Annotated in this window: 116 protein-coding genes; 40 read left to right on the top strand and 76 right to left on the bottom strand. The window is 40.2% G+C overall.

All coding sequences use genetic code 11. The features are described 5' to 3' along the window. Positions 1-358: 358 nt before the first annotated feature. From hisG to CVS81_RS00835, 5 genes are read right to left on the bottom strand one after another with little or no spacing between them, the layout of a single operon-like run. Positions 359-973 carry an ATP phosphoribosyltransferase gene (gene hisG / locus CVS81_RS00855; RefSeq protein WP_012140323.1) on the bottom strand — a complete coding sequence of 205 codons (615 nt, stop codon included), beginning with the start codon at positions 971-973 and terminating at the stop codon, positions 359-361. Further along, positions 970-1,599, bottom strand: coding sequence for a type III pantothenate kinase (locus CVS81_RS00850; protein WP_021087426.1), 630 nt, complete (start codon positions 1,597-1,599; stop codon positions 970-972). The genes hisG and CVS81_RS00850 overlap by 4 nt, the downstream gene beginning before the upstream one ends. Further along, entirely contained in the window at positions 1,586-1,918 is a 333-nt protein-coding gene (locus CVS81_RS00845; RefSeq protein ID WP_012140325.1) for a hypothetical protein, read from the bottom strand. The genes CVS81_RS00850 and CVS81_RS00845 overlap by 14 nt, the downstream gene beginning before the upstream one ends. Beyond that, the gene (locus CVS81_RS00840; protein WP_107964774.1) at positions 1,915-2,922 is read right to left on the bottom strand and encodes an L-seryl-tRNA selenium transferase; all 1,008 of its coding nucleotides are present in this window, start codon (positions 2,920-2,922) and stop codon (positions 1,915-1,917) included. Before CVS81_RS00840 ends, CVS81_RS00845 begins: the two co-directional genes overlap by 4 nt. Further along, the gene (locus CVS81_RS00835) at positions 2,922-3,485 is read right to left on the bottom strand and encodes a hypothetical protein (RefSeq protein ID WP_103569663.1); all 564 of its coding nucleotides are present in this window, start codon (positions 3,483-3,485) and stop codon (positions 2,922-2,924) included. The genes CVS81_RS00840 and CVS81_RS00835 overlap by 1 nt, the downstream gene beginning before the upstream one ends. Before the next feature lie 124 nt (positions 3,486-3,609). Between CVS81_RS00835 and gatC the strand changes: the two genes are divergently transcribed. The 10 genes from gatC to CVS81_RS00785 are packed head-to-tail and all read left to right on the top strand — an operon-like array spanning position 3,610 to position 11,742. Then, entirely contained in the window at positions 3,610-3,897 is a 288-nt protein-coding gene (gene gatC / locus CVS81_RS00830; protein WP_021085025.1) for an Asp-tRNA(Asn)/Glu-tRNA(Gln) amidotransferase subunit GatC, read from the top strand. A 3-nt stretch (positions 3,898-3,900) separates the two neighbouring features. After that, complete coding sequence (locus CVS81_RS00825; RefSeq protein ID WP_107964773.1) at positions 3,901-5,034, top strand: type IV pilus twitching motility protein PilT; 1,134 nt, start codon at positions 3,901-3,903, stop codon at positions 5,032-5,034. Next, complete coding sequence (locus CVS81_RS00820) at positions 5,034-5,651, top strand: CvpA family protein (RefSeq protein WP_107964885.1); 618 nt, start codon at positions 5,034-5,036, stop codon at positions 5,649-5,651. The genes CVS81_RS00825 and CVS81_RS00820 overlap by 1 nt, the downstream gene beginning before the upstream one ends. Next, positions 5,648-6,115 (top strand): Fur family transcriptional regulator, encoded by a 468-nt coding sequence (locus CVS81_RS00815; protein ID WP_107964772.1) that lies wholly within the window; start codon positions 5,648-5,650, stop codon positions 6,113-6,115. The genes CVS81_RS00820 and CVS81_RS00815 overlap by 4 nt, the downstream gene beginning before the upstream one ends. A 4-nt stretch (positions 6,116-6,119) precedes the next feature. Next, positions 6,120-7,628, top strand: coding sequence for a lysine--tRNA ligase (gene lysS / locus CVS81_RS00810; protein ID WP_223154912.1), 1,509 nt, complete (start codon positions 6,120-6,122; stop codon positions 7,626-7,628). Next, positions 7,625-8,869: a serine hydroxymethyltransferase gene (locus CVS81_RS00805; RefSeq protein WP_107964771.1), complete on the top strand. Its 1,245-nt coding sequence runs from the start codon at positions 7,625-7,627 to the stop codon at positions 8,867-8,869. Before lysS ends, CVS81_RS00805 begins: the two co-directional genes overlap by 4 nt. Further along, positions 8,869-9,411: a DUF1882 domain-containing protein gene (locus CVS81_RS00800; protein WP_002941307.1), complete on the top strand. Its 543-nt coding sequence runs from the start codon at positions 8,869-8,871 to the stop codon at positions 9,409-9,411. Before CVS81_RS00805 ends, CVS81_RS00800 begins: the two co-directional genes overlap by 1 nt. Positions 9,412-9,420: 9 nt before the next feature. Further along, entirely contained in the window at positions 9,421-10,314 is an 894-nt protein-coding gene (locus CVS81_RS00795; RefSeq protein WP_107964770.1) for an SPOR domain-containing protein, read from the top strand. After that, entirely contained in the window at positions 10,311-11,099 is a 789-nt protein-coding gene (locus CVS81_RS00790) for a shikimate dehydrogenase (RefSeq protein WP_107964769.1), read from the top strand. Before CVS81_RS00795 ends, CVS81_RS00790 begins: the two co-directional genes overlap by 4 nt. Before the next feature lie 31 nt (positions 11,100-11,130). Then, positions 11,131-11,742 carry a hypothetical protein gene (locus CVS81_RS00785; protein WP_107964768.1) on the top strand — a complete coding sequence of 204 codons (612 nt, stop codon included), beginning with the start codon at positions 11,131-11,133 and terminating at the stop codon, positions 11,740-11,742. Between the two features lie 37 nt (positions 11,743-11,779). Here CVS81_RS00785 and CVS81_RS00780 read toward each other — a convergent pair whose 3' ends face one another. The 4 genes from CVS81_RS00780 to CVS81_RS00765 all read right to left on the bottom strand — a co-directional run bounded on the left by CVS81_RS00780 (position 11,780) and on the right by CVS81_RS00765 (position 16,200). Next, a complete protein-coding gene (locus CVS81_RS00780; RefSeq protein ID WP_103621051.1) occupies positions 11,780-13,615 on the bottom strand; it encodes an aryl-sulfate sulfotransferase in 1,836 nt (611 codons plus the stop codon). A 205-nt stretch (positions 13,616-13,820) separates the two neighbouring features. Beyond that, on the bottom strand, positions 13,821-14,564 hold the full coding sequence (locus tag CVS81_RS00775) for an ABC transporter ATP-binding protein (RefSeq protein ID WP_012140336.1): 744 nt from the start codon (positions 14,562-14,564) through the stop codon (positions 13,821-13,823). Next, entirely contained in the window at positions 14,561-15,286 is a 726-nt protein-coding gene (locus CVS81_RS00770; RefSeq protein WP_107964767.1) for an ABC transporter permease, read from the bottom strand. Before CVS81_RS00770 ends, CVS81_RS00775 begins: the two co-directional genes overlap by 4 nt. Continuing rightward, positions 15,283-16,200 (bottom strand): ABC transporter substrate-binding protein, encoded by a 918-nt coding sequence (locus CVS81_RS00765; RefSeq protein ID WP_107964766.1) that lies wholly within the window; start codon positions 16,198-16,200, stop codon positions 15,283-15,285. Before CVS81_RS00765 ends, CVS81_RS00770 begins: the two co-directional genes overlap by 4 nt. 153 nt (positions 16,201-16,353) lie before the next feature. Between CVS81_RS00765 and cooS the strand changes: the two genes are divergently transcribed. Then, on the top strand, positions 16,354-18,393 hold the full coding sequence (gene cooS / locus CVS81_RS00760; RefSeq protein WP_107964765.1) for an anaerobic carbon-monoxide dehydrogenase catalytic subunit: 2,040 nt from the start codon (positions 16,354-16,356) through the stop codon (positions 18,391-18,393). A 233-nt stretch (positions 18,394-18,626) separates the two neighbouring features. Here cooS and CVS81_RS00755 read toward each other — a convergent pair whose 3' ends face one another. The 6 genes from CVS81_RS00755 to gltX form a co-directional block, all read right to left on the bottom strand. Next, positions 18,627-19,310 (bottom strand): MqnA/MqnD/SBP family protein, encoded by a 684-nt coding sequence (locus CVS81_RS00755; RefSeq protein ID WP_107964764.1) that lies wholly within the window; start codon positions 19,308-19,310, stop codon positions 18,627-18,629. Then, the gene (locus CVS81_RS00750; RefSeq protein WP_107964763.1) at positions 19,307-19,579 is read right to left on the bottom strand and encodes a barstar family protein; all 273 of its coding nucleotides are present in this window, start codon (positions 19,577-19,579) and stop codon (positions 19,307-19,309) included. Before CVS81_RS00750 ends, CVS81_RS00755 begins: the two co-directional genes overlap by 4 nt. Continuing rightward, positions 19,576-20,082 carry a ribonuclease domain-containing protein gene (locus CVS81_RS00745; RefSeq protein WP_021084510.1) on the bottom strand — a complete coding sequence of 169 codons (507 nt, stop codon included), beginning with the start codon at positions 20,080-20,082 and terminating at the stop codon, positions 19,576-19,578. Before CVS81_RS00745 ends, CVS81_RS00750 begins: the two co-directional genes overlap by 4 nt. A 9-nt stretch (positions 20,083-20,091) precedes the next feature. Beyond that, positions 20,092-20,718: a uracil phosphoribosyltransferase gene (gene upp / locus CVS81_RS00740; RefSeq protein ID WP_004317747.1), complete on the bottom strand. Its 627-nt coding sequence runs from the start codon at positions 20,716-20,718 to the stop codon at positions 20,092-20,094. 90 nt (positions 20,719-20,808) lie between these two features. Further along, positions 20,809-22,062 carry a malic enzyme-like NAD(P)-binding protein gene (locus CVS81_RS00735; RefSeq protein ID WP_107964762.1) on the bottom strand — a complete coding sequence of 418 codons (1,254 nt, stop codon included), beginning with the start codon at positions 22,060-22,062 and terminating at the stop codon, positions 20,809-20,811. Beyond that, positions 22,059-23,438 carry a glutamate--tRNA ligase gene (gene gltX / locus CVS81_RS00730; RefSeq protein ID WP_107964761.1) on the bottom strand — a complete coding sequence of 460 codons (1,380 nt, stop codon included), beginning with the start codon at positions 23,436-23,438 and terminating at the stop codon, positions 22,059-22,061. The genes CVS81_RS00735 and gltX overlap by 4 nt, the downstream gene beginning before the upstream one ends. A gap of 70 nt (positions 23,439-23,508) precedes the next feature. On the opposite strand from gltX, the gene CVS81_RS00725 reads away from it, so the two are divergent. Further along, the gene (locus CVS81_RS00725; protein WP_021084537.1) at positions 23,509-24,339 is read left to right on the top strand and encodes a peptidylprolyl isomerase; all 831 of its coding nucleotides are present in this window, start codon (positions 23,509-23,511) and stop codon (positions 24,337-24,339) included. An 86-nt stretch (positions 24,340-24,425) separates the two neighbouring features. Here the strand turns inward: CVS81_RS00725 and CVS81_RS10160 are convergent, their stop codons facing one another. The 16 genes from CVS81_RS10160 to ileS all read right to left on the bottom strand — a co-directional run bounded on the left by CVS81_RS10160 (position 24,426) and on the right by ileS (position 40,942). Further along, positions 24,426-24,617 (bottom strand): hypothetical protein, encoded by a 192-nt coding sequence (locus tag CVS81_RS10160; RefSeq protein ID WP_052292722.1) that lies wholly within the window; start codon positions 24,615-24,617, stop codon positions 24,426-24,428. Next, positions 24,618-24,845 carry a hypothetical protein gene (locus CVS81_RS10155; RefSeq protein WP_234399496.1) on the bottom strand — a complete coding sequence of 76 codons (228 nt, stop codon included), beginning with the start codon at positions 24,843-24,845 and terminating at the stop codon, positions 24,618-24,620. 79 nt (positions 24,846-24,924) lie between these two features. Further along, positions 24,925-26,016 carry a succinyl-diaminopimelate desuccinylase gene (gene dapE / locus CVS81_RS00715; protein WP_107964760.1) on the bottom strand — a complete coding sequence of 364 codons (1,092 nt, stop codon included), beginning with the start codon at positions 26,014-26,016 and terminating at the stop codon, positions 24,925-24,927. Next, positions 26,016-27,926: an EAL domain-containing protein gene (locus CVS81_RS00710; RefSeq protein ID WP_107964759.1), complete on the bottom strand. Its 1,911-nt coding sequence runs from the start codon at positions 27,924-27,926 to the stop codon at positions 26,016-26,018. Before CVS81_RS00710 ends, dapE begins: the two co-directional genes overlap by 1 nt. A gap of 96 nt (positions 27,927-28,022) precedes the next feature. After that, positions 28,023-30,227, bottom strand: coding sequence for an endonuclease MutS2 (locus CVS81_RS00705; protein WP_107964758.1), 2,205 nt, complete (start codon positions 30,225-30,227; stop codon positions 28,023-28,025). Next, positions 30,224-30,568 carry a hypothetical protein gene (locus tag CVS81_RS00700; RefSeq protein WP_107964757.1) on the bottom strand — a complete coding sequence of 115 codons (345 nt, stop codon included), beginning with the start codon at positions 30,566-30,568 and terminating at the stop codon, positions 30,224-30,226. Before CVS81_RS00700 ends, CVS81_RS00705 begins: the two co-directional genes overlap by 4 nt. Then, positions 30,562-30,879: a hypothetical protein gene (locus CVS81_RS00695; protein WP_107964756.1), complete on the bottom strand. Its 318-nt coding sequence runs from the start codon at positions 30,877-30,879 to the stop codon at positions 30,562-30,564. The genes CVS81_RS00700 and CVS81_RS00695 overlap by 7 nt, the downstream gene beginning before the upstream one ends. Beyond that, positions 30,879-32,186: a UDP-N-acetylmuramate--L-alanine ligase gene (murC, locus tag CVS81_RS00690; protein ID WP_107964884.1), complete on the bottom strand. Its 1,308-nt coding sequence runs from the start codon at positions 32,184-32,186 to the stop codon at positions 30,879-30,881. Before murC ends, CVS81_RS00695 begins: the two co-directional genes overlap by 1 nt. 86 nt (positions 32,187-32,272) lie before the next feature. Beyond that, positions 32,273-32,626 (bottom strand): MmcQ/YjbR family DNA-binding protein, encoded by a 354-nt coding sequence (locus CVS81_RS00685; RefSeq protein ID WP_107964755.1) that lies wholly within the window; start codon positions 32,624-32,626, stop codon positions 32,273-32,275. A gap of 3 nt (positions 32,627-32,629) precedes the next feature. Next, a complete protein-coding gene (locus CVS81_RS00680; protein WP_107964754.1) occupies positions 32,630-33,190 on the bottom strand; it encodes a DNA-3-methyladenine glycosylase I in 561 nt (186 codons plus the stop codon). Continuing rightward, the gene (locus tag CVS81_RS00675) at positions 33,187-33,981 is read right to left on the bottom strand and encodes a carbon-nitrogen hydrolase family protein (RefSeq protein WP_021092110.1); all 795 of its coding nucleotides are present in this window, start codon (positions 33,979-33,981) and stop codon (positions 33,187-33,189) included. Before CVS81_RS00675 ends, CVS81_RS00680 begins: the two co-directional genes overlap by 4 nt. Then, positions 33,974-34,165: an exodeoxyribonuclease VII small subunit gene (gene xseB / locus CVS81_RS00670; protein ID WP_004317712.1), complete on the bottom strand. Its 192-nt coding sequence runs from the start codon at positions 34,163-34,165 to the stop codon at positions 33,974-33,976. The genes CVS81_RS00675 and xseB overlap by 8 nt, the downstream gene beginning before the upstream one ends. Positions 34,166-34,168: 3 nt before the next feature. Then, entirely contained in the window at positions 34,169-35,275 is a 1,107-nt protein-coding gene (gene metX, locus CVS81_RS00665) for a homoserine O-acetyltransferase MetX (RefSeq protein ID WP_004317679.1), read from the bottom strand. Next, positions 35,275-36,723, bottom strand: a complete 1,449-nt coding sequence (gene guaB, locus CVS81_RS00660) for an IMP dehydrogenase (RefSeq protein ID WP_107964753.1) — start codon at positions 36,721-36,723, stop codon at positions 35,275-35,277. The genes metX and guaB overlap by 1 nt, the downstream gene beginning before the upstream one ends. Positions 36,724-36,727: 4 nt before the next feature. Continuing rightward, entirely contained in the window at positions 36,728-38,086 is a 1,359-nt protein-coding gene (gatA, locus tag CVS81_RS00655) for an Asp-tRNA(Asn)/Glu-tRNA(Gln) amidotransferase subunit GatA (RefSeq protein WP_107964752.1), read from the bottom strand. A 99-nt stretch (positions 38,087-38,185) separates the two neighbouring features. Continuing rightward, complete coding sequence (gene ileS, locus CVS81_RS00650; protein WP_107964751.1) at positions 38,186-40,942, bottom strand: isoleucine--tRNA ligase; 2,757 nt, start codon at positions 40,940-40,942, stop codon at positions 38,186-38,188. A gap of 95 nt (positions 40,943-41,037) precedes the next feature. Between ileS and CVS81_RS00645 the strand changes: the two genes are divergently transcribed. The 3 genes from CVS81_RS00645 to CVS81_RS09940 all read left to right on the top strand — a co-directional run bounded on the left by CVS81_RS00645 (position 41,038) and on the right by CVS81_RS09940 (position 43,266). Continuing rightward, a complete protein-coding gene (locus CVS81_RS00645; protein ID WP_107964750.1) occupies positions 41,038-42,135 on the top strand; it encodes a CinA family protein in 1,098 nt (365 codons plus the stop codon). 121 nt (positions 42,136-42,256) lie between these two features. Next, complete coding sequence (locus CVS81_RS00640; RefSeq protein WP_234399495.1) at positions 42,257-43,075, top strand: hypothetical protein; 819 nt, start codon at positions 42,257-42,259, stop codon at positions 43,073-43,075. Then, positions 43,069-43,266 carry a hypothetical protein gene (locus CVS81_RS09940; RefSeq protein WP_234399494.1) on the top strand — a complete coding sequence of 66 codons (198 nt, stop codon included), beginning with the start codon at positions 43,069-43,071 and terminating at the stop codon, positions 43,264-43,266. The genes CVS81_RS00640 and CVS81_RS09940 overlap by 7 nt, the downstream gene beginning before the upstream one ends. Positions 43,267-43,549: 283 nt before the next feature. On the opposite strand, the gene CVS81_RS00635 is transcribed toward CVS81_RS09940, so the two are convergent. From CVS81_RS00635 to CVS81_RS00525, 23 genes are all read right to left on the bottom strand, one after another. Then, on the bottom strand, positions 43,550-45,778 hold the full coding sequence (locus CVS81_RS00635) for a hypothetical protein (RefSeq protein WP_107964749.1): 2,229 nt from the start codon (positions 45,776-45,778) through the stop codon (positions 43,550-43,552). Beyond that, entirely contained in the window at positions 45,775-46,293 is a 519-nt protein-coding gene (locus CVS81_RS00630) for a LolA family protein (protein ID WP_107964748.1), read from the bottom strand. The genes CVS81_RS00635 and CVS81_RS00630 overlap by 4 nt, the downstream gene beginning before the upstream one ends. Further along, entirely contained in the window at positions 46,290-46,712 is a 423-nt protein-coding gene (locus CVS81_RS00625) for an acyl-CoA thioesterase (RefSeq protein WP_234399493.1), read from the bottom strand. Before CVS81_RS00625 ends, CVS81_RS00630 begins: the two co-directional genes overlap by 4 nt. A 2-nt stretch (positions 46,713-46,714) precedes the next feature. After that, positions 46,715-48,325, bottom strand: a complete 1,611-nt coding sequence (locus CVS81_RS00620) for a glycosyltransferase family 2 protein (RefSeq protein ID WP_107964746.1) — start codon at positions 48,323-48,325, stop codon at positions 46,715-46,717. Beyond that, positions 48,322-49,878, bottom strand: coding sequence for an AMP-binding protein (locus tag CVS81_RS00615; protein WP_107964745.1), 1,557 nt, complete (start codon positions 49,876-49,878; stop codon positions 48,322-48,324). Before CVS81_RS00615 ends, CVS81_RS00620 begins: the two co-directional genes overlap by 4 nt. Next, a complete protein-coding gene (locus CVS81_RS00610; protein ID WP_107964744.1) occupies positions 49,868-50,413 on the bottom strand; it encodes a hypothetical protein in 546 nt (181 codons plus the stop codon). Before CVS81_RS00610 ends, CVS81_RS00615 begins: the two co-directional genes overlap by 11 nt. Next, positions 50,403-50,648, bottom strand: a complete 246-nt coding sequence (locus tag CVS81_RS00605; protein ID WP_012140380.1) for an acyl carrier protein — start codon at positions 50,646-50,648, stop codon at positions 50,403-50,405. The genes CVS81_RS00610 and CVS81_RS00605 overlap by 11 nt, the downstream gene beginning before the upstream one ends. Before the next feature lie 2 nt (positions 50,649-50,650). Further along, complete coding sequence (locus CVS81_RS00600; RefSeq protein WP_012140381.1) at positions 50,651-50,908, bottom strand: phosphopantetheine-binding protein; 258 nt, start codon at positions 50,906-50,908, stop codon at positions 50,651-50,653. Beyond that, on the bottom strand, positions 50,892-51,692 hold the full coding sequence (locus CVS81_RS00595; protein WP_234399492.1) for a lysophospholipid acyltransferase family protein: 801 nt from the start codon (positions 51,690-51,692) through the stop codon (positions 50,892-50,894). Before CVS81_RS00595 ends, CVS81_RS00600 begins: the two co-directional genes overlap by 17 nt. Further along, complete coding sequence (locus tag CVS81_RS00590) at positions 51,628-52,296, bottom strand: beta-ketoacyl synthase chain length factor (protein ID WP_107964742.1); 669 nt, start codon at positions 52,294-52,296, stop codon at positions 51,628-51,630. The genes CVS81_RS00595 and CVS81_RS00590 overlap by 65 nt, the downstream gene beginning before the upstream one ends. Beyond that, on the bottom strand, positions 52,296-52,712 hold the full coding sequence (locus CVS81_RS00585; RefSeq protein ID WP_012140384.1) for a hypothetical protein: 417 nt from the start codon (positions 52,710-52,712) through the stop codon (positions 52,296-52,298). Before CVS81_RS00585 ends, CVS81_RS00590 begins: the two co-directional genes overlap by 1 nt. 12 nt (positions 52,713-52,724) lie before the next feature. Next, positions 52,725-53,978 (bottom strand): beta-ketoacyl-ACP synthase, encoded by a 1,254-nt coding sequence (locus CVS81_RS00580; RefSeq protein ID WP_107964883.1) that lies wholly within the window; start codon positions 53,976-53,978, stop codon positions 52,725-52,727. Continuing rightward, a complete protein-coding gene (gene fabG / locus CVS81_RS00575) occupies positions 53,978-54,697 on the bottom strand; it encodes a 3-oxoacyl-ACP reductase FabG (protein ID WP_087581352.1) in 720 nt (239 codons plus the stop codon). The genes CVS81_RS00580 and fabG overlap by 1 nt, the downstream gene beginning before the upstream one ends. Beyond that, complete coding sequence (locus CVS81_RS00570) at positions 54,690-55,130, bottom strand: thioester dehydrase (RefSeq protein ID WP_234399491.1); 441 nt, start codon at positions 55,128-55,130, stop codon at positions 54,690-54,692. Before CVS81_RS00570 ends, fabG begins: the two co-directional genes overlap by 8 nt. After that, entirely contained in the window at positions 55,130-56,296 is a 1,167-nt protein-coding gene (locus CVS81_RS00565; protein ID WP_107964740.1) for a beta-ketoacyl synthase N-terminal-like domain-containing protein, read from the bottom strand. Before CVS81_RS00565 ends, CVS81_RS00570 begins: the two co-directional genes overlap by 1 nt. Then, positions 56,283-56,660 carry a hypothetical protein gene (locus tag CVS81_RS00560; protein WP_234399490.1) on the bottom strand — a complete coding sequence of 126 codons (378 nt, stop codon included), beginning with the start codon at positions 56,658-56,660 and terminating at the stop codon, positions 56,283-56,285. Before CVS81_RS00560 ends, CVS81_RS00565 begins: the two co-directional genes overlap by 14 nt. A gap of 25 nt (positions 56,661-56,685) precedes the next feature. Beyond that, positions 56,686-57,207, bottom strand: a complete 522-nt coding sequence (locus CVS81_RS00555) for a 4'-phosphopantetheinyl transferase family protein (RefSeq protein WP_107964739.1) — start codon at positions 57,205-57,207, stop codon at positions 56,686-56,688. After that, complete coding sequence (locus tag CVS81_RS00550; RefSeq protein WP_107964738.1) at positions 57,188-57,871, bottom strand: ABC transporter substrate-binding protein; 684 nt, start codon at positions 57,869-57,871, stop codon at positions 57,188-57,190. Before CVS81_RS00550 ends, CVS81_RS00555 begins: the two co-directional genes overlap by 20 nt. Before the next feature lie 1,179 nt (positions 57,872-59,050). Beyond that, positions 59,051-59,905 (bottom strand): TPM domain-containing protein, encoded by an 855-nt coding sequence (locus CVS81_RS00545; protein ID WP_107964737.1) that lies wholly within the window; start codon positions 59,903-59,905, stop codon positions 59,051-59,053. Continuing rightward, the gene (locus tag CVS81_RS00540; protein WP_107964736.1) at positions 59,905-60,498 is read right to left on the bottom strand and encodes a LemA family protein; all 594 of its coding nucleotides are present in this window, start codon (positions 60,496-60,498) and stop codon (positions 59,905-59,907) included. Before CVS81_RS00540 ends, CVS81_RS00545 begins: the two co-directional genes overlap by 1 nt. Before the next feature lie 110 nt (positions 60,499-60,608). Continuing rightward, entirely contained in the window at positions 60,609-65,642 is a 5,034-nt protein-coding gene (locus CVS81_RS00535) for a retention module-containing protein (RefSeq protein WP_107964735.1), read from the bottom strand. Between the two features lie 292 nt (positions 65,643-65,934). Continuing rightward, the gene (locus CVS81_RS00530) at positions 65,935-66,342 is read right to left on the bottom strand and encodes a hypothetical protein (RefSeq protein WP_107964734.1); all 408 of its coding nucleotides are present in this window, start codon (positions 66,340-66,342) and stop codon (positions 65,935-65,937) included. Continuing rightward, complete coding sequence (locus tag CVS81_RS00525; protein WP_234399489.1) at positions 66,343-66,711, bottom strand: L-arabinose ABC transporter; 369 nt, start codon at positions 66,709-66,711, stop codon at positions 66,343-66,345. Positions 66,712-66,795: 84 nt separating this feature from the next. Here CVS81_RS00525 and CVS81_RS00520 point away from each other — a divergent pair, with 84 nt between their 5' ends. Further along, positions 66,796-67,317, top strand: a complete 522-nt coding sequence (locus tag CVS81_RS00520) for an ATP/GTP-binding protein (protein ID WP_107964733.1) — start codon at positions 66,796-66,798, stop codon at positions 67,315-67,317. A 17-nt stretch (positions 67,318-67,334) separates the two neighbouring features. Here CVS81_RS00520 and CVS81_RS00515 read toward each other — a convergent pair whose 3' ends face one another. Continuing rightward, positions 67,335-68,075 (bottom strand): EI24 domain-containing protein, encoded by a 741-nt coding sequence (locus CVS81_RS00515; RefSeq protein WP_103594223.1) that lies wholly within the window; start codon positions 68,073-68,075, stop codon positions 67,335-67,337. After that, entirely contained in the window at positions 68,072-68,767 is a 696-nt protein-coding gene (locus CVS81_RS00510; protein WP_103569077.1) for a dUTP diphosphatase, read from the bottom strand. The genes CVS81_RS00515 and CVS81_RS00510 overlap by 4 nt, the downstream gene beginning before the upstream one ends. A gap of 129 nt (positions 68,768-68,896) precedes the next feature. Between CVS81_RS00510 and CVS81_RS00505 the strand changes: the two genes are divergently transcribed. Beyond that, the gene (locus CVS81_RS00505; protein WP_002940779.1) at positions 68,897-69,085 is read left to right on the top strand and encodes a hypothetical protein; all 189 of its coding nucleotides are present in this window, start codon (positions 68,897-68,899) and stop codon (positions 69,083-69,085) included. Here the strand turns inward: CVS81_RS00505 and CVS81_RS00500 are convergent. Next, entirely contained in the window at positions 69,082-71,451 is a 2,370-nt protein-coding gene (locus tag CVS81_RS00500; protein ID WP_107964732.1) for an EAL domain-containing protein, read from the bottom strand. The genes CVS81_RS00505 and CVS81_RS00500 overlap by 4 nt on opposite strands. A gap of 62 nt (positions 71,452-71,513) precedes the next feature. Between CVS81_RS00500 and CVS81_RS00495 the strand changes: the two genes are divergently transcribed. Next, positions 71,514-72,053: a hypothetical protein gene (locus CVS81_RS00495; protein ID WP_103643029.1), complete on the top strand. Its 540-nt coding sequence runs from the start codon at positions 71,514-71,516 to the stop codon at positions 72,051-72,053. An 18-nt stretch (positions 72,054-72,071) separates the two neighbouring features. Here the strand turns inward: CVS81_RS00495 and CVS81_RS00490 are convergent, their stop codons facing one another. Together CVS81_RS00490 and ciaB are read right to left on the bottom strand one after the other, a co-directional pair. After that, positions 72,072-74,432, bottom strand: coding sequence for a putative bifunctional diguanylate cyclase/phosphodiesterase (locus CVS81_RS00490; RefSeq protein WP_107964731.1), 2,361 nt, complete (start codon positions 74,430-74,432; stop codon positions 72,072-72,074). Then, positions 74,425-76,269 carry an invasion protein CiaB gene (ciaB, locus tag CVS81_RS00485; protein ID WP_107964730.1) on the bottom strand — a complete coding sequence of 615 codons (1,845 nt, stop codon included), beginning with the start codon at positions 76,267-76,269 and terminating at the stop codon, positions 74,425-74,427. The genes CVS81_RS00490 and ciaB overlap by 8 nt, the downstream gene beginning before the upstream one ends. Before the next feature lie 90 nt (positions 76,270-76,359). Between ciaB and CVS81_RS00480 the strand changes: the two genes are divergently transcribed. Next, positions 76,360-76,773: an acyl-CoA thioesterase gene (locus CVS81_RS00480; RefSeq protein ID WP_087581367.1), complete on the top strand. Its 414-nt coding sequence runs from the start codon at positions 76,360-76,362 to the stop codon at positions 76,771-76,773. Positions 76,774-76,922: 149 nt separating this feature from the next. Beyond that, positions 76,923-77,561, top strand: a complete 639-nt coding sequence (locus CVS81_RS00475; protein WP_107964729.1) for a Crp/Fnr family transcriptional regulator — start codon at positions 76,923-76,925, stop codon at positions 77,559-77,561. Between the two features lie 7 nt (positions 77,562-77,568). Here CVS81_RS00475 and CVS81_RS00470 read toward each other — a convergent pair whose 3' ends face one another. Genes CVS81_RS00470 through CVS81_RS00460 form a run of 3 tightly spaced genes read right to left on the bottom strand, consistent with a single transcriptional unit; the run spans position 77,569 to position 78,705 of the window. After that, positions 77,569-78,036, bottom strand: a complete 468-nt coding sequence (locus tag CVS81_RS00470; RefSeq protein ID WP_107964728.1) for a molybdate transport repressor — start codon at positions 78,034-78,036, stop codon at positions 77,569-77,571. An 11-nt stretch (positions 78,037-78,047) separates the two neighbouring features. Beyond that, complete coding sequence (locus CVS81_RS00465) at positions 78,048-78,482, bottom strand: molybdopterin synthase catalytic subunit (RefSeq protein WP_107964727.1); 435 nt, start codon at positions 78,480-78,482, stop codon at positions 78,048-78,050. Between the two features lies 1 nt (position 78,483). Then, positions 78,484-78,705: a MoaD/ThiS family protein gene (locus CVS81_RS00460; RefSeq protein ID WP_002941462.1), complete on the bottom strand. Its 222-nt coding sequence runs from the start codon at positions 78,703-78,705 to the stop codon at positions 78,484-78,486. Between the two features lie 84 nt (positions 78,706-78,789). Between CVS81_RS00460 and nspC the strand changes: the two genes are divergently transcribed. Then, positions 78,790-79,929, top strand: a complete 1,140-nt coding sequence (gene nspC / locus CVS81_RS00455; RefSeq protein WP_107964726.1) for a carboxynorspermidine decarboxylase — start codon at positions 78,790-78,792, stop codon at positions 79,927-79,929. A 347-nt stretch (positions 79,930-80,276) separates the two neighbouring features. Here the strand turns inward: nspC and CVS81_RS00450 are convergent, their stop codons facing one another. Continuing rightward, positions 80,277-80,873 carry a DJ-1/PfpI family protein gene (locus tag CVS81_RS00450; protein ID WP_107964725.1) on the bottom strand — a complete coding sequence of 199 codons (597 nt, stop codon included), beginning with the start codon at positions 80,871-80,873 and terminating at the stop codon, positions 80,277-80,279. Between the two features lie 234 nt (positions 80,874-81,107). On the opposite strand from CVS81_RS00450, the gene CVS81_RS00445 reads away from it, so the two are divergent. The 10 genes from CVS81_RS00445 to CVS81_RS00400 all read left to right on the top strand — a co-directional run bounded on the left by CVS81_RS00445 (position 81,108) and on the right by CVS81_RS00400 (position 92,398). Further along, positions 81,108-82,055, top strand: coding sequence for a formate dehydrogenase subunit gamma (locus CVS81_RS00445; protein ID WP_107964724.1), 948 nt, complete (start codon positions 81,108-81,110; stop codon positions 82,053-82,055). A 146-nt stretch (positions 82,056-82,201) separates the two neighbouring features. Then, a complete protein-coding gene (yedF, locus tag CVS81_RS00440; RefSeq protein ID WP_009295368.1) occupies positions 82,202-82,804 on the top strand; it encodes a sulfurtransferase-like selenium metabolism protein YedF in 603 nt (200 codons plus the stop codon). Further along, positions 82,801-83,823, top strand: coding sequence for a selenide, water dikinase SelD (selD, locus tag CVS81_RS00435; protein WP_199907134.1), 1,023 nt, complete (start codon positions 82,801-82,803; stop codon positions 83,821-83,823). Before yedF ends, selD begins: the two co-directional genes overlap by 4 nt. Before the next feature lie 107 nt (positions 83,824-83,930). Next, positions 83,931-84,560: an NAD(P)H-dependent oxidoreductase gene (locus tag CVS81_RS00430; protein WP_103617231.1), complete on the top strand. Its 630-nt coding sequence runs from the start codon at positions 83,931-83,933 to the stop codon at positions 84,558-84,560. A gap of 119 nt (positions 84,561-84,679) precedes the next feature. Then, positions 84,680-88,732: a diguanylate cyclase domain-containing protein gene (locus CVS81_RS00425; protein WP_234399488.1), complete on the top strand. Its 4,053-nt coding sequence runs from the start codon at positions 84,680-84,682 to the stop codon at positions 88,730-88,732. Then, positions 88,725-89,585, top strand: a complete 861-nt coding sequence (locus CVS81_RS00420) for an ATP phosphoribosyltransferase regulatory subunit (RefSeq protein ID WP_107964722.1) — start codon at positions 88,725-88,727, stop codon at positions 89,583-89,585. Before CVS81_RS00425 ends, CVS81_RS00420 begins: the two co-directional genes overlap by 8 nt. Positions 89,586-89,587: 2 nt before the next feature. Continuing rightward, positions 89,588-90,838, top strand: coding sequence for an adenylosuccinate synthase (locus tag CVS81_RS00415; RefSeq protein ID WP_107964721.1), 1,251 nt, complete (start codon positions 89,588-89,590; stop codon positions 90,836-90,838). Further along, a complete protein-coding gene (locus CVS81_RS00410; protein ID WP_021086090.1) occupies positions 90,835-91,257 on the top strand; it encodes a flagellar export protein FliJ in 423 nt (140 codons plus the stop codon). The genes CVS81_RS00415 and CVS81_RS00410 overlap by 4 nt, the downstream gene beginning before the upstream one ends. Next, positions 91,257-91,820 carry a MotE family protein gene (locus CVS81_RS00405; RefSeq protein ID WP_107964720.1) on the top strand — a complete coding sequence of 188 codons (564 nt, stop codon included), beginning with the start codon at positions 91,257-91,259 and terminating at the stop codon, positions 91,818-91,820. The genes CVS81_RS00410 and CVS81_RS00405 overlap by 1 nt, the downstream gene beginning before the upstream one ends. A 5-nt stretch (positions 91,821-91,825) precedes the next feature. Next, positions 91,826-92,398 carry an NAD(P)/FAD-dependent oxidoreductase gene (locus tag CVS81_RS00400; RefSeq protein WP_320205040.1) on the top strand — a complete coding sequence of 191 codons (573 nt, stop codon included), beginning with the start codon at positions 91,826-91,828 and terminating at the stop codon, positions 92,396-92,398. A 52-nt stretch (positions 92,399-92,450) separates the two neighbouring features. Here the strand turns inward: CVS81_RS00400 and carB are convergent, their stop codons facing one another. The 12 genes from carB to CVS81_RS00340 form a co-directional block, all read right to left on the bottom strand. After that, positions 92,451-95,711 carry a carbamoyl-phosphate synthase large subunit gene (carB, locus tag CVS81_RS00395; protein WP_107964718.1) on the bottom strand — a complete coding sequence of 1,087 codons (3,261 nt, stop codon included), beginning with the start codon at positions 95,709-95,711 and terminating at the stop codon, positions 92,451-92,453. Beyond that, positions 95,711-96,466 carry a rod shape-determining protein MreC gene (gene mreC, locus CVS81_RS00390; protein ID WP_004317872.1) on the bottom strand — a complete coding sequence of 252 codons (756 nt, stop codon included), beginning with the start codon at positions 96,464-96,466 and terminating at the stop codon, positions 95,711-95,713. The genes carB and mreC overlap by 1 nt, the downstream gene beginning before the upstream one ends. After that, positions 96,456-97,493: a rod shape-determining protein gene (locus CVS81_RS00385; RefSeq protein WP_002939972.1), complete on the bottom strand. Its 1,038-nt coding sequence runs from the start codon at positions 97,491-97,493 to the stop codon at positions 96,456-96,458. Before CVS81_RS00385 ends, mreC begins: the two co-directional genes overlap by 11 nt. A gap of 9 nt (positions 97,494-97,502) precedes the next feature. Beyond that, a complete protein-coding gene (clpX, locus tag CVS81_RS00380; RefSeq protein ID WP_107964717.1) occupies positions 97,503-98,735 on the bottom strand; it encodes an ATP-dependent Clp protease ATP-binding subunit ClpX in 1,233 nt (410 codons plus the stop codon). Further along, complete coding sequence (gene lpxA, locus CVS81_RS00375; protein ID WP_107964716.1) at positions 98,735-99,523, bottom strand: acyl-ACP--UDP-N-acetylglucosamine O-acyltransferase; 789 nt, start codon at positions 99,521-99,523, stop codon at positions 98,735-98,737. The genes clpX and lpxA overlap by 1 nt, the downstream gene beginning before the upstream one ends. Positions 99,524-99,547: 24 nt before the next feature. Next, on the bottom strand, positions 99,548-99,994 hold the full coding sequence (fabZ, locus tag CVS81_RS00370) for a 3-hydroxyacyl-ACP dehydratase FabZ (RefSeq protein WP_004317884.1): 447 nt from the start codon (positions 99,992-99,994) through the stop codon (positions 99,548-99,550). A gap of 110 nt (positions 99,995-100,104) precedes the next feature. After that, entirely contained in the window at positions 100,105-101,181 is a 1,077-nt protein-coding gene (locus CVS81_RS00365; RefSeq protein ID WP_107964715.1) for an epoxyqueuosine reductase QueH, read from the bottom strand. Between the two features lie 26 nt (positions 101,182-101,207). Further along, entirely contained in the window at positions 101,208-101,957 is a 750-nt protein-coding gene (locus CVS81_RS00360; RefSeq protein WP_107964714.1) for an ATP-binding cassette domain-containing protein, read from the bottom strand. After that, positions 101,954-102,634: an ATP-binding cassette domain-containing protein gene (locus CVS81_RS00355; protein ID WP_107964713.1), complete on the bottom strand. Its 681-nt coding sequence runs from the start codon at positions 102,632-102,634 to the stop codon at positions 101,954-101,956. The genes CVS81_RS00360 and CVS81_RS00355 overlap by 4 nt, the downstream gene beginning before the upstream one ends. Beyond that, positions 102,631-103,431, bottom strand: coding sequence for an ABC transporter permease (locus tag CVS81_RS00350; RefSeq protein ID WP_107964712.1), 801 nt, complete (start codon positions 103,429-103,431; stop codon positions 102,631-102,633). The genes CVS81_RS00355 and CVS81_RS00350 overlap by 4 nt, the downstream gene beginning before the upstream one ends. Beyond that, positions 103,428-104,351, bottom strand: coding sequence for an ABC transporter permease (locus tag CVS81_RS00345; protein ID WP_234399487.1), 924 nt, complete (start codon positions 104,349-104,351; stop codon positions 103,428-103,430). Before CVS81_RS00345 ends, CVS81_RS00350 begins: the two co-directional genes overlap by 4 nt. Before the next feature lie 27 nt (positions 104,352-104,378). Beyond that, entirely contained in the window at positions 104,379-105,911 is a 1,533-nt protein-coding gene (locus tag CVS81_RS00340; RefSeq protein ID WP_107964710.1) for an ABC transporter substrate-binding protein, read from the bottom strand. Positions 105,912-106,086: 175 nt separating this feature from the next. Between CVS81_RS00340 and CVS81_RS00335 the strand changes: the two genes are divergently transcribed. Beyond that, positions 106,087-109,407, top strand: a complete 3,321-nt coding sequence (locus CVS81_RS00335; protein ID WP_107964709.1) for a DUF748 domain-containing protein — start codon at positions 106,087-106,089, stop codon at positions 109,405-109,407. Here CVS81_RS00335 and CVS81_RS00330 read toward each other — a convergent pair. After that, complete coding sequence (locus tag CVS81_RS00330; protein WP_021084112.1) at positions 109,404-109,808, bottom strand: hypothetical protein; 405 nt, start codon at positions 109,806-109,808, stop codon at positions 109,404-109,406. The genes CVS81_RS00335 and CVS81_RS00330 overlap by 4 nt on opposite strands. Positions 109,809-109,921: 113 nt before the next feature. Between CVS81_RS00330 and CVS81_RS00325 the strand changes: the two genes are divergently transcribed. The 8 genes from CVS81_RS00325 (at position 109,922) to CVS81_RS00290 (ending at position 115,222) form a co-directional block, all read left to right on the top strand. Next, entirely contained in the window at positions 109,922-110,125 is a 204-nt protein-coding gene (locus CVS81_RS00325; protein ID WP_103579000.1) for a tautomerase family protein, read from the top strand. Continuing rightward, entirely contained in the window at positions 110,122-110,619 is a 498-nt protein-coding gene (gene bcp, locus CVS81_RS00320) for a thioredoxin-dependent thiol peroxidase (RefSeq protein WP_103571730.1), read from the top strand. The genes CVS81_RS00325 and bcp overlap by 4 nt, the downstream gene beginning before the upstream one ends. Positions 110,620-110,628: 9 nt before the next feature. Further along, on the top strand, positions 110,629-111,270 hold the full coding sequence (locus CVS81_RS00315; RefSeq protein ID WP_021084127.1) for a thiol:disulfide interchange protein DsbA/DsbL: 642 nt from the start codon (positions 110,629-110,631) through the stop codon (positions 111,268-111,270). Between the two features lie 100 nt (positions 111,271-111,370). After that, positions 111,371-112,285, top strand: coding sequence for a branched-chain amino acid transaminase (locus tag CVS81_RS00310; protein WP_107964708.1), 915 nt, complete (start codon positions 111,371-111,373; stop codon positions 112,283-112,285). Positions 112,286-112,301: 16 nt separating this feature from the next. Further along, positions 112,302-113,414, top strand: a complete 1,113-nt coding sequence (locus CVS81_RS00305) for a prohibitin family protein (RefSeq protein ID WP_107944690.1) — start codon at positions 112,302-112,304, stop codon at positions 113,412-113,414. A 2-nt stretch (positions 113,415-113,416) separates the two neighbouring features. Next, a complete protein-coding gene (gene hisIE / locus CVS81_RS00300; protein ID WP_107964707.1) occupies positions 113,417-114,151 on the top strand; it encodes a bifunctional phosphoribosyl-AMP cyclohydrolase/phosphoribosyl-ATP diphosphatase HisIE in 735 nt (244 codons plus the stop codon). Further along, a complete protein-coding gene (locus CVS81_RS00295) occupies positions 114,141-114,671 on the top strand; it encodes a DUF2393 family protein (RefSeq protein ID WP_103569306.1) in 531 nt (176 codons plus the stop codon). Before hisIE ends, CVS81_RS00295 begins: the two co-directional genes overlap by 11 nt. Further along, complete coding sequence (locus CVS81_RS00290; protein WP_021088134.1) at positions 114,671-115,222, top strand: DUF2393 family protein; 552 nt, start codon at positions 114,671-114,673, stop codon at positions 115,220-115,222. The genes CVS81_RS00295 and CVS81_RS00290 overlap by 1 nt, the downstream gene beginning before the upstream one ends. The last annotated feature ends 121 nt before the right edge of the window (positions 115,223-115,343 follow it).

The raw sequence follows: 115,343 nt of genomic DNA, 5'->3' as shown, positions 1-115,343 counted from the left end.
AGATTTTAAAATTTAAGCATTTTGTTTTTTAAACAGCCTCTGTAAAGCTAGCTCTGTTTTTCAAATTTAAACTGGCTCTACCTATATCAAATTTGGTTTCGAAATAAAATTGATCATGCCAGCTCATAAGCCTAACCGAAAAACATATTTTCGCACAACAAAATACATTCAGATTTAACTTTTAAATTTAGTGGCGGCTACGGCTTTTGCCCTATCTTACTTAGCTTAAATTTTAGTAGCAAAGTTTTTAAAATTTGGATAAAGCTAGCGGCATAAATTTAACATTTCAGTTAAATTTACTAGCTTCAAAGTAGATAAATTTAGGCGTTTTTAAATTTAGAAGCCAAAATTTCAAATTTTACTTTGAAATTTCATCTTTTATCTTTTGATAAAGCTCCAAAATTTCATCTTTTTTGATGATAAAACTATTTTTATTTGCGATTAGATAGGCTGAGCTTTGCATGATGTCGCCAGCCACTTTTAGTCCATTTTGCTTCATGGTTGAGCCAGTCTCTACCACATCGACGATCGCGTCGCTTAGCCCAACAAGTGGTGCTAGCTCGATCGAGCCATAAAGCTTGATGATCTTGACGCCAACGGCAAGCTTTGCAAAGTAGTTTCGCGTGATATTTGGCATCTTAGTAGCGATCTTTAGCTCAGACCTTGAAAAGTCAAGCTCCTCTTCGTTTTTTATGCCGATGCAGACCTTGCACTTGCCTATTTGTAGATCAAGCAGCCTCACTACATTTGGCTTATGCTCTTCAAGTACGTCAAGGCCGACCACGCCGATATCTGCAGCGCCTTCAGTGACGTAAGTTGGTATGTCTTGGTTGCGAACCATTAAAAATCTAAAATTCCCCTCTTCAAGGATGAGTTTTCTATCCTCAAACATAAAGCTCGAACCAAAAATTTTTCTAAAAATTTCAAGCGTATCTTCTGCGATCCTGCCCTTTGGCAAGGCTACTGTTATCATTTTAAAATTTCCTTTTTCTCATCGATTATTTTTTGCATGGCGCGAAAGATCAGCATCTTGTCGCAAATGGCATTTTTAAAAAATTTAGATAAAAAGTCACCATCTCCGCCAGTAAAATAGACCTTTTTGCTGCCTGCTAACTTTGAAATGAGCGTGATAATGGGCTTTATGATGCCATAGCTCACAGCATCGCTCGTCTTTTGAGGCAACGCATCAATGTCAATTTGCGAATTTAGTGTCACATCAAGGCGTGGCGAGATGCTTTTATAGGCATTTAACATAGTTGCGATGCCTGGCAAGATGTAGCCGCCAAGATGAAGTGAGTTTGCCATTATATCAACGGTGATAGCACTTCCAGCATCTACTATAACGCCATCATTTATCATATAACAACCCGCTTTTCTATCTACTCCAAGACCTTGATAGATCGTGTCTATCTCAAAGTAAGGCTCTAAATTTACAAACATTTCGTCCTTATCTATCATCCGCAAAATTTCTTCATTTACACAGATAAAATAGACCTTTTCGTCTGGCTTATAGTTTTTAAATTCACTAACTTTTATGTGTGTGATCTTGCCATTTTGTAAAAAAGAGGCGTTGGTGTTGCCGATATCACACAAAATCATAACAGCTCCAGCCTTCTTCTTTGAAGTAGTTTAGGGATTTTGAGCAAATTTGAGAGTTGTAAAAGATCACACGTTTTTTGATCTTGGTTTGAAATTTCTCTTCAAATTTAGTGCAAATTTCATTTATCTCGCTGGCTTCTTTAAGCAAAAGCCTGCTCTTTGCACTTCTTAAAAAAACGATCTCGTAGAAATTTTTTGTATCGACACCAAAAAACGCCTCAAGCGAGCGTTTCTTGGTAAATTCGCTAAGATCAAGCCTTTTTAGATCTCTTAGCAAGATCTTTTTAGCTTCAAAAAGCTCCCAAATTTTTTGGTTCATTGCCCTAGATTAACATATTCGTTATCGTAGTAAAATGCGCCATTTCCCATGAAGCTTTTATCTTTTATCTCATCAATAAATTCATAAATTTCAGCTCCGCTAAGATCTAAATTTGTCTTTATAACATAGCCTGTTTTTTCGATGACATAGAGCTTATTGTTGATGATAGTAGCCGCTGAGAAGATAGCAAATTTGAAATTTACCTTGTTTTGCTCTTTTAGCATGAGGTCTGTTCTTACTATCGTGCCATCTTTTTTGAAGATGTAAATTTCATCGTTATGAACTAGCACGTCTTTGATCTCACCGTCATAATAAACTGTTTGGTTTGGGTTGATGACGATTAGTTTTTTGGCTGTTGCTGCGATTAGGTTATCGCCCTCAACGCCTAAAAATATGATGTTGTTAAAGAAATTTTCAGAGCTTACGACAACGTCGCGTAAAATTCTACCAGTCTCTTTTTGCACGATGTAAATTTTACCATCAAGTGCTGGATAAACGATGAGCGAGCTCATAAAGTAAGGCGCCACAACTCTTGAGTCAACCGCTGCGATTTCAGATGAGCTATACTCCATTAGTGTCGTAGCTGTGTTGATATCGATTAGATAGATGTGGTTTGATGCGCTGATGGCTGCAAGTTGGTTTTGATCAAGTGAGGCTGCTACGATCGCAGTTGGAAATTTACCGCTATAAACGCTGTGGCCGCTAGGATCAGTCACGTTTAAGTCGCCATTTATGCTAGCTGAGATAACAAAGCCGTTGTTTTCGTTTAAGAAGTTGAAATTTTCAGGCAAAGTAACGCTTTTATTTAGCCCATTTTTAGTGATGATGTTGCCATTATCAAGCGTTGCGCCATTTGCATTTGCTGATTTGATGTAAGAAGGAAGATCTTTTGACAAAGATATCTCGCCAGAAGTTTGCGCAGGCTCAAAATATTGTCTTTTTGTGCCGCATCCGCTTAGAACTAAAGCCAAGGCAAAAGCCAAGAATAGTGTAAGTTTTTTCATTATTTTATTCCCTGATAGTGTTTTAAATTTTTAACTAAAGTTTGTAGTTGTGAGTCAAGTGCGATCTTGTCAAATTCCACATTTGCCTCTTTGATTTTATTTTGTTTTAAAAGCTCAAAACCTTTTAAAAGTGCGTTATATTCGCTTAAAATTTGAGTATTTGCATCGCCAGTTTGTGAAAGGATGATATCTTTTACGATTGGATTTACTTTTAAATTTGCAAGCTCACTAATGCCTTTTGTATCGTTTTTATCAAGCATTTGACCAAGTGAAAAAAGCGCATACATGTTTGGCTCTTTCTCTTTTAAAACGCTTAAAGCATTTGCGTCATTTGGATTTAAGATAAGCTTTGAATAGGCCAAATTTGCCTCCTCAACTCTGTTATCGTTTAAAACCTTACTAGCGTAAAATCCGATGAGTGCGACGATAGCTGCCACGCATAGCACGATCAGCAAAGTTTTGTATTTCCTAAAAAAACGCTCTCCCTTGATCATACTCTCAAGAAACTGCTCCTGGGCGTCGATCTCTTTTTTTATCTCGGTTAAGTCTTCTTTTATAGCCAACGTTTTTCCTTGCTTTTGAAAAATTTTAATTCGCAGATTTTAGCATAATTAAATTAAAAGTAGCCCAAAATTAAAGCTTGAATGTGATATAATGCCTCAAAATCAATTAAAAGGTTGCTTAATAATGCAAATAGACGACACTCTCTTAAATAAACTAGAAAAACTCTCAGCATTACAAATTAATGATGAAAAAAGAGAAGAGATCAAGAAGCAATTAAGTGAAATCGTATCTTTTGTCGATGTTTTAAATGAGCTCGATCTAAGCAGCGATGAGGCCGTAGTTAGCTCTATAAAAGGTGGCACTCCATTAAGAGAAGATGAGCCACATTTAAGTGACGTTGTCGATGAAATTTTAAAGCACGCCCCTTCACGCGAGGGACACTTCTTTGCCGTGCCAAAGATCATAGAGTAAAATATGGATCTAATCGAACAACTAAGAGCGCAAAGCTCGGATACCCAAGCTAAAGTATCAGAGAGCAATCTCTCTGGTGACATCCAAACGCTTTTAAAAACCGTTGTTTTCAATAAAGCCAGTGACCTCCACCTAGTCTCAAGGTCTGAGCCTCAGATAAGGATAGATGGCACTTTAAGGCCGCTTGAATTTGGCGTGCTAAGTGGCAAAGATATAGAAAATTTATGCTACGCTCTAATCACAGATGCCCAAAAAAGCGAACTTGAAAACAATAAAGAGCTTGACTTCGCTATTGAACTTCCAAATATCGGCCGCTTCCGTGGCAACTACTACTATACGATGAATGGCGATCTAGCGGCAGCTTTTCGTATCATACCTATCGACATCCCTTCGCTTGATGATCTAAATGCGCCACAAATTTTTAAATATATCATCAAACGAGAAAAAGGCCTTATCCTGGTTACTGGACCAACAGGCAGCGGTAAGTCAACGACGCTTGCAGCGATGCTTAATGAGATAAATTTAAATTATAGAAAGCACATCATCACCGTTGAAGACCCAGTCGAGTTTGTGCATAACAACAAAAAAGCCCTATTTTCACATAGAAATATCGGCACCGATACACACTCTTACTCAAAGGCGTTAAAATTTGCACTTCGTGAAGACCCAGATATCATACTTGTAGGCGAGATGAGGGATAGAGAGACGATCTCTACGGCTATTACAGCAGCTGAGACTGGACACCTAGTCTTTGGCACGCTTCACACAAACTCAGCCATACAAACTATAAATAGGATCGTTGATAGCTTCGATGGAAGCGAGCAGCTTCAAGTAAGAAATATGCTTAGCGTTTCGCTAACTGCCGTCATCTCACAAAGTCTGATCCCAAAAATAGGCGGCGGAAGGTGCGCTGTGCATGAAATTTTGATAAATAATATGGCGATTTCAAACTTGATACGCGAAAACAAAGTGCATCAAATTTACTCTCAAATGCAGCTAAATCAGCAACAAACCGGTATGAGCACGCAGACTCAAGCACTGATGAAAGCATTAAAAGAGGGCATGATCACAAAAGAAAACGCGCTAGCCTACTCAACTAGCCAACAAGAACTTCAAAATTTAATAGGAACTGTATGATGGATTTAGTAACTTGGTTTGACATTATCGTCATCGCCCTTGTCCTGATACTTGGTGTAAAAGGCATAATAAACGGGCTTATAAAAGAGACTTTTGGACTTATCGGACTTATCGGCGGTCTAGTTGTCGCTAGTAGATTTTCAGATGTAGCTGAGAGCTTCATAAGCAAAAATATCTATAAATTTGAAAATCCTTCATTTTTACAATTTGTCGCATTCATCGGACTTTGGCTAGTTTTTTGGCTAGTTTGTCTGCTAGTTGGCAAATTTTTATCAAAGATAGTTTCAGTAAGCGGACTTGGCTTTTTAGATAGACTTGGTGGATTTGTCATGGGAAGTGGCAAAATTTTCCTCACATTTTCAGCAGTCGTTGCCGTGATGTCAGGCACTTCGCTAAATAAAATGATCGAGCCATACTTCACAAATAGCAAGGTCTATCCGCTCCTACTTGGAACTGGTAGATGGATAACAAATATCGATGTGAAAAACATCAAAAATGAGCTAGATGAGATGGTAGTAAGACCAAAGGATACAAACAAGAGTGATGCATTCATCTCAATGGATGCAAATGCGAGCACAAACACCGATACAAACGTCACTAAAGGGGAAGAAAAATGATAGAAAATTTAGAATATGATGCCTTGCTTGAGAAATTTAAAAGAGTTCTTCGCGACAATGGTTTAAAATATACAAAACAGCGTGAAATTTTACTAAAAACGCTTTATAACAACGACGAGCACTTTACGCCAGAGAGGCTATATCTTTTCATAAAAGAGAACTATCCTGAGCTAAATATCGGCATCGCAACTGTTTATAGGACGCTAAATTTACTAGAAGAATCAGAGATGGTAACATCTATCAGCTTTGGCTCTCAAGGCAAGAAATTTGAGCTTGCCACAAAGCCACACCACGACCACATGATATGCAGAAAGTGCGGTCTTATCATAGAATTTGAAGATCCTATGATAGAAAAAAGGCAAATAAGCATCGCAAAAGAGCATGGTTTTAAACTAACTGGTCACATGATGCAGCTTTATGGAATTTGCGAAAAATGTTCAAAAAATAATATAAAGGGAAAGTAAGGTGATATTTGACAACCAACACGAAATTCAAAGATTAGAAAGCATAGATGAGCTTAGAAATTTAGGTATAAATCCATATCCACATTTTCTTAGAAGAGATATGAATATCTCTAAATTTAGACTTAAATTTAACTATATAAAAGATACAGAAGAGAAAAAAGCAGAGGGGCAGCTAGTTGGCCTTGCAGGCAGGATAAAGCTGATCCGTGACGCTGGTAAAGCAGTCTTTGCAAATATCGAAGACGAAAATGGAAATTTACAAATTTACTTTAGCAACAAGACGCTTGATCCAGAGTGGTTTAAAATCGTTAAAAAATATGTAGAAATAGGCGATATCGTCTATGTTAGAGGCTACGCTTTTATAACAAAAACTGGCGAATTTTCAATGCACGTAAATGAGCTTAGCTTAGCTACAAAATCAATTAGTCCGCTTCCAGAGAAGTACCACGGGCTAGTTGATGTTGAGACAAGATACCGCCAAAGATACCTTGATATGATAATGAACCCTGAAGTTAGGGCTGATTTTAAAAAGCGCTCAGTTATCATTAGCACGATTAGAAGATTTTTTGAAGAAAAGGGCTTTTTAGAGGTTGAAACTCCGATGCTGCACCCAATAGCTGGTGGCGCAAATGCAAAGCCATTTGTGACATTTCACAACGCCCTTGGAGTTGAGAGATACCTAAGGATCGCTCCCGAGCTATATCTAAAACGCCTTGTAGTTGGCGGTTTTGAAGCTGTTTATGAGATGAATAGAAACTTCAGAAACGAGGGTATGGATCTAACCCACAACCCTGAATTTACAAGCATAGAGTTTTACTGGGCATATCACAACTACCACGATCTAATGGGCATCACAGAGGATTTATTTAATGTCATTTTAGAAAAACTTGGCATGGAGAAAGTGATAAATTTTGATGGCATGGAGATTGACTTTAGCAAGCCATTTAAACGCATAAGCTATAAAAAAGCCCTAGTTGAGATAGGCGGACTTGCTGAAGATATCGTAAGCGATAAGGCTAAAATTTTAGCAAAACTAAGAGCAGATGGCTTTGAAGCAAACGAGAAGCTTGACCTTGGTCACTTGCAGGCTGAACTCTTTGACAACTACGTAGAGAGCAAGCTCATCCACCCAACTTTTGTCATCGACTATCCGATCTCTATTAGCCCACTTTCAAGAAGAAGCGACACAAATCCTGATGTAGCAGAGAGATTTGAGCTATTTATCGCTGGTCGTGAGCTAGCAAATGGCTTTAACGAGCTAAACGATCCAATCGATCAATACAACCGCTTTAAAGCGCAAATCGATGCTAAAAACGCAGGCGATGACGAGGCTCACGAGATGGATGAAGACTATGTAAAAGCCCTAGGATACGGCATGCCACCAGTTGCAGGAGAAGGCATAGGCATAGATAGACTTGTGATGCTTCTAACAGATAAAAAATCAATCCGCGACGTTGTTCTCTTCCCAGCGATGAGACCACTAAAAACTGAGACAAAGGAGAATGAAAAATGAGTTTGCAAAGCTACGATAAAGAAATTTTTGACCTAGTAAATTTAGAGCTAAAACGCCAGTGCGACCACCTAGAAATGATCGCTAGTGAAAATTTCACTTATCCAGATGTTATGGAGGTGATGGGCTCAATCCTAACAAACAAATACGCTGAGGGCTACCCTGGTAAGAGGTATTATGGTGGCTGTGAATTTGTCGATGAGATCGAGCAAATCGCGATCGATAGATGTAAAGAGCTCTTTGGATGCGAATTTGCAAACGTTCAGCCAAACTCAGGCTCTCAGGCAAACCAAGGCGTTTATGGTGCTTTGCTTAATCCAGGCGATAAAATTTTAGGCATGGATCTAAGCCACGGCGGACACCTAACTCACGGCGCAAAGGTAAGTAGCTCTGGCAAGATGTATGAGAGCTTCTTTTATGGCGTAGAGCTTGATGGTCGCATAAACTACGATAGAGTAATGGATATCGCAAAGATAGTAAAACCAAAAATGATCGTTTGTGGTGCTAGCGCATATACAAGAGAGATCGAGTTTAAGAAATTTAGAGAGATAGCTGATGCTGTTGGCGCGATACTCTTTGCAGACGTTGCTCACATCGCTGGTCTTGTAGTAGCTGGCGAGCATCAAAATCCTTTCCCTCACTGCGACGTCGTAAGCTCAACTACGCATAAAACTCTAAGAGGCCCAAGAGGCGGCATCATCATGACAAACAACGAAGAGTACGCTAAAAAGATAAACTCTTCTATCTTCCCAGGCATCCAAGGCGGACCACTAGTTCATGTCATCGCTGCAAAGGCAGTTGGCTTTAAGCACAACCTTAGCCCTGAGTGGAAAATTTACGCTAAACAAGTAAAAGCAAACGCTAAAAAACTTGGCGAAGTGCTAATAAGCAGAGCCTTTGATCTAGTAAGTGGCGGCACTGATAACCACCTAATCCTAATGAGCTTTCTAAACCGCGAATTTAGCGGAAAAGACGCTGACATCGCTCTTGGAAACGCTGGCATAACTGTAAATAAAAACACAGTTCCAGGCGAGACAAGAAGTCCGTTTATCACAAGCGGCATACGTGTAGGCAGCCCAGCCCTTACAGCTCGTGGTATGAAAGAGGCTGAGTTTGAGCTAATAGCAAACAAGATAGCCGACGTGCTAAGCGACATCAACAACACCTCTTTGCAAGAGAAGATAAAAGCCGAACTAGTCGATCTTGCTCATAAATTTATAATCTACGATAAAGCGACATATTGATGCAAAGTATTGATACATCTCTTATAAAGATAATAACGACTCACTACTACATCAAACGTGACACGATCGTCAATAAGATAGAGTACAAGGGCAAAATTTTCTTTGATAAATTTGAAAAGATCAACGAACCACTAACTTATAGTGTCATGAAAGAGCATGAGGAGGGCAAAGCTATAATCGCCCACTCGCTAATCAATGCAAGTGACAAGGTCGAAAATATAGTCTTTGACTACAATGGCAGAACTCCAGATAGATTTTGGCATAGAGCGCAGCTTCTTTTAAGAGAAGAAGGCTTTATAAATTTCACAGCCTACGAGACCAAGACGCCAGGACATTTACACCTTTATGTGCATAAAGGTCACACTACGCTAAATGAAGCTTGCACGCTTGCAAATATGCTAAGCGCAAAGCTCTCACAAAAGTTGGCAAAAGAGTGGAGAATGTTCCCAAATCAAGATATGCCAAAAGAATTTAACATCCTAACTTTGCCATATAACCTCTATCAAAAAGAGCGTGGGGCAAGTTGGTCAAAATATATGTAAGGAGAGATAATGGAAAACGAAGAGTTAAAAGATATACTTTTAGAAAAGGATGATGAGGCAAAGGGCGCAAAACTAAAGAAACTTCTTATGTTTATAGCAGCTCTTGTTATACTTTTTTTAATCATCATCGTAGCCATGAAGCTTATAAACTCAGGCGACTCAACACAAGCACAAAACGAAGCTGACTCAAGACTAGTTCTGCCTCCAGTGCCAGCAGAGCAGCCAGTCGATACACAGGTGCCTGCACAAGATACAAATTCAGATGTTAAAAAAGGCGATACTCAGCTTTTCGAGCAAGTACCAATCGTGCCTGAAAATAAGCAGCAAGATGATTTTGAAGATATGATCAAAAAGCTAAAAGATAAAGAAGGTGCAAAATCAGCTCCTAAAACTGAAGAGCCAAAAGAGATAGTAAAAGCTGTCGAGCATCCAGCTGAAGCACCTAAAAAAGCTGAGGCAAAGGTAGAAGCTCCAGCTAAAAAAGCTGAAACAAAAAGCGAAGCTAAAGCAGAGAAAAAAGCTGAAGCAAAGCCAGCCAAAACTGAGGCAAAAACCGAGAAGAAAGCTGAAACTAAAGCTGAGAAAAAACCTGAAACTAAGGTAGAAAAAAAGGCTGAAGCTCCTGCAAAAGTAGAAAAAGTAGAGAAAAAAGCTGAAGCTCCAGCAAAAGCCGAGAGCGTCGCAAAAGGCTCTTATGTACAAGTATTTGCAACTAGCAAATTTAACCCAAATGCCGACTATATGAAAAAAATAGCAGCCAAAGGATATAGCTACAAAACTATAAAAGCTGGTGAGCTAACTAAAATTTTAGTTGGTCCATTTGATGAAAAAGGGCTACAAAAAGCTGTAAATGACATAAGAAAAGATGTCAATAAAGACGCTTTTGTCTTTAGAACAAAATGAAAACCTTCGCAGTTTTTGGAGATCCGATAGCTCACTCGGTATCTCCAAGACTACACAACAAAGCCATTGCCGATCTAGCTCTTGATGCCCTATATACTAGGGTTTTGCTAAAAGATGGCAATGAGCTAATCAATAAATTTAAATCCCTAAAACTAAACGGCGCAAATGTCACGCTCCCACACAAAGAATTTGCTCTAAATTTAGCCGATGAGGCCTCAGAGGCAGCACGTAAAATAGGCTCTGCAAACACCTTGGTGCTAAAAAATGAGAAAATTTATGCCTACAACACCGACGCACCTGGCTTTTTAAAAGCGATAGCAAATTTCAAAGAGGCAAAAAGCGCCATCATCCTTGGAGCTGGAGGCACCGCAAATGCCCTAGCCTACGCACTTAGATCGCAAAACATAGATGTTTGCATACTAAATAGAAGCAAGGCAAGACTTGATAAATTTAAAGATCACTATGAGTGCTTTAGCTGGGATGACTATAAAGAGCACAAATTTGATCTAGTGATAAATTCAACCTCAGCAGGGCTAAAAGATGACCTTTTGCCAGCACCAAAAGAGATTTTAGATGGCATTTTAAAAAGCGCTAAATTTGCATTTGATGTTATTTACGGCAAGCAAACGCCATTTTTAAAAGAGGCAAAAAACCAAAATTTAGCATGCAAAGACGGAGCTGATATGCTCTTGTATCAAGCGGTTTTAGCATTAAATTTATTTTATAATGGCAGCCTCGATGAGAAAAAGATAGAAATTTCTATGCGAGAGGCTCTTAGTTTATAAAGCTCGCAAGACCACATCGTTTAAAATCAAAATGGATAAATCATCAAGCTTGATAAATAATGCCCTAAAGCTTAGCGATATAAATTTTAACTCCTTTAGCCACTCTAAAAACTGGATCGGCTTTTTTGAGATAGAGGATGAAAACTGGGCTTCTGGCGTAGATACCGCACTAAAGCTATTTGATAAATATTTTAATAAATTTAAAAATGAAGCATTTGTCATAAGCGCCTTAAACTACGACGATACTAACTTGAGCGATGAAACGCTTGAAATAAAAACTTTGCACGATAAATTTAAAAAGCTAGGCATCTTACAAGAGCCAAATGAGCACTTTGATCTTGATATAAATAGTGAAATTTTGCTGCCTGCCATCTGCCTTAGGATAGACACTTTAAAATTTGATGAGATCAAAGATCTAGCTAAACTACTTATGCTTTATACATACTCCTTAAACGAGTGGTGCTTTTTTATCTTTCCAAGCCTAAATTTAGCGCTTTATCCACATGATGAGAAGGGCTTTGGCTGCATCGGACTAAATGACGATATAAAAAATGGATTAAATTTTCTAGAGTTTTGCAAAAGAGAGAAAAATGCAAAGGTTGTTTTAAAAGAGCAAATAAATTTTAAAATCAAGCAAAACTAAAAGCCCTCCCTTGCCGAAGCAAAGGAGGAAAAAAAATTTATTTCTCAAACGCTTTTTGCAAGCTAAATGGAAACGCTTGATAGCCCATAGCATTTGTCATCTTTATCTCGATGCTAGGCTCTTTTGCGCCCCACTCAAACTCATCGATGTGTGGGCTAGGAAGTCCTACTGGGCGACCTTTTGCGATGTCAAACTGCATGCCAGCAACAGCTGAATAGACCATCACGCTATCAAGGTCATCTTGATACTGCGTAAGGCTAGTAACCGAGCTATACCACTCTTTGCCGCGCTCTTTGCCGTACTCCCAGATCTGCTCAACGGTCTTTTTGTTCTCATCGATCTTATAAACGACCGCACGAGAGTACTTCATGCCAGCGATGGCTGGTTGCTCCATGCCCCTTGTGTCGCCGTTGTCAAAGACACTTAGATAAATTTCGCCTTTTTTAGACTTGCTATCTATCCTAAATGCTGTGTGCTGCGTCCATTGCCAGTCAAAGCCACCTTTGTCGCTCTCGTATCCTGGGCATTTTGAGTACTCATCTTCGCAGATGATCTTGTTGCCTTTGCTATCAACTGGCTGAAGAAGCTTATCTTTAAATTTATCGCTCCAGCCCTTGTGAGCGCCCATGATCCATTTTACTTGTTTGTCACGGCCGATCTTTATAACTGCGTCTTGGTGGCGGCTTGAGATGATGATGCTATCATCGCTTGGGTCATAATCCACGCTATTTACGTGCGCCCAGTTGCGTCCTGGACCTGCTCCTACTATGTCGCCCCATTTATCATGCGTATCCATAGACTGAAGCTCATCAGAGCTTGCAGTATGGCCTGCTTTCTTAGCGTCTATATTTAAGCAAACTGCGCCTTGATCAAGTGTTTTTAGCACGATATCGCGGTAAGGATCAAGGATCTCATATAGTCTAAAGTCATCAACTACGTTGCCGTCGCGGTCAAGCTCAACGATGACGTCGCGCACTGTTCTTACGTTTTTGCCATCAGCCCTTTTGTAGTCGGCATTTGCCACACGCAAGAAGTAGTGTCCATTTTGTGCTACGTCCATTGAGTGAGAGAAGTCGTTGTAGCTAGCTGGTAGCTCGCGGTTGAAAATTTCTCTACCCATGATGTCGTATTTTGCATATCTTTGACCGTATCCCCAAGTCATCGCACCATCGTCATTTTGCTTAAAGCCCATCATAACGCCAGCGTGAAATGGCTGTTTAAGATCGTAAATTTTACTTGGCTCAAGATACCATCTAACCTCGCCTTTTGTATCAAGGATGAAGTTATTTGGGCTGTAGTTCCACTCGATCGCACCGCCAGCTGGGTTGTTCCAAACGACTTTTGTGCCCTTGCCTGTTTTATTTACAAAGTTATTTACATAGTAGAGGCGGTTTGCAAATTTAGCGCTTGCTGGCTTAGTAACCTCGATCTTGTCAAATAGCGCGCCCTTTTGATTTGGCGTGCCAGCGCTCTCTAGGTAGATAGCTGGGGCGTAAATTTTATAGCTCTCTTTTATATGCTCGGTCTTGCCCTTGTAGCTCTTGTCGTACTCGACCTCAACGGTGTTTTGATAGTCAGGATACATGCCAAAAACTGGGATGCCGCCATGTGTGCGAAGATGCTTGTCAGCCACTTTGTAGCTTATCACCTGACCGCCTTGCTTTGGCACGATAGTGACCTTAGCGTTGCTTAGTGTGTAGCCACCATTTTTTATGACTGCTGTAAGTGGGGCAGTATCGTATGGATTTACCACTACTTCGCCGATCTGCCCAGTGATAGCGTAGTCAAGTTTAGCTCCGCTTGGACCGCCTATCGCAAAAGCGCTCGAGCAAAGCACAGAGGCTAGTGCAACACAACTCAAAGTCTTTTTCATAACATCTCCTTTAGATAAATTTTATAAACTCTACTCATAAAGCTTATAAAATTTAGAAAAAGCCTTGGCAAAAACCAAGGCTTAAATCAGTAAAAGGAATAACAAAAATGATTTGCTTTGTGTGTAATTGTAGTAAATCTTTATAACATAAATTTCACGCTAAAGTTAATACTAGCTTAAAATTTAAAAATATATTTAAAATTTATTAAATAGCGTATTCAACCTCGTTATCTTCGCCATTTATAAGGTCAAAGATCTTAGCTTTTAGCTCAAAATACTTTAGATCATGCACGCCAAAATTTGGATTGATTATCTCTTTTATGATCACGCCATCGTGTAAGATCACGATCTTATCAGCCAAAAATAGCGCCTCATCGATATCATGCGTGACAAAGATAGTGGTTTGAGTCTTTGACATCTGCTTTAAGCTTTTTTGTAAATTTGTCCTTGTTATTGGATCAAGCGCAGAAAATGGCTCGTCCAAAAACAGCACCTCAGGGCTTAAGCTAAGTGCCCTTGCTATGGCGACACGCTGCTTTTGACCGCCACTTAGCGAGTGTGGGAAGAGCTCAGCCTTGTGAGAAAGGCTAACAAGCTCCAGAAATTTACTAGCTCTCTTTTCTTGTTCAAATTTATCCTTTATGCCAGAGCATTTTAGGGCAAATTTGATGTTATCTTTTGCGCTTAGCCACGGCATTAGCGAGTAGGTTTGAGTGATGATCTGGCGCGATTTGTCTAGTGAAATTTTCTTTGTATAAATTTTATTTTGCATTGAAATTTCACCGCTACTAAGCTCGCTCGTGCCACTTAGGATGTTTAAAAGTGTCGTCTTGCCAGAGCCACTGCCGCCAAGCAAAACGCAAAATTCATTCTGCTTTATCTCTAAATTTATCCCTTTTAAAATTTTAGCGTCCCCAAAAGATTTGGTTAAATTTTTTATCTTTATCATCGTCCAAGCCTCTCCCCTGCGTATCTTTCAATGAGCGAAAAGATGAAATTTATCACGATACCTATCACGCCGATCACAAAAATCACCGCCATTACGCTATCTATCCTAAGCTGGTTTCTAGCGTCTATTATGAGATATCCTAGCCCGCTTTGCGCTCCAACCATCTCGCCAACTACTAAATTTATCCAAGCAAGGCTCGCTGCTAGTTTTAGCCCTGAGATGATGCTAAAAAGGCTTGCTGGCATGATGACGCCAGTGATTATTTGCATTTTGCTAGCTCCAAAGCCACGAGCCGCCAAAACAAGCTCATTTGGCACGCTTTTTACGGCATTTATAGTAAGAAGCAGCATAGGGAAAAATATCGCATAAGCGATGATGAAAATGGTCGGTTTATCTCCGATACCAAAGGCAAGAACTATCAAAGGTATCCAAGCAATCGGCGAAATAGGACGCAAAAGCCCGATAAGTGGCTCAAATGCGTTTGCAAATTTAGGAAAAAGTCCAAATATAAGTCCAACCAAAACCGCAACAAACGAGCCAACGAGAAGTCCTATGACGTATCTAATGAGTGAGTCAGTGACGCCAAGAAGCAGTTTGCCACTTTTTGCAAGCTCGAAAAATGCGCTTATTACCTCTTTTACGCTTGGTACTAAGTCCCCACTAAAAGCTTGCCAGATAAGCAAAGCTAGGGCTAAAACGAGAATTTGAAAAAGGTATTTCATCTTTGCTCCAAGTATGAGTTTATATCTAAATTTGCTAGTTTTTGATTGCCTAAATTTTTGCTGATTAGAAATTCTTTTAGCTCCTCTAGCTCTTCTGCCTTTAGGCTTAGATCGTCGTAGCTTACGATCTCTTTATCAAGCACTAGCTTTAATAAATTTGCATTTTGACCTAGTATCTCATTGCCCAAAAGTGCGCTTTTTTCGTGATCTTTTGTGATAAAGCTTGCTGCTTTTCTAAAAGCATCTAAAAGCTCGTTAAAATAAGGCTTTGAGAGAATTTCTTCTTGAAAATTTAGTGTGCAGCAGATGTGGTTTGGCTTTATATCTTTTGAAAAGAGTAAATTTTTAGCCCTGCCTTTAAAATTTACCGCCATTTGCCCAAATGGCTCAGCCACGATATAAGCGTCTATCTGATGGCTAAGAAGCGCAAAAGGCATCTCAGGTGGCGCCATCTCGGTGATATCTGCGCTAATATTTTCACGCTCTAAGATCGTATCAAGTAAAAAATAGTGCATGCTAAATTTTGAAGGCACAGCGATCTTTTTGCCAGCAAGCTGCTTAAGACCGGCCACGTCGCTTCTAGCCACAAGGGCTGAGCCATTTTTATGAGCTGATAGCACGGTCTTTATCTTTGCGCCATTTGCTCTTAGCATAAGACCTAGTGGAGCTAGCATAAAAGCCCCGTCAATCGCCCCTGCCCTAAGCGCCTCAGCTAGATCAACCCAGCTAGCAAATTTAATGGGCACTATCATGAAATTTTCACTTTTATAAAGCTTTGAAGCGATGATGCATAGATGATCGCTTATCGGCACAAAGCCTATTTTTACGCCGATCTTTGGAGTGCTTGCTAGAGCTTTTTGGCTACTAAGAGCCAAGAAAGAGCCTAAAATTTGTAAAGCGTAACGCCTTGTCATAAATTTTCCTGAATTTTATTTTAAGTGTGTAATTATAGTAGCCAAAGCTAAAATTTACACTAAATTTATCCCAAATCAATCTCTGTGAAAATTTTTGATGATATAATCCAAGACTTATCCAAAAGATAAAATTTACTTGCATAAGGAGCAAAAATGCAAACAAACGACGAAATTTTAGGCATCAAGATCCAGAAATACGGACTTGATAAAGAGGCTAAGCCAAATGAAAAAGGCTTTTATGACTACAAAGACGAGGCAGAATTTACAGACTACTCAAACGCTATCTCACTTTATAAAAAAACCTTTCCAAATAAGCAAAAAGTAATCGAAGAGACACCTGATCCAGCCGTTAGCGAAATGCTCCTAAAAATGCAAGATATGGGGATCGAGACTGTTTTTGATAGATTTGACAAGCAAAAGCCACAATGCACCTTTGGCATGGCTGGAATTTGCTGTAAGATCTGCTTTATGGGGCCATGTAAGATCACATCAAAGGCAACTCGTGGCGTGTGCGGTGCTGATGCGGACGTCATCGTAGCTAGAAATTTACTCCGTCACGTAGCTGGCGGTGCTGCGGCTCACGGTGCAAGAGGCAGAGAAAACATGCTAGCTCTTAAAAACGCAGCAACTGGCAAGCTAAATATCCCAATAGAAGGCGAAGAGAAAGTGCGTGCAGTCGCAAAGGCTTTTGGGCTTGATGAGAGCAAAAGCATAAACGAGCTTGCCTCGCAGATCGCTGATATCTTGCTTGAAGATCTATCTCGCACCTTGCCACAAGAGCACAAAGCTATAAAGACCTTTGCTCCAAAAGAGCGCCAAGAGGTGTGGAAAAAGCTTGATATCTTGCCAATAGGCGTCTATCACGAGGTTACAGAGAGCCTTCACAGAACGAGTACCGGCACAGATGGCGACTGGAGAAATGTAATGAAGCAGTTTTTCCGCACAGGCCTAGCTTACGCTTGGTCAAGCACGCTTGGCACGTCTATTGCGATGGATTGTCTATTTGGTCTGCCAAAGTTAAATGACTCAAAGATAAATTTAGGCGCTATCAAAAAAGGCTACGTAAATATCGCTCTTCACGGACACTCTCCACTTTTAGTAAGTGTCGTCGTTAAGCTTGGCAAGAGTGAGAAATTTCAAAATTTAGCTAAAGAAAAGGGTGCGTTAGGCATTCAGTTTTATGGTGTTTGCTGTAACGGACTTTCGGCTATGTACCGCTACGACGGCGTTATACCGCTTTCAAACGCAGTTGGTGCAGAGCTTGTTGTTGGCACAGGGGCGCTTGATCTTTGGCTAGCTGACGTGCAAGATGTCTATCCTACCGTTATGGAGGTGGCAAGGTGCTTCAAAACGACAGTCATCACTACAAGCGACTCTGCAAGGCTTCCTGGGGCTGAGCACATCGGCTTTGATCATCATCACTCAAATATGAGCGAAATTTACGAGATCGCAGAGAAAATTTTATATAGAGCGCTTGAGAGCCACGAAGCTAGAAAAGGCATACCAGTGCATATCCCGCAATACGAAGTCGAAGCTAAAATGGGCTTTTCACTAGAAAATGTAAATAAAATTTTTGGCTCAACGCAGGTTATCGCTGATGCGATAAAAGAGGGCAAGATCCTTGGACTTGTAAATTTAGTCGGCTGCTCAAACCCACGCGTAGTTTATGAAAAAGCTGTCGTAAACGTAGCTAGAACGCTTCTAAAAAACAATGTCCTAATAATGACAAACGGCTGTGCCTCATTTCCGCTACTAAAAACAGGACTTTGCAATGCAAATGCGCTTGAATACTGCGGCGATAGCTTGAGAGAATTTTTAGCCCCTTATAAGATCCCGCCGATCTGGCACATGGGCGAGTGCTTGGACAACGCTAGGGCTTCAGCGATGTTTAATGCGCTTAGTCAAAACTTAAGCACTGATATCAAAGACCTGCCATACGCATTTTCAAGCCCTGAGTGGTCAAATGAAAAGGGCATAGATGCCGCACTTGGCTTTAGACTACTTGGAATTTCATCTTACCACTGCGTATTTGCCCCAGTTCAAGGCTCAAAAAATGTTGAAGAATTTATGGCAAATGGTACATTGCCGATCCTTGGCTCAAAAATGGTAGTAAATCTTGATCCTGTCGCACTTGCTGAAAATATCGTAGCTGATATGAAAGCAAAACGAGAAAAACTTGGCTGGAGAGCGTAAGATAAATTTACACGCTAAGCACTTTAGTCTGCTCCAAAAAGCCACTTTGGCGGAGCAGATCTTATCAAACGTGATCAAAATAAGATGAAATTTTGCTTCTAAAATGCTTTTGTGATTTTGCTAAAAATAAAGCTAAGTCTTAATCCTAGATGGATTTTTGTATCGCAACTTTAAACATTTATATAAAGTCTAAATTTAAAACAAAATAAAAGAGCTAAATCAGCTAGATTTATTTAAGCCTGCGATATAGCCTCCCTTAAAAATCTATGTTCTTTAAAAAATTTTCGGAGTGATTTTTGCTCTTTTGGACCGATCTTGTAGCTTATAAATTTAAGATACCACTTGATATCTTGCTCGCTTATATCACGGCTTTTGGCATACTGGGCTAATATATAATTTGGGATTTTTACATTTTTTTGCAAAAAATTTGCGACCAGCCTTTTGTAAAACGAGCCATTTTTTACGTAAGAAAATCTACCAAAAACAAATGGCAAATTTGTCCTTTCGTGCCAAATTTGACCAAGGTCGTAAAAGCACTCTTTGCCATCGCTTAAATATGCCTTTAGCGCCCTGTCGCCTATGATCACCTCGCCATTTAGCTTAAGCACCTTGGCTAGGGCGTTTGAGCTAGCTGAAGCTGGGTCAAATTTCATATCTGAGTTTTTGCGCACAAGCACGCTTTTGACATCTTTTTTGGCGACTATTCCAAAATTTAGCTTCTTTAAATTTGCCTTTTTGCTAGCTATGCTTGAGATAACCGCAGCGTCGATCTTTCTAGTGTTTAGGGCTCTATTTAGCTTGCTTGGCACACCTTTTTTAAACTCGATCGCCTTTTTTATCTGAGAGCTTAGTGGGGCTGATTTTAAAAATACGTGAAATGGGAGTAAATTTAGATAATCAATCTTTCCAAATATCATTTTTCATCTTTTACAAGCTCAAATTTAACTAGCGCGTTTTCGTTGCAAACGTCGCGAAATAGCTGGATTAAGCTCTCTTTTGTGGCACTATCTAAAGCATTTTCGTTTTTTAGCTTTATAAGCGTTGGCTCATTTACCTCGCAAAGGCAGTCAAAGAGCGCGTCTAAATTTTTGCCGTAGTACTCTGGCAGGTCAAATTTCTTCGCAAAATACTCATGCATATTCTCTTTTTCGACCATCTTTTTTGCATCTAGGCTCACGCTTTTCATTGCATCCTCTTCTCATAAAGCAGGTAAAAATGCTCGTAGTGATCGGGCGTGTAGTAGATAAGCCCGTCGTTTGAATATAAAATTCTCTCAGCGCCGCGCCTGCCGCCATTATAATTCACATCGCACTCAAACCACTTTCTACCATCAGCCTCAGGCAGCCTCTTTTCTCTGTTTGAAAATCTATCCCCGCCGATACTTTTGCCGCCGCTTATCTGCCATAAATTTCCGCTTTTTGCGTCCCAGCCAAGAGCCATTGCCTCTTTTTTAGTTATGAAATTCTTTGGTAGCTTGTTAAATTTATAGATATAAAGTGCGACCTCATCTTTTGAGGTGTATGAGCCATTTTCTGCGAGGCTCTGGCTCTTTTGCCCCTCTTTGTTTAGCTGCTCAAGTAAAATTTGAGCGTTTTTGTTTGCCTCGCCACCCTCTTTTGAAAAAAAGAAAGTACCGATGATGATAGCTATTACAAAGGCAACTAGAGCTGGCAAAAGTCTTTTGTTCAAATTTAGCCCTTAAAGAGTGTTAAAAACTCTATCGCCAGCGTCACCAAGACCTGGAACGATGTAGTTTTTCTCATTTAGTTTCTCATCGATCGATGCCGTATAGACCTCAACGTCTGGGTAAATTTCACTAAATCTCTTTAGCCCCTCAGGTGCGGCGATGATAGAGATAAATTTGATCTCTTTAACGCCCTTTTCACGCAAAAACTTAACCGCGTCTATCGCCGTGCCACCAGTTGCAAACATAGGATCTATGATGATCGCCATGCGCTCTTTTGCGTCTTTTGGAAGCTTTGCGTAGAAAAACTCAGCCTGCGCTGTCTCTTCGTTTCGCTGAAAGCCCAAAAAGCCAACGCTCGCATCTGGTATGATGGTAAAGACGCTATCAAGCATGCCAAGAGCAGCCCTTAAGATAGGGCATATCATCACCTTTGTAGTTAGCCTCTTTGCGTCTGCCACCGCAACTGGTGTTTGGACTTTGACATCTTTTACCTTTAAATTTCTAGTCGCCTCAAAGATCATAAGGTAACTGATCTCATCAACTAGCATGCGAAACTGAAAAGGCTGGGTGTTTTTATCACGTAAGATTGTTAATTTATGCTCGATCAATGGGTGTGAGATGAGCTTCACGTTTTGCATTTTTTGTCCTTAAATTTACTGTTTTTACAAGGTTTGTCTTTTACAAAATGCCAAGAGAAGAATTTAGCCCAAAATTTGGGCTAAATTTGATTAAAAACCTTTTGCAAGTTTGGCTTTGTAAGCCTCAACATCAAAATCTTTTACTCTCGCTACGCCATCTTCAACTGCGGCTTTTGCAACTGCTGGAGCGACCGCTGTTAGTACGCGCTTGTCAAATGGTTTTGGGATGATGTACTCTTTGCCAAATTTTAGCTCACTAACGCCACTTGCTTTTAAAACTTCAGCTGGCACTGGCTCTTTTGCAAGCTGCGCAAGAGCTTTAGCTGCAGCCATTTTCATATTTTCAGTGATCTTTTTAGCCCTAACGTCAAGCGCGCCTCTAAAGATAAATGGAAAGCCCAAAACGTTATTTACTTGGTTAGGATAGTCGCTTCTGCCTGTGCCCATCATAACGTCATCTCTTACAGCTACAACGTCCTCTGGGAAAATTTCAGGCACTGGGTTTGCCAAAGCAAAGATGATAGGCTCTTTGTTCATTGAAGCAACCATCTCTTTTGTCACAACGCCAGGCTTAGAAAGACCTAAAAACATATCAGCGCCTTTCATTGCATCAGATAGTGTCCTATCCTCGGTCTCAAGCGCAAATTCAACCTTCTCTGGAGTTAGGTCTGTTCTTTTTGAGTGGATGACGCCTTTGCTATCTATCATCACGATGTGTTTTGCGCCAAGTGCTTTATACATCTTTGCGCAAGCGATGCCAGCTGCACCAGCGCCGCTAACTACGATCTTTATCTTAGATATATCTTTGCCAGAAATTTCCATCGCATTTATAATGCCAGCGCTTGTTATCATCGCTGTGCCGTGCTGATCGTCGTGCATTACAGGGATATCGACTGCTTCTTGAAGCTTTCTTTCGATCTCAAAGCACTTTGGAGCGCGGATATCTTCTAAATTTATACCGCCAAATGTAGGAGCAAGAGCCTTGCAAATTTCAACGATCTTATCAGGATCGTGCTCATCTAGCTCGATGTCAAAGGCATCAACGTTTGCAAATTTCTTAAATAGCACCGCCTTGCCCTCCATAACTGGCTTACCAGCGATAGCACCGATGTCACCAAGTCCAAGAACAGCCGTGCCATCAGTGATGACAGCTACTAAATTTGCCTTGTTTGTATATTTATAAGCTAGCTCAGTGTCTGCATTTATCTCACGGCATGGCTCAGCAACGCCCGGAGTATAGGCCATTGAAAGGTCTCTTGAAGTCTCGCAAGGTGTCTTTACCCTGATCTCGATCTTACCGCCTATGTGGTAGTTTAGTGCCTCTTCTTTAGTTACATGTGTCATTTCTCTTCCTTTAATAAATTTTGTATTCTGTTTTTGATCTCGTTGCTACCTACTACTTCAAGCACCTCAAATATACTTGGGCTCACGCTTGAGCCAGTTAGCGCTATCCTTAGGGCCTGAGCTAGGTCTTTTAGTTTTAAGCCATTTTGCTCTAAAAATTTATTAGTTAGCTCCTCATAGCCTTTAGCGTCAAGGTCACGGTCTAAAATTTGAGCAAATTTTGCCAAAATTTCTTTGCTATTTTCATTTATAAATTTAGCCCAAGCTTTCTCGTCGTAGCTTTTTGGAGCATTTATGATAGCATTTGCGCTATTTGCCATTTCGATCAAGGTCTTTGACCTCTCACGAAGCGAATTTAGCAGTAGCTCACCCTTTGCCAAAGCCCTAAAATCCACGCCAAATTCAAGCATATCGTGCGCTAGCCTCTCATAAGGCAAAGTTTTTATATAGTGGGAATTTAGCCAGTCAAGCTTTTGAGCGTTGTAGGTGCTTGAACTTTTGTTGATATCGTTTGGATTGAAGTATTTAAGCATATCCTCGATAGTAAAAATCTCATCATCGCCGTGGCTCCAGCCAAGACGAACGAGAAAATTTAAGAGCGCTTCAGGCAAGTAGCCCATTTTTTTATACTCCATAACGTCAGTCGCACCATGCCTTTTGCTAAGCTTTTTGCCGTCCTCACCGTTTATCATAGCGACGTGATAAAATTTTGGCACCTTAAAGCCAAGTGCCTCGTAAAGAACGATCTGTTTTGGGGTATTTGAGAGGTGGTCATCGCCGCGAATAACGTCAGTTACGCCCATTAGCGCATCGTCTATCACAACTGTGAAGTTATATGTCGGTGTGCCGTCGCTTCTTGCGATGATGAAGTCGTCTAAGATATCTTCAACCTTAAATTTAACCTCGCCTTTTATGCCATCATGTATGACGATCTCGCCACTAAGCGGGGCTTTTATACGGATGACTGGCTCGATACCAGCTGGAGGCGTGCCAGTAAAATCTCTATATCTATTATCGTATTTTGGGCGCTCTTTTCTTGCCTCTTGGCTAGCTCTAAGCTCTTCAAGCTCGTCCTTGCTCATGTAGCATTTGTAGGCTTTGCCCTCATCAAGCAGCTTTTTAACATATTCTTTATAAATGTCAAACCTCTTTGACTGATAGGTCACTTCGCCGTCGTGATCTAGCTTGCACCAAGCAAATGCCTCTTTTATGGCTTGTGTGGCTTCTTCTGAGTTTCGTTTTAAGTCAGTATCTTCGATGCGGAGCAGAAATTTTCCATTGTTAGCTCTTGCGTATAAATAATTATAAAGAGCTGTCCTAAGTCCGCCTATGTGTAGGTATCCAGTAGGCGACGGAGCAAATCTAGTAACTATCATTTTGTGCCTTATTTTTATGTTATAATTGCCCAAAATTATATTTACTAAATACTTAAATAAAGGTTTCATTATGAAAAAATTGCTCTTTTTGGCTGCTGGCGTGTTAAGTGCCTTAAATTTATATTCAGCTCAGATGATAAACGGCATCGCAGCTATCGTAGAGAACGAGCCTATCACGCTTTACGAGGTTTATAGCTTGAAGGAACAGCTAAAGACAACAGAGCAGGACGCTTTAAATTTGCTTATCAGAGATAGGCTTGAAGATGCGCAGATAAAAAACTTAAATTTAAGCGTTACGCCTTTTGAGCTAAACGACAGGATCGAGGCGATCGCAAAGCAAAATGGCATGACAAATTCGCAGTTTAGAAGCTCTATCCAAGCTCAAGGCATGGACTTTTTGGACTTTAAAAACAACCTAGAGCACAAGATGCTTCAAGAAAAACTTTATAAAAGCATAGCTGCTGAGGCTGGCAAAAATATAAATGAGCAAAAAGCAAAGGCGTATTTTGACGCTAATCCTGATAAATTTAAGGTCTTTAGCACCGCTAGAGTCGTAGTTTATAGAGCAAAAGACCCTGATCTGCTTGAAGCTCAAAAGACAAGTCCGAAGCTACTAGACGGCGTGCAAACGCAAGAGGTGAGTTTGGACTATCAAAGCATAGATCCAAGACTTGCTGCGATCATCTCAAGCACAAATAACGGCGACTACACACAGCCTTTGCAAGGACCTGATAGCTTTGATATGTTTTTAGTAAAAGAGAAGATCGGCTCATACACACCAAGCTTTGCTGATGTAAAAGATAACGTTATAAATGAGCTTTACCAAGGCGAGCAAGAAAAATTAATGAGTGATTACTTCGAAAAACTCCGCGCAAAAGCAAAAATTCAAATCCTAAGATAACTTCAAATTTAGCCACTTTGGTGGCTAAATTTCTCTAAAATTTAAATTTAAAATTTATAAGCAAAAACCTGCAAAAGTAGCCAAATTTATTTAAGCTTTTTTAGTGAAAAATCCAATATAGATAGCATAGATATAAGGGTTGCTACAGCATAAAGAGCAAAAGGTGTGATGCCAGCTCCTGAGCTTGCTAAGATAAAGTTGTGACTTATAGCGGCTCCAGCTCCCATGCCTAAAACAAAAAACTGAGCTTCAAAGCCAAATTTGTATTGATTTAGCACTCAATTTGTGATGCTTGCGCAGACGATGATAGAGATGACGCCATAAAACATCGAAAAGTCACACTCGAAAATTTTACTGATAGCTCCCACTGAGCAAAATTTACTTCTTTGCATAAATGCACCATTTTTGCCAAGTTTTAGACCAAAGACAAGTGCTAGTAAAAGCAAAATAGCAATAATTAGTGGCAAAAATCCTATCGCCTTTGCATTGGTTTTGCTCTCAAGCAAAACGTAGCCGTTTTTTGAAAATTTATTCTAAAAAATGCTAGAAGTGGCGTTTAAATTTAACTATTTGATGAAAAAGAGATCAGTGAAAATTTTCTATCAGGTCTTTAAAAACTTCATAAAGTTTATTTACTTCGAGGGTGCTAACTCGTTCGTTTTTGGCGTGTATGCGGTCATTTATGACGCCAAATTCTATCGCATCTACGCCAAATTCAGCAAAGTGCCTTGCATCACTTGTGCCACCCTTTGTATTTAAAAGTGGCGTAACGCCGGTGATCTTTGTGACAGATGCCATTAAATTTCTTACGATCTTGCTATCTTTGTTTGTTAAAAATCTCTTCGAGCTTTGTTTGATACTAAGCTCGTAACTAAGCTCATCTAAAACGCTTCTAAGATAGCTCTCAACGTCATTTACATCGGTTAAATTTGAGTTTCTAACGTTAAACATTATGCTAAGCTCACTTGGCGTGACGTTGCAAACCTGCATGCCACCACGAATGTCCGTCACCACGATCTTGCTTGGGCTAAAAAACTCGCTCCCCCCGTCCATATCATGGTCGGCTATCTTACTTAAAAGTGGAGCTATCAAATTTACTGGATTTACACATTTTTCTGGGTATGCCACGTGTCCTTGAACGCCCTTTATTACGATCTTACCATTTATCGAGCCACGTCTGCCAACCTTTATACTATCGCCAAATTTCTTATCACAAGTTGGCTCAGCCACGACGCAAAATTTGGGCAGATCCCCTATCTCACGCAGATATTCAAGCGCTAAAGGCGTGCCATAAGTGCCATCGCCCTCTTCGTCACTTGTTAAGATGAGACTTAGCTTACCATCAAATTTTGCATCTTTAGCAGCACAAACAAAGGCAGCCACGCCACTTTTCATATCCTGCGCGCCCCTTGCGTAGATGTAGCCATCTTTTTCTAGTGGTGTAAATGGCTCGCTCTCCCAGCCATCTCCTGGAGGCACGACATCAACGTGTCCTGCAAAAGCTAGATGCTCGCCGTCTCCATAAATTTTAGAAAGTATGAGATTTTTTGTGCCATTTTTTTCTATAAATTTAGCCTCAAAATCAGGTAAAAATTTAGCGATAAACTCCAAACTGCCTGCATCATCTGGCGTGATAGAGCGAAAGCTTAAAAGCTCTTTTAAAAAGCCAACTACCACTAAAACGCCTTTTTAGAAGGAATTCCCAAGTAAAATCCTTGGAATTCGTCGATGCCTATCTCCTTACAGACGTTAAAGATTTCTTTAGAATGAACATACTCTGCGATCGTTTTTATGCCAAGATCCTTTGCAAATGCCACGATCGCGCTTGCGATGGCGTATGAGTCTTTATTGATATCGATATCTTTGATGATAGAGCCATCGATCTTCACGTAGTCTGGCTTGATCTTTATGATGTAAGAGAAGTTTGAGTAGCCAGAGCCAAAGTCGTCGATCGCTATCATAGCGCCCATGCTCTTTGCTCGCTCGATAAAGACTGAGACGCGCTCAGCACTCTTTAGCTCCTCGTCTTCAACTATCTCAAAAACTATCCTGCCAGCGACATTGTGCTTGTTTAGCAAATTTAAAACCAGCGCAGAGACGTCGCCATCTATCATATCTCGGCTGCTTAAATTTATAGAAAGAACCAAATTTGGATCTTCAATGAGGTGCTCAAAGCACTTTTTAATGAGCTGCTTTTCAAGGTCTGCATAGCGCTTGATACGCTTTGAGATATCCAAAAATACGCTTGGTGAGATGACATCGTCGCGGTCTAAAATTCTTATTAAGCATTCATATTTTATAGGGATCTTTTTCTCGTCAAATATCGGCTGAAAATACGGCACGATGTTGTCGTTTATCGTAGCGTTTTGGATCAGCTTTGAGCGCTCGATCTGATTTGCGTATTCATCTTTTTGACTTAGCCCTTTAAAGTAGCAAACATAGTCTTTATCAAGCGTCTTAGCTGATTTCAGCGCGATGGTTGCCTTTCTTAAAGTCTGGTCGCTATCAAGCGCAAAGCCTATGGTGTTGTGAATTTCTATATCATCGACCTCTGCGCCATTTTCATCTTTTATGCTAAGCATCCTGCCTTTAAAGATATCTAGTAAATTTTCAGCTAGCTCCTCGTATCTGTCGATAAAGTCGTTATTATCTTCGACCAAAGCAAATCTGTCCGCCTCTATACAATAAGCCTTCATATTCTCATTTTTGGCAAATTCTTTGATGAGATTTGCCATCTGTTTTAGTATCTGGTCGCAAACGTATTTGCCATAGTAGTCGTTCATCTTGCCAAAATCATCTATATCCATAAGTATCACTTTTGGATATTTATACTCGCTCACATCTTTTATGAGCGCTGCCTTGTTAAAAAGCCCAGTCATCGGATCGATATATAGCTTCTCTTGTAGCTGGGCGATCTTAGTAGTGCTCTCTTCTTTTACTTTTAGATAGTCAAATTTGATGTTTAGATACTTAAATACAAACCAAAGACAGACCGCAAGCCCTAAAAATAGACCAATCGAGCTTAAGATCAAAGTGACAGTCATATTTTTTATCAGCCACTGAAAATAAAATGGGTCGCTAGTGCCAGTTATCCTTTGATCGATATGCGCTTTAAAGCCTAAAATATAGTCATTTACGGCAACAAACATACATACTTTGGCGCTATTTTCTGGCAAAATTTCAGCCTTGAAATAATCCTTTTGAAAATCATGCGAGTAGATGTCACCACAGCTCTTGTCTTCGTAGTCTTTATTTACGAGGCTAGTTTCTGAAGACGCCTCTATCTTAAAGCCATTTTTGCCATTTTCTTTTAGCAAAAAGACTTCGCCAAAAGCGTTATCGGTTATATAATTTTGAAAATCTATAATATTAAATTTACTTATATTTTTAAGATAATTTACATATTGATATGTTAGATACTCGGTCTTTTTTTTGAGGCCAAAGTTGTTTGTAGAGAGCGCGTTATTGTATTTATACGAATAGACGATTAAATTTTCAGTTAAGAAAAATGCAAAAAGCAAAACCACGACCAAAGTGACAGTTTTAACCATACTAAAGTGCTTTTTTTGCGATTCGTCACCTGGCATAAAGTTTAAACTTCCTTTCTTAAATTTAAATTTTTCTACTGGATTATATCCAAGCTAAATAAAAATTTTCTTTCATTTTTTAATTAAAAATTTAGCTCAAAGCTTAACGATCTTTGCACCATATCCGCCTTGATTTGCCGGTGCATCGTGAAATTCTTTCACGCTTGGATGCTCTTTTAAGAAATTTTTAACAGCAAAGGCAAGCTTGCCAGTGCCGATACCGTGAAATACACTAACCTCATCAAATCCCATAACAAGACTATCTGAGATAAATTTATCAAGCTTAGCTATCGCCTCGTCAGCTCTCATGCCGTGCAGATCAAGCGAGAGCGAGGCCGTTTTTGGCTTATCTACGCTTAAACTTACGCCACCTTTTTTAGGCAAGACTACTTCGTTGCCATTTTTTCTTAAAAGCTCGAGTGGCACGCGCAAATTTATGCCATTTGACTCGATCATCGCGTCATTTTTAGAGATACTTAAAACCGTGCCTTTGATATTTTCATACTTCACTCTATCGCCTACTTTTAGGCTCTCACGCTCAGTTTTTTTAGGCTTAACGATAGCAGCTTTTTTCTCATTTGCCACGTTTAGCGCCCTTTGCTTGTCTTTTATATCCTTAAAATTTATAACAGCTTTTGCCGCATTTATCGCTTCATAATACTCTTTTTCAAGGCGCGAAATAGTCGCATTTAGCCTGATCTCATTTTTCTCTTTTAGCTCTTTTTGCTCCTCAAGCAAGCGCTCCAGACGCTCCTCTTTTGCCGTGACCTCTTTTATCCCCTCATCAAGCTTGGTTTGTAAATTTAGCGTCTTTGTGATGATCTCGTTTAAATTCTCTTTATCTTCGCCATAAATTTTCTTTGCCTGCGCCACTAAATTTTGAGATATGCCATATCTTGCCGCCGTTTCAAAGGCGTAAGACTTGCCGATCGTGCCCTTTAAAAACTCAAATTTAGGCCTTTGAGCTGCCTCGTCGTAAAGTGCCGCCACTAGCTCAACCTCTGGATTCTTAGCTAGCAACATCGCAAGGCGCTTGTGGTGAGTCGTGATGATCATTTTGATATCTTGAGTGATGAGACGCTCTATCATGACGCCATACAAGCTCGCAGCCTCCTCAAAATCGGTGCCAAGCTCGATCTCGTCGATACCGATGATGATCGATTTTTTAGTAAAAAGCCTTGCAAAATGCACCATCCTGCCAGCAAAGGTCGAGATGTCGTTTTTCACGCTTTGCGGATCTTCTATGATCGCGTCAAATTCTTTAAAAGAGCCGATGCTTGAGCGGTTTGCGTCGATACGCATAGGCAGCAGATACTTTGCAAGCAGCGTGGCTGAGATGATTGATTTTAAAAGCATCGACTTACCGCCAGCATTTACGCCGGTTATCAAAAGTACCTTTTTACTAAAATCCACACTCACGCTCTTTGGGTTTTTTAGCGCTGGATGGGCAAATTTCTCAAGCTTTATAACGTGCGAGCTATTTGGCAAAACAAACTCATAGTCACGCGATCTAGCCAAATTTACTCGAGCCTGATATGCGTCAAACTGATCAAAAGCGTTATTTATAAATTTCAAAAAGAGCAGGCTCTTGCTCATATGCAGGCTAAATTTCTTGCAGTGCTCAAAAATGATCTCCTCTTTTCTATCAAGTAGCTCGCTTTGCTCCTTTTTTAGGCGCTCTGTGCTTGCAGGTGCGACGTAAAAGTAGCCGCCTGAGCTTCTAGCGATCACGGTGCCTTTTAGGGCGTGATTAAAGCCGCCACGCACCAAAAGTGCCTCTTGCGAGTTGATGTAGTGCGTTTGGGTATCGACCAGATAGGGCGTGATGTGTTTTGAGTAGATGAGCTTTTTAAGCTCAGCGTCGATCTGGCGCTTTTTCTCGCTAAATGCCTGCTTTATCGCAGCAAATCTCTCATCCACGCTGTCGCTAAACTCGCCGTTTTCATCAAAGCTGTTTGCCATCTGGCTCATCGCTTCAGGGATTTCAACCTTTGCGATCCACTCGCCAAGCCTACCTTCAAATTTTTGCTTTTTTAGATATGAAAAATACTTAATAATCTTTGCAAACTCGTAAATTTCACTGATGTGAAGCACTGCTTGCTTGCTAAGTCTCATAAGCGCGTCATCAAGCTCTTTTATCTCGTCAGGCGCCTTAAAATCATACTTTGAAAGCTCGTTAATGTTTTCAAAGTGGATCTTGCTGTCGCCTTGTAAAAATAGCGGTTTTTGCCTTGCTAAAAAGGAGTTAAATTTATCCAGATACTCGCCTAGATCTAGCTTTAAAAATATCTCTTCAGTCATTGCTCACAACTTTTTATAGGCACGATGACGCCTGAGAGATCACTAAATTCTCGCTTTGGTAAAAATGACGCCGTGCCAAATTCGTAGTTAAATTTCTCAGCGCTCACGTTGTATTCGCCACATTTTAGTGTTTTGCCTTGTTTAAAATCGCTAACTAGCTTTGAGATAGTGTCCTCGTTTTTTGATAAATTTTGCTCGTAAAAATAGACGCAAACAAGGATCACTACAAGCACCGCGCTAACGAGCGCTTTTATGCTTTTGCTGATCTTTTCATCTTTTATCGCCCAGATCGCTCCAAAAAGTAGCATCACGCCGGCGATTATTATCAAATTTCTTACCATTTCACGCCTTTATATTTTGCGATGAGCTCCTTGTAAAGCTCAGGATGAGGCTTGATCTTTTCTAAAATTTCAGCCCTAACCTCGCTGATATCTTGCTTTTCAACCAGCAAGCAAACGGCAAGATAGGGGGCATTTGGCAGCATCTCTTTTATCTGGGTGCTACTTAGCTTTTGCGACCTTGCAATGGCTATCAAGATATCTTTTTTGCCTAAATTTATAAGGCTTGAAATTTCTTCTTCGCTAAGCTCTTTTTCTTTTATCTCTTTTAAAATTTCATTTTCATCTTGAGGCTTGAAATTGCTTAGATCCATTAATATCCGCCTCTTAGCTGCACGCTGATATCGCCCGCTCCAAAGCCAACTACGATGCCATCACTTAGGCGATTTTTCACGCCAAATTCATCTGTAAATTCAATCCCCTCTTCAACCCTCTCGACCTTGTCTGTAAAGATCGGGTTATACTCGCTAAATTCGCCCTTCATATCAACTTCGATAGGATTTTCTCCAGCTGCATAAACTGGCAAGATAACAAGCTCATCAACGCCCTTAAAGCACTCTTTAAAGCCAGGTAAATTTGTGCTAAGTCTTGTGTAGCGGTGTGGCTGAAATATCGCTGTGACGCTCTTAATACCTAAAATTTTGGCGTATTCAAAGACTGATTTTAGCGTCGCTTTTATCTCGGTTGGATGGTGCGCGTAGTCGTCTATTAGGACGAAATTTTTGTTTGCGCTAAGTATGTCAAAACGCTTTTTGATGCCTTTAAAATTTAGTAAATTTTCTCTGATATCTTTAAGCGGCGTCTCGTGCATCGCAGCAAGGATAGCCAAAGATGCGTCTATGGCGATGTGCTCGCCCATGCCAAAAGCTTCAAATTTGCCTAAATTTTTAAGGTTAAAGCTAGTGTATGGCTGATAGTCTCTTACCACCATCGTAAGCTCAGTGATATCACTGCTTGGGTAAAGTCTGATCGCATCAAGCTTAAGCGTGCTTAAAAACTCGTCCTCAGCGTTTATCACTCTAACTTTCGCGCGCTCCAAAAAGCCCTTGTAGGCTGCGTAAAATTTAGCTAGATCGTAGTCGTAGTGCTCCATGTGCTCTGGCTCTGCATTTGTGACGATGGCTAGATATGGGTTTGAGTTTAGAAAGCTTGAGTCGCTCTCATCGGCCTCAAATACGACGTTGTCGCTTTTGGCGTAGCGCATATTTGAGCCAAACTGCTTTGAGATGGCGCCGATGATGACTGAGCCCTCAATGAGGCTTGCTAGCATCGCTGAAGTCGTACTCTTGCCGTGCGCGCCAGCTACTGCAAAGACGCACTTATCTTCAAGCACATAGGGCAAAATTTCTTTTCTTGAAAAGCACTTTATGCCCTTTCTTCTGGCCTCCACTAGCTCGATGTTATCTTCTTTTATCGCAGCTGAGTAGACTACAAAGTCTTGGTCTTTTATCGCCTCTTTGCAGTGTGGCGTGATGACCTCGATGCCTTCACTTTGAAGTTCAAGCGTCGTCTTGCTCTCTTTGATGTCGCTGCCGCTTATCTTGTGGCCTTTTTCGTGTAAAAATCTAGCGATGGCTGAGATGCCGATGCCGCCGATGCCTATGAAATGGACTTTTTTGATCTCGTTGTTTAGCTCTTGCAAATTTTATCCTTAAGTTTTTCGTGATTTTAACAAAAACTACTAAATTTAAGGCTGAAAAATGGCTTTTATTTGCTTAAGCTAAAGCTTTCATCTATCAGGTCAAAAACTGTTTTTTGTGAGATTTTGGAGTTTAAATTTACGCTTATCCAGTGCTTTTTATTCATGTGATATGCTTTAAAAATTTGCCACTCATCAACTAGCACCATGGCTAGATCTGGGCTACATTTTAGATTTAAAACCTCGATCATCTCGTCACTTTCAAGGCCAAGCTTACTAGCGCTTAGCTGCATAAGCAGCGCAAACCACTTCTTATTTTTCTTGTGACGAAAGACACTAAATTTTGGATATTTTGGAAAAATTTGCTCCCCTAAAATGTCAAATTTCTCTTTTATATATTTTTCAATCTCACTTCGTTTCAAATTTCACTCCGAAATGCCTTTACAAAAGCACTCATTTTCGTGATCATCTATGAGGCCAACGCCTTGTAAAAACGAGTAGATGATCACAGCACCTACAAATTTAAAGCCACGCTTTTTCATATCTTTTGAGATGCGCTCTGAGAGTTCGCTACTTGTTGGCATGTCCTTAGCGCTTTTTATGTCATTTATCACGCGCTTGCCATTTGTAAATTTATAGATGTAGTTATAAAACGAGCCAAACTCAGCGCAAAGCTCTAAAAAAGCCTTGGCATTTTTTGGTAAGGAGTAAATTTTAAGGCGGTTTTTGATCGCTCTATCGTCGCTTAAAAGGCTTTGAAGCTTATTTTCATCATAAAGTGCAATCTTTTTTGCATCAAAGCCGTCTAAAATTTGAGCAAGCCCAGCTCTTTTTCTTAGCACGTAGTCCCAGCTAAGGCCAGCTTGAAAGCCCTCTAAAATGAGCATTTCAAAAAATTTCTTATCATCTTTGACCGCCCTGCCCCACTCACAGTCGTGATAGCTCCTGCTAAACTCGCTCTTTTTGGCCCAGGCGCAGCGCTTCATCTTTTAAATTTAGCCTCTATCTGCATAAAGCCCCAAGTGCTTCTAGCCTCGCTAAGCTCCTTTTTGCTAAGCTCATCGATCATCATCTCTTCATTTTTGCCAAGCCTGTTCTTAACCTCGCCAAATGGGCTAATGAGCATCGAGTCGCCATAAAAACTCCACTGCTCGTCCTCGCTCTTATGGCTCCCCACGCGATTTACGCGGAGCACATAGACATTGTTTGTAAAGGCTCTAACCTTTAAAAGCTCCTCCCAGCGCGCCTGCGAAAAAAATGTGCAAGCCGTTGGCACAAGCACGATATCGACCTTTTTAGCGCTCATATAGGCCCAGCACACGTCAAAATGCGCCTCGAAGCCAAACATGACGCCAACTTTAAATTTATCGTATGTAAAGATGGGTAAATTTAGCTCTTCGCTTGCGTTGCTAAAAAATTTTGCCTCGTTCCAGTGCGCATAAGGCATGAGAATTTGCTGGTCGTATAGCTTTACTTGAGTTTGGCTAAATTTAGCTAGGCTTTTAAATATCTCCTTGCCTTTTAAATTTATGATAGGTGCGATGATGTTTAGATCATACTTTTTTGCCATCGCAAATAGTGCCTCTTTTTTGCGCTCGCTCTGCTCTTTTATGAGGCTTTTTGGCATGGTGGCAAGCTCTTTAAAGAAGCTATTTAGCACGTATTCGCCAAGGACAACCAGCCTTGCGTTTTCGTCCGCGCAAATTTTAAGGTAATAATCAAGCCTCGCCTCGCTTAAAGGCTGCGTTGGTAGCTGAAGGGCGCAAATTTTACTCATCATCCACCTGCTTTATGCTAAGTTTTGCGTTTTCTAAAATTTCTCTTGCTTCATTTAAGAGCTTTTTGCCCTGCTCGTGCAGCTTTATGCTGTTTTCTAAGCTCACATCATCTTTGTTTAGATCGTTTAAAATTTTATCAGCTAGGGCTAATTTCTCTTCAAAACTTTGCTCTTTTTGCTCCATTTTCTATCCTTTTAATATATTTTTTATATATCCATCAAATTTTTCTATCTCGACCAAAAAGGCGTCGTGGCCGTAGTTGCTATCTATCTCAACAAAATTTGTCTTTGCGCCTCTGCCCATCTCGCAAAGTGCGTCATAAATTTCTCTCATGCAGCTTGGCGGAAAGAGTAGATCGCCTTTGAAAGCGATTAGATGCAAATTTGCTTTGATCGGCGCAAGGGCGTCTTTTAGGCTATCGTAGTGCCTTGTGCAGTCAAAGATATTCATCATTTTTACGATATATAGGTAGCTTAGCGGGTCAAACCTCTTTGGGAAGTTGTAGCCGTTATACTCCATATAGCGATCGACCTGAAAATGCCCAAAAAGATCGTAAAGACCGTCAGTTTCGACGTAGCTTCGTCCAAATTTTTTATCCATGCTATCAGGGCTTAAGAAGCTGATGTGCCCTGCCATCCTGCCATAAGCCATACCTTTTAGCCCGTTTTTTCTTATAAATTCTGCGTCGTATTCGCCGTTTTTGAAATTTTCATCGTTTAAAATGGCTTCGATGGCGATTTTATTAAACGCTATCGCCCAAGGCTTAGTCTGATAGGTGCTTGCAAGCATTATGATATCTTGCGCAAATTCTGGAAACTCGATAGCGTAGCAAAGTGCCTGCATACCGCCAAGACTGCCGCCTATCACAGCTCTTGCCCTTGTGATGCCAAGCTCGCTAAATAGCCTCATCTGCGCCTTTACCACGTCACTTATGGCAAGGACTGGGAAATTTAGCCTATACTCTTTGCCGCTACTTCGATCAACGCTTAGCGGCGAAGTCGAGCCAAAGCACGAGCCTAAGATATTTACACAAATAACGTAAAATTTATCGGTATCGACCGCCTTTTTGCTGCCTATTAGCCCGTCCCACCAGCCAGCTTTCTCATCGCCTGCGTATGTACCAGCAGCGTGGTGCGAGCCAGTTAGAGCGTGACAGATCACGATAACGTTGCTTTTATCAGCATTTAGCGTGCCGTAAGTCTCATAAATAAGCTTGAAATTTGATAGCATACGGCCACTCTCAAGATAGAGTGGCTCGTTAAATTTAATAGTTCTAGTTTGCAGGTCTAACACTAATTAACTTTGTAGTTTGGTGCCTCGTGAGTGATAACTACGTCGTGGACGTGGCTCTCTTTTAGTCCTGCGCTTGTTATCTCGACAAATTCAGCTCTTTCTTGAAGAGTTGGGATATCTTTTGCGCCAACATAGCCCATAGCGCTTCTTAGGCCACCTATTAGCTGATGTATCACATCTTTTATGCTTCCAGCAAATGGCACACGGCCTTCGATGCCTTCAGGCACCAGCTTGTCTTGAGCGGTGCCTTCTTGGAAGTAGCGATCCGAGCTGCCCTTTGTCATAGCGCCTATTGAGCCCATGCCGCGATATACTTTGTACTGGCGACCTTGGAATGTTATAAGCTCGCCTGGGCTCTCCTCACAACCTGCAAGTAAGCTACCAGCCATAACGCAAGCTGCCCCTGCTGCAAGGGCTTTTGCCACGTCGCCTGAATATTTTAAACCGCCGTCAGCGATAACTGGGATACCATATTTTGCTGCTTCGCTTGCGCAGTCGTCAATCGCTGAAATTTGAGGCACGCCAACGCCAGCAACGATCCTTGTGGTACAAATAGATCCTGGTCCAATGCCCACTTTTATGCCGTCAGCACCTGCTTCTGCTAGGTCTTTTACGGCTGCTGGGTTTGCGATATTGCCAGCTATGACATCGACTTTAAAATTTGCTTTTACCTCTTTTAAAGTATCGATGATGCCCTTTGAGTGGCCGTGAGCTGAGTCGATGACGATGACATCTACGCCAGCATCAACTAGCGCTTTAGCGCGCTCTATCTGACCCACGCCGATAGCTGCAGCCACGCGAAGTCTGCCGTAGCTGTCTTTATTTGCATTTGGATACTCTTTGCGTTTTTTTAGATCTTTTATGGTGATAAGGCCGTCAAGCCTGCCGTCTTTATCGACGATAGGTAGCTTCTCAACTCTATTTTGAGAGAAAATTTTCTCCGCATCATCAAGCGTGCAGCCCTTTGGCGCAGTGATAAGTGGTGCTTTTGTCATACGGTCTTTTACCAAAGTGCTCATATTTGTCTCAAATCTCAAATCGCGGTTTGTTAAAATTCCTATTAGTTTGCGGTCTTTGTCGATGACTGGAACGCCTGAAATATGAAGATCTGACATAAGGCTTAGAGCTTCAGCCACGGTTGCTTCTGGATTTATAAAGATAGGATCGATGATGACGCCACTTTCGCTTTTTTTAACGCGTTTGACCTCTTTTGCTTGGCTTTCGACGTCCATATTTTTGTGGATAACGCCGATACCGCCGAGCCTTGCCATCATGATAGCAGTTCTATGCTCAGTCACCGTATCCATCGCAGCAGAGACGATCGGGATGTTTAGCGTGACGTTTTTGCTGATCCTGGTTTTTACATCAACTTGCTTTGGCAAAATTTCAGAGTATTGCGGTACAAGAAGCACATCCTCAAATGTTAAAGCTCTCTTTACTATCTTCATATTTTTATCCTTTTATTAAATTTTCTAGGCTCTTAGCACCATTTATCAAGGTCTGTTCGTCCCACGCTTTTGCAATGAGCTGGGCGCTCACGTTTAAATTTTGATCATCTTTGCCAACTGGCACAGAGATAGCTGGCAGGCCTGCTAAATTTACGCTGATCGTGTAAATGTCGCTTAGATAGGCTTGAAGCGGATCGCTGTGTGCTCCAAATTTATAAGCTGTGCTTGGAGCAACTGGCATGAAGATGAGATCATTTTCTTCTAAAATTTTCTCGTACTGAGCTTTTATATGCGCTCTTGCTTTTTGCGCTTTTATGTAGTAAGCATCGTAGTATCCGCTACTTAGCACAAATGTACCAAGCAAAATTCTCCTTTTTACCTCTTCGCCAAAGCCTTCTGAGCGTGAATTTACATATAGCTCTTTTAAATTTTTAGCATCTGCGCGTCTGCCATATCTAACGCCATCGTAGCGGCTTAAATTTGCGCTTGCCTCTGCGGTTGCTATGATGTAGTAGGCAGCAACGTCATATTTTGAGTCTTCAAAATATGTGTAAGTTACGCTGTGTCCGTGTGATTTTAGCTTTTCTATAGCTAAATTTAAAGCAGCTTTTGTCTGCTCGCTTGCGTTTTCTACGTAGTTTTTGACAACGCAAATTTTTAGTTTTTTGCTACCATCTATCTTATCGCTAACGCTCACAAACGGCACATCTGCGCTCGTGCTATCTTTTGGGTCATGTCCAGCGATCGCATCATATAAAATGGCTGCGTCTTCTACGTTTTGCGCGATAGGTCCTATTTGATCAAGGCTGCTTGAGTAGGCGCCAAGGCCATATCTGCTCACTCTGCCATAAGTTGGCTTAAGTCCCACACATCCGCAAAATGCCGCTGGTTGGCGGATCGAGCCACCAGTATCGCTACCAAGTGCGGCTACTGCAAGGCCAGCTGCGACTGCTGCTGCTGAGCCACCGCTACTGCCACCTGGGACGTGAGCGTGATTTAGTGGGTTTAGTGTTTTGCCGTAAAATGAGCTCTCAGTCGTGCTCCCCATCGCAAATTCGTCCATATTTGTACGGCCAAATGGAGCTAAATTTTTGCCAAGTAGCTTCTCAATGACGGTTGCATTATATGGTGCTACGTAGCCTTGTAAAATTTTAGAAGCGCACGTGACGTTCCAGCCTTTTACTTGGATGTTATCTTTTATAGCGATAGGCACGCCCTCGCCTAGTTTTGCGATCTCTAAATTTGCTAGCTGCTCGACATAAGCGCCAAGCTCTTTTTCTTTTATGATCTTCGCCTCAAGCTCGGCTCTTAAATTTTTTATCTCTTCAGCTGAAAATTTCAAAGCTTCTTTTAAAGTTACCACTATTTTTATCCTTTAAATTTATTAACCAAAAATATGCCAAACAAGCTAACAACGACCACCGCAGCGATCGTTGCTATTATGATAGTTGCGCTTACTGGCTCACTTAGCACTTATGACCTCTTCACATCTTGGGCATAGTGCATCTTCTTTGCTAGCGTTAAATTTCCAGCATCTTGGGCATTTGTGAAGGTTGCTTGCTATGATCTTAAATTTATCACCCTCAAGCTCAAACTCAGCTAATGGCTCGCTATCATCATAAGCTTTAACTGAGCTTACCATGTAAAGATCGGCCACTTCGCGCTCGTCGTAGTTTGTGATGTTGTGGTTTGTGGTCTCTAGACTTAGCTCTAGGGTTGATTTTATCTTTTTCTCTTTTTTAAGAACATCCACGATCTCGTTAAATTTCTCCCTGCTGGCAAAAAGCAGCTCATCTTCAAAGCTAAGATCAAATTTAATTGGCTCATAGACTAGATCAAACGCGTCTTTTGCGTCGCCTTTTATGATCTTTGGAGCGTAGTCCATCACCTCATCAACGGTGTAAGTAAGCGTTGGAGCGATGAGTGGCAAAAGTGCCTTTGTGATGATAGCCATCGCGCTTTGGGCTGATCTTCTTCTTGGGGCGTCTTTTGCGTCGCAGTAAAGTCTATCTTTGCAAACGTCAAGATATACGCCGCTAAGATCGGCTGAAAGGAAATTTAAAAGGATGTTAAAGCCCTTTGAAAAGTCGTAGTTTCTAAAGCAAGCGCTCGCCTCGTCAAAGACCTTTTTAGCGCGTGCTAGTATCCACTTATCAAGGATGTTAAACTCTGTATTTAAGCTCTCAAGGTCATTTACGTTTGCTAGTAAAAAGCGTATAGTGTTGCGGATTTTGCGGTATTGCTCGCTGATTTGTTTTAATATATCTTCGCTTATTTTTAGGTCACTTGAGTAATCACTCATGCCAACCCAAAGGCGTAAAATTTCCACGCCGTGCGTCTTAGCCACATCTTGTGGAGCGATGACGTTGCCCTTGCTCTTACTCATCTTTTCGCCCTTAGCATCGACAGTAAAGCCGTGAGTTAGGATGCTCTCATAAGGTGCGTGAGAATTTATAGCTGTGCTTACTAGAAGCGAGCTTTGAAACCAGCCGCGGTGCTGGTCTGAGCCCTCTAGATACATGCTTGCGGGGTATTTGCCAGCGTCGTAGTTGTCGCTTTGCAAGACCGCATGCCACGTCGAGCCGCTATCAAACCAAACGTCAAGGATGTCCATCACTTTTTCTAAATTTTCAGCCTTGTATTTTGTGCCCTTTGGCAAAAGCTCGTCTATGCTTAGCGCCCACCACGCATCAGCGCCTTTTTCTTTAAAGATAGCCACGATGTGGTCTAAAATTTCACTATCAAATATAACTTCTTTTGTCGCTTTATCTCTGAAAAACGCGATAGGCACGCCCCAGTCACGCTGACGAGAGATGCACCAGTCTGGGCGATTTTCTATCATCGAGCCTATTCTTTTTATGCCTACGCTTGGGTAAAATTTAACCTTTTCAAGCTCTTTTAGCGCTGTTTGTCTAAGCGTTTTGCCACCTAGTTTAGCCTCGTCCATAGCGATAAACCACTGCTTTGTAGCTCTATAAATGACAGGCTTGTGCGTTCTCCAGCAAAATGGATAAGAGTGTCTAAATTTAGAGACGCTAAGCAAGCTTTTGCCAAGTAGCTCTAAAATTTTCTCATTTGCTTTAAAGATGTGCATACCGACAAACTCATCTACCACGTCACTTCTAAATAGTCCGTGATGTTTTATGCTCTCATCGTAGCAGCCACCATCATCAACTGGCATCAAAATTTCACTAAAGCCATATTTCAAACAGACGTAGTAGTCGTCCTCGCCGTGTCCTGGAGCTGTATGAACAAGTCCAGTACCCCCATCCATCATAACGTGATCGCCCAGTAAAAATTTAGACTTTCTGCCGTTTAGCGGATTTATCGCGTGGGTATTTTCAAGTAGGCTTGATTTAAACTCTTTTTTGATCTCGCCTTTGCTTAGGCCGCTCTCTACAACGCTTTCAAGTAGCGGCTTTGCAAATATCAAATTTTCAGCTGTTAGCACATAAATTTCATCTGGTTTTAGGCTTATGGCTTGATTTGCTGGAAGTGTCCAAGGCGTGGTCGTCCAGATGACAGCGCTTGCCTCTTTTACGCCAAGCTTTTCTAGCGCGTCGCCATCAAGCTCAAACGCTACGTAAATAGAGTAGTCCTCTTTCTCCTCGTACTCGACCTCAGCTTCAGCTAGCGCCGATCTAGCCGCCCAGCTCCAATAAACTGGCTTGCTTCTTTCTATCAAAAGGCCCTTTTTAGCGATCTCGCAAAGTGCTTTGTAGATGTCAGCCTCAAACTCGAATTTCATCGTCATGTATGGATTTTCAAAGTCGCCGATGATGCCAAGAGTTTTAAACTCGTCACGCTGGATATCTATAAATTCTCTCGCGTGCTGCCTGCAAAGCTCCCTGATCTCAACCTTGTTAAGCTCTTTTTTCTTATCGCCAAGCTTAACTTCTACTTGCTGCTCGATAGGTAAACCATGGCAGTCCCAGCCTGGCACGTAACGGACGTTTTCGCCGTAAAAATAGTGCGTTTTTGTGATGATATCTTTTAAAATTTTATTTAACGCGTGGCCGATGTGTAGGTGGCCGTTTGCATACGGAGGGCCGTCGTGAATGTTGAAGCTTTTAGCCGCATTTTGGCGGTTTTTCTTCATTTTTTCATAAACCTTGCGCTCTTCGTACCATGATTTTAGTCTTTGTGGTTCATTTTGTGGGAGATTTCCGCGCATCGGGAAATTTGTCTCTGGGAGTAAAAGTGTCTCTTTGTAGTCCATTTTTTACCTTGATTTTAAAATTTGCTAATTTTACACCTATGCTGGTTAAATCACACTGAAAAATAGTATAATGAGGCAAAAAAAGGAGCTTAAAAATGAGACAAAGTATCTTGATAATAGGCGAAGATCTTGAGATAAATAGAGAATTTCTAAACTACATTTTTCAAAGTTACGAGGATCATTTTGGCGAGCTTGGAGTGGTCAGTTTTGCTCCAAAAAACAGCAAAGAGCTACCTTTTATCATCGAAAATTTATCAAAAGATTACGACTTTGTAAGCATTTTTGGCTCAGATGAAAATTTTGCCATCGCCGCAAAGATCGTAGCGACGCTAACTGGGGGCTCACTTGAGCTAAAAGATAGCACAACTCTTGCGCTTAAAGATAGCTTAGACTACTCAAAAAATAGCTTTTTAGCTAGCCTAAATAACGCTCAGATAAATCTCATAAAAGCTAATCCAAATGAAGAGCTAGGCGAGTTTCTTACCGAGTACGAGCCTGATTTTAGCTACTTTCATCTAATAGACATCGACGCAGATAGTGCTAAGATCCTTATGCTGCCACTTGCTAAAACTTACGAGGTCGATATCACCCTTGCGCAGATCCTGCCAAATTTGATACTAGTAAGGGCAAAAAGCAATAAATTTGGCCAGATCGAAAGCTTTTTGCAAGGGGTAAAAACGCTATTTTCGCAAAAATTTATCCCGCAAAAAGATGTGATCAAATTTGTAGCAAATAGACTCATGCAAAAGGGGCTTAAAATTTCATTTGCCGAGTCTTGCACGGCTGGGCTTGCGGCGGCTAAATTTGCAAGATATGGAGGCGTCTCGGCTAGCTTTGATGGCTCGCTAGTGACCTACGCAAATCACATAAAACACGAGTGGTTGGGCGTTGAGGATGAAATTTTAGATACTTACGGAGCTGTGAGCGAGCCTTGCGTAAAAGCGATGGTAAAAGGCACGCTAAGCACGACAAATGCGGACTTTGCGCTTGCCATTAGCGGTATAGCAGGACCGGGTGGTGGCACAGCTAGCAAGCCAGTTGGCACGGTATATGTCGCGGCTGGCGACAGAAATGGCAACATCGAGGTTGAGAGGCTACTTTTAAAAGGGGAGCGCAACTACGTGAGAGAGCAAAGCGTACTAAGTGCCTATCTATGTTTGCTTCGTCTAAAAAGCGAGATATTTTTCGCGTAAATTTTGCTTTTACTAAAAATTTATAAAAGCCTTATACTAGATTTAACAAGTTAATATATAGTTCGGATGTGATTTTCTAATAGAAGATCAAAATTAAAAAGCCAAATTTAGGAGGCTAAAGATGTTTAAAAAGATATTGTTTCTCGCCGCTGGCGCATTATTTGCATTTGGTGCTCTAGCTCAAGCAGGCGAGATAAAAGCAAGCGACTCGCCCTTTGGTTACGCTAGCATTGGAGCAGAGCAAAATTTTGGCGGATACACCGGCAAAGAGAGTAAAGAAGTCGTCGTAAAAGATAGACAAGAGCTTGTAAAATACGCTCAAATGGGTGGTTACGTCATCTATGTGGATGGGCTCATAGACCTTAGCGAAGGCAAGATCCCGCAAAATGGCAATAGCGATGGGCTGGATAAATTTATAAGTGAGATTAGCGGTGGCGAGTTTGACACTTATACTAAATTTATGCAGGCTTACGGCGCTTCATGCCATGCAAATTTAGATGGTTCGCAAGATCCAAAGTTAGCAGCGCTTCGCAAAAATTTAGCCAACGAATACAAAAAGCTCATCGTAGTGCCGGTAGCTAGCAATACCACGATAATCGGCCTAGGCGAAAACTCAGGCATAAAAGGTGGCTCACTTTTGCTAAAAAATGTCCAAAATATCGCGATCCGCAACATGAATATCCTAGATGCTTTTGATCCATTTCCAGATGTACAAAAAAATGACGGCTTTAACGCGCAATATGACGGCGTTAGTATAGATTCAAGTAAAAACATCTGGGTAGATCACTGCCATTTTAAGGATACTGTGGATCTTAGCCATGTGCATTTAGCAGGCGGAGAGCTTACTAAATGGCAAACTTATGACGGAACTGTGCGAGAGATAGTGCAGCTATCACGATCTCGCACAACATCTTTGAAAACCATGACAAAACGATGTTAATTGGCTCAAGAGACTCTGACGGCAGCAGCGAAACTAGGACTATAACTCTCGCTCACAACATTTTGACAACTGCGCGCAACGCCTACCTATGGCACGCAATGCAAAGGTGCACGTCTATAACAACTTTTACGACTCAAAAGATGGCTTTTATGACCAAAAATACGCCATTGGCGTGCGCTTTGGCTCGCTAATATACGCTCAAAACAACTACTTTACAAATGGCGTCAAGATAAGCTACAAATGTAACAAAGGCACCATTTTTGAAAGCGGCAACATAGACCTTTCCAAAAAGGGCAGCGTTTGCGAAAAGCTAACCAAACCGCCATTTGAGCCTCCATATAAATTTGAGCTCCTAGAAGCTTCAAACGTCCAAAAAGAGGTAAATCAAAACGCTGGCACAGGCAAACTAGCCGTCATAAAATAATATCACCAAAGCCCCGAGCTAGCCAAAACGCTTGGGGCGTGAAAACAAAGCTAAATTTTTATATTTTTACAAGCCAAAACGCTAGCACATAGCCCATATATAAGCACGCAAAGGCTAACACTTAGTCCAAAGACGCTAAGAGCGGCGGTCTGGCTAAAAGAGAGTGTGAAAAACGAGATAAAACTCGTGATAAATGCGCAAAATATCCCATAAATTCGCTCTTTTTCGCTAAGGCTCTCATTTAGCGCAAATATCATGTAGTCAATCCCCACAGCGCTTGCAAGGATGAGCCCAAAGACGCCAAAGATGCTTAAATTTATGCCAAAAACGGCAAAAATAAAGAGCGTAAGAAGCACGCCAAAGATGATGATGCCCATCACAAGTGCCGAGATAAGCGCACTAAAATAAAACCAAAGCAGCAAAAACGCGACCACAAGAGCTGCTATTTTTAGCTTTAGTGCAAGCTCTTTTGCCTGAGTTAGGCTCTCATTTAGTGAGCTAGCGAAATTTAGACTAAAAGCGTTGTGGCGCTCTAGCAGCTCATCGCTTGCTGCCCCTTTTACAAAGCCGCTCACGTAAGCCACACTTGCATTTTCATCAAGCATAAATTTTTTAAAATCCTTCATCGATTTTTGAGCTAAAATTTCACTCACGCTAAGCTCCTTTTCGCTCAAAATTTTTAAAATTTCACTTCGCACTTCATCTTTGCTAAAGCCAAATTTCTCATAAATCGCGTAAATTTGCTCATCGTCAAGCGCCTTTTTAAAGGCCTCTTTTAGCTCATCCTGCTCGCTTTTACTTAAAAACATATCGCTTAGCGAGCTCTCATCTTTTATCAAATTTCTCTTTTTTAGCTCATCTAAAAGGCTCTTTTCACCTCCCAAAATGTCGCCTCTTGATCTTGTCACTATCATCGTGTTTTGGTTGTTGCCAGTTAGACTTAAGATATAAGAAGAGTCCGCTAGCAGGCTCTTTGGCATATTTGAGTAGTCTTTTACGTTTTCACTTTTTGATAAATTTTTAAGATCAAAAACAAGAAAAATAGCTAGCAAAATAAGCGAGATAGCTAGAAATTTAACCCCCAAATGCCTTGCAACCGCGCCTGAGAGATCACAAAATTTAGTTAAAAACGCGTCAAAAATCTTTGATCTATAAAATTTCACCCCTTCAAAGACTAAAGGCATGAAAAAGTAGCTAGCTAAAAACGCAGCAACTAGCGCAAACGCTGAAAATAGCGCCACCTCTTTAAGTAGCCTAAGATCAGAAAAAGTAAAAGCCAGATAGCCACTAAGCGTGATAAATAGGCCTAGCAAGAAAATTTTTAGCATATTTTTTATGCTACTAGCCCTGATCGCTTCGCCCTCGTTTTTGCTAAGCCAGTGCAAGACGTAGTCAAACATAAGGCCAATGAGGCTTGTGCTTATTAAAATAGTAAGGATGTTTAGCTCATTTAGGCAGAGCAAAGTGCCTGCAAATGCCACGCTAAAGCCAAATGCAGCGATAAATATCACATAAAAAATTCGCAAATTTCTAAAAGCAAGCATCAAAAATATAGCGGTCAAACTAAGCGAAACCACGCTCATATAAAGGCTTTCTCTCTCGTTTTTTTGCTTTGAAAATGCCTGATAAAGCGCACTTGAATGTACAAAAAGCTCGTTTTGCCCAACTTTTAGCGCATTTAGCTCGTTATAAAAATTTATTAGCCCCTCGCTCGAAGCTCCCTTTTTTAGCTCGCCTTTTAGCAAGAAAAAGCTCTTTTTGCCGTCCTTTACCTCAAGCATGAGATCTGTTAAATTTAAGCTCACATTACCATTTTTTGCGCTAAAACCGCTACTTAGCGAGAAAAAATCATCATTTACATTTAAAAGCCTAAAGCTAAAGCTATTAAAAATTTCCTCTGCGCGCTTTTTGAAAAAGGCGTTTTTATCGTTTTTTAAAAGCTCCAAATCACCCCTACTTAAAAGCGCGATCTTTGAGCGGTTGATGTCACTTTTTATATCATTTAAATTTACGTCAATGGTCGCCTCAAAGCTCTTAAAAAGCGAGCTTTTAAGCGCCAAGCTTTGCACGTTTTTGGCTAGCTCTTTGGAATTTACCAGCACTAAAAAATTTGACGCCATCTCATCTTGCACCTCTTTTAGCACCTTTGCCTCTTTGGCGTCTTTGAAATTTATCAGTGAAAATATATCAGTTTGGACGTTTTTTAGGCTCGCAAGCGAATATCCAAGCGAGGCTAAAAAAACAAAGATAAAAGCCAAGATCGTGGCTAGTTTTTTCATTTTATACTAAACTCATTTAGCGTTTTATCGCCGCTTACCTCATCAAGCTCGATCTTTTTTACCGCCTTGTCGCCACTTATCTTTATGGATTTAAAAATTTGTTTAAAGAGTAAATTTTTAGGGCTTAGCTCTATGCTCCACTCTTTTAGGCTGCCGCTTGTTTTCATATCAAATTCTTTTCTAAGCTCGCTCTCATCGAGGCTGATGATAGCAAGAAAGAGCTTCTCGTCAAAATTTGCCGTTGTCTTTTCAAGCTTGCCATTTTCGTTTTTAAAAATGCCATCTTTATTTATAAAAACCTTTGAGACGACTGGCTCTAGCGTATCCCAGTAAAGACCGCCCTTTTCGAGCCTAAACTCGCCTGAGCTTTTTATGCTTTTGTTAAAGCCAGCAAGGCTCTTAGTCTGCGTGAAATTTCCGCTTACGCCATCTGTTTTTACTATATTTTTAAGCTCACCTAGCTCATAGCCAAAGCAAGATATAAAAATGGCTAAAAAAAGAGCTATTTTTCTCATCTTTTCTCCTTTTCATTGTAGGCTTTAAGCGCCTTTTTTAGGGCGTCTGGCATCTCAAAGCAAGTTTGCAAGCTCTTCATCTCGATAACAGCTTGCGCGGTATTTGCCTCGCTTAGTTTTTCGCCTTTTTCATTTTCTATAAGGTAGTGAAATTTCAAAAAAGTTTCGCACTCGCTAAGCGTCGTTGTAACCTTTATGACGTCGTTAAAAAAGGCTGGACGCACGTACTTTACGTCAAGCTTTACGATAGGAAAGGCGTAACCATCTTTTTTCATAGCGATGTAGTTGTATCCTAGCTTGTCAAGTAGCTCGCAACGCGCCATTTCTAGGTATTTGACATAGTTGCCGTGCCACATCACCTCCATGCTATCAACGTCAAAAAATGCCACTTTAAATGTGCTAACGTGTGAAATTTCCACTCTTATCTCCAAAAATCAAAAAAGTTAAACCACTGCGATGGGCTCTTGCACGCTCTTGCTTCAAGCTGCCTTACATAGCTTTGCACGTATGGCAGGACGCTTGTCTTGCGGTCGCGACCTAGTTTTATCTCATCAGTGATATCACTTAGCTCGATGTTAAATTTATCGCCATTTTTTACACACCAAAGCGCGCTCATTTTTACTCCCAAAATCCCAGCTAAGAGATATGGGCCGTAGTTAAATTTAGCCTCCTTACCAAGAAAGCTAAGCCTTATAAATTTATCCCCATTAAGCGGTGTCCTATCGCCCATTATACCGATATTTACTCCATCTTCAACCGCCTCTTTTAGCTCAAGCATAGCAGCCGCATCAAGCTTTTCAACGCTTATTAGTTTGATCTGCCCCTTACTTATCTGCTCTAAAATTTTATAAAAATTCTCGCTACCCTTGCTATAAACCAAGATGATCATGCGAAAATTTGGCGACCTAAGCGAGAGTGCCTTGCAAATTTCTACATTTCCAAGATGGCTTGTAAGCACGATCCTACCACGTTTTGAGGCTTCAAATTCATCTTTGATGCCGTTAAATTTACTAAGCTCTAGCTCACTTTCAAGCACGCCATTTTGCCAGATACGAAATTTATCACATATTGCTATGCCAAAGTCGTAAAAGTTACCAAAAACGCCAGTGGTCGGCTTTTTACCGCTAAATTTCTCTACATTTAAAAGAAATTCTCTTATATTTTCTCTCTCAACTTTTGAAAAGAGATAGTAAAAGCAAACGACGATGACAACGATAGGTTTTATGAGAAATATAGGCAAATTTCTAGTTAAAAATAGGCTAACTCTTAGGAAAAATTCGTTCGATCTCTCGCCCTTTTGCCACCATGCGTATTTTTGCCCATTAAAGGCTTTGCCAAGCAAAAATGGCACTAAAGTAAAAAAATATCTTGCATGCATGAGGCTTATTAGCGCGTTATCTTTTAGCATTTTAAAGTGCGAAACACCGCCAGCCTCGTATCTTACTTTTAGCGCTATCCACTTGATCTCTATGCCAGATCTTATGGCATTTACCAAGATCTCCATGTCAAATTCCATCCTATTTGAGCTGCTTCTTTTAATCGCACTCTCAAGCTCTTTTAGCGGATAAATTCTAAAGCCACACATCGCGTCTTTGATGTTGGTGTTTAGAGTATTTACCTTAACCCAAAAATTTGTGATCTTTCTACCATAAAACCTCGACTTTGGTGCGTCATCGCCATATACTGGGTCAGCTAAGATCATATCATGTGGGTACTTTCTGCTAAGCTCCAAAAACTCAGCTACCAAGCTTATGTCGTGCTGAAAGTCAGCGTCGATCTGAAATGCATGCGTGTAGCCATTTTGCAAAGCGTGCCTAAAGCCATCTTTTAGTGCAGCTCCCTTGCCGCCGTTTTGCGCTCTAGTTAAAATTTCTACGCCAAATTCGCTCAAATTTAGCAAAGCTTTTTTTGAAGCTTCATCTGAGCCATCATCAACTATCAAAATGTGTAGATCGTATCTTGCAAGCGCCTCGCAAAGGGCTTTTATCTTCTCTGGATGGTTGTAAAATGGTATGAGAAAGAGCGTCTTCATAAGCCCAGCTTTATCCTGCCAACAGCACTTCTAGCGCCGTTACAAAATATCTCAAAATAGACTTTCTCATCTCTTTGCGAAATTTCTATACAAAGCTCGTCATTTGGCCTTACAAATTTTAAAAATTTCAAATTCTCCACCACGCATTGATCGCCTATTTCTGTGCCAAGCTCTCTTGCAAATTTAAACACAAAATCAAGCTGCACAAAGCCAGGTAAAAGCGGTAAATTTGGAAAATGCTCCATAAAAATGCCAAGCGCAGGACTTAGCTTTGTCTTAAATTTATAAACGCCCTCTTTGATGCTTTTATCCCAAGAAAGCTCCTCATTTTTTTCTAGAAGAAGCTTAAAATTTGCCTTTAAAAACTTGCTTTGAGCGTTTTTGCAAAGCGAGCTAACGATCTTAAAGTATCTAACACTATTTTTAAACTCAGGCCGCAAAAGCTCATTTAGCCTTGCTACAATGCCCTTTTTACCGCTATCTCTAAAGAGTCTCACACCTTCTTCGCTAAGCTCCAAAAGCGCAGCTAGACGCTTAAATTTAGGATGAGTGTCGCAGTAGCAGTCTTTTATAAGCCCACTTTCGAACATCTTATTTTCGATACTTATTAGATTGACCCTTTTGTCATTTAGCTTGACGATCCTATCGATCCTGCCTTTTAGCGTGAGCCTGCTGCCATCTATCTGCGCCCAGTCGCTAGTTTGGAAAAACTCGCACCAAGGCGAGCTCACATTTAACGCCTCGTCCTCGCTAAGCCCCGCTTTTACCTTGCTAAAAAGCAAGAGCTCATCGCCTAAATTTCTAGCAACTATGCCAGTTTCGGTGCTACCATAAATTTCAATTATCCTAGCGCTACTTAAGCTTTCTATCTTTGCTCTTAGCTCGCTCTTTAGTGCAGATCCCGCGCAGATGATGTTTTTTAGCCCTGAAATTTCAGCTGCTCTTGGGCTAGAAACTAGCGTTTGAAGCAAGACTGGGCTTGTTACGAAGGTTAAATTTGTAAGGTCTAGCTCAAAGATCGCTTCTGGGTAGTTTAGCTCCTTGCTAACGGCCTTTGCGCCAGAGATGAGCGGCAAAAATATCTTAAATGTAAGGCCAAACATGTGCTGGTGCGAGACACTAGCAAAAAATTTATCCTCCTCATTAAATCCCAGCTCATCTTTTAAAAATAGCCCCTCATCTATCATCGCGCCAAGGCTTTTTTGGATATTTTTACTAGCTCCACTTGAGCCTGAGGTCTGGAGAAAAAATGTAGAATTTTGATCAAATTTTAGCTCCATGCTCTTGCTAAAGTCTAAAAAATCACCAAAATTTTCATCGTTAATGACAAATTTATCCCCGCTATATATCGGCTTTGCAAGCAAGATAGGTTTTACGCCGATAGCAAGTGCTCCAAAAAAGGCTGCGCAAAAGTCAAAGCTCTCGCTTAGATAAATTTCTACCTCGCTTAAATTTTTCTCTTTTAAATTTGCCCCAAAGGTAGCCGCGTACTCGTAAAGATCCTTGCTAATGTCCACAAATTTAAACGCCTTTAGGCTCTTTTCAAAATCCATTTTCCCTCTTTAAAATAAAAATTTTACGATATAAAATTTCGCCAAAAAACAAAACTCCCATCAAGATATAAGATACAAATGAGCAATAAATGCTCCAGTAAATTTTATCCTCAAACTGCGCCAAAACAAAGGCAAAAACTGCGTTAAAAACGAAAAACCAGCACCAAATTTTAGTTAGCCCTCTTGTGTAGCTAACGACTTTTTCGTCTATATTTTTCTCTTTTAGCCTAGCAAGCCTTGTTATGACTGCCTCGCCCTTTAAGCTGTAAAAAAATACCGCCAAAAAGCCAAGACTTACGATACTTGGGTATAAAAGCGCTAAATTTACACTTCTAAAAATAGCGCAAATGGCAAAAAATAGCCCAGCCGCTAAGCAAACCTGCCTTGTTTTAGCACTTTCAAAATAAGCCCTAGCCAGCCAAAGAGCGCAAAGAGCGCAAAAGATAAATGTTGCACCCTTTTGCCAAAAAAATAGCACCAAAGGATAGGCGATACTTGCTAAAACTAGCGCTACTTTTACTATCTTATGCTTCAAATTTCTTTGCTACGGCTTTTACGATATCATCAAGCGTTTTTACGTTTTTAAAGTCCTCTGGCATCAGTCTATAGCCAGTTTGGCGCTTGATGTAATCAATCATATCAATAGCATCTATACTATCTATCTGCAAGTCCTCATATATCCTAGTTTCAGGCTTTATCTTGCTCTCGTCTATCTCAAAAAGCTCGATCAAAGCCTTCTTTAAAATTTCAAAAATTTCTACTTCGCTCATTGTTATTTCCTGTTTTCATAAATGTATTTTGCAAGAGAAGATACGCTAAAGAATATCTCTTTTAAATTTGCTGTCTTTGAGTCAAGCACGAGGCCATATTTTTTCTGCACAGCAAGCCCAAGCTCTAGTGCATCGACGCTGTCAAGCCCGAGCCCTTCGCTAAAAAGCGGTGCGTTCTCGTCGATATCGCTTGGCTTCATATCCTCTAAATTTAAGCTTGTGATGATCAGCTCTTTTATCTCATTAACTAGTTCTTTCACTAAATTCCTCCTTATAAATTTTACTTATCTCTTCGTGTAGCGCCCTCGCCCTTACGGGGCTTGGCCTATCTTTTAAAAACTTGCTAACTTCAAATTTCTTTAGCTCTTTGAAGACGTACTTTATCTTTTCATCTGGCGTTTTGTACCATGGCTCATTTTTTCTAAGGCTTCTTGGAGCCATATTTATACCAACGCAAACCACGTTAGACGCGCCTTTTATGCCCATATATGCAGCCGCTTTATGAAAGATGATCTCATCTTTCGTGCGCGTACCCTCTGGGAAAATGAGCAAATTTTCGCCGCTTTTTAAAACATCTACGCTTTTTTGTAAAAATTCCTCGTTATTTGTGTTTGGTATGTAGTTGCACGCCCTAATAGCCGCAAATAAAAATACATTTTTGCCAAGCTCGCCCTTTACGATGCAGTTTATCCTTTTAAATTTTGAGACTAAAAAGACCACATCAAGCAGCGAAGGGTGGTTTGCGATGACTAAATTTGAGCCGCCATTTAGCTTGCTAAGCTCAAATTTATAGTCCAGATACCCACAAATTTTAGTAACTTTTATAAAAAATCCCCAAGAAACTCTAACAAGATCGCGGCATAAATTTTGCATAAATTTAAATTTATTTAGCCCCAAAAGCACGACTGGCACTAGCAACATATCGCCACTTATGCAAATTAGCGCAAAAAAGAAAAATAAAAATCCAGCTCTTAAAATTTTAAGGCTCATAGCTAAAATTCCAAGACGCGAAATGACTGCTACTTTGCCACGTTTTTGCCACATTTGGGTCAAAATTTACGATGAAGCTTTGCAGTAAATTTTCTGAAATTTCTTCTTCTTTTTCCACTCTTTTTAGAGTTAAAACTCTCTTATCTTTTGCCTTTGAGACGACAAGCGCTAGCATAAATGATGGCTTTTTCTCATCAAAATAGCTCTGCGATATCGACTCATGATAGGCAAGTATGAGCACCTTTTCATATCCGTCATTTAGCCTTAAAAACGCAGCTTGCAGCGCATCTTCGACTGGGCTAAATGATGAGATGGCTAGAATTTCATTGTGATTTTTAGCTTCGATGCTAAGAAGCGACGAGATAGCGTTATGCACAGAGAGTGAAAACGACGTTGGCGATACTGGCTCAGCCTTTGCAAGCGCAGTTTCTAGCTCAAAACAGCGATTTATCTCGCCCTCATAAGAGCTAAAAATAACTGGCATGTCGATGCTCTCAAAACTACTAAGCAGGCTAAAAGCGCACTTTGCAGCACTACTTAGCCTCCTTTTTTGCATTGGTGGGATCTTTGCTAGATCAAATTCTTTTTTGTATCTAGCTAGATCCTCGCTGATCTCGCCATAAGCTATAGCGTCATAAAAATCAACTTGAAATTTCATTATTTCGCGATGTCGCCTCTTAGTGTGACGCCAGACATCAAAGAACCGCTGCCGCACTGAAACTGAGTTTTAGAGTTAAATGGCTGTTTTTTATAATATCCAGTCAAATTTACAACCTTCGTGCCGCCCTCTTTTACCGCTCTTTCTTGAAATGACTTTAGAGCAGAGAGAAGTGCGATCTGACAAGCCTCTTCGTCGCTTTTGTTAAAGCCATTTGTCTTTTTGTTTGACGTTAGATCTCTTACGATCACCTTGCCAGTGTATCCTGTGCCAAAGCTGATGCTAACGTTTGGTAGCAAAAATTCTTTAGCCTTTGGGCCATTTAAGAAGTCAAGTGAGTGGTACTTCACGTCATCTCTAGCGCTAAGGCTTGAGGCAAATGCCAAAACGGCAACTAATGAAACTAATCTTTTCATTTTCTATCCTTTTTAAAATTTGTTATCTACTCTTTTAAATATCAAAGATGTATTTACACCGCCAAATGCAAAGTTATTACTCATCACAAAGTCCGTCTTTATCGGCGTTGGCTCCTTTAAGTAGTTTAGCTTTGCACACTCAGAGTCAGTTACGTTTAAATTTATAGTTGGGAAAAATAGCTCTTCTCTCATCATCATTATGCTAGCGATCGCCTCTAGCCCGCCACAAGCGCCAAGCGTGTGACCTAGATAGCTTTTAAGCGAGCTAATGGCGATGTCCTCTCCAAAAAGCTCATTTGTAGCGATACTTTCAGCTATATCGCCATGTTTTGTCGCAGTCGCATGGGCATTTACGTAGCCTATGCTTTTTGGCTCTAGTTTTGCCGCGCGGAGTGCTAGGCTCATCGCCGCTTTCATCGTAGCGCTTTGTGGTCTTGTAATGTGCGTGCCGTCACACGTAGAGCCAAAGCCAACGACCTCAGCGTAAATTTTAGCTCCTCTTTTTAAGGCGCTCTCTTCGCTTTCAAGCACTAAAAATCCAGCTCCCTCGCCAAGCACCAAACCATCTCTATCTTTTTCAAACGGCGTTGGTGTCAAATTTGGCGCGTGGTTTTTGACACTAGTCGCATAGAGCTTGTCAAAGACGTATGCCTCGCTCACGCAAAGCTCCTCAGCCCCGCCAGCTAGCATCATATCTATGCTGCCATTTTTTATGCTCTCATAAGCGTATCCAATGGCGTGTGAGCCGCTCGTACATGCCGAAGATGTAGGGATGATGCGCCCTTTTAGCGAGTAAAATAGCGCGATATTTGCCGCTGTGGTGTGAGGCATCATTTTTATATAGGTATTTGCGTTAAAACCGCTATCCATGTCCAAAACTAGCTTTGCCATATCAAGGATAGAGTCGGTGCTACCAGTGCTTGAGCCACTCGCTACACCCATTCTACCATCTTGCACACTTGGGTCTAAATTTGCAGCCTGCAAGCCTTCGCCATTTAGCAAACCAGCATCTTTTAAAGCAAGTCCGGCCGCGTGTACGCTATAAGTTGAGACCTTGCCAAGGCTTCTTAGCTGTTTTCTGTCCCACTCCTGCGGGTGTTTGTAGTCTATGATAGGTGCTGCTAGGCGCGTGTTTAGCTCCTTGTAGCCCTCCCACTCGCTCATATATCTCACGGCATTTTTGCCTGCAAGAAATTTAGCCCTCATCTCCTCCCAGCTGTTGCCAAAAGCACTGACTGCGCCGATACCTGTGACAAATGCACGCATTAGCAAAGTCCTCCATTTACACCGATAACCTGCCTTGTGATGTAGCTAGCTTCGCCACTTAGTAGAAATTTAACAAGTCCTGCCACCTCATCTGCCTCGCCAGCTCTTTTTGCAGGTATGGCCTTTAGCACCTCATCTAAAAAGTCGCTATTTAAAATTTCTTCGCTCATATCTGTCTTTATAAGTCCGGGTGCCACGCAATTTACTGTTATGCCCCTGCTGGCAAGCTCGACTGCAAGGGCTTTGCTAGCACCTATGATGCCAGCTTTACTAGCTGAGTAATTCACCTGACCCCTGTTACCAATAACCCCTGAAACAGAGCTTAGCGTCACTATCCTAGCTGGCTTTCTAGCCCTTATCATAGGCATTAGCGCTGGCCTTAGGACGTTGTAAAAGCCATTTAAATTTACATCTATCACGTCAAACCACTCTTCATCGCTTAGCCCCACAAAGGTATTATCCCTTGTTATGCCAGCATTTAAAATAACGCCGTAATAGACGCCATTTGCCTCCATATCAGCCTCTATAGCCTCTTTTGCCGCAGCAGTGTCAGCCACGTCAAATGTCATAAATTTAGCCCCAAGCTCGCTAGCCATCTTTAAAAGCTCATCGCTCTTACTTCTTGCGTGAAGCACCACTTCGTATTCATTAGCAAGGCGCCTAGCGATGCTAGCTCCTATGCCTCTACTTGATCCAGTTATCAATACTCTCTTACTCACTAAGTGCCTTTTTTACAAATTCTTCATCAGGGCTCATCACGTTTAAAACCGCCCTTGCGCCAAGCTCGCCATTTACAAAAAGCTCGCTGTCATACACGCCAAATCCACTCTCATCTTGGATCGAGCACTTTGAGATGATCACTATCTCATCGCCCACTTTAAAATATGGCCTAAAAATTTCAAATTTTCTGCTACCAAGCAAAAAGCCAAATATCGCCTTCTCACCCCTTAGCTCACGCATCTTTGAGTCGTAGATCCCAAGACTTTGAGCCATCATCTCTATCGCCTTTTGCGTCATAAATTTACCATCTTCTAAAAAGGGATTTTGCTCATTTATCACGCTTCTTACTTTTATGCTCGCGCAAGGGATAAATTCCAAAATTTCATCGATCAGGGTTATGGCGCTGCTGTGTGGCAAATAATCACTTATCATCATCTCACTCTTTTAAATATTATCGCGGCATTATCTCCGCCAAAGGCAAAAGATAGCGACATCGCTGTTTTTACGTCAAATTTCGTGCCGCTTTTTACTAAATTTATAGCCTCCAAGCTCTCATCATACTCGCCGTCATAGACGTGTGGCGGCAAGGTGCTATTTTCCTCCATGCAAAGCATGGCGCAAATGGCGCTCTCAATAGCTCCAGCAGCCCCAAGCGTATGACCGATCTGAGGCTTTAGCGTGCTTGCAAAGGTGGCGCCAAGCGTTAAATTTACAGCTTTTGCCTCCATTTTGTCATTTGCCTGCGTGCCGGTGCCATGCAAATTTACATAGTCCACACCGCTCATGCTAGCTCTTTTTAGCGCGCCCTCTATGCAATTTACCGCCATTTTAGCGCTAAAATCAGGCTGCGTCATGTGAAAAGCATCGCAGTTTGAGGCTGAGCTGGCGACCGCGACGTTTGAGATTTCATCACAGCTTAGCAAAAACAGCCCAGCTCCCTCGCCGATATTTATCCCCTCTCTATTTTTAGAAAAGGCCTGACTTGGGGCGCTGCTTAGGATACTAAGCGAGTTAAAGCCATTTATCGTAAGCGTATTTAAGCTGTCCACTCCGCCACAAATGACCGCGTCACAAAGCTCGCTTTCGATTAGCCTTTTTGCTTCTATGACCGCCTTGATGCCCGAGGTGCACGCAGTCGATACGCAGTAGCTTGGGCCGCTAAGCTCGTAAAAGTCGCTCACAAACTCGGCCACGTTTGCAAGGCAGTTTCTATTTATACTAAACCTGCTTTTATCAAAAAATCCAGTCGCGATATAGCCTTTAAATGGCTCGAAATTCTCCTCAACACCGCTTGTTGTAGTGCCAAGAACTACTCCCACACGGCTTTTGCCATATTTTTTGATCGCTCTTTTTATCTCAGAATCGATCTCTAGCATCGTGCTTAAAAGCAAGGCGTTGGTGCGAGTTTTGAAGTGCTCTTTGGTTTTATTTGAAAAGCTAGGTAAAACGCCATTAAATTTACCCACCAAAAACTCATTTTGCGGGTGAAATTCAGAGCTTTTGCTTAAAAATCTCTTGCCACTTAAAAGCGAGCTTAAATTTTCATCACTACTACTGCCAGCAGCGCTGATAATGGCTGGCTTGCTAACGTATATCAACGCTTTTTACCTCATAAATTTGATCATCTATCATAAATTTTTGCTCATTTTTTTCATCTTTTATCATCTCAAGCACCTTGATAAAAAGCTCGTTGTAGGCGCTATTTGGCGGCAAGAAGCCTAAATTTGTAAATGTGCCGTCCTTTAAAACTCGCCTAGCTTCTGGCGCGCCAAGTGCGTTTACAAGGCTAAATTTATACTCATTCTCACTATTTTGCACATAGAGCATTAGTGGCCCTTTTGATGAACTAACCTTAAATGCCTTTAAGCTAAAATCCGCCAGCTTTGGCGCATCAAATTTCTTCGCACAGCCAAGAGCTAGAAGCGTTACTGCAAGGATCATAGCTATCTTTTTTACAAGCACTTTTTGCCTTTTTAGTGTTCTAAAATCATAAAAATTTAACAATTATATCTTTGCAATGCTTAAATGCAAGGCAAATGATAAATAGATTATTAATAATCAAGTATCTTCTCTCCATCTCGTCAAATTTAACGCTAGCAAGATCACTAAAGGCTAAATTTTTGGCTTTTATCACAGCCTCTTTTGCGGTGTAAATTTCATAAAATTTTTGCATTTTGTCTTTGGCACTCGCGTAAATTTCGCTCTCTTTTTTACTAAAGCAAAATTTGATCACACCGTCAAAATTTCGCTCTTTTAGCTCCTCCACATCTACGCCAACTTTTTCTTTTGAGATAGCCAAAACAGCGATATTTTCTTTGTGAGAGAGGCAAATTTTGCCCCGTTTTTTTGCTTTAAATTTTAAATAGCGAGAAAGTTTAAATGAGTTTGAATTTACTAAATTTGGATATTTTTTTAGTTTTCTACGCTCTTTTTTATCTAGCATTTTGGGGCTAAATTTCTCAGCCTCAAAGCCGATAAAAAGATAAATTTCACCCCTTTTTATAGGCATTTTCAACTCTTTTTTTATACTCTTTTGCACTTTCAAGGGCCTTACTAAACTCGCCACTAACCGCCCTTAAAGCGTCATTTTGAAGCTCATTCTCATCTTTAAACGACCTAACCCTTGGCGTAAAAGCGACCTCATCCTTTCTAAAATCAGCCTCTTTTAGATCAAAATTTAAATTACTTATTTTGCTATTTAAGATATGCAAGGCACATTTTCTTGGTCCAAAGATGAAATTTCGCTCTTTTAATGCCTTTAAGCTCCTTACCAAAATGCCGCCATAAAGCGCTGGCTCGCTCTTAAAAGAGATGTCAAAACCAAAGTTGTGAAAGTAAATTTCGCCCGCCTCGCACGATCTTTTGTAGGTGTTAGCATCAAAGCAGGTGTAAATTTCAAGCTCGCTAAATTTATACTCCACGCCGCTTACAACAAGGATCTTGCTTTGCATCAGCTCACGTAAAAAGCCCTGAAATTTCGCGTCAAGATGCGCTTTAAAGCTCGGTATTTTAAGAAGCTCCTCTCTTTGGCTCTTATCTAAGCTTTTAAAACCAACCCGCCTAAGTGCTTGAAATTTTTCTTTATAAAAACAACTTTGCTTTAAAAACTCACTAAGCATCGCCACTAGATCAAATTTAGCAAAATGGCTTTTAAGTAGCTCACCTGATAGCATTTTTGCTCCTAATTTTTTGGCATATTTTAAGAAATTTAGCTTTTATATGCAAATATCTGGCCTAAAATCTTTGAAACAACTTCTCAGTTTGTAAATTTTTATCCAAAAGGGAGACAAGGGGACTCGAGTTACGGTCTGCTTGCAGTTGCGAGCTTGTGAAGCAAAGCCGTCCCCTTATCCCCCTTTTTAAATCCCCTAAACCCCTCGCACGTTCAAGGTGCATGCCTCAGTGCTAGCGCACTGCATGCGTTTTATTGAAATTCTAGTAAATTTTAAAATTTATGAGCGAGCATATCACGGCTCTAAATTTAGTGCTAAACGAAGTGCAACCTAAATTTAGTAGTCTGCTAAGGCGAGTGAGTAAGATTTTAAAATTTGCAAATTTGCCTTGTGAAGTCAGATAAGTGTCAGACAAATTTTAAAATTTAATGAGTTAGTAATTTTAGTAGTCAATTTTTGCGAGTGAGTGAAAGTTTAAAATTTGCGCGATAGTAAATTTCTATTTTTAAAAATGCAAACCTTAAATTTAAAAACTCTTTTATTCAAAAGGGAGACAAGGGGACTTGAATTACGAAGCCGTCCCCTTATCTCCCTTTAAATCCCACAATCCCCTCGCACGTTCAAGGTGCATGCAATGGTGCTTCGCACCGCATGCGGTTTATCATCTGGCAAGTGTCAGGCAAATTTTAAAATTAGAGCTGGCATATCACGGCTCTAAATTTAGTGGCGAATAGTTATGAGCCCTAAATTTAGTAAGTTGCTAAGGCGAGCGAGTAAGATTTTAAAATTTTCAGAATAACTTAGTTAAATTAGATAGGTGTCAAGCAAATTTTAAAATTTCATGAACGAGTAATTTCGGCTCTGATTTTAGTGGCAAGCTTTGCGAGACCTAAAATCAGTAGCCAACTCTTGCGAGTGAATGAAATTTTAAAATTTGCAAAATAGATTTTTATAAATTTAATGTTTGTTTCTTTGTTAAGGGGGAAGAGGCTTGAATTACGGTCTGATTGCAGTTGCGAGCCCTGCGAAGTAAAAGAGCCCCCTTCCCCCTTAACAATCCCCTAACTCCGACAACGTTAGAGGTGGCATGCGAAAGCGCTTTGCGCCGCATGCAGTCTAAAACTCTAGCAAATTTTAAAATTTGCAAAATAATAAATTTACTTCTAAGGCAGGCAAATTTTACCAGCTGCCGCTAGCTCCGCCTCCGCCAAAGCCGCCGCCACCGCCACTAAAGCTACCTCCTCTGCCACTTGAGCGACCGCCACCATTTGAGCCAGAATTATCACGTCTAAAGCCCATTGGCAAAGAGCCACCTTGGCTATTTCTCTTAAAAACGTCTTTTAAAATAAAGAAAAATACCACAAATATAAAGGCAAAAGCGCCAAAGATGATAAGGTAGTTTTGCACGCCAAATCCTTGCTCAAGTGCGGTTGATACAAGTCCAGCAAAACACGTGCTAAAGCCAGTTCGCATAAAAAATTTGCCAAAGATCACAGAAGCAAAACAAGAGAGCATGCCAGCAAAAAAGGCAAACACGCCAAAAGGCAAGTCGCTAAGGGTAGTTTTGCTACTAAATTCCTCGCCGCTAGCCACTTTTATGATCGCTAAAACGCCATCTTTCACGCCTTCGCTCATCTTGCCATTTTTAAACTCAGGTATCATCACGCTATTTATGATCTCGCTTGAGATGGCGTCAGTTAGCACCCCTTCAAGACCATATCCAACCTCGATGCGGACCTTTTTCTCATTTGGAGCGACCACCAAAAGCACGCCGTTACTATCTTTTTTTTGACCTAGTTTGTAGCCTCTAGCGATCTCAAGAGATAGCTCTTCGATGCTTTTGTTTTCTAGTGAATTTAAAGTCACTATGGCGATTTGTGTGGTGCTGTTTTGCTCAAAATTTTGTACTAAATTTAAAAGCTCATCTCTTTCGTTTTGTGAAAAGATATGAGCCTCATCGTTGATCTGCTCATTGAAATTTAGAGCAAAACAAAAGCAAAATGCAAAGAGCAAAAGAGCAAGAGCTTTTTTCATCACTTCTCAAACGAAACTTTTGGGTTTTTCATATCTTCGCTGCTAACTTCGATGCCTTGCTTTGGCTTCATCTCTGGATGAAAGATGCTGGCTATAAATTTACCAGGAAAGCTTCTAAGAGCTACGTTGTACTCTTTTACTGCCTCGATGTAGTCGCGTCTTGCTACGCTTATGCGGTTTTCTGTGCCTTCAAGCTGGCTTTGGAGTGAGAGGAAATTTTGATTTGCTTTTAGCTCTGGGTAGCTCTCGCTAACTGCCATTAGTCTGCCAAGTGCGGAGCCTAGCTGACCTTGAGCTGCCATAAATTCTTTAACCTTTGCTTCGTCGCTAAGACTGCTTGCATCGATGCTTACTTGCATACTCTTGCTTCTTGCGTTTGCCACGTCTTCAAAGACCTTTTGCTCGTAGGCTGCGTAGCCTTTTACAGTTTCAACTAAATTTGGCACGAGATCGGCTCTTCTTTTGTATTGATTTAGCACCTGAGACCACTTCTCGTTGGTATTTTCATCAAGCACGACAAATGAATTTGCATATTTGAAAGCACCAAAAACTAGTGCTGCGATGACCACAACTATGGCTATTAAATTTTTCATATTTTCTCCTTTAAAAGGGGTGATATTAGTAAAATAAGGCTTAAAAAATGATGTAAATTTGAAGTTAGCTAAGTGAAGTGAGTGCTTAAAGCGCACTCACTTTTTGGGGATTATAGGTCTGTTTGGATCTTATCTTCAATGATGATATGTACTGTCTGACCATTTACAGTATCGTTGCTTGTATAGCCTTTTGAGCCAAAGTCAGCATTTACTAATGGGTCTTCATGCCACTTACCTTTTATATCTACCTTGCTAGTGCTATCGCCTCTTATCTTAAGGATAGTGTTGATGTTATCAGTCATAGCAAAGATATCTTTTGCGTCAAATTTGATCTCAGAGTTGCCTTTTAGCTCGATCCTCTCGATGCTCTCAACTTTTGTGTTAAGGTCAGTAACGCCGCTAAGATCTACGTAAGAAGTATCTCTAAAGACGATCGTATCAGATGTGCCCTCTCCACCTTTCATCACTTTGCTTGGATCATAATCCATTCTAAAGTCTTCAAGCTCTATGCGAAGCGTATCGCTATGAGTTTTATTTACAAGACCGCCTGGAGTTTTAAGCGTAGCATCTACTTTTAGATCATAAGCTGATCTTGCGTTGATGTCTAGTAGCTGCTCAAATACACCCTTGCTCATATCATCAGCTGTTAGCACGTGATTTACTGTCTTTGTTTGAGCGTGATTGTCTGGATCAGTGTATTTGATCTCAACTGTATCGCCCGCTCTTGCATCATCGCTAACATAAATTTTAACTGGCGTTGTATCTTGAGTTTTGTTGTTATCGCCAAAGTTTTCATAGCCATATAGATGTCCGTTTCTATCGCCGTCTTCAACAAACTGCATACCTCTTATAGCATCCATTTCGACTTTTGCATGATCTTCTGCGCTTACAGTAGTTGTTCCATCAGATAGAGTGACTTTTGCTTTTGTCTCTTGTCCTACCGCGATAGCTGCATCAAGCTCAAGCGGTTTGCCATTTTCAAGAGTGAACTGGCTGTGATTAGCTTGATTTTCTAGTACGATATTGCCAAGTGGATCTTTGCTAAGAACTTTAAATTCTTTTGTCACAGGCGTTGTGCTACCAGCATTTGTGATCTCAACTTTTATGCTATCGCCAGCTATTACGCTACCAGGGAGAGATACACTTACTTTTGAAGTATCGCTACTTGTCTCATCTCTTGTGATAGTGCCATTGTCGTTCGCGTCAGCTGCTATGCTTACACTTAGACCTTTGCTGCTTAGCTGTGCTAGTTTTGCCTCTGCGTCAGCATGTGCTGTTTGATTATCTTGAGTAGTTATAGTCGCATCTACCTTTGTTTTTTCACCTGGCTTCATAGGGACATTATCTACTTCTATGGTGTTAGTTTTTGTGATATTTTGCTCTGCTCCACTATTTATATCAGTAGCAGTGATTTTACCATCTGCTGTCTTAGTTATTTTAAATTCTCTACTTCCTGCGACACCAGTATTTGGATCAACATACTCAACTTTTACGTGATCGCCTGTTACAACATTGTAAGGCACTTTTACGCTTACTGTTGTAGTTTTTAGGTTGTGATCTGATATAGCCTCATCTCTGCTTAGTTCGTTATTTCTGTTAGCATTATCTTCGTTGAAAATTACGCTTAGCTCGTTATTGTTTATAGGCTCTAGTATCGCCTCAGCTGATTTAGATGAGACATTAGGTATATCTACTTCAACCTTAGCAGGATTTGTAACACTCACTGCGATACCATCTATCTTTAGTAAGTTACCTGGTGCTAAAGGCACATTGTGCCCAGGTCTATCTTCTATAGTTAGCACGTGGCTATTGTTACTAGTTACTTTATATGTGACAGGGGTACCGCCATTTACTTTTACAGTAAATGTATCACCTGTATGCAGGTCGCCACTTGGTAGAGATACGGTTGCAGATGTCTCTTTAACCTTACCATCTGAGTTTGCCTCGTCTCTGCTTAGTTTGCCATTTCTATCTTTGTCCTCATCGATAAGTACATAGAAATTTGTACTGCCATCACCATCAGCATCAAGTGTGATATCACTACCAGCTTCTACCTTATCGACACCTGTTGCATCGCTAACTGTTGCACTTACCTTGCTTTTTTTATCTTCCTCAAGCGGCACAGTATACTCAACAGCTTTATTGCCAACCACATTTAGACCATCTACTGTGATATTGCCATGAGCGTCTTTATGGATAGTATGTCTTGTGGTAGTTGGTGTGCCATTTTCTATGCTTGTAGTTATCTCTAGTATGTCACCATCTACAACATTGCTTGGTAGTTTTATGGTAGCTATTGTTGTATTTACTACATTGCCGTTGCTGTCTTTTGTAGCTTCGTCTTTATTTAAAATTCCGTTAAAGTCTGTATCCTTATTAAATATAACAGTCATATCATCATGAAGCTTTTCAAGGGTAGCGTGGTTTGTTACTATAGTTTTTGCATGATCTTTAGCATCTGTAAATGTTGCCTTAGCCTCAGTATTTTTACCTTCGCCTATTACTATGCCTGGTACTGTGATTTTATTATCACTATCAGCTGTTAAGGTTTGACCGTCAGCTGCTTTTAGAGTGATGGTGTTATCGCCATTTCTTGTGATAGTAAATTCTTTTTCTAAAGTTGTGTTGCCACCAGCTTTAACCTCAAGTATCATCTTGTCGCCAGTTATCACGTTATTTGGCACTTTTATTTTTAGATCAGTCTTATGAAGATCACTATCTTTCATGCTCTCATCTCTTGTGATAGATGTATTAGCATCAATGTCTTCACCAAAGAAAATTCCAGAGTCATCAAGCTCTGTTACGCTTACGCTATTTGTTCCAGTAGCACTTTGAATACCATCTTTGTCGATGATAGTAGCTGAAATTTTAGTCTCAGCTCCTGTTAATGTTCCAACATGAGAAATTTTAAAGCCATTGTCGCTTACTGCTACATCATTGCCATGCTCATCTGTTATCTTAACGCCTGAAGCATCTTTATGAACATTAAATTTAAGCGTTCTATCTTTAGTTGTACCATCAAGTTGTGGCTCAGTGATCTTAACTTCGATCCTATCTCCATCTACTGCATTTTTAGGGATCTTGATAGTTGCAGTTGTATTAAATTCATCACCATCAGCAGCTGAATCTTTTCTGCTCATAGTTTTTGAGTTATGCGCCTCATCAAAGATAACCTCAGGTGCTTTTACATGCTCTAAGCTAGCTGAAACTTCTGGCTCATTTATATCTGTATGTCTGCCTGGTGTCATGTTTGTGATACTAGCTTTGATAGTGGTATCTTGTCCGTTTCTTAGATCAAAGCCTGGTACTTCAAATGAGTATTGATTAAAGCTCTCTTTTGTAAATGGGAAATTTTGTCCGCCATTGCCGATCTCAGTTATACCAGTTACCTCGCCTTTATCATTCATATGTATAGTGAAATTTCTTGTATAAACGCCATTTGTAGGCTCGTTTATAGTAAGTGTAACTATGTCACCATTATCTATTTTGTTTGGAAGTCTTATAAGAGCTGTTGTTTCATTTACTTCATGCTCATCCATACTCTCTTGTCTTGAAATTTCATGAAGAGTGTCTTGCTCTATAAATTTTATCTCCATGTTTCTACCGATAGGTATTACATTATCTTTATTAGACTCTGCACTCTTTGGTGTGCCATCTGCAGCTACGACATGAGCACTTGCATAGTTCCATACGTCAGGGAAGACTGGTAATGATGTATTTACCTTATGGTTATCAACGTCTGCTTGTGTAAGAGGCACTTCTGTTGTTGTATTTTGTTTAGTTAGTGGATCAGTGTAAGTTATGACAACTTTATCACCTGCTACAACATCTTTTGGAAGTGTTACTTCAACTGTTGTGCTTCTAAAGTTTCCATCTTTGCTATTTTCCCAGTCATCTATACCGCCATCATTATCGTGGTCTTCAGTAAATGTTAAAGTTGGTCTTACATCTGGAGTAACATCATCGGTTGCTACATCGCTCTTCCAAGTGCTAGAGTTTGTGCTATCAGTAACATAAGCATCTACTTTTGAAACTTTACCCTCAGCAACTGGCATATTGTCTATCTTGTAGCCATTATTGATTATATTTTGATCGATAGTAACTTCTCTATTTTCAGTAGTACCATCTGGTTTTGTTAGAGTAATGTGAAGTTTATCTCCAGGGATAACATCACTTACTTTTATAAGCACTGGAGACTCATTTTGTTTGCTGTCATTGTTGTTTTCTGTGTAAGTTAAAAATTTATCGTTATCTCTATCTTCTGTAAATTCAACGCTTACGCTTGATTTTGTAGGAGTTACGTGATCTTCACTGCTGCCGCCAGTATTACCTTGGAAATTTGTAACGCTTGCTTCTACTTTTGAGTTTTTACCTGGCTCTACAGGCGCATCTATTGGATAGCCATTAGTTATGATAGATGGAGTGATGGTTATGTTTGTTGTTGTTTCATTACCATTTGGATCAGTTACAGTGACTTTTAGTATATCGCCAGCTCTTACTGTGCCGTCATTTGGTACTGTGATAAGAACTTTAGATGTATTTATATTTGTATCATTTCCATGCTCTACTCTGCTTAAAGTGTGGTTGCTATTTATATCATTTATAAATTTAACAGTTGGTGCACCTGGGATTATATTAACGTTTGCGCCATTATCACCATTATCACCATCGTTGCCATCATTGTAGCCGCCTATTGGGCTATCGTATGAAGCAAAAGCTCTGTTTGTATCGGTTAAATTTCTATAAGTTTCATTGATATTTGAGTAGTGACCGCCCTCAGCAAATCTAGCTTCGCCAAGGCTAACGCCATCTCCACCACCAGCAGCAGCATTACCACCAGCAGCAGTCTCTTCAAGTTTTGTTAGATCACCGCCGTTTAAAATAGCATTTTGCAAAGCGCTTATATCAGCTAAGCCCTCAGCACCTATCGTATTTGGATTTAAAGAAAGCGTGTCACTACCTAGTACAGTTAGCTCTTTGCCGTTATTTGCAACAATAGTTACTTTGTCGGCTGCATCGCTAGTTTTGACACTCTCACCCATATAAACGATGTCGCCAACTTTTAGCTCTCTCTCGTTTCCGTTTTGATCAACTGCGACCGCCTTGCCACTTAGCGATTTTACTACACCCGCTTCTTTAGCCATAAAACTCTCCTTAATAATTTTTCGGCGATTATATAATAAGAGTGAGGCTAGGGATATTAAGTAAAATTTGGGTAAATTTAAGTTTATTTTTAGTTATTTAATACTCTTTTATCACACTTTAATATTTTTAAAATTCCCCCTAAAAAAGGCATTTTGTGTAACTTTTGTGTAAAAAATTTTAAAAAAAATTTTTATATGGTACATGTACCTTTCGTTTCATAAAAGCGTTATTCTGAACGCCTTAAGAAAGAGCATCTTTTAAGCTAACACAAAAATATTATGCGATTTTTAGCTACTTTTGCCAAAAAATTTTCTTGCCAAAACCTAGAGTGTTGCTTGTAAATTTAACCTTTTCAAGGCTTATAGACCAAATTTTTGGATCCATCGCTTTTGCGTAAAAAAATCTTTTAAAGTAAATTTCTCGCTCACTTTCGCTAGCCTCTCTCATCGCTCCTTGAAACTGCACGCCCTCTATCTTGCCAACAATCTTTGTATCAAGAGCGACCGTGCCAGCAACGAGCTTTGAGTTTTTTAGAAATTTAACATGAGAGCTCTCATCGCAGCTAGCTAGCAAAAGACTAAAATTTACCTCATCAAAGGCGTAAAACGCGCTAAAAGCGTAAGGCTGCCCCTCATCATCAATGGCGCAGACACTTGCAAGGTGCATCTTTTTTAAAAATTTAACTATCCTCTCATTCATCTAAATTCCCCTAAAAATGTCAAGAATGATTTGAAATTTAAAGATGACTACGGCGATTATCAGCACCCAAAGCGTAAAAATAATGAGCTCTATTAAAGTAAATTTATCTTTTGCAACCTTTTTAAAAGCAAGCATTGTTAAAAATGCTCCAAAAAAGCCACCAATTAGCGAAAAATAGTGGATCGCATTTACCTTTACAAAGCTTGGCAAAAGCCCTTTAAAAAATAGTGAAAACATCAAAATGGCAAGTAAATTTGCAAGTATCAAGTAGTAGCCAACAACTGGCAAAACAGGGCAAAGCTTAGCAAAGACGAAGCTTAAAACAGTGATAAGCATCAACAAAAAGATCCTAGTCCCAAAACAACACATCGCCCGTCCTTTTTTGACGCATTTTACAAAATTTTGCTTTATGAAATTAAAAATTTGCCGATTTAGTCTCAAAAGGATTTAAAAATGCAAACAAATTTTTACTCTCAAGGAAGCTACAATAACATGAGCTTTTCGATGAAGACTAGCTCAGGCGATGAGATAAGCTTTTCTATGTATGACAACAAAAACTTAGAGTTTTCTAGCCAGAAAAATGGCAACTCAAGCCAAAGAAGCCTAACTCTTACGCACGAATACGGCTATGAGTTTGCTTATAAAGGCAACGGCATAGACGAGCAAGATATGAAAGAGATCGAAGAGGCGATGAAGCAAATTCGCCCACAGGTTGATGAGTTTATGAAAAATGTCAAAGAGGGCGACAAGATCGCGGGCAGTAGCCAAAGCATAAGCGAGCTTTCAAATAGGATCAAGCAGATGCTGCCTGACGCAAAAGATATGGATCATAAAAATTTCATAAATGATAATATGCTAAAGATGTTTGACGAACTTTTAGCTAAAAATGACGCTAATAAAAATCTACTAAGTGCGACAAAAAGGCTATTTGACACCTTGCTTGATGAGAGCAAAAAAGTATCTTACTACGCATAAATTTAGAGCTTTTGGCTCTAAATTTTAACTAGCGCCTCTCTTTGATAAAAGAGGTGCGACAAGACTATCACAAAATAAAGCTGAAAAAATAATCCCACAAGCGGCACAAGCGAGATGAGATAAAACAAAAGCGTAAAAACTATAAATTTAACCCCGCCACCTTCAAGCAGTGCTAGCTCAAATTTATCGCTATCAAGCGTGTTTGAGCCAACGTCTATAAGTAAAAGCTTATAGTAGATGTAAAAAAACGGCACGTTGATGATGAAAAAATTTACAAATGGCACAAACAAAAGTGGTAAGCAAACGAGCAAGATCCCGAGAAATTTCATGATCTCAACCATCATCACCTTTAGCACTCTAGCCGTGCTAGCCTCGCTTTTAAGCACGTAGTTGTAGTGCCTTTTGTTTATCTCTTTGGCTACAACTGGCGTTAAAAAGCCAGCTACTATTAGAGCGATCACGATGCTAATAATGATCGTTAAAAAGGTGCTTAAGACGTAAAAAAGTATGCTAACTATCCATTTTGTAGCACTAAAGCTTAAAATTTTAATAGCTATAAAAGATAGCGTCGAGTTTGACTCTAAAAAGGCGAAATTTTCGTTTTTAGCGCCGTCACTTAAAAGATCAAATATCTCGCCACCTCCCCAGATGCTTAGCCAAGCTAGGCAAAGTATGCTAAGACAAAGTGGCAAGATCGATAGCGTTATAAATTTGGCTGTAAAAAAGTCTTTAAAGCCAAGACGGAGAAGATTTATCATTTTACCTTTTTGTACTCACGCTCAAGTGCGGCGTAAATTTCATCTATCGTGCTAACGCCATTTGATAAAATTTCACTCATCACTTCGTTATCTTCGCGTCCGTTCCAAATTTTCTTATAGCTGCCCTCTTTGTAGCCATTATTTTGGCGAAAGCGATTTAGCACGTTTTTAGCGATGTAGCACTCATAAAGCGAGTATAAATTTACGCCACATTTTAAAGACATCGAGAAATAAATTTTAAAGATATCAAAGATGTCATAGTCAAAGCCACTGCACTCATGTATAAGCATCTCAACATCGTTCATGATCTCATAAATGCTCTCATCTTCGACCTTTAATGGCTCTTTGCAATAGTCGCTAAAGCCACTTGACTGGCAAATATCATCAGCTAAAGTCTCAACATCGCCAAGCTGTTTTGCCTTGTAAATTTGTAGCGCTAGGCTCATTATAAAGTGCCAGATATCGACAACCTCGATACGTAAATTTTGCTCATCAGTCTTAGCATCTATGCTCTTCCAGTGCTTCCAAGCAAAGCTATCAATGAGCTCAGCGCACTCCATATATATGCAGCGCCTCCAGCTTATGAGTTTATTTTTATTTGTATAGCCATTTTCCCAACCAAGCCCGTTTGTCTCGTCATTTAGGCTTTGTTGCATCTTTAACATCTCTAAAACAATAGTTCTTTCATCCATTTTTAAACCTTTTAAATTTTAAATGATTATAACAAAAAACAATTAATGCTTAAGCGACAAGCTTGACCCAAATCATCTTAATGCAAGCTTACAAGATGTAAAATCACCCAAAATTTCAAAGGAGAAAAGATGAGAGAGAAAGATCTAGTAGTTTGCAACGTTTGCGGACTAAAAAGCAGCGATGATAAAAATGCAGTTTTCATCCACGCTCACAAAAACGGCGAAGAGGTCGATATCTGCACAAGCTGTATCCCAAGCGTGATACATGGCTCAGGCATGGTCGTAAAATCAAACGAAGAGATAAAGGCTGAAATTTAAATATCAGCCACCATGTGAGAATTCTGCCTTAAAGAATTCTCAAACTCCTCCGCACTCATCGGACGAGATAAGAAATATCCTTGCATTTCATTACAATTAAGCTCTTTTAAAAGCTCTTTTATCTCGTGGCTTTCAACGCCTTTTGCTGTCACTTTTAGCTTCATTGATTTTGCTATATTTATGATAGCAGCGACTACTTGCATATCTTTTTTATTTATCACTGACTGAGCGACAAAGTCATTTGCTATCTTTATGCGGTCTATCTTATACTTTCTGATATAGACAAACGACGTATATCCAGAGCCAAAGTCATCTATGCAAACATCTATGCTATTTTTCTCTAAAAGTGAGAAAATTTTATCAAGCGTCTCTTGGTCGTTTTTCCAGATATCCTCGCTAAATTCAAGCTCAAACTGCTTTGGATTTAGATGGTGTGAGTTTAAAGTTAGCATAAATTCATTTACAAATTTTTCAGATGTGCTTTGAATTTGCGCTACGTTTATGCTTATTTTTGGCATTTTTAGCTTTTTGTTTTGCCATCTTACGGCTTGCTCTACTGTTTTTGATACAGCAAGCGTGCAGATGTCATTTAAGATGTCGCTATTTAAGCTAGCTATATCCATAAACTCGCCAGCCTCTTTTTGTCCATACTCTTTTGACTGCCATCTAAGTAGCGCTTCTACGCAGATGATCTTTAAATTTTTAATGTCATAGATCGGCTGAAAATATACCTCAAAATCCTCTTGTAAATTTGCTTTTTTAAGAGCTATCTCTATGTTTGAGCTTTGTTGTATCTCGCTATCTATCTCATTATTATAAACCATTGGGTTTTTAGCTGGATTTTGCTTAGCGTAGTACATCGCCATATCGGCTTTTTTGATGATATTTCTAGGATCGCTGATGTTATCTCTTGTTGCTACGTGGATACCAACGACACTCTTAATCGCAAAGTGATACTTATCTATTTGCAAAGGTTTTTCTATCGTATCTCTTAGCTCCATACCAAGCTTCATACGCTTAGTGTGGCTATTTTCTTCCATTTTTGAAAGCACGATAAACTCATCAGCGCCGATCCTTGCGGTGACCTCTTGTCTATTACACGCTTCACGTATGCGCTTTGCTACTGCTTTTAAAATTTTATCGCCAACCTCATGTCCGTAAGAGGTATTTATATTTTTAAAGCGACTTATATTTATATAATAAACTGCGATCTCTTGCTTCTCGCCCAAAACGCTACACATACCTTTAAGTTCATTTAACAATGAGTCTCTGTTGCCAAGAGAGGTTAGATAGTCTTTTTCAGATACGCCCTCTAAACTTAAATTTATCATCTCAAGTTCGTTTGTCTTTAGGTGCTTCTCTTTGTTTTTAGCATCATGTAAATTTTGCTCTGCATTATATATCTCTTCGCTTTGATCAAGCACTTTCATAAAATAGCTAATGACCGCTCCAGCTACAATAACAAAAATTATAAGTAGATCGACATAAGATGAGAGGTCGGCTTTTATAAGTATTAGTGCAGCTGAAATGATAGGCACGAGCTTAGATGTTGTTTTTATGCCAACATCTGCTGCGCTTATACGCTTGTTGTCGCCCCTTAGGTAAAAAGCTCCAAGCATCAAGAGAAAAAATGGCACAAGATAGATAGAGTGCAGAGTAAAGTCATGCCCTTTGTTTATAAGCTCATTATAAAAAACATATAAATTTAATAGCGTAAAAATCGCACTTGCGATTATCAAGAAAAAGCCGCTATGTCTAATGTAAAGATGGTTGCTATTAAAAATTTCACTAAGAGCGATGAATAAAATAGACAAATTTACAAAAATAGCAATGCTAGCAGCAAGCTCGCTAGGGCTTTTAGGATGGATCAATATATCAAAATCGCCCATATCGCCAACAATGCAATAAGCAAGCGTGAAAACTAGCAAAAGGACATTAAAGCTATCGGCTAGAACTAGGATCTTTTTATCACTGGCTATAAATTTGACCACAAAAAATATACCAACAGCGGCCAATAGTAAAAACATAGGGAGCAGATCAAAAAAATCAAGATAAGAAATTTGCTCTTTGCTTCTTAAAAGAAAGTCTTCATTTACGCTTCTAATGGCATCAATAATCGTCCAAAGAAAGACCCCAAAGCATGCAGCAAGCCAGTGCATAGCTTTAAGCTTTGATCTATTCATAGAGATGTAGATACCAAGAACTACAAGACCAAAGCCAAAAAATATCAACAAATTTTCAAAAATTTTATAGTTTAAGATGCCGGCAAACTGAGAAAATATAAAAAGAGCTATAACGGCATAGAAAATTTGTTTTTGTCTTACGATAAGTGACGAATTTGACGTAAAAAAAATGTTTCTCTCCATTGTTTATTCTGTTTCAAACCTTATTTTTAGTTATAATTTTGCAAATTTTTTTAAGGTTTATTATGAAATGTAATATCGTCTTATCTGGAGAAAATTTAATAGACTACCAAGCATTTAATCTATTTTTCTCAAAAAAGGCTAGAAAACAGTATTTTATAAATGTTTTTATGATTTTTACGGAGGCTATTATAGCTGGATTTGTCGCTGATATGCTTTTAAAAACCAAAATTTTTACTATTATCGGCGTCATTTTTGCTATTTTTTGGATCATTTTTTATCCGATTTTTTTAAAAAATAGACGAAAATCGGTGCTAAAAAGCTTAGAAATTTCAGACTTTAAAAAAGAGATGATCTTTGAAGTAGATGAGAAAAATTTGGCATTTTACGAAAATGAGCCAAAAGAAAATGAAATTTTTGACATAAAAGATGTAAGTGAAATTTACGAGCTTAAAAATATCTTTGTCATCTTTATAAATGAAAAAATCCACCTTGTCTTGCCAAAAAACAAAGAGACCTCAGAACTAGTAAAAGCGCTTATAAAAGAAAGCAAAAAAGAGCTACTACTTTTTGAAAATTTAGACTACAAAAGCGTTATGGGCTAAGCTTGTAAATTTACAAGCTTAGATGTGATCAAGCGTGATTCTTATGAGCTCTTCAAAGTCTTTAGCGTTCATCGGCTTACCCCAGAAATAACCTTGTATCTCATCGCAGCCTAGCTCTCTTAAAATTTCAAGCTGAGTTTCATCTTCAACACCCTCAGCGATCGTCTTTAGCTCGATATTTTTAGCTAGCGTTATAACGCTTTTTACAACGTCTCTATCGATCTCATTTATAGCGATATTATCAACTAGCTCTTTTGCGATCTTTAGCCTATCTAGCGGATACTTTTTGATGTAGTTCATCGATGAAAAGCCGGTGCCAAAGTCATCGATCGAGATGCTCATGCCTTTATCTGAAAATTTCTTTAAGACTGTTTGCATGATCTCTTCGGCATTGACGAGGCTTGCCTCTGTAAGCTCGATATCAACGCACTTTGGATCCATGCCAAATTCTTCAACATAGCCAAAGATGTCCGATGCAAAATTTACATTATCAACCTGTTTTGGCGAGATATTGATGCCAACTTTTAGGCTGATGCCATACTTTTTGTTCCAGTAGCTCATCTGCCTTATGGCCTCTTTTGCCACCCATATTCCTATTGTATTTATGATAGAGCTTTGCTCAGCAACTGGGATAAATTTAGCCGGACTTACAAAGCCTTTTACCGGAGAGTTCCACCTTATAAGAGCCTCAGCACCTATTATCTTTTTGCCATTTAGCAGATACTGCGGCTGGAAATTTAGGCTAAATTCCTCATCAAAATTCATAGAATTTAGCAAAATTTCGATGTAGTTTTTCTCCTGAATGATCTCTTTTATATCATCGTAAAAGACATATTTTGTATTGACATCTCTTTTAGCTGCATCAAGTGCGGCTCCAGCTTGCATGATGAGATCATCAGCTAAAATTTCACTTGTTTGCGTTGAGCTAACGCCAACCTTTGCTCCAAGAGCTATTTTATAGTCGCCAACTGAGATTTGCTCGGCTATGATGTTTAGCAGATAGTATAAAAATTCTCTATAATGCCCCTCATTTTTTTGCTTTAAAACTATCATAAAGTCATCACCGCCAAACCTTGAGATGATAGCACCTTCTGGCAAGATAGCTTTGATATTTTTAGAAAGTTTTAAAAGCACCTCATCGCCCACGTAGTGACCGTATGAATCGTTTATAGCTTTAAAGTGGTTGATGTCGATGCTATAAATATCTATCTTTTCTCCAAGCGCTTTAGTCTTTATCATCTCTGATAGTTTGCTTAAAAATGACTGCCTATTTAAAAGCCCAGTGAGTGAGTCAAATTCGCTAAGCTGCCTTAAGCGCTCGTTTTTCTCTTCAAGCTCTCTTAGACTATCTTGGATCTCTTCATCTAGTTTAGCGATGATATGCCTTTCAGATCTAGCTAGATCCCTCATAGCAACTGTGCTTGAGATACTATAAATTAGCGCTGCATAGGCTAGCAAAACCATAAGTAGAAAGACTATCCATACAGAGTAAATTTTATCTGTATTAGCAGCTCCCAAAAAAAGCAAAGAGATGAAAAGCAAGGTGACAAATTTATATATAAGCGCCCTTGTATAGTCTTTTCTGTAGCTTCTTATCTTGATATTTGCCTCGTTTTCCTTTAGGTGCAAGCAAGCTACAAATATAATAAAAAATGCAACTTTAAAGAAAAACTCGTAATGAACATTTGTGCCGCCATGTGTCAAATAGGCCTTTGATGAGTAGTATGCGTCGCAAATGCAAATGATAAGCAAGGCTAATAAATATAAAAGTAGGCTAACTCTTTTATAGCTAAAAATTGGTTTTTTTGATACAAAATTTAGTGAAAATGCGACAACAAAGACAAAGCAAAAGATAAAAATATCCATTATGATGTATGAAAGGCTAGTCACGAATTCTTTATTAAGCACCACTGCTAGACTTCTATCAAAAACTACAAACCAAAAAAAACTAACCGTTATAAGCATCAAAGCAAGCGCATCTACCACGACTTGCTGCCATATCACTCTTTTTAAAATTTTTGCAAAAAAAGCAATGGCAGATACAAGAAACATAAAAAATGGGATCAAATATAAAATTTGCATAAGATCCGTGCGGGAGATGTTTCCTGGCATAAGAAGCGATCTATCATAAAGCAATAAAAGGATATCAGCCAGCGCCCAGCTCGCGATAGCTAAAAATACATAGGTCCAGTATGAGTTTAAATTTCTACTACTTTTTAGCAAAAAGAACAAAAACAAGGCGATCACTACATCAGTGCCGACCGATATAGCCGTCAGATAAAGCTGATCACCCAGATAAATAGCAAAAAAATAAGCAATAATTAGGGCAAATATAAATAAAAACGAGCCGTTGTGAAAATTTGTTATCCTATCAAGCACGGCCACTCTCCGCTTCTTGGGTTAGCTTTTGCCACCTTTGCCACTCGCCGCTATCATCGACGTCGTTGCCGATAGCCTCGTACCTAGCGTAAAAATGCTCAACAAATTTCTTGCACTCTTCATCTTTTGGCAGATAGCTTAGCTCATCTTTTTGGCAAAATTTCTCCAAAAACGTACTCGCATCAGCTTTTTTGGCGTATGTTTGCGCTAGCTCGAAGTAGTTTTGTAAGCAAATTTCTTTAAATTTAAAGTAGGCTTGCTCGCTCATATCCACGCTTAGTTTGCCATCAAATTTAAGCACTCCAGCCCTAAAAAGCAGGCTAAGATGTATGAGCCCCTCGCAGTAATAAGCCCTCACCTCATCGACCTTTCGCCACGCGATAAGACCAACCGCACGGGCTATTAGCTCGTGAAAGACGGCCATTTTATACTCCGCCTCTTCGTGCAAGAAGAAATTTACCAGTCCGCCAGTCGTCGCCTTATACTCTTCTATAAATTTAAAGACGCCACTTTTATTCATGCTCATCTCAGTATCAAGCCCGATAAAGAGGATGTGGCCAAACTCATGACCGATCGTTGAAATTTCATATACTTTTTTCCAAATTTTTGGCTTTAAAAATAAAATTTCTCTACCAAAATCCAAAAATTCCTTGCTAAAAATTTCAGCCCCAAGCTTCATAAAAGGCTTTGCCTTTGCGCCCTCATAGACGTGATTTACAAAGGCAAAAATTTTCTTGCCGCATTTTGCGCTCACGCTCTCATCATTTGGCACGACTTGAGCGCTAAAAAGCCCGTTTAGCTCCGCTGCGTAATAGATCATCGGCACGCTTATATAAAGCTGCGTTCTAGCGATATTTTCGCTAACTGCCTTGTTTGTCTCGGCGTTATCAAATTTGATCTTTTCGCAAACGCTTTTGTAAGTTTTTGCTACTTTTTCTTTAAATTTAAGCTCGTCAATGCCCTCGCTATCAACCAGCCTGATGTCCCACTCAAGTGCGACTGCGTGCGTGTAGGCATCCTCGTAGTACTCCAGCGGATGGCCTGGCTGAAGTGCTCCTTTTACCTCCATCCACGCTATCTCGGCCTCTTGCCAAGCGTTTATCACTTTAGCATTATCCTCCTCACAAAAGGCGTTTTGCAGCTTTTCAAGGTATTTTACGTAGGATTTTTGCTCGTCATTTTGGGCTAAATTTCTTAAATTTTCAAGATTTTTTACAAATACTTTTTTAAGCTCTCTAACCTCATCTTTAAAGGCAAGCGCGTAAGGCAAAAAGCTAAATTTCTCGCCCTCTTTGCAAACAGCACCATACGTTCTATCAGCCCTTACGCCGTTAGCGTCACACTGAAATAAGCCGTTTTTAGTGATAAACTCATTTGCCTCGCCTAAATCTTTAAATTTAGCTTCAAACTCTTTATTTGTGGTATCTATTATCTTTTCTTGCCATGAAATTTGCCACGCATTTAGACTAAGCCCAAGCTCGTGCATAGCCTCAACAAAGGCTTGATAGAACGGGTCTAAAATTTGCTCATCACGTGCCTTTTTTATAAGCTTTGAGTGTAAATTTTCATATAAATTTCTAACGTAGCCGTAGATCAAATTTAGCACACGTTTTTGCTCGTCCTCGCCTAAATTTAGCTTTTTTAGCTCATTTTGAAGTGGGTCTACTTTTAGGTCTATGATCCTTCTTGCAATGGCTAGTTTTTGGCTCGGCGTGCCAGCAAGGGCGCAAATTTTCACAGCTTCAGTTATGATCTTGTCATCTAAATTTTTATAAATCGCGTTTAGCTTGGATTTTTGCTCTTTTGTAAGTTCATTTAGTCTTTTAAAATCATTCATCTTTTCATCCCTTAAAGTTGCAGGATTTTAGCATAAAGCCATTAAAATTTGCTACAATTTACCAAAAATTTAAGATCTAAAGGGCAAAAAATGGACATTTTAAAAGACTTTGGCGAGCCGCGCATCAAGCAAGTTATGCTACCAAAAGATACAAACTCAGCTGGCAATATCTTTGGCGGCTGGATAATGAGTCAGATCGACCTTGCAGGTGCTCAGGCAGCTAGAGAAATTTCGCCTGAGCGAGTTGTGACAATTTCTATGAAAGAGATCATATTTAAGCAACCTGTCTTTGTTGGCGACGTGCTAAGCTGCTACGCAAAGATCATCGCAGTTGGCAAAACATCGATAACAACGCAGATAGAAGTGACTGCACTTAGACTAAATGACGGTGGTTTTAGAGAGACTATACACGTCACAAGTGCCATCGCGACCTATGTTAGTGTGACAAAAGATGGACACAAAAAACCGATAGATGAGAAGATAAAAGAGCTCCACGGCTTTTAAAATTTGGTTGCAATTTATGCAGCCAAACCCCTAAATTTATCACTATTTTTAAAAGACTTTGAAAAAAAATAACACCAAAAAAGAGAAATTTCAACTTATTTAAATGCTTTATAAAGTAAAATCAGCCCTTACACTTTTTTGGGAGAAAGATGAAAAAATCACGCTTAGGGCTTTTACAAACGCATATTTTAGATATCTTAACACAAGATGAACTGGAGAAATTTGAGTTTAAAGAGCTGCCAAAAACAAGCACGGTCTACACCGAAGATATCGAGATCATCATCTTAAAAAACGGCTCAGCAAAGCTCTCATTTTTTGAAGATGGCGAGGAATTTATCCTTTATCATTTAGAAAAAAACAACATCGCCATACTCGATGATAACTGCGCCTTTGAAGTGCTTGAAGATGCCCAAATTTACGTCATTAGACTGGATAAAATAGGTGAAATTTTACATAATCCAAAAGCTGCAAGCGAGATCCTAACAACCACACTAAACACCATCATCGTGCAACGCCAGATCACAAAGTCGATACTTTTTGAGGACGCAAAGGGCAGGATCGCAAATTTCTTGATCGAGCTTGCAAATGAGCAAGATCTAAAACAAAATGGCTACCAATATGTATTTTTGCCATTTTCTCTAAAAGTGCTCTCAAGCTTTGTTGGTCTAAAGCGCCAAAGCGCCTCAACAGCCTTTAATGAGCTTATCAAAGACGACATCATCAGAAAGATCACACCGCACGAATTTCTCATTATCGACCACGAAAAACTTGAAAGTTACACGAATTAAAAAGCTTTTACGCCCTATCTTTAAATTTAGCTAGTCTATCTCGAAGCTCTTTTGAAAGTGTAAATTGTGAAAGCTCATATCTGTCAAAAATGACGATCATATCATCGCCAAGTGCTTGCACTAGTCCAAAACACACATCTCTATCGAGACGATTTTTTCTAAATTTAACACTTAGCGCATCGACTTTTTTCTTATCGCCAAAGCTCTTAATGGCGATCTCGTCGATATCTTTGAAGAAAAATTTGATATTTTTTGAGCCTTTTTTTATGACAAATCCATCATCATCTATCTCAAAAAAGTTGTTTTGCAAGATCTTTCTCACGCAAAAAAAGGTTGAAACTGCGCCAACGATGACACCAAAAAGAGAGGGCGTGCCAAGATCAAGATAAAAGTAGCTAGCGATGCTAAAGACAAATAGCCCAAGCCCAAAGGATAGCGCCCAAAAAACATCTTTTTTACTCTCTTTGGTTATCATTTTTGCCCTTTTTATGCCAAAAGTCCGGCACCATTTATCGCTTGGCTGCGCTCTTTGGCGTAAATTCTCTCGCCATTTATCACGTCGTATTTCCAGATCGGCGCATTTGCCTTAAAGTCCTCGACAAACTCATTTATTAGCCTTAGCGCGACCTTTCTTTGAGGGCTAACAACTCCAGCTACATAAGAGCTCGTATGCACTGGCACATCGCCTTTTGAGTGAGCAAAGAGCACGTAGGCATTTTCTTTTTTTGCTCGCTCTTGCCAAGCATCTAGCCATTTTTTAAGGATCGGCTCATATATATCAAAGCTAAGCGCCGAAATACCACCCTCTTCTCTTACTATGCCTACAAAAGTGATGAGCGCGCCGCAGTTTCTATCTTTAAATTTATCATACCACTCGTTTGTGATGCTTTGAACGTCTAAGCTACCATTATAAATTTGCATCTTAGCCTCCACAAACTGGCGGTAAGATAGAAATTTTATCACCTGATTTAAGAGCGAAATTTATATCGCTTACGATCTCGTCATTTACAGCCACAGCACAGATATTTAGCCACTTTTTAAGCTCTTCTTTCTCGCTTAAAGCCGCTTTTACCTCGCCTAAATTTTTTGCTTCTACTTTTATACTCTCAAGCCCGATAGGCCCAAGAAATTCGATCTCTACCACATTTTATCCTTTGAAATTTTTGCTGATTTTACTTAAAAATAAATTTAGATATACTTATTTGAAAATTTACAAAAGAGATAGAATATGAACGAAATTTTAAAAAGCATAAAAACCCCAGCCTACGTCTGCGAAGAGGCAAAGGTTCGTAAAAATTTAGAGCTTTTAAAGTATGTAAAAGAGCAAAGCGGAGCTAAAATTTTAGTTGCACTTAAAGGCTTTGCATTTAGTGGAGTGATGGATATGGTGGGCTCATATCTTGACGGAGCTACTTGCAGTGGGCTTCATGAGGCTAAATTTGCAAGCGAATACGTAAAAGGCGAGATCCACACGTATAGCCCAGCCTTTAAAGATGAGGACTTTGATGAAATTTTAAAAATTTCAAAACACATCACATTTAACTCTTTTGCTCAGTGGCAAAAATTTAAGGGCATTGCCCTGCAAAATGGCGTTATCTGCGGCCTGCGGGTCAATCCAGAGGTTTCGCTCGCCCCAACTGATAGCTACAACCCATGCGCTAAATTTAGCAGGCTTGGCATCACGAGAGCAAATTTTAAGCCAGAGCTTCTTGAAGGCATCACGGGGCTTCATTTTCACGCGCTTTGCGAGGAGAGTGCTAGCAGCTTGCAGACCGTGCTAGAGGCGTTTGAGGAGAAATTTGGCGAGTTTACCCCAAAGATGAAGTGGATAAATATGGGCGGCGGCCACCATATCACGAGAGCTGATTACGACGTGGAGCTGCTTATAAAGATAATTAGGCGCTTTCGCGAAAAATACGGCGTAGAGGTCTATCTGGAGCCAGGCGAAGCCGTGGGCTGGCAGACTGGCTTTTTGATAAGCAGCGTGCTTGACATCGTGCACAACGAGAAAGATATCGCCATCCTTGACACCTCAGCCGAGGCGCACATGCCAGATACCGTGCTCATGCCTTACCGCCCAGCCGTTAGAGGCGAGAGTGAAAATGGTAAATTCGCTTATAGATTTGGCGGTAATACCTGCCTAGCTGGCGATATAGTGGGACTTGAAGCGGGCGACGCGGAGTATAAATTTGATAGCGAGCTTAAAATTGGCGACCGCGTCATATTTGAAGATCAAATTCACTACACCATCGTGAAAAACACGACATTTAACGGCATAAAACTGCCTGATCTTCTGCTTTTAAAAGAAAATGGCGAGGTTAAAATGATCCGTGAATTTGGATACGAAGAGTATAGGCGCAGAAACTAGGCTTAGTTTTTGAAGGTAAATTTGGCTTTTTAAATTTAGGTCAAATTTATCTGCCCTGTAAATTTTGCCAAAATGGCTTTGAGCTGCATAAATTTAAATTCTAAAACTTTTCTGGCTTTGCTTTTGTATGAAAAGATGGGTTGAATTTAATTTCTACAAATTTATCTTGAAACTATTTTTTAAAATTTAAACTTGCTAAATTTGGCAAATTTGCAGCTAGTTTTATGAGCTACTTTAAATTTAATATCAGTAAATTTACTTCCATTAAAGATATTTTGTTTTGGTTTTTAATAAATTTAGCCGTTAAATTTAGCAAATTTGCAAATAGCTTGAGAGCCACCTTAAATTTAATACCCATAAATTTTGGCAAATTTATCTATCTTTGAGCTTTTTTGCCAGTTGTATTCGGTCTCGTTTGCGATCTTTTGGGCTAGCTCCTTGCCAAAATGATCACTTATAAAGCCAAGCGCCATATCCATGCCTGCAGCCACGCCTGAAGCTGTGTAAAATTTACCTGCCCTCACCCATCTAGCGCGCTCTTGCCATTTTACCGCCTCGCCGCAACTTTTTACCCACTCAAGCGATCTTTTATTTGAGGTAGCCTTTAGTCCGTCAAGCTCTCCAGTGCGAGCGATGAGCGCTGAGCCAGTGCATACGCTTAGGCAAATTTGAGATGCCAAAACACACTCTTTAAGTCTTGAGATAAACTCACTATCATTTACAAGCGTCCTTGTGCCCTGACCTCCAGGGAGTAGCAAAACGCTCTCTTTTGGCATCTTACTAAGCTTTTTTGTTTTTATTTTAAAGCCTTGCTTGCTTCTTTTCATCCCACCATCAAACGAGACGTAGCTTATCTTCATTTCGGGCACCCTTGCCAAAAACTCCACTGCCCCCATGAGATCAAGCGTCTCGTACTCATCAAATATAAGGCAAAAAAGATACATATTGCGGTCCTTTTTCGGCTAAAATTTGGCTTTATTTTAGCTAAATTTTCAGATCAAAAATGCTAAAAATTAACAAAACTTAAATGTTTTTTATAAAATTTTTAGTAATCTTTTTTGCTAAGGTTTGCTTGTGATTAGCTCTGATATAATAGCCACAAAACGGCATAGCTGTGTGATTTTAGCATATTTAACCAAAGCTTAAATCATTTAAGCTTTAGCAAATAAAGGAATAAAATGACGAGAATTCTTACTCTACTTTTTACATTGTCTGTTGCGGCAATGGCCATTGAAGGACCAACTGGTGTCAATCAATATGACAGCACCATTTGGGCAGCACAGAGGATAGAAAATATCAAGCCTTATGAGCATGGCTGGGGCCCGATATTTACTTTTATACAAGGCAACGACTACTTCGCGATAGCTGCACTTTCTATCATCTTAGCTGTTATCGGGGCGTTCGTGCTACACTTCTTGATCATCGGACCAAAACACTTTAGTCACGAGGGCAAAAAAGTGCTTGCTTTTTCAGTATTTATACGTATAGCTCACGCTCTAGCAGCGATCTCTTGGATCATCTTGGTGCCAACTGGTATCATCATCATGTGGGGTGCAGAGCTAGGTGGTGGCACATTTGTGCGTTTCTGTAGATACTTGCACGAGATAGCAACTGTGATCTTTGCTATATCTGTGCTACCGATGCTCTTTAGCTGGACAAAAAGAATGCTCCCAGCAGTGTATGACATCAGATGGATGTTGATAGTTGGTGGTTATCTATCAAAGAAGAAAAGACCAGTTCCTGCTGGTAAATTTAACGCTGGTCAAAAGGCATGGTACTGGATCGCTATCCCTGGTGGTATCGTGATGATCATCACAGGTGCGATTATGTATTTTCAAGACTTCAAAGAGCCAGCAGTCGCTACTTGGCTTGGCATATCACAGATCGAGCTTTTAAGATATAGCGTCGTTATCCACAACTGCCTTGGCATCGTCTGTGCGGTATTTTTCCTAGTTCATATCTATATGGCTGCGATCGCTATCCATGGCGCTATCTGGTCGATGATCACTGGATATAAAGAAGAAGAAGAGGTTTATGTACTTCACCACTACTGGTATCAAGAGCTTGTTAAGAAAAACAAAATCCCAGTATCTGACTACGAAAAATCTTACACAAATTTAAAATAACTAGCCTTGACCTTGCGACTTGCGCAGGGTCAAACTCTCTTTTATAGCAAATTTCACAGCACAAATCCTTTTAAAAAATTAATATTTTTTAGCTATAATCCAAAATCAGTTTCAAGGTTTGAAATACTAATCACAAAGGAAAAACAATGACAAGAACAATTGATTGTAGAAATTTAGAGTGTCCAAAACCAGTCATCATGACTAAAAACGCACTTGAGGGTTTAAATGAGGGAGAGAGCTTAGAGATCATCGTAAATGCCCTAGCTCCAAAAGAAAATATCTCAAGATTTTTGAGAAATCAAAATATAGAATTTAGTCTAGAAAGCAATGGCAATGAGACTAAAATTTTAGCCATCAAGGGCAAAAGCGCACTTGAGCTTACAAATTTTGATGAATTTGTCTGCGACATAACACCAAAAAATGAAAAAGTGCTCTATCTAAACGAAGAGCGCGCAGGTAGCGGCGAAGTTGGCATAAATTTGCTATCAAAATTCCTAGGCGCACTTCTTCAAGTAGAGAAAAAACCAAAGATAATAATCTGCGTAAATAACGCCGTTAAGATGACAACAAACCGCTCACATCCAAGCTTTAAGCCACTTAAAGATCTTGAAGCTGCTGGCGTTCAAATTTTAAGCTGCGGAAGCTGCTTGGAGGCTTATAAACTAGTAAGCGATCTTGCAGTTGGCGAAATTTCAAACGCTTATGAGATCATCGACATACTCTCAACTCATGAGCAAATCAAACTATGATCTATCACGACAAAAAGCTTACGCAGTTCGTTAAAGCCGCTGGTTGAGCTGCTAAGCTTGACCCGTCGGGTCTTCACAAAACGATTAGTAGTTTAAATTTATCTCATCCAAACCTGCTCTCAAGCATCGGCTCAAACGAAGATGCGAGCGTTTTTAAGCTCTCAGACGATCTGGCACTCGTTCAGACGCTTGACTTTATCACGCCAGTAGTCAATGACCCATTTATCTACGGCCAGATCGCTGCTGCAAACAGCCTAAGCGACGTCTTTGCGATGGGCGGTGAGGTGATAAACGCCCTAAATATCGTGGGCTTTGATAGCTGCAACCTTGCACCTGAAATTTTAGGTGAAATTTTGCAAGGTGGAGCCGATAAAGTAAGAGAGTGTGGCGGCGTCATCGTTGGCGGACACACGATAGAGACGCAGCAGATGTATTATGGGCTAAGCGCGACTGGCAAGGTGAGCCCACAAAATTTCTGGGCGAACAACACAGCAGAAGTTGGTAACGTTTTGATCCTTACAAAGCCTCTTGGCAGCGGCATCTTAAGCACAGCGATCAAGGCCGATCTACTAAGCATGGAGCAGATAAATGAGGTCGCAGGCATCATGGCTCAGCTAAATTTCTATGCTCTAAAAGCACTAAGTGGCATCAAGGTTTATGCCGCTACCGATGTGACTGGATTTGGATTTTTAGGGCATTTAAGCGAGATGTTAAACGATAAGATCAGCTTTAACGTCTTTGAAAAAGATGTGCCAGTGATCGCAAGTGCGAAAGAATTTGCCGATATGGGCATCATCCCAGAGGGAAGCTACAAAAACCGCGAATTTGCAAAGCATTTTGTGAGCAAAGAGGCTGATATCTTGCTTTTTGACGCGCAAACTTCTGGCGGACTTTTGCTAGCTGTTAGCGAGAACGATGCGAGCCTAGCTCTAAATCGCCTAAAAGAGGTTGGCTATGAGCGCTCAGCCATCATCGCAGAGGCGATACAAAAAGGCGAGTTTGATATATTTTTAAACTAACTCTAGGCTAAATTTAGCCTATTTTAAGGCCAGCTAAAGTCTGGCTAAATTTCTTTTAATTTACCTAGTCGCTTTATAATGTCAAGAAATTTAACAAAGGAGATATGATGAACTATCTTGAAATTTTAAAATTTCGTCACGCTTGTAAAATTTTTGATGAGAGCAAAAAGATAGGTGCTGGCGAATTTGACTTTATCCTAGAGGCTGGCAGGCTAAGCCCAAGCTCGACTGGGCTTGAGCAGTGGGACTTTTTGGTTGTGCAAAACAAAGAGCTTAGAGAGAAGATAAAAGCCGTTTCGTGGAACCAAGTGCAAATCACCTCTTGCTCGCATTTGGTTGTCATCTTAGCTAAGATCAAAGAGGTAAAAGTTGGCAGTAGCTATATCGATAAAATGATCGCTAGAAGGGCTGATAAAGACCCCGAAGCTATCGCTGCAAGGCAGAAATTTTATCACGACTTTTTGCTATCAAATTTCAAAAATGACGACGAGCTAACCTTTCAGTGGTCACACGAGCAGTGCATGATAGCTGCGACAAATATGATGAACGCAGCCGCTAGCCTTGGGATTGACAGCTGCCCGATCGAAGGCTTTGACAGACACGCTTTAAATGAAATTTTAGGCCTTGATGAGAGCGAAAAAAGAGTGGCTATCGTAGTGCCATTTGGCTACCGCCTAAACCCACAACCTGAAAAACTACGCAGACAAAGAGCTGAAGTAGTTACTTGGATCTACTAACTCACGGGGCAAAAGCCCTGTGATCTCTTTAAATTTAAACAAAAAGGCATTTTATAAGCTAAAAAAAGTAAATTTGCGTTAAAATCATGGCTAGTTTTAAAAAGCGAGGCTTAAATTTAATGCAAAAAAATAGCGCTAAACCAGTTTTGCAGATTTTTAAGAGGTTCTATGTAAAGATAGCACTACTTCTTTTTGCCTTCATCTTTCTTGCACTTTTTGTCATATTTGCTGGCATAAACGATATAAAATATGAAATTTCAACGCTAAATTTAATCACTAGAAACAATATCGTCAATACATTTGTAGAGGTAAAAGACAATATCACCACAAAGGCAAGACTCATTGCAAACGGCGTAGAGCCATTTTATGAAGATACTGTTGTAAGTAAATTTTACGCCGCTTTTTACGTGATAGCAAAAGATAACTCCTTGCTTTATGAGCGTAAATTTGATGGCGCTTTTGAGTTACACAACTACGATATCTCGTGGTTTTCAGATATCAAAGCAGGCGAGTTTAGGCTCTCTGATAGATTTTACAAAAATAGACGCTTTAAAGATATCTACATAGCTTACGGGCTAAAAAATGGCAATAAAATTCTCGCCCAGTTAAATCCAAACCTTTTAAAAAATAGGGTCGATACAGGCTATAACAAAAATTTGGCCGCATACGTCTTTTTGGTCGATAAAGATGGCAACCTCTCAAGAGATGAGTTTTATAGAAAATTTATAAAAGAGGACTTTAACAAATACATCTCGCAAGGTGGCGAGTTTAAAGCTGACAAGATCATTTTTATACTAAAGGATATGAATTTTTACAAGATCAGCTACCTAGAAGAGCAAAAGCTATTTGTCATAACAGGCTCTAGCAGGCAGGCACAGATCTTTATCCAGCTGGTTCTAGTCGTGCTTTCGTTTTTCTGTTTTGTCGCATTTAGCATACTTTGGCTACGTGATAACTCATATATAAAAGATAAAATTCTCTCTCCATTTACTAGAATCACTCTTTTTGCAGCAGATAAAAGTAAGCCAACTGATGAAGAATTTGACATAAAAGAATTTACCTCGCTAAACAACAGCATCAAAAAACTCTACGAAGATAGAGATAAAGCTTACGAGACGGCACAAAGCTACGAGAGTAGATTTGGCTATGTATTTGAAAAGAGCTTTTTAAAGATCGTGGTCTATGACGCTTATACTGGCGTCATCACGGACATTAGCAACGCTCTTTTAGAAAATCTAGGCTACAAAAAAGATGACGTAGCAGATCTAAATATCAAAGAGCTACTTGAAGAAGAGTCTAAAAATTTAGCAGAAAATAGAGAAAACGCTATCAATAATGATCTATCTTATGAAGCTAAGCTAAGGCGTAAAAATGGCGAGATAATCGATGTTTTAGCGACCCAAAGTAGCTTTGAGCTAGAAAGCACAAGGCTAAATTTCATACTCATAAAAGATATCACTCAAGAAAAGATGACGCAAAGAAACGACGATATCATCAAAAGCTACGTCTTTTTATCGCCAAATGTCATCGCTATCGCTTCGGCACAAGAGCCATTTTTGATCATCCAAAGCACAAACAATGTCGAGAGAATTTTTAACGTCCAAAGCCAAGGTCTCATAAATTTAGAAGATATCATCGCAAGCGAGGATTTTGATAGCTTTAAAGCTGCCGTGCTAGCAAGTAAAAAAGCCTTTTTGCAAGCAAGCTTTAAAAATGAAGAGCTAAATTTCATAGCAAATATGACAAACGCTTACGGAAAGAAAATTCCATTTAAGATAAAGGCTAAATTTATCGATGCAGATGAGCAAAAGGTCATCTACTCATTTACCGATCTTAGCGATATGCTAAAGCTTCAAGAGAGATTTGAAAAACAAAGCAAAGAGAGCAAGGCGCTGCTTTGGGCGAGTGAGGCAAATGTCTTTACTTGGGATAAAAGAAGCGACATGCTCAACATCTCAGACGAGCTAAGTAAAATTCTTGGCACGCAAAGCACTCTAAATTTCGAGCAAGCAAAGTCGGTCTTTGTCGATGAGTTTGATAGTTTTTATAGCTTTTTTGAGAGCTTAAGAGATGCTCAAACATACATAAAAGATATCAAGCTTTACAGTATAGATAAAGAAATTTTACACTTTAGACTAAGGGCAAAAGCGCTTGAATACGACGAATTTGGCGAAGTAAGCTTGATAAAAGGCACATTAAGAGACCTTAGCCTAGAAGATAGCTTCTTTGTCTGCCAAGACCTGCTTGCAAAAATTTTCTCATTTAGCAAAGAAGAGGTCGTCTTGCTTGATGAGGAGATGAGGGTCATTGACGCAAATGACGCATTTTTTGAAAGTGCGGGCGCAAAAGATAGCGTATATCTAAAAGATATCACCTTTATAAAGCAAGGCTTAAGCGATATAAAACACCAGATCATAGAGACTATAAACCAAGGTGGCTCGTGGAGTGGCAAGGTTTGGAGCGAAAATAATAAAAACAAAAGCAAGCTTGAAGTCATAGAAATTTTACCGCTTATCGATGCGAATGAGAAAAAAACTGGCTACATCATGCTAGCAATGCTTGCAAATAACGAAGCGCAAAATGAAAAATATCTAGAATTTATCGCATATCACGATCCACTCACAAAGCTACCAAATAGATTTTTACTCTACAACAAGCTAAATTCTCTCATACAAAAAAATGAACAAAAAATAGCCGTCATCTACCTTGATATGGATGATTTTAAGAGCATAAATGACAACTTCGGCCACCAAATAGGCGATAAATTTCTAGTAGCTATCTCTGAAAAGATAGGCGCTATGTTTAATGGCAAAAATATCTTTGCAAGGATAGGCGGAGATGAGTTTGTAGGCGTCATAAACTACGAAAATTTAGGTGAAGTCTATGAGATAGCGCAAAATATGCTAAGGCTAGCTTCAGATGAAGTAAAGATAGACGAGCTAAAACTAAAAGCAAGCGCTAGCGTAGGCATAGCCTTGGCTGATAGTGAGCTTGGAGCTGATGATGTGCTACAAAGAGCCGACTGGGCGATGTATCAAGCCAAGATAAGCGGCAAAAACAGAAGCTATACATTTGATGCGAAAAAAGATGTCTATTTTAAGAGCCAATACGAAGATGGCTCAAAAATTTTAAAAGCGCTTGACGCTGGTGAGATGTTTTTAGAATTTCAACCAGAGATCAGCTTTAGCACGGGCGAGACTTTAAGTTTTGAAGCGCTTATTAGATGGAGAAAAGATGGCGAGATCATCTATCCAAGCGACTTTTTACCACTTATAAAGACAAGTAGCGCATCGAGCAATATCGCTTTATTTACGATAAAAGAGGCGCTTTTAGCTAGAAAGATGTGGCTAGAAAATGGTATAAGCGCAAAGGTCCGCGTAAATTTAAGCGTTAAAAAGCTCTTTACGGAGGAATTTTGGCATAAATTTAAAGCGATATTTGATGAGGATAAAAGCCTTGATCCAACTGGGCTTATCATCGATGTTATCGACGCTGCAACAGCTACAAATTTAGAAATTTTAGAAATTTATGTGAGAAAATATAAAGAGCTTGGCATACACTTCTCGCTTGATGATTTTGCCTCATACTCAAGCTCGATAGAAGCTCTTGGCATGCTAAAGACAAACCGCTTTAATATAGATAATAAATTTTGCAAACATATCTTTAACTCAAAAGAGGCGCTTGAGAGCATAAATATGATAAGGTTTGTGGCTGATAAATTTGGACTAAATGCGACTATAAAAAATATCGATGACAAAAGAACGCTTGAGTTTTTACTTGGTCTTGGTTTTGATAAATTTCAAGGTAACATTTTCTCATTGGCACTTTTGGCAAAAGATGCTGCTTCGTTTAAATTTGAAAGACCGTATCTACACATAAAAGACTATAAAAATAGCGAAAATTTCGAGCTTTTCAAAGGCTTAGTCGTGCTAAAAGAGCTTGCAAATGAAGTGATAGCAAATTTAAATCAAGACGACAAACTAGCACAAAGCTTAAAACAAAAAATAGAAGATGAGATAAAAAATATAGGTAAATTTAATCAAGAAATTTCTATAAATTTAAGCAAACTAGCAAGCAGTAATGACAGCGGCGAACTCTATAATCTAGCCATGTCCATCATCAAAGAGTGCGATATAAATTTAGGTTTTAGTAAGGAGATAAGAGTTGAGTGATGTAAATGTTTATGAGCACGAGATCCCAAACGGAAGCAAACTTTACTTTGCAAAAAGCGCAAAACTAAAGAGAAAAATCGAGCAAAAAGCGAGTGAAATTTTAGAAGATGAAGGTTTTAGCGAGATCGTAACGCCGTTTTTTTCGTATCATCAACATCTAAGCGTAGATGCGACAAATCTTCTGCGCTTTAGCGACAGTCTAAACCACGAGATAAGTCTAAGGGCTGATAGCACGGTTGATACCGTTAGGATCGTGCTTAGAAGACTTAAAGCAAACGAGCCAAAGAGGTGGTTTTACATCCAGCCAGTCTTTCGCTACCCAAGCCAAGAAATTTATCAAATAGGCGCTGAGCTTATCGGCGAAAACGACATTTTAAAGAGCATAAATATAGTAGCAAAGCTCTTTAGCGAGCTTGAGATCGGCGCTTGTTTGCAGCTTAGCAATATGCAAATCCCAAGGATAATTTGCGAAATTTTAAACTTAGAGATAGAAATTTTTGAAAACTCATGGCTAGAAAAAATTTTAGCCCAAAACGTGCCGTGGCTTAGCAAACTAGCCCTTTTAAAGGACGCTAGCGAGCTTGATGAGATAGTAAATTTAGTCCCTGATAAGCTAAAAGAGCCGCTGCGAAATTTGCAAGCTGTGGCAAAATCACTAGAATATAAAAATTTAAGAATAGTTCCGCTATATTACTCAAAAATGAGATATTATGATAGTTTATTTTTTAGATTTTTAAAAGATAATGCCATCTTGGCAAGTGGCGGAAACTACGAAATAGACGGGATTTCAAGCAGCGGGTTCGCTGTTTATACTGATGCATTGATAGAAGAAAAAATTAATTTAAGGAAGTAAGAATGAGAAAGGCTGATTTAGTAGTTGGTGTTCAATGGGGTGATGAGGGCAAAGGCAAGATAGTTGATATGCTAGGACTAAACTATGACATGATTTGTCGCTCTCAAGGTGGCCACAACGCTGGTCATACGATCTGGGTCGATGGCGTAAGATACGCACTTCACCTTGTCCCAAGCGGAATTTTGCACAAAAATATCATAAATATCATCGGCAATGGCGTCGTTGTCTCTCCAGAGGTGCTCATTACTGAGATGGCGCAGTTTGACAACTTAGATGGCAGACTTTATATAAGCGACAAAGCGCACTTAAATTTAAGCTACCACAGCCAAGTCGATCAAGCAAAAGAGCGCTTAAAAGGCGAAAAAGCGATCGGAACGACTGGCAAAGGCATCGGACCAACATACGCAGACAAGATAAGCAGAAGCGGCCACAGAGTTGGCGAGCTACTTGAGCCAGAGCGCTTGTGCGATGCTTTGATGCATGATTTTGAAACAAATAAACCAGTATTTGACGCACTTGGCGTAAAGATACCTGAAGAAAATGAGCTGCTTGAAGAGCTAAAAAGATATAAAGAGGTGCTTGCTCCATTTATCGCAAACACTACAAATTTAGTTTGGAAAGCGCTTGATGAAGATAAAAAAGTCCTACTTGAAGGCGCTCAGGGCACACTTTTAGACATCGATCACGGCACATATCCTTATGTAACTAGCTCAAATACCATAAGCGCTGGCGCTTGCACAGGTCTTGGACTAAATCCAAAAGAAATAGGCAAGGTAATAGGTGTCATCAAAGCATATACAACTCGCGTAGGACACGGACCTTTCCCAACTGAAGACAAAGGCACGAGCGGCGATAAGATGTGTGAGATCGGTAAAGAATTTGGCACAACAACAGGCCGCCGCAGACGTTGTGGCTGGTTTGACGCAGTAAGCGTAAAATACGCTTCAAGACTTGATGGCGTCGATACTTATGCGCTTATGAAGCTTGACGTGCTTGATGGCTTTGAAGTGGTAAAAATTTGCAAAGCATATCAATATAACGGTGAGACGATAGACTACGTGCCAACAGATCTTGAAAATGCAACGCCTATTTATGAGGAGCTTGCGGGCTGGGACAGTGTAAAAGGCATCAGCAAATATGAAGACCTACCAGCAAACGCAAGAGCGTATATCGAGCGTATCGAGGAGCTAACTGGCGTGAAGGTTGGCTATATCTCAACAAGCCCTGAGAGAAGTGATACGATCATTAGATGAAAAGTAAATTTACCTCCGTCGTCCGCGTCAAAAAACAGGAGATGGACAAGGTAGAGGCTAAGCTCGTCGTTGCTAGGCTAAATGTAAGAAATGCTGAAGAAAAAATAGCACTCTTAAGGGCCAAGCTTAACGAATTTAGCCTACCAAAAAGTGGCAACATAGGCGAGCTAAGAGAAAATTTAGAGCTCATAAATATAGCAAGAGCCGAGCTAAGCGCCTGCAAAGAGAGCTTAGAGATAGCAAAAAAAGAGGTCTTGCACTACGAGCATAAATATAAAAATGCAAATTTAGAGTATGAAAAGATGAAATATCTAGAAAAAGAAGAATTTAAAAAAGAGATAAAACGCATACAAAAGGCTGAAGCGCTTGCTCTTGATGAGTTTGCGGTTATGAAATTTGCAGCCAAAAGCGAGGCGTAATGAGAGCTGTTTTACTCTTTTTTATGGTCTTAAATTTTGCATTTTGCCTTGAAGTGCCGGTTGATTGCACTCAGATCTTTGAAGCTAGAAAAGAGGAAATTTCAAAGGAACTTGAGGTCATCGACGAGCAGCGCCAAGCCCTAGAGGTCTTTCGAGCAAGCTCGGCTGCAGCTTATGAAGAGAACAACAAAAAGCTCGCCAAAAAAGAGGCTGATCTAAATGCGACGATGAAAGTGATCGAGCAAAAACGCAAAGAGATCGACGAAGTTGTCGCTAAAAATGAGAAAATTTTAAAAGAGCTTCGCACGATGACGACTGATAAAGTCAATGAATCCTACGCCAAAATGAAAGATGGCGCAGCAGCCGAAGTGCTCTCGCAAATGCCTAGATCAAACGCTGCTACCATACTTTACGCCCTTGATGCAAAAAAGATATCAACCATAATGGCTAAGATGGATCCAAAGGTTGCATCTGAAGTGACTGCGCTGCTTCAAAAAGGGCCTCCATTTGTAGATGAAAAAGGCGATATGTCCGCTCCAGCTGGAAGCATAAATATGCAGTAAATTTAATTTACTGCCAATCTAAAAAACTAAATTTAACTACTCACTCGCACATCTCCCATTTTTGCCCCTGCTCTTGTTGTATAAAATTTAGTAGCGATCTGCTTTTTACGCATAGAGGCATAAGCGGCCCAGCAATACTAAATGCCTCACTTTTTTGGCAAAAGGGTCGAATTTGCATAAATTTTTTGCCTAAATTTAGTGAGAAAAATTTAGTAAATGGCAAAAAGCAACTTAGCTCTATTTTGCCTTTGCCAAAGAGATTTGTGCTGGAGTTTTTAAGAAATTTTGGCTTAAAAGATAGAGCATTTTATGAATTTAGTGATGATGAAAAGAGCATCATAAAAAGACTTTTTGCTTATGAGTTTGCTCCAGCTGGGACATTTGGCTTTGAAAGGGCTGAAGTTACAAAAGGTGGGGTAAAAACTAATTTTTTAGATGAAAATTTAGAGTGCAAAAGCGTAAAAGGGCTTTACTTTATAGGAGAGGTTTTAGATATCACTGGTATGCTTGGTGGATATAACTTGCATTTTGCATTTGCAAGTGCTTTAAAGGTAGCTAGCGCTTTAAAAAATAGCTAATTAAATAGAAGTGAAATTTAGCTAGTGGCAGCAAAGACTACCACTAAATTTACTATCTCTCGCTTAGATACTCTTGCAAGCTTTTTACTTCAAGTGCTTTGCCAGTTTGAACTGTGCTTAGTGACTTAGCAGCTGCAAGTGCTGCACGGATAGTTGTGAAGTAAGGGATCTTAAATCTAAGTACATTTTGGCGGATCTTTTTGCCATCATCCACGCTTGATTTAGTATCGCTTGTATTTATAACAAGTGCGATATCGCCGTTTTTAAGCCTATCTTCAACGTTTGGTCTGCCCTCGCTTATCTTATAGACAAACTCAGCCTCCACGCCAGCTTCGCTTAAAATTTTATGCGTACCGCCAGTTGCGACGATGCTAAAACCAAGTGCTATTAGCTCTTTTGCAAGATCAGGCGCGTAAGATTTATCAGCGTCAGCTAGCGTTAAAAATACCCTGCCCTTGCTTGGCAAAGTGTTGCTAGCAGCGATCTGGCTCTTTGCAAATGAGCTTGCAAAGTCGTGGCTGATACCCATGACCTCGCCCGTGCTCTTCATCTCAGGGCCAAGGATGAGATCAGCTCCACTTAGCTTGTTAAACGGCAGCACGCACTCTTTTACGCAAACATGCGAACTTACGCGAGGTTTTAAGATATCGCCATCTTCATAAACAACCTTATAATCATCATAAAATTTAAGCGCCTCACGTAAATTTCCCTGCCACATAACTCTTGTAGCCACCTTTGCCATAGGCACGCCAGTAGCCTTGCTCACAAACGGCACAGTCCTGCTTGCGCGAGGATTTACCTCGATCATATAAAGCTCGTTTTCATAGATAGCAAACTGGATATTCATAAGACCAACAACGCCTAAATTTAGCGCGATATCTCTAGTTTGCCTCTCCACTTTTTTTATCATTTCTGCACTTAAGCTCATTGGTGGCAATATGCAAGCTGAGTCGCCAGAGTGAATTCCAGCCTCCTCGATGTGCTCCATTATCGCACCTATATAGACCTCTTTGCCGTCACATATCGCATCCACGTCGAGCTCTTTTGCATCTTGTAAAAATTTATCAAGTAGCACTGGCGAGTGATTGCTAACCTTTACTGCCTCGTTCATATACTCTTTTAGCTCGCTCTCGTTATGCACCCTTCTCATCGCCCTACCACCTAGGACGTAGCTTGGGCGAACAAGCACTGGGTAGCCGATAGTCGCGGCCTTTTGCAAGGCTTCTTCTAGGCTAGTGGCGGTGTCATTTTTAGGCTGAAGGACGCCTATTTTATTTATAAATTCGCTAAATTTTTTTCTATCCTCGGCCACGTCGATCACTCTTGCGGTTGTGCCGATGATCTTAGCGCCGATCACGCTTAGGCGCTTTGCAAATTTAAGCGGAGTTTGGCCGCCAAAATGCACGATCACGCCGTCTGGCTTTTCACGCTCGATGACAGCTCTCACGTGCTCAAAATCGATCGGCTCAAAGTATAAAATATCGCTCGTGTCGTAGTCGGTTGAGACGGTTTCTGGGTTGCAGTTATACATTATCGTTTTTATGCCAAGGTCTCTTAGGGCGTAGCTTGCATGCACGCAGCAGTAGTCAAACTCTATACCCTGGCCGATCCTGTTTGGACCGCCGCCTATTATCATCACTTTTTTAGCGTCTTTTACAGGCTCTTTTTTAGGAAATTTAGTGATATTTGTGGTTGAGTAAAGATATGGCGTTAGCGCCTTAAATTCGCCCGCGCAAGTATCGACCTCGTTGTATTCAAGCTCGATGCCAAGCTTTTGCCTAGCAAAATAGATATCATTTTGGCTAAGCTCAAGATCGTCTTTTTCATTTATAAGCACAGCTATCATCTTATCTGAAAAGCCCATGCTTTTGGCCTCTCGCAGTAGCTCTTCGTTGTTTAAGATATCCATGTCGATCTTATCTTCAAATTTAACTATCTCATAAATTTGCTCCAAAAACCAAGGGTCGATCTTGCTAAACTCATGCACCTCAGCCACGCTAAAGCCATCTCTAAAGGCTTGCGCTAGATATAAAATTCTTCTCTCATTTGCATTTCTGATGCCATAAATCAAAGCGTTTTTCTCTAGGCTAAGGCTGTTAAATCCGCAAAGATCACGCTCTAGGCTGCAAAGCGCCTTTTGGATACTCTCTTTAAATGTCCTACCTATCGCCATAACCTCGCCAACTGACTTCATCGCAGTGCCTAGATATGGGTTTGATCCTGGGAATTTCTCAAATGTAAAACGCGGGATCTTTGTCACGATGTAATCGATCACCGGCTCAAAGCTAGCAGGCGTGCCTGTGATATCGTTTTTGATCTCATCTAGGCTAAAACCAACTGCAAGCAGTGTCGCTACCTTTGCGATCGGGTAGCCAGTAGCCTTACTGGCAAGTGCTGAGCTTCGGCTAACGCGTGGGTTCATCTCGATAACGATCATGCGGCCAGTTTTTGGGTCTATGGCAAACTGCACGTTGCTGCCACCAGTATCAACGCCGATCTCACGAAGTATGGCAAAGCTAGCGTCACGCATAGCTTGATACTCTTTATCTGTGAGCGTGAGTGCTGGTGCGACCGTGATGCTATCGCCTGTATGCACGCCCATTGGATCAAAATTTTCGATCGAGCAGACGATGATACAGTTGTCATTTCTATCTCTAATGACCTCCATCTCGTACTCTTTCCAGCCAAGCAAGCTCTCTTCTATCAAAATTTCATGTATCGGGCTTGCGTCAAGGCCAGTGTTGGCTAGCTCTTTAAATTCGTCCATATTGTAAGCCACGCCGCTTCCTGCGCCACCAAGCGTGTAGCTAGCTCTTATTATGAGTGGAAAGCCTATCTCGTTTGCCGCATTTAGCGCGTCGTCCATATTGTAGGCATATCTACTCTCAGGCAGATCCATGCCGATCTTTTGCATGGTCGCTTTAAAAATTTGTCTATCTTCGCCCTTTTTTATCGCTTCTGGGTTTGCACCAAGAAATTTGACATCCTTTAAAAGACCACTCTCAAAGACCTCCATAGCGGCATTTAGCGCCACTTGACCGCCCATCGTTGGCAAAATGGCGTCAATATTTTCTTTTTCGATGATCTTTAAAATGCTATCTTTTGTGATCGGCTCTATATACGTTGCGTCGGCGAAATTTGGATCAGTCATGATGGTGGCTGGGTTTGAGTTGATAAGCACTACGCGGTATCCAAGCTCTTTTAGCGTCTTGGCTGCTTGCGTGCCTGAGTAGTCAAATTCGCAGGCTTGACCGATGACGATAGGGCCTGAGCCGATTAGCAAAATGGTATTTATATCTGTTCTTTTTGGCATCATTTTTCCTTTGTTACAACGTATAGGTAGTTTGGTATGTTTAGCTTCGCATAGGGCTCAACTATCACGCTTTGATAGGAGCTCTCTTTTAAAATTTTACTCACGCGCCCTACTGGCACCCCACTAAAAAATATCCCGTCAAGCCCGCTCGTAAAGACCTCATCGCCCTCTTTTGGGCTGAGCCATTGTGGGATAAATTTCACCATTATTTGGCCTTGATTTCCATGCGCGACGCCTGGAATTTTGTCATTTCCTATATAGACTGCAAATATACTTTTTGGGTCATTTTGCAAGTATGCTAGCGGCTTGCCATCTTTTGCGATGACGATGCCAGCGCTGCTTCCTTGATAGATGAGCCCGTAAATTTTATTTGGGTCGTATCCTTCAAACTCGCTTATCCAAATTTTATTATAATCCCCGATATGTACGTAACTAAGCCCTTTTACTAGCTTTACAGCTGGGGCGTAGGCAGTTGAGTTTTTATCTTTTAAAATTTGATTTAGCTCGTTTGCAAAAGTAGATAAAAGCGTGGCTGAACGCTCTAGCTCTTTGTTTTGCGCTCTTAGTTTTTCTATCTCGCTAGCCTGCCTAAAATATTCGTTTATGTAATCTTTCACGCTTTTGGCAAAATTGTCGTATGAATTTATAGCGTAGTTGCTAAATTTGATAGATATGTTGCTTAAAATTTCGCCCTTAAACATCGAGGCGCCAGCAAGCAACGCTATAAAAACAAAAAGAACAATCTTACTCTTCATTTGTTAGCTGTTGTAAAAGTCCGATCTCTTGAAGTGCCTTGCCTGTGCCTCTAGCAACAGCAAGAAGCGGCTCATCAGCTACAAATACTGGAAGCTTAACGATATCAGACAAGAACTTATCAAGCCCTCTAATAAGCGCTCCACCGCCAGTTAGCACGATACCAGTCTCGACGATATCGCCAGCAAGATCAGGCGGCATCATCTCAAGCACAGTTTTTAGCGCATCTGCGATCTCTTTTAGCGGCTCTCTCATCGCCTCTCTCACATCCTCGCTTGTTAGCTCAACCCTGCTTAGAAGACCGCTCACTTGGTCGCGTCCTTTTACCACTACGCTTAGCTCTTTTTCTAGCTGCACAGCAGAGCCCACAGCGATCTTTATCTCCTCGCCTGTTCTCTCGCCTATTAGTAAGTTGTATTTTTCTTTTATGTAATTAACAATGCTGCTATCTATCTTATCACCAGCTGTGCGGATAGATTTTGATATTACCAAACCGCCAAGTGAGACGACACCGATCTCAGTCGTACCACCGCCGATATCAACTACAAGGTTGCCTTGTGGTTCGCGAACTGGTAAATTTGCTCCGATAGCTGCTGCCATAGGCTCTTCTATCAAAAATACCTCTCTAGCTCCTGCGCTTAGTGCGCTCTCTCTAACAGCCTTTCTTTCAACCTGAGTAAGTCCGTAAGGAACTGAGATGATGATCCTTGGGCGTAAGAAATTTTTCCTTCTATGAGTCTTTTCTATAAAGTAGCGTATCATCCTCTCTGTCATGTCAAAGTCCGCGATAACGCCATCCCTCATCGGTCTTATCGCCTCGATGTCGCCAGGAGTTTTTCCCACCATCTCTTTTGCAGCGTGGCCGACTGCTAGAATTTTTTGTTTTCCATATTTTTCACGTCTTACTGCAACAACTGATGGTTCATTTATGATTATTCCCTTATCTTTTACCAAAACCAAAGTGTTTGCCGTACCTAAATCTATACCCATATCACTTGAGAAAAAACCTATAACCTGATCTAAAAACATCTATTTCCTTTACGCTGTTAATTTATTGTGCTTTACCAAAATCGGCTTTGCCTTATCTTTTACCGTCTCTTTTGAGATCACGATATCGTAGTCTTTTAGCTCTGGCAGATCATACATTATATCTGTCATAAGCTCTTCCATTATGCTTCTAAGCCCTCTTGCTCCAGTCTTGCGCTCGATAGCAAGGCTCGCTATCTCTTCAAGCGCCTCATCATCAAATTTAAGCGCAGCGCCGTCGATCGCACAAAGCTTTTGATATTGTTTTAATATCGCATTTTTTGGCTCGGTCAAAATTTTAACCATATCCTCTTTTGTTATCTCATTTAATGTAGCCACCACGTGAAGTCTGCCGATAAGCTCGGGGATGAGGCCGTATTTTACAAGGTCGTCTGGCTCAAGCATGCTTAGTAAATTTTCTTTTTCATTTTTGCCACGTTTTTCTTGGTTAAATCCAAGTACGTTTTTACCAACTCTGCGCTCGATAATATCAAGAAGTCCGTCAAATGCGCCGCCGCAAACAAATAAGATATTTGTCGTATCTATCTGGATGAAGTCTTGGTTTGGATGCTTTCTGCCGCCTTTTGGTGGGATATTTACGACGCTGCCTTCGATGATCTTTAAAAGCGCTTGCTGCACGCCCTCGCCTGAGACGTCCCTTGTAATGCTTCTATTTTCACTCATCCTAGCGATCTTATCGATCTCATCGACAAATACAATGCCCTGCTCCGCCTTTTTCACGTCGCCATTTGCAGCTTGCAAGAGCCTTGTAAGGATGTTTTCAACGTCCTCGCCGACATATCCAGCCTCAGTCAGGCTTGTCGCATCGCAAATCGCAATAGGCACGTCAAGAAATCTCGCCAAAGTCTGAGCCATCAACGTCTTGCCACTTCCAGTTGGACCAACAAGCAAGATGTTTGACTTTGAAATTTCGGTGTCGTCTTTGATGTCGCTTTGTTTAAAAATTCTCTTATAGTGGTTATATACGCCGACGCTAAAGACCTTTTTAGCCCTATCTTGGCCGATCACGTAGTTATCAAGTACCGCTTTTAGCTCCTTTGGAGTGAGTTTTTGATACTCTATCGCCTCTTCACTTTTGCTCTCTTCTACACTCGTATCACCATGTATCATATCGTATGCTGCTGCTATACAGTACTCGCATATATAGGCGTTTCCTTCGATATCTGCTAATAATCTTCTCTCAGCAGACTCAGCCTCGCCACAAAAATTACACTTTCTAGCCATTAATCTCTTCCTTTTGCAAGCGGAATTCCTCTTGTCGTTTCTAATATAAATTTACACATTTTTTTAACATTTTCGTCACTTGTTTTTGCGATCAGCTCATTTGCTTGATCTTTTAGGCTAACGCCTTGATTAAACAAAAATTTATAAGCGCGAACAAGCTCTTCAACCTGCTCTTTGTCAAATCTACGCCTAATGCCAACTAAATTTAAACTTCTTATATAGGCTCTGTTGCCCTCAGCTAGGCAAAATGGCACTACATCTTGGCTTAGCGCACTTGCTCCTGCGACCATGCAGCTCTCACCCACTCTAACAAACTGGTGAATAGGCGTAAGACCGCCCACAACAGCGTAGTCGCCAAGCTCGACGTGGCCAGCTAGTGTTGCATTATTTGCCAAAATGACGTTGTTGCCTATTATGCAGTCGTGTGCGATGTGAGAATATGCCATGATAAAGGCATTATCGCCGATCCTTGTTATACCATCGCCCTTGTGCGTGCCTGAGTTTATCGTACAAAACTCACGTATAGTTGCGTGCTCGCCGATGATGACGCCAGTATCGACCTCATCTTTATAGCTGATATCTTGCGGGATGTCGCCCACGATCGCGTAGCTAAATACACGAGAGTTATCGCCGATCCTCGTCTTGCCAAGCACCCTTGCGCCTTGTTTTATCGTGACGTTGTTGCCAAGGACTGCATCTTTACTTACAAATGCGTAAGCCTCGATATTTGCGTCATCTCCTATTATCGCTCCATCTTCTATAACAGCTGTTTGGTGGATGTTTTTCATTGTCTCTCTTTTTTAAGCAAAAGCCTATTTATCGACTATCATCGCTTTAAGTTCAGCCTCGGCGCATAGCACATCATCAACATATGCCTTGCCCTCAAGCACCCAAATATTACCTTTGTGTTTTAGCACGTTTAGTCTGTACTCTAGCCTATCTCCAGGGCGGACTGGATGGCGAAATTTCGCTCCGTCAATGCTCATAAAATAGACTACTTTGTTCTCGATGCCAGCTTGATGCTCGTCGCTCATACTCTTAAACGCTAGCACGCCACCAGCTTGCGCCATGCCCTCAATGATCATCACGCCAGGATAGATCGGGTGACCTGGGAAGTGCCCCTGAAATATCGGCTCGCCAATGGTTACATTTTTATAAGCGACGATGTTTTTTGCAGGCTCTAGCTCGACAACTCTATCGATAAGCAAAAAAGGAAATCTATGTGGGAGAATTTTTTGAATTTCTACGACGTCTATCACGTTTTGGCCTTAGTAATGTAAATTTTTGCAGATTGTAACAAATTTATACTAAGAAAAAAATTATTAGTCTCTTTTAAAATCTCTGAAATTTAGCCTTAATGGGTCTAAATTTAGTCCTCTAAAACCAAAATTTCTTCGCTATCGTTGTAAAAAACAGCCTTTGCGTAAATTTCGTAGCTGCCCTTTTTGACCTCGTCTAAGATGATGATAGGATTTTGCGAAAACTCCCCGCTTATATCACGGCGAAATTTCATCTCAGTGCAAAGCTCAAGCGGCCTTTTGCAAAGCTCATCTACACTTTTAAATTTGCTATTTGTAAATTTATTAAAGCGCTCTATGCTCATAAATATCGCGCCCTCTTTTAGCTCATCATCGATCTCGCAGTCACGCTCTACATTTAGCTTTAAATTTTCTCTTTTAAAGCCAGAATAGAGCACAAAGTAGCTTGGCACCACAGCGTTTTGAAATTTAACACTAGCACGCAAAAGCCTGTAGTTTAAAAATCGCCTTCTAAAAAGGTGAAATTTCTCCCCTCTCGCCTCGCAAAGGCGCACCTTTTTGTAAAGCTCAAGTCTAGCCTCAATGCTACCATAAAGTGCCCTTGCGTGTAGCTCGCTCATTAGCTCACTTTGGGGTAAATTTTGCGAGTCACGCTGTTTTTTTAGCGCAAAGACGCAACCGCAGTAGTTTTGGTGATAGAGCTTGTCCTTTTTAGCGAGGATAAACTGCTCGCTTGTACCGCCATTTTTTCTATAATCAACCGCAACCGCCTCTAAATTTGAGCCAGCCACCGCCTCATCAAGCGCCTTTTTAAGCTGAGTAAAGTCCTTTTTTGGGCTCATTAAAAGTGTCGTCGTGATCTTATTTAGACCAAGCTCAAGCGCCTTTTTAGCAGAGTCTTTCATACGAAAGTCAAAGCAGTATTCGCACCTTTTGCCCTTTTCTGGCTCATCTTCAAGCCCTTTTGTGCCGCCAAGCCACGCTTCGTAGTCGTATTCGCCACATATTAGCTCGATGCCTAGCTTCTCGCAGCTTCGCTTCACGTCCTCAAAACGCAGTAAAAATTCGCTATATGGATGTATGTTTGGATCGTAAAAATAGCCTACTATTCGCTCATTTGGATGATCTTTTCGTAGGCGCTGTAAAAAGTAGTGGCTATCGACCGAGCAGCAGATATGAACTAGCAAATTTGACCTTTTTTGCTTGCATTATATCAAAGTTTGGCGTCATAAAATTTAGCTGCATCAAGGTATTTTTTAAGGACATTTTGACTTGCAAGATCATCAAATTTACCCCACGCCACTTGCTTGCCAGATTCGATGATTAGCACCTTTTGCGCTATCTTCATCGCACTTAGGATATCGTGCGTGATAAAGATAATGCTGATCTTTTTATCTAAGCTTAAAAGCAAATTTATAATCTTTTGCTTCGTCTCGTTGTCAAGCCCGCTTGTTATCTCGTCGCAGATTAGGATTTTTGGCTTTGAAAGAAGCGCTAGCAGTATCCCGACCCTTGTCGCCTCGCCGCCACTTAGCTGAGATGGATATTTTTCTAAAATTTCATCTTTTAAATTTAAATTTGCCAGAAGCTCTTTGAGCTCATTTTCGCTAAAGCTAAGCTTAAGATATGACCTCACATGAGCGATCGCGGTTTTTACTTTTAGCGCTGGATTTAGGGCTTGTTTTTGGTTTTGCAAGATATATCTGATATCTTTTTTTAGCTCATTTTTGTCCGTGATCTCTTCACTGTTTATATAAATTTTGCCCCCACTTTTTGGCTCGCTAAATGATATGAGCTTTGCAAGCGTGCTTTTGCCACTGCCACTTTGCCCCAAAATGGCTAAATTTTCGCCATCATCAAGCTCGCAACTTATCCCCTCCAAAAGGTGTAGCACTTCAGCTCTAGCGTTAAAATGCTCCTTAAAGCTTAAACTTTTTGATACATTTTCAAGCCTGATTTTCACGCATTTTCCTTTAAATTTAGCCGCCCATCTCTCATCTGCCAAATTTCATCACTAAGATAGCTTGTCAGCGCCTCATCATGCGAGATAAAGATGACGCTCATCTTGCCCTTTAAACTCTCCAAGATGCCCACCACGTGGCTACCGCTAATGCTATCAAGCCCGCTTGTTATCTCATCGCAGATTAAAATTTTTGGCTTCAGGCAAAGCGCAAGAGCGATCTGCACGCGGCTCGCCTCGCCGCCACTTAGTTCGTATGAGTATTTGTGCCAGATGAGATTTGCATTACCCAGCCCAAACTCCCTAAAATAAGCAAATGCAAGCTCTTTATTTGTTTTATTATCGCCGCCAAGATAGGCGTTAAAGTGATCGCCCACGTTTAAGAGTGGATGAAGGCTGGCAACGGAGTTTTGAAAAACGAGCGCAGCGACCTTTTTTCGGTGCTCTTTTAGCTCATTTTGACTAAGTTTTAAGATATCTTTTTTATAAATGCTAAATTTATCCGCTCTCACTCTAAAATCATCATCAAAAAGCCTTATTAAACTCTTTGCAAAGAGCGATTTGCCACTACCACTTGCACCCGTGATACCTATAAATTTACCCTCGCTCATAGTAAAATCAAGCTCACGCAAAAGCTTCTTATCCTTATAAAAAACGTTTAAATTTTTAATCTCTATCATATTTTTATATTGCCATTTTTTGAATTTGACGTGATGATCGAGGTTGCAAGGATGAGCAAAAAGAGCGTCACGCCAGGGAAAAGCACCATCCACCAAGAGCCCAAAAAAAGCGCCTCTTTGCTCTCATTTAGCATGATGCCAAGGCTTATTTTATTTGCATCGCTACCCACGCCAAAAAAGCCAAGCGTGGCCTCCATAACGACTGCATTTATCGCGTTTATGCCAAAGATACTAACTATTAAATGCTTTAAATTTGGCAAAATTTCAAAGCAGATAAGACTAAATTTACTAGCCCCATTTATCACAGCCTGCTCGGCGTAGTCGCACTTTTTACTAAGTCTTAAATTTTGCATAAAGACTTTTGCGCCCTGCATAAAGGAGCAAATGGCGATGATAAAAGAGGTAATCAAAAGATCGCCACTACTAAATGAGCTAAAAAGCATGATAAAAACGATGTTTGGGATACTTAAAAAAGCATCAAGCCCCTTATCAAAAAGGCTCTCACAAACTCTGCTCTTGCTCGTGCCAAAATATGCGTAGATGAGCGAGAAAAGCGTCGTTAAAAAGCCAGCTAGTAGCAAAACAAGAAGCGAGTTTTTAAGCGCGTAGGCCACTCTTATGAGATTGTCTCTACCAAGGATGTCAGTGCCAAAGATATGCTCGCTACTTGGGGCTAAATTTACCGCCATAAAGTCAGTGAAATTTGGCTCAAATTTAGAAAAAAATGGCGTCACAAAGGCAAATGTGACAAGCGCTAAAAATACAAAACAGGCTAGGGAAAATATGACTTTTCTCATAAATTTCTCTTATCTGCCAAGATAGCGAAAATTTTAGCCAGTAAATTTGCAAAAACGACAAAAACAGCCGTTAGCAAAATGGTCGCAAGTGCGACTGGATAGTCTTTGGCGATGACTGCATCAAGGCTAAGCTTGCCTATGCCTGGAAATGAAAAAATGCTCTCAATAACATATGAGCCAGCAAAAACGCCAGCCACAAGGGTTGCGAAATAATAGACTATATCGGTGCTTGCGTGCTTTATAGCAAAGAGATAAATTTTGCCCCGACCCAAGCCTCTAGCGTGAGCCGTCTGGATAAAGTCAGCGTTTAGGCTTTGATTTAGCCTGTCTCTTACAAATTTCACGTTTGCGCCAAGGTGTGGCAAGATGATGGCAAGCGTTGGCAAGATGATAAATTTAGCCCCAACGCCGCTAGATCCTAGCTCGTTTGCCCCAGAGCTTGGCAGCACGTTTAGATAGACACTAAAGATCGCTATTAGCACGAGTGCGATGTAAAAATGCGGCAATGATGCTAGCAAAAACGAGCTAAAGTTTATAAAAATATCGGCAAATTTATTCTTATAAATGGCGCTTAAAAGCCCCAAGAAAAATGACAAAAAAACTATCAGAAAAAACGAAGCAAAAAACAAAATAAGCGAGTTTAAAAGTCTCTCTTTAATGAGTAAAAAAACGCTTGCCCCACTTACAAAACTAGTGCCAAAGTCGCCCGTGACAAAGTGAGCCAGCCACCTAAAATACTGCACAAAAAAGTTATCTTTTAGCCCCAAATTTTCTAAAATTTGCTCTTTTACAGCCACGCTCACCGCCTCACTTCGCAAAAACATCGCATCAGTGACATTGCCTGGCAAAAAATATATGAGCAAAAATAGAAAAAATGAGATAAAAAACAGCAACCCAAGGCTTGAGATCGCTGTTTTCAAAATGGCTCTAAACAAAGTTTTTATCCACTATTTTACTTGCCACTCTCTTATGTTCCATAAAAATCCAGCCCCATGGTGGCCTAAAATTTGCGTCTTTATGCCTGAAATTTTGTTGTTAAAAACGAGCGGATAGTCGAGATAGGCTATAAAAATGTAAGGTGGATTTTCAAAAAGTGCTTTTAGAAATTCTTTGTAGTATTTTTTCCTAAGTTCCACGTCCTTTGTATATCTTGCGTTTTTTAAGGCAAGATCGACGTTTGCGTCCTTGTAGTGGCTAAAATTCCAGCCATTTTCATTGACATCGATGTCAGCAAATCCGCCAAAAATTCTATATGTGTGAAAGTCTGGATCAAATGGGCTGCCCCAGCCGATCACAAAGCTATCGACCTTGCTTATGCTAAAGGCTGTTCTTGGCTTTGCATAGGCTTTGGCTCTTACGCCAAATTTCTCAAACTCGCTGCTTAAAATTTTAGCTAGATTGACCCTTAAGATGTCGTTATTAAAGGCGTAGATGTCAAAGCCAAGCTCCTTGCCGTCTTTTTCAAAAAAGCCAGCCTTGTTTTTCTTAAAGCCACTCTTTTCAAGTAGCTCCCTAGCTTTTTGCGGATCGTAGCTAAATTTAAACTCGCTGTCGTTTGCAAAGCTTTTTTCTATCGGATTGTTCGCTACGCTTGCATATCCGTGAAATAGTTTTTTAACTATCTCATCCTTATTGACCGAGTAGTTTAGGGCGATCCTTACATTTTTATCTTGAAAGATAGGATCATTAAAGTTAAACATCAAAGCTCTATAGTCCGCACTTTTAAACTTAAGCAAGCTTAATTTTTTATCATCTTTTATGAAATTTACACCAGTTGGAGAGATGAGCGCAACGTCGATCTCGCCGCTTTTTAGGCCTACAAGTCTTAAATTTTCATCACCAACTATCTTTAAAAATAGCCTTTTTATCTTTGGCTCACCCTTATAAAATTTATCATTTGCCACAAACTCCAAACTCTCATCTTTTTTCCATTTTACAAGCTTGTAAGCGCCAGTGCCAATAGGTGCGTCGTTAAATTTATCAGTCGCGATATCTTTGCCCTTTAAAATGTGCTCAGGCAAAACGCCAAAGCTAAGTGCGTCAAGAAACGGTGGAAAAGGCTCTTTTAGCGTGATCTTAACTTTATAATCACCCAAAATTTCAACGCTTTTTACCACCTCGTAGTTTGAGATAGCAGGCGCGTTTAGCTTCTTATCTTGAGCCGCTTCGATGGTAAATTTAACGTCCTTTGCGCTAAATTTCACCCCGTCATGCCAAAAAGCATCATCTCTTAGCTCAAAAATATACTCCAGCCCGTCATCACTCATCTGCCAAGACTTGGCAAGCTCAGGCACGACATGGCTATTTTCATCATGGCTAGTAAGTCCAGAAAAAACCAGCGAAAGCGTAGGATCGTGGTCCTCGTCGTAGAGTGGATTTATACGAGGTGTTTGCTCCTCGATAGCGACCACAACGGCATTCTCATTTGCATAAGCAAAGGCAGAAAACAACAAAAACAATAAAGCCAAAAATCTCTTCATCACTCGCTCCTTTGTTTAAAAAATATTTGACGAATAGTAATACGAAATGCATAAAAGTATTATTAAGATAAGTGTAAATTTAATGTATAGAAAATTTGCAATTTCTAACTAACTTTTAACCTTTTTTAAAGTAAAATCAGGGCTCATTTTAGCTGACAAAAAGGTAAATTTCACAATGGATAAAAAGAAAAAAATAGCCCTAATCACCGGCATCTGCGTAGTCTCACTTTTGCTTATCTACACGCTTCTTGGCTTTTTTGGTCTGCCTTATGCTATCAAAAATATCGCACCAAAATACCTAAAAGACTACAACGCAACGCTTTTTGTAAGTGATGCTAGATTTAATCCCTTTACCTTTGAGCTAAACGCTACAAATGCCGAGCTAAACACCACTTCGCCGCTTTTTAGCACGAAGCAGATCGACCTTAAGCTAAAGCCATTTTCTATCTTTAAAAAGCTAGTTGAGATAGACATTTTTAGGCTAGATGAGCCAAAAGTAAAGATCACAAGAGATAAAAAAGCAAATTTTAACTTTAGTAATTTTATAAGCGATAATAACGCAACCAGCGAAGATAACAGCACTAGCTCGATAAATTTCGCACTAAATAACGCAAAAATCATCAAAGGTTCATTTTCTTATAGCGATCAAAATTTAACAAAGCCATTTAATGTAAGCTTTGATGATATAAACTACGAGCTAAGCTCGCTAAATACGAAGAAAAATAGTGCTGGCAGTCACATTTTTGACTCAAACTCAAGCCTAGCGCACAAGATCGATCTAAATGGCGATATCAAGCTAAATCCACTAAAAATAGAGGGCAACGTCAGCATAAAGGACTTTAGCATAAAGCCAGTTGCGATAAGCTTCATCGACAATGACACGTTAAATCTAAAAAATGCCATTATAAACTTAAAGATAAACTACGCTTTAAATGCCGATGAGAACGCAACTAGGATAAATTTAAAAGATGGCTTTTTAAATGTAAAAGGACTAAGCCTTGATGAAGGTGCAAATGAGCTTAGTCTTGGCGAGCTTGAGCTTCCAAAATTTGATCTTGATAGCAAGATAGCTGACAAAACAGAGGCTGCGCTAAATTTAAGCGCTATAAATTTAAATGATATCTCTTTTAAAAATGCTATCGCTGCAAGCGTAAAATCACTAAATTTAAGTGATATCTCGCTTCTTGCAAATTTAAATGAAAAAAGCGAGCTAAATGCCACAGCCAAGCTAAAAAGCATAGGCGCAAACGCTCTTAAAGTAGATGAAGCGGATAGAAATTTAGCAAATTTAAAAGATATAAATGCTTCAAATTTAAATCTAAATTTAGCAAATAACAAAACCGCGCTAACGCTTGAAAAAATAGTACTTAATGGCATCAACGCGCCACTTAGCAAAAGCGCAAGTGCAAACGTTGCAAGTGCTGGCGTGACAAATACAAGCTTCACAATGGATGGCAACAAAAGCCTTGCGAGCCTTGATGAGCTAAATGTAAAAAACATAGGGCTTAAAGCAAAAAATAAAGATATAGCAAGCGTCGCTGATGTGGGAGTAAAGAGCATAAGCTTCGATCTTTTAAAAATGGCTCTTGGGGTTGAAAATGTAAGCATAAATAGAGCGAAATTTAGCTCAGAGCTAAGTGACAATGGTCTAAGCGCTGTAAATGAGCTAGGATTTGGCGAGCAGAGCGCAAAAGCTACAAAAGTGACAAAACACACTAAAAAAGTGGAGAAAAAGGCTGAAAATAAAAGTGCTTCAAAAAGCAAAGAAAATGAGTTTAAATTTGATATAAAAAATATAAGTGTAAATAACGCAGATATCGCTTTGACACACCTTTTTGAGGGCGAAAAGATCGCTCATAAATTTGATAATCTTTTTGTAAAAGTAGCAAATTTAAGTAGCGATTTTAGCAAGCCATTTGATGCAAAAGTGGCGATGAAAAGCTCACAAAAGCTAAATTTGGATGTTGATTCAAAGATAAAGATCGAGCCACTTGACGTGAGTGCAAAAATCAAGCTAAATGATACAAATTTACCAAAGTATTTTGCCTACGCAAAGCCCTTTTTAGAGGCCGATCTAGCTAGCGGTCAGATGAGCGCAGATGCCCAGCTTCACTACGCAAAAGATATCAAAGCAGACGCAAAAGTTAGCATCAAAGATATAAGGCTAAATGGCAAAAAAGCTGAAAAACTAATCGCCTTTAAAAGCCTTGATCTTGAAAAAATTTCATTTGCCAAAAGTGACCTTGCCATAAGCGGAGTGAGCTTAAATTCTCCATTTATCAAGGCTCATCTAAGCAAAGAGCGTAAATTTAACCTATCTCAGATCGTAAAAGAGGATAAAAATAAGGCTAAAACCGAGGCAAAACCTGAGAGCAAAAAGGCAGCTAGCAAAAAAGATGACGAGCTAAAATTTAGCGTGAAAAACTTCTCTTTAAAAAATGGCGAGGTTGATTTCTCGGACGCATCGCTATTTATGCCATTTGCCACAACGATCTCAAAGCTAAATGGCAAGCTCACTGACATCGATAAAAAGCGCCCAAGCTCAGGCGAGTTTCAAGGTGTGGTTGGTAAAAATGGCTTTGCGCAGATCACAGCAAAACTCTTTCCATTTGAGCTAAAGCAAAATACCGACATAAAGCTTGACTTTAAAGATATCGATCTAACTGATATAACGCCATATAGTGGGCAGTTTGTTGGCTATAAGATCAAAAAAGGCAAGCTAAATTTAAACCTAAACTATAGCGTCGCCGACTCAAAACTAAATGGCTCAAATTTCATAAATTTTGACTCACTTACACTTGGAGAAAAGGTTGAGTCAAAAGACGCTGTAAATTTACCACTTTCGCTTGCTATCTCGATACTTAGCGATCAAAATAATCAAATAAATATCGATCTGCCAGTTGAGGGAAATTTAGACGATCCTGACTTTAAATATGGCGGCGTCATCTGGGCAGCTGTGAAAAAACTCTTTGCTGACATCACGCTAGCTCCATTTAGATTTTTAGGTAACGCCCTAGGACTTGGCAGCAAAGATCTTAGCTCTATTGATTTTCTTGCTGGAAGTAGCGAGCTCATAAGCTCAGAAGCGCCTAAGATAGCTGATTTCATAAAGCTAACTGGCTCAAAACCTAAGATGAAGCTTAGCATAACGCCAACATACTCAAAACTCGATGAAAGCTTTTATAAAAACAAAAAACTAGATCAAAAGATCAACCAAATCATCGCTTCAAGCGGCAAAGACTACATCGCAGTTTTAAATGAGCTTGTGCCAAATTTAAAAGATAGAAGCGAAAAAGCCCTAAGAGAAGAGGCGCTAAAGGGCATCGAGGTCGATAAAGAAAAGCTAATAGAACTTGCAAATGAGCGTGCAAATGCGGTAAAAGAGGCGCTTATAAAAGCTGGGCTTGAGGCTGGCCGCATAAATATGAACGATGCAACAAGCTCAGAGCCTAAGCAAAACACCTATACAAGCGTGCTAATGGGAGTGGCGAACTAAATTTCATTTATTTCGCTGCTTCTTGCATTATAGACAAACCAGCTAAGAAGCATAAGCATCATAAATGCCCCAAAAATAAGGCTTGCGTAAAAATATAAATTAAAATCAGCTCCGAGCAAATTTGCATTGTGAAGAGCGATCATAACGCCAGCTAAGGCGATTAAGTAGCCAATTAGCTTGATGATGAAAATTTTAGGATTTACAAGGATCAGCAAAAGGCCACAAAGTATGATGCCAAGGGCTATTTGTAAATTTGAAACGTCAGCTTGAGCGCTTGAAGTAAGTGTTAAAAAACCAGCTAAAAGTGCCATTAGTATCATCAAAACTGCATAAACCGCCCTGCTTCGTCCAAAGCCATACATAAAGCAAACAAAGCCCTTATTTTGCCTGTTATAGTCCATTTTCGCTCCTTTTGGAAGTTTGCTTATTTTAATGCCAAATTCTTAAATAACGGCTTTAATCTGAAATTTCACTCATTTTGGCTAATATTTTGCATCTTAAAAAAGGAGCAAAAATGCCTTATGTTAATATCAAAATAGCAGGCCCAGAGCCTACAAAAGAGCAAAAAGATCAAGTATTTCACGAGGTGACAGATACGCTTGTGAGGGTGCTTGGCAAGAAAAAAGAGGCGGTTATGATATTTTTAGAAACTCACGACGCGAGCAACATCGGCGTAGCAGGCGAGAGTGTAGAGGATAAAAGAAAGGGGATAAAATGAGCGAATTTAGCAAAGCAGACATTGAAAGAAAGATAACGCTTGAAGTTGGCGATAAAGCGCCAGAGTTTGAAGCGCTAAATCAAGATGGCGTAAAGGTCGCGCTAAAGGACTTTATAGGCAAAAACGTGGTGCTTTACTTCTACCCAAAAGACAACACTCCAGGCTGCACGACTGAGGCTTGCGAATTTAGCGCAAACTACGATCAGTTTATTAAAAACGATACCGTTATCATCGGCGTTAGCCCAGATAGCGTGAAGTCTCACGTTGGCTTTATCGCAAAGCAAAATTTAAAGCACATCCTCTTAAGCGATGAGGATAAAGAAATTTCAAAGCTTTATGGTGTTTGGCAGGTCAAGAAAAACTACGGTAAAGAGTATCTTGGCATCGCCAGAAGCACCTTTGTGATCGGCAAAGACGGCAAGATAGCTAAAATTTACAAAAGCGTAAAAGCCAAAGACCACGCCGCAAAAGTGCTAGCTGATCTAGTAAAATAAGGAGCAAAGATGAAGCTTATAAAAATGCTAATTTTAAGTGCGTTTTTTGCGCTAAATTTATCAGCACTGACTGAAGGCGTGGAGTATCAAACTCTAGCAAAACCGCTCAACGTGCCTAAAAACTCAGTCGTCAAGGTCTTTAGCTACGACTGCCCTCACTGCTATAAATTTGACCGAACGATCACAAGAAAGCTGATGTCAAAGCTTGATGGGGTCAAATTTATCCCATATCACCTAAGCACCAAAGGCAAACTTGGCGAGACTACAAGTAAAATTTTCGCCGCTCTTATATCGATAGACGAGGCAAATGGAACTGATCTGCTAAGCGATGAGTCTAAATTTAAGCAAGCTAAATTTGCGATCTACAAAGCAAGACACGATGAAAAAGATGACTTTAATGACGGCAAAGATAAGCAAAGATTTATAGATCTAGCGCTAAATGCGGCTCACGTGAGCAAAGACGAATACGAAAAAGCGCTAAGCTCGGATCGTGCAAAAGAGCTTTTAAACGAGTGGTTTGCCTCTTATGATGTAGCAAGTATAAGCGGTGTGCCAGCCTTTGTAGTAAGTGGCAAATATCTGATAAATTTAAACGCAGCATCATCGATCGATGAGATGGCAAAGACGATAAAAGAGCTTTTAGATAAGTAACTTTAGCCTAAAATTTACGGACATTTTGGGCTTAGAAATGTAAATTTAAAGCAATTTTAGATAAACTCGGATCAAATTTCTAAAAAAGAAAGGTTTAATTATGAACGCTTCAGAATTCATCTGGATGGATGGAAAACTAGTAAAATGGGACGATGCGAAAGTACACGTTCTAACTCACTCTTTGCACTACGCTAACGCTGTATTTGAGGGCACAAGAGCTTATAAAACAAAAAAAGGTCTAGCTATTTTTAGACTAAAAGACCACACAAAAAGACTTTTAAGATCAGCAAAAATGACCGTTTTAAACGTGCCTTATACTGAAGAAGAGCTTGAAAAAGCACAGATCGAGCTACTTCGCGCAAATAAATATAACAGCAACGTCTATATCCGCCCACTTATCTTTTTAGGATACGGCGTAATGGGCGTAGCGCACACAAAAGCACCAGTGCAAACTGCTATCGCTTCATGGGAGTGGGGTGCTTATCTTGGCGATGAAGGCCTAGAAAAAGGCATCAGAGTTAAAATTTCAAGCTTTGCCAAACTTGCCCCTGATGCTCAAATGAACAGAGCAAAAGCTAGCTCAAACTACCTAAGCTCACAAATGGCAAACTACGAGGCAAAAGAGGCTGGATACGACGAAGCGCTGCTTCTTGACAGCGAGGGCTTTGTGGCTGAAGGTCCAGGTGAGTGCTTCTTCATCGTTGAAAATGGTGCTTTAATCACTCCACCAAACGACAACAGCCTACTTAGTATCACTCAAGATACAGTCATAAGACTTGCTCACGATCTTGACATCGAAGTAAGAAGAGAGCGCATCACAAGAGATCAAGCATACACAGCTGACGAGGCATTTTTCACTGGCACTGCAGCTGAAGTAACTCCGATAAACAGCATAGATAACCGCATCATCGGCAACGGCGCTAGAGGCGAAGTGACAAAGAGACTACAAAAAGCTTACTTTGACGTAGTTTATGGTCTAAACAAAAAATACGAATCATTTTTAACATATATTTAAGATTTAAAGGAACGAAATGCCCGCTGATTTAAATGATTATTTCAACAAAAAAAAGCCAGGTAATGACAACAGGGGCTCGGGTCAAAATAACGACAAAGAGCCACCTTTTAAAAAGGATTTTAAAATGCCAAATATACCAAGTGGCTTTGGCAAATTTGGTGCGCTAGCCTACATTATAATCGCCATTATCGCGATCCTTGCTATCACTCAGCCATTTAAAGTGATACACTCAGGCGAGGTCGGCATCAAAGCCACAGCGGGTAAATATGAGCCAAATCCTTTGCAACCAGGATTTCACTTCTTTTTGCCATTTATCCAAGATATCATCGTAGTTGATACTAGAGTTAGGATCATCAACTACACTTCAGGTGAAGATATGGGCGAGAGCTTGCAAAAGTCTTATCAGGGAGCTGGAATTTTACGCAAAAACTCTATCTCAGTTTTGGACGCTAGAAATTTACCAGTTAGCATCGATATCACCGTGCAGTACCGCCTAAATCCAGAAAATGCACCACAAACTATCGCATCTTGGGGTCTTAGTTGGGAGAGCAAGATCGTTGATCCTGTCGTGCGTGACGTAGTTCGTAGCATCGCTGGTAAATACACAGCCGAAGAGCTACCAACTAAGAGAAATGACCTAGCAAGGCAGATCGATGAGGGCATAAGAAAAGACATCGATTCACAGCCAAACAAGCCAGTCGAGCTTCTAACAGTGCAGCTTCGCGAGATCATCTTGCCTTCAAAGGTAAAAGAGCAGATCGAGCGTGTCCAGATCGCTAAACAAGAGGCTGAGAGGACAAAATACGAGGTTGAGCGTGCAAATCAAGAGGCTCTAAAACAAGCTGCCCTCGCAGAAGGTAGCGCAAAAGCTGCTATCATCGAGGCAAAAGGTAAGGCTGATGCTATCAAGATCGAAGCTGATGCGACTGCGTATGCAAACAAAGAGATCGCAAAAAGTGTCGATCAAAATTTATTAAATTTAAAACAGATCGAGACACAAAATAGATTTAACGACGCTCTTAAAGAGAACAAAGATGCCAAAATTTTCTTAACACCTGGCGGAGCTGTGCCAAATATCTGGCTAGATGCAAAAGATAGAGCAAAAGCTAGCTCGGTTAGCGAAAGGTAAAAATGAATAGCGTAGCAAAAAGTATAGACTGGCAAAAGGTTGGTGGATTGCTCCCGGTGGTGGTTTGCGATCACGCTACAAACGAGGTTTTGATGCTTGCTTATATGAACGAAGAAGCACTAAATTTAAGTCTATCTAGCCGCTACGCTCACTACTTTTCACGCACTAAAAATAGAATTTGGAAAAAAGGCGAAGAGAGTGGCAACACGCAAGAGATCAAGGCTGCGTTTTTAGACTGCGACAACGACACTTTGCTTTTAAAAGTCATTCAAAATGGAGGCGCTGCTTGTCACACTGGGGCAAGGTCTTGCTTTTTTAACGAGATAAATTTAGAAAATTTAGAAATTTCAGATGAAAAAAGCGAGGTTAAAAAGCCAAGTTACGGCGTCATTGACGAGCTTTATCACGTTATAGAAGATAGAAAGCTAAATGCTGATCCGCAAACTTCATACGTGGCAAGCCTTTTTAAAAAGGGTGAAAATCAAATTCTAAAAAAAGTTGGCGAAGAAGCTACAGAGCTTGTCATGGCGGCAAAAGAGCTTAGTTTTGCCAAGCAGATAAAACAAGATGAGCAAAAAGCAAAAAATGACCTCATCTACGAAGCAGCCGATCTTTGTTTTCACACACTTGTGACACTTTCAGCCCACAACATACATCCAGATGCCGTCAAAAACGAGCTTGCAAGGCGTTTTGGCATGAGTGGCATCGAAGAAAAAAGATCGCGAGATGTTAAATAGCATCAAGCATAACATACTTTTCATACTTCAAAACGCCAAACTTATCGACTTTCTAGCCTATGGTTGGGTGTTTTTAGCCTTTATATTTATCGTGCTTTTAGGAATTTTCGTCGCGATAAAATCATGGTGGCAGATAGGATTTTTATTTATCCTAGCTGGTTTTTTGGGACTTTTCGCAGGTAACTACTACGCAAACAAATATATAAACGAAAATCTAAGACCAGTTAGCATAAGCAAAATAAACACAAAACAGCTTCAATATGTCGATGCGTTGATGGTTGATTTTAACATCACAAATAATTCAAACTACACATTAAACGTTTGCAAAATCGAGCTTGGCTTCTACCTTGGCTCAAAGCAAAGCACGAGAAATTTTCTAAATTCGCTCAATCCTTTTGCCAAAAAACGGATCATTTTAAATGAAGTGCTTTTGCCAAAGCAGAGCAAGCAGATAAGAGAATTTGTCAATGACTTTGCCTTCATTGACTACAATATCACCAAAAAAGCGGAGTGTTTTTGATGAGCTCAAACTACTTTACCATCGTTCATATCATCGTGCTTTTCGCGATCGCACTACTTTCTATTTTATTTCTTGTGCTCTCGCTTAGAGCCGAGCGAAAACTATTTTTATCGCTACTTTTTACAAACATTTTGGTCTCAACCACGCTTGCCATTTTTTTGATGCTAGTTCTTGATAAATACACCAAAAAAGGCATAGTTGAAGGCGTAAAAAGCGAGCGAGTGTTAAGAAATGAAAGCATCGTCTTTAGAGGTCAAGTAAGAAATGTCGGCAAATTTACCATTAGCAAATGTACCCTTACAATTAAGCTCATTAATCAACCGCTAAACAAAAACGATCTTGGCGGCGAGGCGCTATTTAAACCAAGCGGGATCTCATTTTTCTCATGGGTTTTTGGAGGCGATGAGGACGAGAGACCAAACACTGTGGCATATAAATTTGACGTAGCTCAAAATTTACCAAAGCAAAAAGCAGTGCCATTTACAGTGACTATGCCTTATCCGCCATATTTTAAAAATGGTATGAATATCACAAAACTTAGTTGCTACTAATAAATTTAGATAAATTTTTAGTATTTATTGCATTTTGTAGTTACAATCTGGCTAAATTTCTCTTAAATTTAAAATAGCTCAACTCATAAAAATTTGGCTTATATAAAATAAAATTAAATAT

It is taken from the genome of Campylobacter concisus (assembly GCF_003049065.1).
In the GTDB taxonomy this organism is placed as follows: Bacteria; Campylobacterota; Campylobacteria; order Campylobacterales; family Campylobacteraceae; genus Campylobacter_A; species Campylobacter_A concisus_BE.
The sequence above is the reverse complement of the archived record's forward strand: the minus strand, read 5'-3'. Positions and strand labels throughout refer to the sequence as shown.

Excerpts from the sequence above, each read along its gene's own strand:
- CVS81_RS00790 (WP_107964769.1), top strand. The coding sequence starts at position 10,311 with ATGAAAACCTTCGCAGTTTTTGGAGATCCGATAGCTCACTCGGTATCT.
- CVS81_RS00675 (WP_021092110.1), bottom strand. The coding sequence starts at position 33,981 with ATGAGTAAAATTTGCGCCCTTCAGCTACCAACGCAGCCTTTAAGCGAG.
- CVS81_RS00505 (WP_002940779.1), top strand. The coding sequence starts at position 68,897 with ATGAGAGAGAAAGATCTAGTAGTTTGCAACGTTTGCGGACTAAAAAGC.
- ileS (WP_107964751.1), bottom strand. The coding sequence starts at position 40,942 with ATGGACTACAAAGAGACACTTTTACTCCCAGAGACAAATTTCCCGATG.
- CVS81_RS00465 (WP_107964727.1), bottom strand. The coding sequence starts at position 78,482 with ATGCAAATTTATAATGGTAGCTTAGACGTTCAAAGCATCACAAACGAG.
- cooS (WP_107964765.1), top strand. The coding sequence starts at position 16,354 with ATGCAAACAAACGACGAAATTTTAGGCATCAAGATCCAGAAATACGGA.
- CVS81_RS00450 (WP_107964725.1), bottom strand. The coding sequence starts at position 80,873 with ATGTATCTTTTTTGCCTTATATTTGATGAGTACGAGACGCTTGATCTC.
- CVS81_RS00605 (WP_012140380.1), bottom strand. The coding sequence starts at position 50,648 with ATGAGCGAAGTAGAAATTTTTGAAATTTTAAAGAAGGCTTTGATCGAG.
- CVS81_RS00355 (WP_107964713.1), bottom strand. The coding sequence starts at position 102,634 with ATGATAGAGATTAAAAATTTAAACGTTTTTTATAAGGATAAGAAGCTT.
- CVS81_RS00325 (WP_103579000.1), top strand. The coding sequence starts at position 109,922 with ATGCCTTATGTTAATATCAAAATAGCAGGCCCAGAGCCTACAAAAGAG.
- CVS81_RS00615 (WP_107964745.1), bottom strand. The coding sequence starts at position 49,878 with ATGGATTTTGAAAAGAGCCTAAAGGCGTTTAAATTTGTGGACATTAGC.
- CVS81_RS00635 (WP_107964749.1), bottom strand. The coding sequence starts at position 45,778 with ATGAAAAAACTAGCCACGATCTTGGCTTTTATCTTTGTTTTTTTAGCC.
- mreC (WP_004317872.1), bottom strand. The coding sequence starts at position 96,466 with ATGAAGAGTAAGATTGTTCTTTTTGTTTTTATAGCGTTGCTTGCTGGC.
- hisIE (WP_107964707.1), top strand. The coding sequence starts at position 113,417 with ATGAATAGCGTAGCAAAAAGTATAGACTGGCAAAAGGTTGGTGGATTG.
- CVS81_RS00480 (WP_087581367.1), top strand. The coding sequence starts at position 76,360 with ATGGACATTTTAAAAGACTTTGGCGAGCCGCGCATCAAGCAAGTTATG.
- CVS81_RS00775 (WP_012140336.1), bottom strand. The coding sequence starts at position 14,564 with ATGATAAAGATAAAAAATTTAACCAAATCTTTTGGGGACGCTAAAATT.
- CVS81_RS00770 (WP_107964767.1), bottom strand. The coding sequence starts at position 15,286 with ATGAAATACCTTTTTCAAATTCTCGTTTTAGCCCTAGCTTTGCTTATC.
- CVS81_RS00800 (WP_002941307.1), top strand. The coding sequence starts at position 8,869 with ATGCAAAGTATTGATACATCTCTTATAAAGATAATAACGACTCACTAC.
- CVS81_RS00750 (WP_107964763.1), bottom strand. The coding sequence starts at position 19,579 with ATGAAAAGCGTGAGCCTAGATGCAAAAAAGATGGTCGAAAAAGAGAAT.
- CVS81_RS00530 (WP_107964734.1), bottom strand. The coding sequence starts at position 66,342 with ATGAATGAGAGGATAGTTAAATTTTTAAAAAAGATGCACCTTGCAAGT.
- CVS81_RS00645 (WP_107964750.1), top strand. The coding sequence starts at position 41,038 with ATGAGACAAAGTATCTTGATAATAGGCGAAGATCTTGAGATAAATAGA.
- bcp (WP_103571730.1), top strand. The coding sequence starts at position 110,122 with ATGAGCGAATTTAGCAAAGCAGACATTGAAAGAAAGATAACGCTTGAA.
- hisG (WP_012140323.1), bottom strand. The coding sequence starts at position 973 with ATGATAACAGTAGCCTTGCCAAAGGGCAGGATCGCAGAAGATACGCTT.
- CVS81_RS00425 (WP_234399488.1), top strand. The coding sequence starts at position 84,680 with ATGCAAAAAAATAGCGCTAAACCAGTTTTGCAGATTTTTAAGAGGTTC.
- CVS81_RS00415 (WP_107964721.1), top strand. The coding sequence starts at position 89,588 with ATGAGAAAGGCTGATTTAGTAGTTGGTGTTCAATGGGGTGATGAGGGC.
- CVS81_RS00815 (WP_107964772.1), top strand. The coding sequence starts at position 5,648 with ATGATAGAAAATTTAGAATATGATGCCTTGCTTGAGAAATTTAAAAGA.
- CVS81_RS00630 (WP_107964748.1), bottom strand. The coding sequence starts at position 46,293 with ATGAGAAAAATAGCTCTTTTTTTAGCCATTTTTATATCTTGCTTTGGC.
- CVS81_RS00585 (WP_012140384.1), bottom strand. The coding sequence starts at position 52,712 with ATGAAAAGATTAGTTTCATTAGTTGCCGTTTTGGCATTTGCCTCAAGC.
- CVS81_RS00755 (WP_107964764.1), bottom strand. The coding sequence starts at position 19,310 with ATGATATTTGGAAAGATTGATTATCTAAATTTACTCCCATTTCACGTA.
- CVS81_RS00700 (WP_107964757.1), bottom strand. The coding sequence starts at position 30,568 with ATGGTAAGAAATTTGATAATAATCGCCGGCGTGATGCTACTTTTTGGA.
- guaB (WP_107964753.1), bottom strand. The coding sequence starts at position 36,723 with ATGAAGATAGTAAAGAGAGCTTTAACATTTGAGGATGTGCTTCTTGTA.
- CVS81_RS00470 (WP_107964728.1), bottom strand. The coding sequence starts at position 78,036 with ATGATAACCAAAGAGAGTAAAAAAGATGTTTTTTGGGCGCTATCCTTT.
- CVS81_RS00315 (WP_021084127.1), top strand. The coding sequence starts at position 110,629 with ATGAAGCTTATAAAAATGCTAATTTTAAGTGCGTTTTTTGCGCTAAAT.
- xseB (WP_004317712.1), bottom strand. The coding sequence starts at position 34,165 with ATGGAGCAAAAAGAGCAAAGTTTTGAAGAGAAATTAGCCCTAGCTGAT.
- CVS81_RS00705 (WP_107964758.1), bottom strand. The coding sequence starts at position 30,227 with ATGACTGAAGAGATATTTTTAAAGCTAGATCTAGGCGAGTATCTGGAT.
- CVS81_RS00310 (WP_107964708.1), top strand. The coding sequence starts at position 111,371 with ATGAACGCTTCAGAATTCATCTGGATGGATGGAAAACTAGTAAAATGG.
- CVS81_RS00430 (WP_103617231.1), top strand. The coding sequence starts at position 83,931 with ATGAACTATCTTGAAATTTTAAAATTTCGTCACGCTTGTAAAATTTTT.
- CVS81_RS00500 (WP_107964732.1), bottom strand. The coding sequence starts at position 71,451 with ATGGAGAGAAACATTTTTTTTACGTCAAATTCGTCACTTATCGTAAGA.
- upp (WP_004317747.1), bottom strand. The coding sequence starts at position 20,718 with ATGCAAAACGTGAAGCTCATCTCACACCCATTGATCGAGCATAAATTA.
- CVS81_RS00785 (WP_107964768.1), top strand. The coding sequence starts at position 11,131 with ATGGATAAATCATCAAGCTTGATAAATAATGCCCTAAAGCTTAGCGAT.
- CVS81_RS00590 (WP_107964742.1), bottom strand. The coding sequence starts at position 52,296 with ATGAAATTTCAAGTTGATTTTTATGACGCTATAGCTTATGGCGAGATC.
- CVS81_RS00780 (WP_103621051.1), bottom strand. The coding sequence starts at position 13,615 with ATGAAAAAGACTTTGAGTTGTGTTGCACTAGCCTCTGTGCTTTGCTCG.
- CVS81_RS00495 (WP_103643029.1), top strand. The coding sequence starts at position 71,514 with ATGAAATGTAATATCGTCTTATCTGGAGAAAATTTAATAGACTACCAA.
- CVS81_RS09940 (WP_234399494.1), top strand. The coding sequence starts at position 43,069 with ATGTTAATTGGCTCAAGAGACTCTGACGGCAGCAGCGAAACTAGGACT.
- CVS81_RS00410 (WP_021086090.1), top strand. The coding sequence starts at position 90,835 with ATGAAAAGTAAATTTACCTCCGTCGTCCGCGTCAAAAAACAGGAGATG.
- CVS81_RS00445 (WP_107964724.1), top strand. The coding sequence starts at position 81,108 with ATGACGAGAATTCTTACTCTACTTTTTACATTGTCTGTTGCGGCAATG.
- CVS81_RS00290 (WP_021088134.1), top strand. The coding sequence starts at position 114,671 with ATGAGCTCAAACTACTTTACCATCGTTCATATCATCGTGCTTTTCGCG.
- gatC (WP_021085025.1), top strand. The coding sequence starts at position 3,610 with ATGCAAATAGACGACACTCTCTTAAATAAACTAGAAAAACTCTCAGCA.
- CVS81_RS00555 (WP_107964739.1), bottom strand. The coding sequence starts at position 57,207 with ATGCCTATAAAAAGGGGTGAAATTTATCTTTTTATCGGCTTTGAGGCT.
- ciaB (WP_107964730.1), bottom strand. The coding sequence starts at position 76,269 with ATGAATGATTTTAAAAGACTAAATGAACTTACAAAAGAGCAAAAATCC.
- CVS81_RS00330 (WP_021084112.1), bottom strand. The coding sequence starts at position 109,808 with ATGGACTATAACAGGCAAAATAAGGGCTTTGTTTGCTTTATGTATGGC.
- CVS81_RS00595 (WP_234399492.1), bottom strand. The coding sequence starts at position 51,692 with ATGTGGCAAAAACGTGGCAAAGTAGCAGTCATTTCGCGTCTTGGAATT.
- CVS81_RS00580 (WP_107964883.1), bottom strand. The coding sequence starts at position 53,978 with ATGCGTGCATTTGTCACAGGTATCGGCGCAGTCAGTGCTTTTGGCAAC.
- CVS81_RS00840 (WP_107964774.1), bottom strand. The coding sequence starts at position 2,922 with ATGAAAAAACTTACACTATTCTTGGCTTTTGCCTTGGCTTTAGTTCTA.
- CVS81_RS00680 (WP_107964754.1), bottom strand. The coding sequence starts at position 33,190 with ATGAAGCGCTGCGCCTGGGCCAAAAAGAGCGAGTTTAGCAGGAGCTAT.
- CVS81_RS00545 (WP_107964737.1), bottom strand. The coding sequence starts at position 59,905 with ATGAAAAAAGCTCTTGCTCTTTTGCTCTTTGCATTTTGCTTTTGTTTT.
- yedF (WP_009295368.1), top strand. The coding sequence starts at position 82,202 with ATGACAAGAACAATTGATTGTAGAAATTTAGAGTGTCCAAAACCAGTC.
- CVS81_RS00570 (WP_234399491.1), bottom strand. The coding sequence starts at position 55,130 with ATGATAAGTGATTATTTGCCACACAGCAGCGCCATAACCCTGATCGAT.
- CVS81_RS00350 (WP_107964712.1), bottom strand. The coding sequence starts at position 103,431 with ATGAGAAAAGTCATATTTTCCCTAGCCTGTTTTGTATTTTTAGCGCTT.
- CVS81_RS00295 (WP_103569306.1), top strand. The coding sequence starts at position 114,141 with ATGTTAAATAGCATCAAGCATAACATACTTTTCATACTTCAAAACGCC.
- CVS81_RS00725 (WP_021084537.1), top strand. The coding sequence starts at position 23,509 with ATGAAAAAATTGCTCTTTTTGGCTGCTGGCGTGTTAAGTGCCTTAAAT.
- CVS81_RS00340 (WP_107964710.1), bottom strand. The coding sequence starts at position 105,911 with ATGAAGAGATTTTTGGCTTTATTGTTTTTGTTGTTTTCTGCCTTTGCT.
- CVS81_RS00620 (WP_107964746.1), bottom strand. The coding sequence starts at position 48,325 with ATGAAGACGCTCTTTCTCATACCATTTTACAACCATCCAGAGAAGATA.
- CVS81_RS00765 (WP_107964766.1), bottom strand. The coding sequence starts at position 16,200 with ATGACAAGGCGTTACGCTTTACAAATTTTAGGCTCTTTCTTGGCTCTT.
- CVS81_RS00795 (WP_107964770.1), top strand. The coding sequence starts at position 9,421 with ATGGAAAACGAAGAGTTAAAAGATATACTTTTAGAAAAGGATGATGAG.
- CVS81_RS00520 (WP_107964733.1), top strand. The coding sequence starts at position 66,796 with ATGCAAACAAATTTTTACTCTCAAGGAAGCTACAATAACATGAGCTTT.
- CVS81_RS00405 (WP_107964720.1), top strand. The coding sequence starts at position 91,257 with ATGAGAGCTGTTTTACTCTTTTTTATGGTCTTAAATTTTGCATTTTGC.
- CVS81_RS00515 (WP_103594223.1), bottom strand. The coding sequence starts at position 68,075 with ATGATAAATCTTCTCCGTCTTGGCTTTAAAGACTTTTTTACAGCCAAA.
- CVS81_RS00335 (WP_107964709.1), top strand. The coding sequence starts at position 106,087 with ATGGATAAAAAGAAAAAAATAGCCCTAATCACCGGCATCTGCGTAGTC.
- carB (WP_107964718.1), bottom strand. The coding sequence starts at position 95,711 with ATGCCAAAAAGAACAGATATAAATACCATTTTGCTAATCGGCTCAGGC.
- CVS81_RS00820 (WP_107964885.1), top strand. The coding sequence starts at position 5,034 with ATGGATTTAGTAACTTGGTTTGACATTATCGTCATCGCCCTTGTCCTG.
- gltX (WP_107964761.1), bottom strand. The coding sequence starts at position 23,438 with ATGATAGTTACTAGATTTGCTCCGTCGCCTACTGGATACCTACACATA.
- CVS81_RS00845 (WP_012140325.1), bottom strand. The coding sequence starts at position 1,918 with ATGAACCAAAAAATTTGGGAGCTTTTTGAAGCTAAAAAGATCTTGCTA.
- CVS81_RS00305 (WP_107944690.1), top strand. The coding sequence starts at position 112,302 with ATGCCCGCTGATTTAAATGATTATTTCAACAAAAAAAAGCCAGGTAAT.
- CVS81_RS00475 (WP_107964729.1), top strand. The coding sequence starts at position 76,923 with ATGAAAAAATCACGCTTAGGGCTTTTACAAACGCATATTTTAGATATC.
- CVS81_RS00850 (WP_021087426.1), bottom strand. The coding sequence starts at position 1,599 with ATGATTTTGTGTGATATCGGCAACACCAACGCCTCTTTTTTACAAAAT.
- CVS81_RS00540 (WP_107964736.1), bottom strand. The coding sequence starts at position 60,498 with ATGAAAAATTTAATAGCCATAGTTGTGGTCATCGCAGCACTAGTTTTT.
- CVS81_RS00825 (WP_107964773.1), top strand. The coding sequence starts at position 3,901 with ATGGATCTAATCGAACAACTAAGAGCGCAAAGCTCGGATACCCAAGCT.
- CVS81_RS00525 (WP_234399489.1), bottom strand. The coding sequence starts at position 66,711 with ATGTGTTGTTTTGGGACTAGGATCTTTTTGTTGATGCTTATCACTGTT.
- CVS81_RS00510 (WP_103569077.1), bottom strand. The coding sequence starts at position 68,767 with ATGGATGAAAGAACTATTGTTTTAGAGATGTTAAAGATGCAACAAAGC.
- CVS81_RS00695 (WP_107964756.1), bottom strand. The coding sequence starts at position 30,879 with ATGGATCTAAGCAATTTCAAGCCTCAAGATGAAAATGAAATTTTAAAA.
- clpX (WP_107964717.1), bottom strand. The coding sequence starts at position 98,735 with ATGGCTAGAAAGTGTAATTTTTGTGGCGAGGCTGAGTCTGCTGAGAGA.
- nspC (WP_107964726.1), top strand. The coding sequence starts at position 78,790 with ATGAACGAAATTTTAAAAAGCATAAAAACCCCAGCCTACGTCTGCGAA.
- CVS81_RS00385 (WP_002939972.1), bottom strand. The coding sequence starts at position 97,493 with ATGTTTTTAGATCAGGTTATAGGTTTTTTCTCAAGTGATATGGGTATA.
- lpxA (WP_107964716.1), bottom strand. The coding sequence starts at position 99,523 with ATGAAAAACATCCACCAAACAGCTGTTATAGAAGATGGAGCGATAATA.
- CVS81_RS00710 (WP_107964759.1), bottom strand. The coding sequence starts at position 27,926 with ATGCCAGGTGACGAATCGCAAAAAAAGCACTTTAGTATGGTTAAAACT.
- CVS81_RS00805 (WP_107964771.1), top strand. The coding sequence starts at position 7,625 with ATGAGTTTGCAAAGCTACGATAAAGAAATTTTTGACCTAGTAAATTTA.
- CVS81_RS00535 (WP_107964735.1), bottom strand. The coding sequence starts at position 65,642 with ATGGCTAAAGAAGCGGGTGTAGTAAAATCGCTAAGTGGCAAGGCGGTC.
- CVS81_RS00550 (WP_107964738.1), bottom strand. The coding sequence starts at position 57,871 with ATGCTATCAGGTGAGCTACTTAAAAGCCATTTTGCTAAATTTGATCTA.
- CVS81_RS00640 (WP_234399495.1), top strand. The coding sequence starts at position 42,257 with ATGTTTAAAAAGATATTGTTTCTCGCCGCTGGCGCATTATTTGCATTT.
- CVS81_RS00735 (WP_107964762.1), bottom strand. The coding sequence starts at position 22,062 with ATGACACATGTAACTAAAGAAGAGGCACTAAACTACCACATAGGCGGT.